This window comes from Candidatus Neomarinimicrobiota bacterium, assembly GCA_021734025.1.
In the GTDB taxonomy this organism is placed as follows: Bacteria; Fidelibacterota; JAANXI01; order JAANXI01; family JAANXI01; genus JAANXI01.
The window spans coordinates 1-115,343 of sequence record JAIPJS010000013.1 but is presented as its reverse complement, the minus strand read 5'-3'; the positions used below and the strand labels follow the sequence as shown (position 1 = coordinate 115,343).

57 protein-coding genes and 5 pseudogenes (1 of these 62 running past the window's edge) are annotated in these 115,343 nt (G+C 46.2%); 22 read left to right on the top strand and 40 right to left on the bottom strand.

Translation table 11 applies throughout. From position 1 onward, the window contains the following. The 15 genes from K9N57_13315 to K9N57_13245 form a co-directional block, all read right to left on the bottom strand. On the bottom strand, positions 1 to 775 hold part of the coding region annotated (locus tag K9N57_13315; GenBank protein MCF7805160.1) for a TAT-variant-translocated molybdopterin oxidoreductase (this coding region is incomplete at its 3' end). 1,484 nt of the annotated region lie to the left of the window's left edge; 775 of 2,259 annotated nt are visible. A gap of 803 nt (positions 776 to 1,578) precedes the next feature. After that, on the bottom strand, positions 1,579 to 2,247 hold the full coding sequence (locus K9N57_13310) for a cytochrome c family protein (GenBank protein MCF7805159.1): 669 nt from the start codon (positions 2,245 to 2,247) through the stop codon (positions 1,579 to 1,581). Then, positions 2,240 to 3,589 carry an MFS transporter gene (locus tag K9N57_13305; GenBank protein ID MCF7805158.1) on the bottom strand — a complete coding sequence of 450 codons (1,350 nt, stop codon included), beginning with the start codon at positions 3,587 to 3,589 and terminating at the stop codon, positions 2,240 to 2,242. Before K9N57_13305 ends, K9N57_13310 begins: the two co-directional genes overlap by 8 nt. A gap of 6 nt (positions 3,590 to 3,595) precedes the next feature. After that, the gene (gene narI / locus K9N57_13300; protein ID MCF7805157.1) at positions 3,596 to 4,321 is read right to left on the bottom strand and encodes a respiratory nitrate reductase subunit gamma; all 726 of its coding nucleotides are present in this window, start codon (positions 4,319 to 4,321) and stop codon (positions 3,596 to 3,598) included. Then, a complete protein-coding gene (narJ, locus tag K9N57_13295; protein ID MCF7805156.1) occupies positions 4,318 to 4,878 on the bottom strand; it encodes a nitrate reductase molybdenum cofactor assembly chaperone in 561 nt (186 codons plus the stop codon). The genes narI and narJ overlap by 4 nt, the downstream gene beginning before the upstream one ends. Before the next feature lie 359 nt (positions 4,879 to 5,237). Further along, on the bottom strand, positions 5,238 to 6,728 hold the full coding sequence (gene narH, locus K9N57_13290; protein MCF7805155.1) for a nitrate reductase subunit beta: 1,491 nt from the start codon (positions 6,726 to 6,728) through the stop codon (positions 5,238 to 5,240). A gap of 267 nt (positions 6,729 to 6,995) precedes the next feature. After that, positions 6,996 to 10,637 carry a nitrate reductase subunit alpha gene (locus tag K9N57_13285; GenBank protein MCF7805154.1) on the bottom strand — a complete coding sequence of 1,214 codons (3,642 nt, stop codon included), beginning with the start codon at positions 10,635 to 10,637 and terminating at the stop codon, positions 6,996 to 6,998. Positions 10,638 to 10,973: 336 nt separating this feature from the next. After that, on the bottom strand, positions 10,974 to 11,831 hold the full coding sequence (locus K9N57_13280) for a c-type cytochrome (protein ID MCF7805153.1): 858 nt from the start codon (positions 11,829 to 11,831) through the stop codon (positions 10,974 to 10,976). Between the two features lie 1,285 nt (positions 11,832 to 13,116). Then, positions 13,117 to 14,514, bottom strand: coding sequence for a sigma-54 dependent transcriptional regulator (locus K9N57_13275; GenBank protein ID MCF7805152.1), 1,398 nt, complete (start codon positions 14,512 to 14,514; stop codon positions 13,117 to 13,119). Further along, positions 14,492 to 16,771, bottom strand: a complete 2,280-nt coding sequence (locus K9N57_13270) for a HAMP domain-containing protein (GenBank protein ID MCF7805151.1) — start codon at positions 16,769 to 16,771, stop codon at positions 14,492 to 14,494. The genes K9N57_13275 and K9N57_13270 overlap by 23 nt, the downstream gene beginning before the upstream one ends. Before the next feature lie 21 nt (positions 16,772 to 16,792). Further along, on the bottom strand, positions 16,793 to 17,224 hold the full coding sequence (locus tag K9N57_13265) for an Rrf2 family transcriptional regulator (GenBank protein MCF7805150.1): 432 nt from the start codon (positions 17,222 to 17,224) through the stop codon (positions 16,793 to 16,795). A 534-nt stretch (positions 17,225 to 17,758) separates the two neighbouring features. Further along, positions 17,759 to 18,487 (bottom strand): 6-phosphogluconolactonase, encoded by a 729-nt coding sequence (gene pgl / locus K9N57_13260; GenBank protein MCF7805149.1) that lies wholly within the window; start codon positions 18,485 to 18,487, stop codon positions 17,759 to 17,761. An 8-nt stretch (positions 18,488 to 18,495) separates the two neighbouring features. Next, positions 18,496 to 19,956 carry a glucose-6-phosphate dehydrogenase gene (gene zwf / locus K9N57_13255; GenBank protein MCF7805148.1) on the bottom strand — a complete coding sequence of 487 codons (1,461 nt, stop codon included), beginning with the start codon at positions 19,954 to 19,956 and terminating at the stop codon, positions 18,496 to 18,498. 283 nt (positions 19,957 to 20,239) lie between these two features. Then, a complete protein-coding gene (locus K9N57_13250; GenBank protein MCF7805147.1) occupies positions 20,240 to 24,346 on the bottom strand; it encodes a PAS domain S-box protein in 4,107 nt (1,368 codons plus the stop codon). Between the two features lie 369 nt (positions 24,347 to 24,715). Next, positions 24,716 to 27,016: a nitric-oxide reductase large subunit gene (locus tag K9N57_13245; GenBank protein MCF7805146.1), complete on the bottom strand. Its 2,301-nt coding sequence runs from the start codon at positions 27,014 to 27,016 to the stop codon at positions 24,716 to 24,718. A 299-nt stretch (positions 27,017 to 27,315) separates the two neighbouring features. Here K9N57_13245 and K9N57_13240 point away from each other — a divergent pair, with 299 nt between their 5' ends. From K9N57_13240 to K9N57_13205, 8 genes are all read left to right on the top strand, one after another. Then, positions 27,316 to 28,296: a DUF523 and DUF1722 domain-containing protein gene (locus K9N57_13240; protein MCF7805145.1), complete on the top strand. Its 981-nt coding sequence runs from the start codon at positions 27,316 to 27,318 to the stop codon at positions 28,294 to 28,296. Between the two features lie 9 nt (positions 28,297 to 28,305). Continuing rightward, positions 28,306 to 29,235: a TerC family protein gene (locus tag K9N57_13235; GenBank protein ID MCF7805144.1), complete on the top strand. Its 930-nt coding sequence runs from the start codon at positions 28,306 to 28,308 to the stop codon at positions 29,233 to 29,235. A 217-nt stretch (positions 29,236 to 29,452) separates the two neighbouring features. Next, a complete protein-coding gene (locus tag K9N57_13230) occupies positions 29,453 to 31,267 on the top strand; it encodes a long-chain fatty acid--CoA ligase (protein ID MCF7805143.1) in 1,815 nt (604 codons plus the stop codon). Between the two features lie 200 nt (positions 31,268 to 31,467). After that, positions 31,468 to 32,745 (top strand): hypothetical protein, encoded by a 1,278-nt coding sequence (locus tag K9N57_13225; GenBank protein ID MCF7805142.1) that lies wholly within the window; start codon positions 31,468 to 31,470, stop codon positions 32,743 to 32,745. A gap of 374 nt (positions 32,746 to 33,119) precedes the next feature. Further along, positions 33,120 to 33,509 carry a hypothetical protein gene (locus tag K9N57_13220; GenBank protein MCF7805141.1) on the top strand — a complete coding sequence of 130 codons (390 nt, stop codon included), beginning with the start codon at positions 33,120 to 33,122 and terminating at the stop codon, positions 33,507 to 33,509. Positions 33,510 to 34,024: 515 nt separating this feature from the next. Then, positions 34,025 to 34,375 (top strand): hypothetical protein, encoded by a 351-nt coding sequence (locus tag K9N57_13215; protein MCF7805140.1) that lies wholly within the window; start codon positions 34,025 to 34,027, stop codon positions 34,373 to 34,375. Between the two features lie 42 nt (positions 34,376 to 34,417). Next, positions 34,418 to 35,710 carry a hypothetical protein gene (locus K9N57_13210; GenBank protein ID MCF7805139.1) on the top strand — a complete coding sequence of 431 codons (1,293 nt, stop codon included), beginning with the start codon at positions 34,418 to 34,420 and terminating at the stop codon, positions 35,708 to 35,710. 102 nt (positions 35,711 to 35,812) lie between these two features. Further along, positions 35,813 to 36,952: an MFS transporter gene (locus K9N57_13205; protein MCF7805138.1), complete on the top strand. Its 1,140-nt coding sequence runs from the start codon at positions 35,813 to 35,815 to the stop codon at positions 36,950 to 36,952. Here the strand turns inward: K9N57_13205 and K9N57_13200 are convergent. Continuing rightward, on the bottom strand, positions 36,949 to 37,770 hold the full coding sequence (locus K9N57_13200) for a 2-oxo acid dehydrogenase subunit E2 (protein ID MCF7805137.1): 822 nt from the start codon (positions 37,768 to 37,770) through the stop codon (positions 36,949 to 36,951). The two genes, K9N57_13205 and K9N57_13200, sit on opposite strands and share 4 nt — an antisense overlap. Before the next feature lie 92 nt (positions 37,771 to 37,862). Next, positions 37,863 to 39,239, bottom strand: a complete 1,377-nt coding sequence (locus K9N57_13195; protein MCF7805136.1) for a DUF4332 domain-containing protein — start codon at positions 39,237 to 39,239, stop codon at positions 37,863 to 37,865. 215 nt (positions 39,240 to 39,454) lie between these two features. On the opposite strand from K9N57_13195, the gene K9N57_13190 reads away from it, so the two are divergent. Further along, the gene (locus K9N57_13190) at positions 39,455 to 39,706 is read left to right on the top strand and encodes a hypothetical protein (GenBank protein ID MCF7805135.1); all 252 of its coding nucleotides are present in this window, start codon (positions 39,455 to 39,457) and stop codon (positions 39,704 to 39,706) included. A gap of 29 nt (positions 39,707 to 39,735) precedes the next feature. On the opposite strand, the gene K9N57_13185 is transcribed toward K9N57_13190, so the two are convergent. Then, complete coding sequence (locus K9N57_13185; GenBank protein MCF7805134.1) at positions 39,736 to 41,121, bottom strand: sigma-54 dependent transcriptional regulator; 1,386 nt, start codon at positions 41,119 to 41,121, stop codon at positions 39,736 to 39,738. Further along, positions 41,118 to 44,651, bottom strand: a complete 3,534-nt coding sequence (locus tag K9N57_13180) for an FG-GAP-like repeat-containing protein (GenBank protein ID MCF7805133.1) — start codon at positions 44,649 to 44,651, stop codon at positions 41,118 to 41,120. The genes K9N57_13185 and K9N57_13180 overlap by 4 nt, the downstream gene beginning before the upstream one ends. 1,125 nt (positions 44,652 to 45,776) lie before the next feature. Between K9N57_13180 and K9N57_13175 the strand changes: the two are divergent. The 6 genes and pseudogenes from K9N57_13175 (at position 45,777) to K9N57_13150 (ending at position 51,812) form a co-directional block, all read left to right on the top strand. Beyond that, positions 45,777 to 46,199, top strand: a pseudogene (locus K9N57_13175) (PKD domain-containing protein). Between the two features lie 1,803 nt (positions 46,200 to 48,002). Then, positions 48,003 to 48,287 (top strand): annotated as a pseudogene (locus K9N57_13170) (PKD domain-containing protein). An 18-nt stretch (positions 48,288 to 48,305) separates the two neighbouring features. Further along, positions 48,306 to 49,670, top strand: a pseudogene (locus K9N57_13165) (PKD domain-containing protein). Positions 49,671 to 49,955: 285 nt separating this feature from the next. Then, a pseudogene (locus K9N57_13160) lies at positions 49,956 to 50,501 on the top strand (hypothetical protein). Between the two features lie 39 nt (positions 50,502 to 50,540). Next, positions 50,541 to 51,500 (top strand): annotated as a pseudogene (locus K9N57_13155) (hypothetical protein). Beyond that, on the top strand, positions 51,474 to 51,812 hold the full coding sequence (locus K9N57_13150) for a T9SS type A sorting domain-containing protein (protein ID MCF7805132.1): 339 nt from the start codon (positions 51,474 to 51,476) through the stop codon (positions 51,810 to 51,812). The pseudogene K9N57_13155 and the gene K9N57_13150 overlap by 27 nt, the downstream one beginning before the upstream one ends. 78 nt (positions 51,813 to 51,890) lie before the next feature. Here K9N57_13150 and K9N57_13145 read toward each other — a convergent pair whose 3' ends face one another. After that, positions 51,891 to 52,886 carry an acyl-ACP desaturase gene (locus tag K9N57_13145; protein ID MCF7805131.1) on the bottom strand — a complete coding sequence of 332 codons (996 nt, stop codon included), beginning with the start codon at positions 52,884 to 52,886 and terminating at the stop codon, positions 51,891 to 51,893. Positions 52,887 to 53,337: 451 nt separating this feature from the next. Here K9N57_13145 and K9N57_13140 point away from each other — a divergent pair, with 451 nt between their 5' ends. The 4 genes from K9N57_13140 (at position 53,338) to K9N57_13125 (ending at position 65,522) form a co-directional block, all read left to right on the top strand. Continuing rightward, positions 53,338 to 58,881 (top strand): PQQ-binding-like beta-propeller repeat protein, encoded by a 5,544-nt coding sequence (locus K9N57_13140; protein ID MCF7805130.1) that lies wholly within the window; start codon positions 53,338 to 53,340, stop codon positions 58,879 to 58,881. Positions 58,882 to 59,313: 432 nt separating this feature from the next. Next, a complete protein-coding gene (locus K9N57_13135; GenBank protein ID MCF7805129.1) occupies positions 59,314 to 60,666 on the top strand; it encodes a TolC family protein in 1,353 nt (450 codons plus the stop codon). 449 nt (positions 60,667 to 61,115) lie between these two features. Next, a complete protein-coding gene (locus tag K9N57_13130; GenBank protein ID MCF7805128.1) occupies positions 61,116 to 62,345 on the top strand; it encodes an efflux RND transporter periplasmic adaptor subunit in 1,230 nt (409 codons plus the stop codon). A 48-nt stretch (positions 62,346 to 62,393) separates the two neighbouring features. Beyond that, complete coding sequence (locus K9N57_13125; protein MCF7805127.1) at positions 62,394 to 65,522, top strand: efflux RND transporter permease subunit; 3,129 nt, start codon at positions 62,394 to 62,396, stop codon at positions 65,520 to 65,522. A 15-nt stretch (positions 65,523 to 65,537) separates the two neighbouring features. Here K9N57_13125 and K9N57_13120 read toward each other — a convergent pair whose 3' ends face one another. Both K9N57_13120 and K9N57_13115 read right to left on the bottom strand, forming a co-directional pair. Then, the gene (locus K9N57_13120) at positions 65,538 to 65,912 is read right to left on the bottom strand and encodes a hypothetical protein (GenBank protein MCF7805126.1); all 375 of its coding nucleotides are present in this window, start codon (positions 65,910 to 65,912) and stop codon (positions 65,538 to 65,540) included. 144 nt (positions 65,913 to 66,056) lie between these two features. Next, positions 66,057 to 67,403, bottom strand: coding sequence for a family 43 glycosylhydrolase (locus K9N57_13115; protein MCF7805125.1), 1,347 nt, complete (start codon positions 67,401 to 67,403; stop codon positions 66,057 to 66,059). 477 nt (positions 67,404 to 67,880) lie between these two features. On the opposite strand from K9N57_13115, the gene K9N57_13110 reads away from it, so the two are divergent. Both K9N57_13110 and K9N57_13105 read left to right on the top strand, forming a co-directional pair. Beyond that, on the top strand, positions 67,881 to 70,532 hold the full coding sequence (locus K9N57_13110) for an HYR domain-containing protein (protein MCF7805124.1): 2,652 nt from the start codon (positions 67,881 to 67,883) through the stop codon (positions 70,530 to 70,532). Positions 70,533 to 70,810: 278 nt separating this feature from the next. Further along, positions 70,811 to 74,953: a response regulator gene (locus K9N57_13105; protein ID MCF7805123.1), complete on the top strand. Its 4,143-nt coding sequence runs from the start codon at positions 70,811 to 70,813 to the stop codon at positions 74,951 to 74,953. A 537-nt stretch (positions 74,954 to 75,490) separates the two neighbouring features. Here the strand turns inward: K9N57_13105 and K9N57_13100 are convergent. Then, positions 75,491 to 78,082 (bottom strand): T9SS type A sorting domain-containing protein, encoded by a 2,592-nt coding sequence (locus tag K9N57_13100; GenBank protein ID MCF7805122.1) that lies wholly within the window; start codon positions 78,080 to 78,082, stop codon positions 75,491 to 75,493. A gap of 918 nt (positions 78,083 to 79,000) precedes the next feature. Next, on the bottom strand, positions 79,001 to 81,703 hold the full coding sequence (locus tag K9N57_13095; protein ID MCF7805121.1) for a T9SS type A sorting domain-containing protein: 2,703 nt from the start codon (positions 81,701 to 81,703) through the stop codon (positions 79,001 to 79,003). A gap of 326 nt (positions 81,704 to 82,029) precedes the next feature. Between K9N57_13095 and K9N57_13090 the strand changes: the two genes are divergently transcribed. Then, positions 82,030 to 82,209 carry a hypothetical protein gene (locus K9N57_13090; GenBank protein ID MCF7805120.1) on the top strand — a complete coding sequence of 60 codons (180 nt, stop codon included), beginning with the start codon at positions 82,030 to 82,032 and terminating at the stop codon, positions 82,207 to 82,209. 773 nt (positions 82,210 to 82,982) lie between these two features. Here the strand turns inward: K9N57_13090 and K9N57_13085 are convergent. The 16 genes from K9N57_13085 to K9N57_13010 all read right to left on the bottom strand — a co-directional run. Beyond that, complete coding sequence (locus tag K9N57_13085; GenBank protein MCF7805119.1) at positions 82,983 to 83,753, bottom strand: hypothetical protein; 771 nt, start codon at positions 83,751 to 83,753, stop codon at positions 82,983 to 82,985. A gap of 14 nt (positions 83,754 to 83,767) precedes the next feature. Next, positions 83,768 to 86,536 (bottom strand): UvrD-helicase domain-containing protein, encoded by a 2,769-nt coding sequence (locus tag K9N57_13080; protein ID MCF7805118.1) that lies wholly within the window; start codon positions 86,534 to 86,536, stop codon positions 83,768 to 83,770. A gap of 588 nt (positions 86,537 to 87,124) precedes the next feature. Further along, positions 87,125 to 87,667 carry a hypothetical protein gene (locus K9N57_13075; protein ID MCF7805117.1) on the bottom strand — a complete coding sequence of 181 codons (543 nt, stop codon included), beginning with the start codon at positions 87,665 to 87,667 and terminating at the stop codon, positions 87,125 to 87,127. Between the two features lie 31 nt (positions 87,668 to 87,698). Next, positions 87,699 to 88,295, bottom strand: a complete 597-nt coding sequence (locus K9N57_13070) for a hypothetical protein (GenBank protein ID MCF7805116.1) — start codon at positions 88,293 to 88,295, stop codon at positions 87,699 to 87,701. A 133-nt stretch (positions 88,296 to 88,428) separates the two neighbouring features. Then, positions 88,429 to 89,118: a TIGR02391 family protein gene (locus K9N57_13065; GenBank protein ID MCF7805115.1), complete on the bottom strand. Its 690-nt coding sequence runs from the start codon at positions 89,116 to 89,118 to the stop codon at positions 88,429 to 88,431. A 115-nt stretch (positions 89,119 to 89,233) separates the two neighbouring features. Continuing rightward, a complete protein-coding gene (locus tag K9N57_13060) occupies positions 89,234 to 93,070 on the bottom strand; it encodes an N-6 DNA methylase (protein MCF7805114.1) in 3,837 nt (1,278 codons plus the stop codon). 48 nt (positions 93,071 to 93,118) lie between these two features. After that, positions 93,119 to 95,950 carry a DEAD/DEAH box helicase gene (locus tag K9N57_13055; GenBank protein ID MCF7805113.1) on the bottom strand — a complete coding sequence of 944 codons (2,832 nt, stop codon included), beginning with the start codon at positions 95,948 to 95,950 and terminating at the stop codon, positions 93,119 to 93,121. Between the two features lie 28 nt (positions 95,951 to 95,978). Continuing rightward, on the bottom strand, positions 95,979 to 101,132 hold the full coding sequence (locus K9N57_13050; protein ID MCF7805112.1) for a DEAD/DEAH box helicase: 5,154 nt from the start codon (positions 101,130 to 101,132) through the stop codon (positions 95,979 to 95,981). A 286-nt stretch (positions 101,133 to 101,418) separates the two neighbouring features. Further along, positions 101,419 to 102,993 (bottom strand): hypothetical protein, encoded by a 1,575-nt coding sequence (locus K9N57_13045; GenBank protein ID MCF7805111.1) that lies wholly within the window; start codon positions 102,991 to 102,993, stop codon positions 101,419 to 101,421. Positions 102,994 to 102,999: 6 nt separating this feature from the next. Beyond that, complete coding sequence (locus tag K9N57_13040) at positions 103,000 to 106,218, bottom strand: toll/interleukin-1 receptor domain-containing protein (protein MCF7805110.1); 3,219 nt, start codon at positions 106,216 to 106,218, stop codon at positions 103,000 to 103,002. A 469-nt stretch (positions 106,219 to 106,687) separates the two neighbouring features. Next, positions 106,688 to 107,833 carry a hypothetical protein gene (locus K9N57_13035; GenBank protein MCF7805109.1) on the bottom strand — a complete coding sequence of 382 codons (1,146 nt, stop codon included), beginning with the start codon at positions 107,831 to 107,833 and terminating at the stop codon, positions 106,688 to 106,690. Positions 107,834 to 107,842: 9 nt separating this feature from the next. After that, positions 107,843 to 108,388 carry a hypothetical protein gene (locus K9N57_13030; GenBank protein MCF7805108.1) on the bottom strand — a complete coding sequence of 182 codons (546 nt, stop codon included), beginning with the start codon at positions 108,386 to 108,388 and terminating at the stop codon, positions 107,843 to 107,845. 397 nt (positions 108,389 to 108,785) lie between these two features. Then, a complete protein-coding gene (locus K9N57_13025; protein ID MCF7805107.1) occupies positions 108,786 to 109,262 on the bottom strand; it encodes a hypothetical protein in 477 nt (158 codons plus the stop codon). Positions 109,263 to 109,513: 251 nt separating this feature from the next. Continuing rightward, positions 109,514 to 111,175 (bottom strand): hypothetical protein, encoded by a 1,662-nt coding sequence (locus K9N57_13020; GenBank protein ID MCF7805106.1) that lies wholly within the window; start codon positions 111,173 to 111,175, stop codon positions 109,514 to 109,516. Between the two features lie 125 nt (positions 111,176 to 111,300). Beyond that, on the bottom strand, positions 111,301 to 112,875 hold the full coding sequence (locus K9N57_13015; protein MCF7805105.1) for a hypothetical protein: 1,575 nt from the start codon (positions 112,873 to 112,875) through the stop codon (positions 111,301 to 111,303). A gap of 345 nt (positions 112,876 to 113,220) precedes the next feature. Further along, a partial coding sequence (locus tag K9N57_13010) for a T9SS type A sorting domain-containing protein (protein MCF7805104.1) occupies positions 113,221 to 115,343 on the bottom strand: 2,123 nt, incomplete at its 5' end.

Below are 115,343 nucleotides of genomic sequence, written 5' to 3'. Positions count from 1 at the left end.
TCGAGTATCCTTTGGAGTACTCCACCGGCGAAATCCAGGTGCCGAGGAAGTCGGCGTCCAGACTCAAAATCATTTGGGCTTTTTCGAATTGATAGCGTGGCAGGACGCGTCTTCCGTACAGTTCTTGATGTGCCTCCAGGATCCCCTCGTACGATACCGGGTCGTATTCGATGTGCGAAAAATTCGGATATTCTTCAGTGAATTCATTTATGACAGCACGTGTAGTCGGACTGGTAACCGTCCCGGTGAGCAGCACTGTCTTGCCGGTTCTTTCTGATAACGCCACCCGGACTCTGCTGTCGACATCATTCCAGGTCGTCGGTTTTCCATCGATCTCCGGCTGGCTGATTCGCTGGGAGTCATACAGATCCAGCACCGATGCCTGTCCAACAGCACAGAGCCCTCCCTGCGAAAGCGGGTGTTGCGGATTGCCTTCGAGTTTGATTGGACGACCGTCCCGGTTTTTCACCAATACCCCGCACCTGGCGCTGCATCCGTGGCAGGTGGAGGCGTACCAGAACGCCTTTCCGGGTGTCACTTCCTCCGGCTTGTTCAGATATGGGATCGCCTTTTTCACCGGGCCGCGGGAGCAGGCTGTCAGCACAGAACCGGCGATTGTAAAACCCGCCGCCTTCAGAAAGGATCGCCGGGTAACGCCGGATTTGCCGGTGAATTTTTTCGGAGGCTCCGGGAATTCAGTCTGCGCCTTCTCCAGATATTCCTCGGTCTCGTCCCGCTCCTCGAATCCCCGCCAGTATTGTTTTTCAGACTTCATTTAAAACTCATCTTTTTGACAGGATTTACGGGATTGACTGGATTTAAACACCAGGAAACTTCCAAAAATCTTGCCGTAATTATTGTATTTTAACTGTTGATACTTAGTTATAATCTCGTTTGAATTCATTGGTATTTATTTGCAGTGTTAATCAAAGCGTTTAATGTGATCTATTATTTTTAGTCAATTTTAATACTAGCCGTTTTTTTATCCTGACAATCCTGTTAATCCTGTCCTATCATTCCTAAAAAAACCTCTCTTTGCCAAGATTTACGGGATTGACTGGATTGTTCCCTACCCGTTCGAAAACGAAAATGTGAATAAAGAGCCATGATTCATTTTTGAATTTCTTCTGTCATAAGGATTTTCTTTTATTCGCGTTTCTTCGCTGTCGCCATTCTTTTTGATTTTATCCTGTATATCCTATGAATCCTGTCAAAAAACCCGGACAGGATTCACTGGATTAATCCCCCCATTCCCCACAAAAAACTGGTAGTAAAAACTGTCGTTCTATCATAAATGATGTCTGCTCTTTTATTCGTGTTCATTTGCGTCTATTCGCGGTTTGTCATTCTTGTTGGTTTTATCCTGTATATGCTGTTTATCCATTCAAAAACCTCAGACAGGATTTACAGGATTCACTGGATTTCCCCACCACCCCAAGAAAGGTTGATACGAAATGATAATTCATTATGAGTTTCTTCTGTCCTAAGAGTTTCCTTTTATTTATATCTATTCGTTTTTATTTAAGGTTTTTATTCGTGTTTTTTAATCCTGTCCATCCTGTTAATCCTGCCAAATTATTAGTAGTGGCAGGCACCACAATCCGTTGAGGCGTATCGTTTTTCCAGTCCGGAAACGAGGTCATTATTCACGTCCCGGTGACAGTTCACGCACCATCCCATGGAGAGCGATTTCGCCTGTTCCACCCGCTCCATGGCCGCCACGTCGCCATGGCACTGCTGGCAATCCACACCGGCGGTCACGTGCCGCCGATGCTCGAATGCCACAAAATCCGGCAGATTGTGCACCTTCGTCCATCGTATCGACTGGGCATCATCCGTATTGGAATACTCCATAGATTGCGGATCAAATCCTGCAGACTCATAAATTTTTCGGATCTCCGCAGAGACGATGAGGTTTGGATCGCGTTCCTCTTCTTCGGCGCGCTGTTCTTCCAGTTTGACCGAATCCCACGGCGCGCTTACGAACTTGTGACAGTTCATACAGGTGCTGGTCGCCGGAATTTCCGCTGTCTGGCTTTTTTCCACACTGGTATGGCAATAGTTACAGGAAATCTCCAGTTCGCCGGCGTGCATCTGATGGGAAAAATCAATGGGCTGCTTCGGCGAATATCCCTGGTGATTTCCCGGACGGTTGATGTTTGTTTGCTGCAGATAGAGTACACCGCCGGCAATCAGGAGCAACAGGACGCCGATACCGATACTGCGGAGAAGAAAACCGTTACGCATCTGCGCCGGCCTCCGTTCGCTTCAGGAGAAAGACAAGTCCGAGTGAAATAATCGAAAGTACGACGAACACCAAAAATCCATTGGCGTATCCGGCATCACCCTGAACTTCAACGAACCAGCCCATCACCGGGGGAATGACAAATCCGCCCAGCGCGCCGAGTCCGCCGACCCAGCCGGAACCACCGCCAACCGCTTCCTCGATATATTGCGGTACCAGTTTAAACACGCCAGCGTTGCTCACGCCCATTCCGATGGCCATTAACAAGAGTCCAATGATAGCCATAACCATGCTGCCACCCCAGATGAGGAGAATAGCGCCGATCAGATTGATAGTCATCGAGACAATAATCGTCGGAACGCCGCCGACTTTGTCGGAGATAATGCCACCGGGAACCCGGATGACTGAAGCGAGAACGGAATAGAGCATGGTAAATCCGCCGGCCACTGCCAGAGGCTTGTTGAAAAATTCCTGCCAGTAGGTCGGGAACCACGCAGTCAGCGCCAGAAAACCGCCAAACGTGGTGAAATAGAGAAAAACCAGGGGCCAGGTGCGCCAGATTTTCGCCGCCTTGATGAGCCCCGTCCACACGCCTTCCTGGGGAAAAAGCTCCTGTCCAAGTTCGGCCGAGGCTGTTTTGGCATCCTGAAAGGAATATCCGTAGTTACGGAGCTGGAAAAAGTAGGCGTTCGGGGCGAAGAAATAGTAGACAGCGATGCCCAGCAGCAGAAATCCCAGCCAGATGCCGTACGTGGCGGTAATCGCGATAGCGCCGATAAGCAGCGGCACTAAATACGAGAATAGTCCCGGAGCAATATTGCCGAAACCGGCGTAGGCGCCAAGGGCCCAGCCCTGCTTCTTCTTTGGAAACCAGTACGAGACCTGCCCGATTCCCACGGAAAACGTGGCGATTCCGCAACCGCTTAACAGCGCAAAGGCTAAGAGCAGCGGATAATAATCGATAGTCAGGCTTTCCGGGCCGACCAGCCAGAGCAGTCCGTACAGGCCGGCCATTCCGGCGGCCGATAAGAGTAGTAATATCAGAAACGGCTTGCGTCCACCGGTGGTATCGACCCACGCGCCAAAGGGAATACGTAACAGTGAGCCGGAGAGGCTGGGCATGGCGACCAACAGCCCCAGCTGGACGGAGGTCATCATCATATTTTCGTCCAGGAGTTTGGCGGTCGGCCCGAACAGCGAGACCGCCGCAAAGCCAACGAAAAATCCCAGAGTTGCGCCGAACAGGCCATGGTTTGGCGAACCGGTAATCCGATCTGCGAGTTTCCGCCCCTTTTTCTCCTGCGGGGACTCGGTCTGCGTGAGGGTGTCAGTCTGTGCATTCATTGGAAATTATTTCTGCCTGGGTTTAAATGTGGTTGTTCTGATACGTTTGCGATCCCAGTTCCAGCGCACCAGCTGCGGCTTTCGCCAGAGATACGGATTCGGCACCACCAAAATGTGTACCAGCCGGGTGAACGGGAACAGCAGCACCATCACGTACGCCGCGATGATGTGCAACTTTACCAGGATCGGCATCGGCGTAATAAAGTTGATCTGCGGATTCAATTTGATGATTGACCAGAGATAGGGCGCCATGGATGCCGCAAACCACGAGCTGCCCCAGCGATGAAAGATCGCGGTGAACAGCCCGGTGCCTACTGAGAACAGCAGGATGCCGATCACAATCCAGTCGGCGGTGGTAGTTGTCATCCGCGCCTTGGTGTCGGTGAACCTGCGAATCATAATATTCACCAGCCCGATGAGCGTAAACACACCGCCGATAAATGCGGTGATCTCCAGCACGTACAGCCGGGCTGGAACGCTGTTCCACCAGAGTACCTGCTTCGGGATGAGGAAACCAATCAGGTGTCCTGCGAGGATGGTGATGATTCCGTAATGAAACGGAACCAATCCCCAGAAATGCTGCTTGTTTTCGAGAAATTGCGAGGACAGGCTAGAGTAGGAATATCCAAGCCGGAGATACCGATAAATAGAGACAAGCAGCAACGTGAAGATCGCCAGATACGGCAGGACGGCATACAGCAGCAGATTCAAATAAGTAAAGCCCTGATTCATTCTTCTTCGCTCCTTCCGTAGGCTCCTTCCAATAGCATGGAGAGAGATTCCACCACGCTCAGATATGGATTTTCCTCCTCACCGAAGCCTTCTATAATGCTGTCAATTGCCGGGTGCATATATTTTCGTACAAAGGTTTCTGTATCAGCCGAATCAAGTTTCGGGAGCACCGTCAGGCAATAGGTCAGATGATCCGGCAGTTCGCCGTTTTCCTGAATTCCATGCTCACGCAGCAGATCCCGCATCTTTACCAGGAACTGGCCGCGCTTGTACTCCTCGCCGTACAGGTGCCAGCCAATCTCCAGTGGACGTTTTTTATTCATCTCGAACGTCTTGACGAATAGTTCCTCGAGTTTGCCCAAGGATGCGTTTTCCGCGTGCTGCACGAACGGCTGAACATGACTCCTGATTTCCGGATATCCTTCCAGAGATTCCACCCACTCCTGAACCTGTTCACTATATTGATCATCCGGATATTTCAGGATTTTCCCGTACGCGGTCAGAATCTCGCCAGTAATTTCTATGTCTTTCTGTTGCGTTTGCATGAGGTTTGTCATGGTATTTCCGGTATTGTGTTATCTATTTTTAGTTCTCTTTTGTAGTAAAGACGTAGCATGAAGGCTGTGTGAGAATGCAATGTCAAGAAAAACCTGTCATTCTGAGCGAAGCGAAGAATCTCCTAGTCCTTTGCTTCCAACTTTTTAAAATCCCTTCGTAATCAAAGCTTTGAGGTGAAACAACGAGATCCCTCGGCTGCGTCCCAACAAGGCAGGACTCCGCTCGGGATGACAAATGTTGTGCTTGATTTATTGTTTTCACCCAGCCTCCATGCTACGTTTCTACATTTATATTCATTGATACTTTTTTCTAATAATTCTTCGTGTTTTCTTCGCGTTTCTTCGTGGCTAACAGTCATTTACGCACCGCGTTTCGGCTCATTCCGAAAGCCGAATCCCGTCGATGTTTTATGCTCCAGCGGATCGTCCATCATCTCCACTGCTTCTTCGCGGTGGGCCGGCGGAATCACAAACCGATCTTCCAGCCGCGCCATGGAGGTGAGCTGGTAGATGCCTTCCGCTTCCTCTGGAGAGCTGTCCGCTTCGGTAAGTATTTTTTCCGCTTCTTCCATGGTTAGATCGCCCACAGTCTTCGCCCGCCGATATGCCCGGACAGCCATCTGCTTTTTGAGCGCGTAGCGAATTTTGCTGTTATTGCCGGCAGCGAACATCTTGCCGAGATACTCTATGGGTGCTCTGGCTTTCTCGAAGTCCGAGAAAAATCCGTCGGACATGCTTTTGACCGTATCCCCGTCAAAACTGGATATTACGGGAAGCAACGGCGGCACGTAGAATAACATGGGCAGCGTCCGGTACTCGATATGCGGCGGAAGTCCTATTCCCCACTCCTTAACGAATTTCCAGACCGGGGAATCCTGTGCTGCCTTGATGGTATCCTCATGGATACCGTTTGCCTTGGCTTCCTTGATAATTTCAGGATCAAAGGGATCAAGGATAATATCCCTGTGGGCGTCAACCAGTTCGTGGTCTTCCTTCTTAGCGGTTTCCTCCAGGCGATCCGCATCGTACAGCAGAACACCGAGATAACGGATTCGCCCCACACAAGAATGAAAGCACGCCGGGGCCTGTCCCGTTTCAAGTCGCGGAAAGCAGAGGATACATTTTTCGGACTTACCGGTCTTCCAGTTGTAATAGGTCTTTTTGTACGGACAGGCTGCGATACAGGCTCGCCATCCCCGGCACCGCTCTTGATCCAGGAGCACGATGCCGTCCTCGCCACGCTTGTAGAGCGCGCCGGACGGGCACGCCGCCACACAGGCGGGATTCAGGCAGTGATTGCAAATCCTCGGGAAGTAAAAGAACACCATCCGCTCGATCTCGAACATCTGCTGACGCTGGGCGTCGGTGAGGGCTTCCAGGTTCGGATCGTTCTCCGCATAGACCGGCGATCCGCCAAGGTCGTCATCCCAGTTGGGGCCTGCTTCCACGTCAATATATTCGCCGGTCACCTTGGAAATTGGCTTGGCCGTGGGCTGGTCGGTACCCTCCGGAGCGTTGAACAGATTGTCGTAATCGTACGTCCACGGCTCGTAATATTCGTCCATGCTCGGCTGGTGCGGATTGTGAAAGATATTCGCCACAATCCGGGCCTTGCCGGTGGACTTAAGCCGGAGCTTCCCGTGCTGAACCTCCCAGCCGCCCTGGTACGTTTCCTGATCCTCCCACTTGGTGGGGTAGCCGGTACCGGGTTTTGTCTCCACGTTATTCCACCACATGTATTCGGCGCCCTCGCGATCCGTCCATATATTTTTACACGCAATACTACATGTGTGACAGCCAATACATTTATCCAGGTGAAAAACCATCGAAATCTGTGATCTGATATCCATATAAAACCTGTGTTAGTGTGTTATAGTGTTCAGGTGTTCAGGTAACGACGTGTTAATGTGTTACCGTGTTACTGTGCTATAGTTAAAACCAGTCCTGTGTCTCACTTGTTGGTAGTCCCCGCTTTAGCGAGTTACAGTTCGTTATTAATATTCTCGTTTGTTCATTTTATTTCTTCGCGTTTTATTTGCGTTCTTCGCGTCTCAGCGGTTCATTTGTTTTTATCTGTGGTCATCGGCTAAATCAGCGTCATCTGCGTGCTATTTCCGTCACCATTTCAATTCCGGGAGTTTCCGCACCAGGATATGCGTGTCGCGGTTGTTGCCGGTCGGGCCCCAGTAGTTGAAGTGATAGGTAAACTGGCCGTAGCCGCCGACCATGAGATTCGGTTTCAATCGGGTGCGCGTCAGACTGTTGTGCCCGCCGCCGCGCCGGTTACCGCGTATCGGGGATTTCGGTACTGAATACGTCCGCTCCGGCGAGTGATACTGGATACAGATTCCTCTGGGAATCCGCGCGCTCACTGCTGCACGAGTAACCACGACACCGTTATCGTTGTAAACTTCCACCCAGTCATTGTCATCGATGCCCAGTTCGGCGGCGTCCTTGTCGTTAATCCAGAACGGTTCCACGCCACGGGATAGCGTCGTCATTCGCTCGTTATCCCCGTAAGTGGAATGGATATGCCATTTTCCGTGCGGCGTGAGGTAGTTCAGCATCATAGAGTTCGTTTCCTTATCGCTGAACTCCAGCTCCGCATATTGAGCGGGCATCGGCTTCGGCTTGTAAGTTGGAAGATGCTCCCCGAACTGTATGTACCCCGGATGATCAAGGTACAGGTGCTGGCGACCGGTGAGCGTCCTCCACGGGACGAGCCGTTCTACGTTATACGTAAACGGGGAATAGGCGCGACCGTCATCCATGAGGCCAGACCACATGGGACTGTTCACGAACCGCCGCGGCTGAGCCACGATATCGTCGAAACTGGTGACGATGTCCCGGCTGCCCTCCGCCAGATCCGCCAGCGGCAGACCGACCTTCTCTTCCATATTTTTGTAGCTGCGATACGCCAGTTCGCCGTTCGTAACAGTGGCAAGATGCAGGATGGCGTTGCAGGCATCCCGGTCTTCGTCCAGAGACGGATATTGGTTTCCGTCCCAGGATTCGGTGGGATGCGTCTCCAGCATCTCGTCGTAGACGTCCTCGATTTCGTAGTGCGTTCCGTGGGCGCCGAGTCCGTTCTCCCGGGCTTCGGGTCCCAGCGATATGAATTGTTTATAGAGGTTTTTATAATCTCTGGAGACGACGTGAAAGGACGGCATGGTCTTCCCAGGGATGGCATCGGCCTCACCGCTAATCCAGTCTTTGATCTCCGGCTGGGCAATTTCAGCGGACGAGTCGTGCGCCAGCGGCTTCGCCACGATGTCCTGCACCGGTTCCGGGAAGTGCTTCTCCGCCAATTCGGAGAACTTTTTCGAGATCTCTTTGAAGATCTGCCAGTCGCTCTTGGACTCCCAGCACGGCGGGACGGCCTTCCCCAGGGGATGGATAAAGCTGTGCATGTCCGTGGAGTTCAGGTCATCCTTCTCGTACCAGGTGGCCGCCGGGAGAACGATATCGGAATAGAGCGCAGAAGAATCCATGCGGAAGTTCAGATCCACCACCAGATCCATCTTGCCCACCGGGAGTTCCTCGTGCCATTTGACTTCCTCCACAGAATCCCGGGCAAACTCTTCATTGGAAATGGAATTGTGGTGCGTACCCAGATAATGTTTCAGAAAATATTCATGCCCCTTGGCACTCGCCAGAATGGCGTTGCCCCGCCAGATGTACCAGACTCGAGGCCAGTTTGCTTCGGCGTCCGGATCTTCCACGGAAAACTGTAATTCCCGTGACTTGAGCTGGTTAACCACGTAGTTCGCAATCGCTTCCTGGTTTGTCGATCCGGTGGCATCTCTGGCTTCGTTCATCAAATCGAGCGGATTCCGGTCGAACTGCGGATAAAACGGCAGCCAACCGTTGCGCACCGCCTGGATCTGGCGATCCATGGTATGTCCCTGGGCAATGGAATCCTCCGTCTGGTTCTTGGGGACGCTGTGATAGTCCGTAAAATTCTTTTCGTAGCGCCACTGGTCGGAATTCACATAGTGCCAGCTGGGAGCGTTTTGCAGGCGAACCGCACCGCCATTCCAATCTTTGGCAAAGGCGATGGAGCTCCATGATTCGCCCGGCGCCAGCTTTTCCTGTCCGACATAATGCGCCAGCCCGCCGCCGTTCACGCCGATGCAGCCGCAGAAAATGAGCGCGTGAATTGGCGCGCGATACATGAGATTGGCGTGATACCAGTGGTTGATGCCCGCGCCGATGATGACCGTGCACTTGCCGTTGGTGTGCTCGGCCGTGGAGGCCCACTCCCGCGCAAACTTGATGATGTTGTCCTTGCTCAGTCCGGTGTATTTCTCCGCCCAGGCCGGCGTGTACGGCTTGTCGTCGTCATAATCTTCCGGATAGTCGCCCGGCAAACCGCGGTTCACCCCGTACTGCGCCATCAGGAGATCGAATACCGTGGTGACGGTCACTTCGCCGTCTTCGGTCTGGATTTTCCGCACCGGTACCGACCTCTGAAAGCTATCACCCTCGCCGAAATTGTCGAACCGGACAGACGCGGTATTTTCCGAGTCATCCAGAAATGTCAACTGCGGATGGATCTTGCTGCCATCTTTGCCGTCCTCCAGCTTCAGGTTCCACTTACCGCCGGCCTCTTCCCAGCGATGTCCTGAGCTGCCCATGGGCATCTTGGGACGATTTTCCTCCTCGTCCCACATCAGGAATTTCCATTCTTCGTTTTCTTCATCGGTATATTGTGATAATCGTCCCGCCCGGAGGAGCTGCCCCGCTTCAAAGTGATCACCATCTTTGGACATCTCCACCAGGAACGGCGAATCGGAATACCGCTTGATATAATCCTGGAAATAGGAGGTCTGCTTTTTATGGTGAAATTCGCTCAGGATCACATGATTCGCCGCCATCCACCAGGCGCCGTCTTGTCCCGCATTAATCGGCATCCACTCATCGGCGTATTTCGAAACCTGACTGTAATCCGGGGAAAAGACATACATTTTCGTGCCGTTGTGGCGGGCTTCTGCTGCAAAATGACAGTCTGGGGTTCTGGTCATATTCAGGTTGGATCCCATGACCGCCAGCATCTTGGCGTTGTACCAGTCTGCGGATTCCTGGACATCGGTCTGCTCGCCCCAGGTTTCCGGGGAAGCGTTTGGCAAATCACAGTACCAGTCGTAGAAAGAGAGCGAGAGCCCACCCATGAGCTGGAGCATCCGGGCGCCGGAGGCATAACTCAGCATGGACATGGCAGGGATGGGCGAAAATCCTGCGATCCGATCCGGGCCGTGACTCTTAATCGTGTGGATATTGGACGCCGCCATAATTTCCAGCACCGTGTCCCAGTCCGTGCGCCGGAATCCGCCCTTGCCGCGGGCGTTCTGCCAGCGATTGCGCTTCTCTTCGTCCGTCACCATGGACGCCCAGGCGTCCACAGGATCATCGTATTCGGCCCTGGCTTCCCGCCAGAGATCCAGCATGGCACCGCGGATATACGGGTATTTCACTCGCAGCGGACTGTAGAGATACCACGAGAAGGAAATCCCGCGCTGGCATCCCCTGGGTTCGTATGCTGGTAGTTTGGACTCCAACTTCGGATAATCCAGCCCCTGCATTTCCCAGGTGACGATGCCGTCTTTGACGTGGATATCCCATGTGCAGCTTCCGGTGCAATTGACGCCGTGGGTGCTGCGTACAATCTTGTCGTACTGCCAGCGATTCCGGTAAAATTCCTCCCACTGGCGCTGCTGCGGGACTACGTCGTCACGGATCCAATTGTTGTTTTTACTCATAATATTGTTACCCTTTCAACTGCATATCTGACAGGATTTACAGGATTGACTGGATTTTTAACCCAACCCGACCCTAAAGTTTTTATTACAATTTGATCTAATTTTTCACCGCATTTGACATTTCAATTCAATTTTGTCATCATTTTATTTATTTGTAATTATCCTGTTCATCTTGTTAATCCTGTCTTTTTCATTTCTATCTAAAACACCATTATTGACAGGATTATTTATCCACCGCTCACCAAACCTCTTTTGAAACCATCTCATTTATTCGCTTTTGTCATTTGACCGTTGTTAATTTTTTGATTTTTTTCTGTTGTTATCCTGTAAATCCTGTTAATCCTGTCGGGATTTTTTCGCTTTTCTCAGTAACGATTTCCGGACACCCCGAAAGCGGAATCCCCAGATCTGATCAAAGATGACCAGCAGCAACGCCGCACCACCGACGCCGAATAATAACAGATTGATGAAGGGGGACATCCGGGCCTGAGCCTTCTGTTGCTGCTGGTTTTGGAGAAAGGCGACTAACGGCAGAACTTCATCAGAAGCGATGGGCTGATTTTTGTACACCGGCTGCATGGTGACGCTCGGAGGTGCGGTGAGCCAGGACGACAACCCTTTTCTGCCCTGCAGCCGTCCGAAGGCGCCTGTAAGGTTCGGGCCCAGCGTTCCGCCGCCCAGTAAGTAATCCTGATCGTTAACGGTGTGGCAGGAGATACAGGACGGGCCGCCGTTTTGCAGATTTTGCGTGCCAAAGAAAATTTTACGTCCCTGCGCCACATCCGCCGGAGTAAGCGGTCGATCGCTGATCTGGGATCCGGCGAATTCGGATTCCTCTTTCTGGGATTCCTCGGCGATAAAATCCAGGAGTGCGTTTGCCAGCTGCCGGTCGATGCCAGGCACGTCGGTCATCACGGCGCCGCGGGCTTCCTTTTGGAGTTTCACGGCATACGGATCGCCGCTGTTCAGCACCTGCTTCGGATTCAGGATAAATTCGACCAGCCACTCCCGATCCTGGCGCTCGCTCACGTTTTTCAGATCCGGACCGGTGAGACGTCCCCCACCGATGGTATGGCAGCTGTAGCAGTTCTGGCGAAAGAATTCTTTTACGGACTGCTGGGCGCTTGCGTCAAAGGGTAAACACAGAATAATTGCGAATATCAGACTGTTCAGAAGATAAAAGCCTCGGTTCACCGAATCGCTCCGTTGTGTTGATTAGTAATTCACTAAATACAGTTACAAGCGCTGTGCCATAATCGGACTATAAATTCTGATTAATAATATATAGGCAGGTTAAATCATTGTTTATACTCATCCTACACATACACCAATTTTTGAAATACGGGCCGAAATTTTGAAATAGGAAATCGTCAATATCTCAGAAAATCGGATACTACGCTATGCAGGGGAAATCACTGGTTTCGGGTAACCGATTGATATTACAGGTAGTTGGAGGTGTATAGTGGAGTATGCACCGGGAAAATTGGGGGATTAATTGATTTATCCTAAACTCAATATCAGTGAAAATACCTTCTCTGTTTTATTGTCCCTTTTGTCTTGAAACAAAAGGGACGAAAAATTCAAGGAAACTCAGAACTCGCACTTCTTCAAATATTCATGGTCTTTCATAATATGCCTCTTGCAGAACATTACTCGGTAGATTCTATCCGGGTGCTCAGACACTGAGTTTCCCAAAATAACTACACTTATCAAAATCATCATTAGAAATGTACCCTGGATTTCACCCAGGGCTATTCATTTTGAGCCCTGTTGGGCTCCCCAAAAAAAGATTGGTTGGATAACAATTGAGTCAGGAGGACTTTCACAGGATTTTCCTGATAGAAGCGTCAGAATCCCAAAGGGATTCAACATGAATAGCCCCGGACTTTAGTCCGGGGTTTGTGGAGCCAGGGGAACGCCCAACCCCGGCAGGGATTGAATGTAATTAGTCGGATCCGGATGAGCAGTCACCGGAGATTCCGTTACACTCCATCTCCGGCTAATCGAACTTAATTTCGTCCCGGACAACGGGACTTAATTTGAATCCCGCTGCAGCGGGCTGGTGCAACCATACGTGTAGCCCGATATGGATTGAAACGTCCCGGAAAGGACTCCTACAGAAGATGAATCTTGAAAAACCAATGTATGGAGCCGAAAAGAGCGAGATCCTTCGACTTCGTCCGGCAGCCGCCGGACTCCGCTCAGGATGACTGGGGGTATTTTTGCTTCGTACAAGTGAGTTATTTCGGGAGAATATAAAAAGGTAATGCCGACCCTTTCAGGGGTCAGCGCCCCTGGAAGGGTCAATGCTCTCCCCATCGTCAATCTCCGTATTGGCTGAATCGATGAGGGTTTCTTCTACGCAATCAACTACTGTCGGCGACGCAAGAAGCGATCACCGACAGGTAGAACGAAAAAAGATGCCATCTTTTCGAAAGATGGCATCTTTAGGTGTTCTAAGGAATCTACTACAGGAAAATTACGAGACCGCAACCTCCCGCTCGATATCAAGCTTCTTCATAATCCGCTGGAAGGCGGCCCGGGTGAGTCCGCACATTTCTGAGGCCTGCGAGACATTCCCGTCGGTCTGTATCAATGCCTTGTTGATATACTGTCGCTGAAAATCCTCAATGACCTGCTGCTTGCAATCTTCATACGGTTCGAGGTCGTCGGACGTCTCGATTGACAGCCCCAGATGCGACGGCAGGATTTTTTTACCATCGCAGACCACCAACGCTCGTTTGATGGTATTCTCCAGTTCCCGTACATTACCGCTCCATTGCTGTTCCCGCAGGTATCGCAGCGACGCGGGTGTCAACTCCGGAACCAATGTTTTCTTTCCGAGAATTTCGACGGAAAAACGTTCGATAAAGTGCTCAGTAAGTGCCGGGATGCATTCCTTCCGCTCATTTAGCGTTGGCAATTCAATTCTGAATACATCGATGCGGTATAGGAGATCTTCCCGGAATTCACCGGCTTCCACCATCTCCTCCAGGTTCCGGTTGGTGGCGGTAATCAGCCGGAAATCCACGGAGACATCCTCGCCGCCGCCGAGTGGACGGATGACCTTATTCTCCAGCACCCGGAGCAGTTTGCCCTGGAATGCCATCGACATGGAAGCGATCTCATCCAGGAAAATAGTGCCACCCTGCGCCTGCTCGAACAGGCCTCTGGTATCTTCATGCGCGCCGGTAAATGCACCCTGTTTGTACCCAAAAAGTTCCGACTCCAAAAGGGAATCCGGGAGCGCCGCGCAGTTGATAGCGAGGAACGGCTTCTCGCTCACGCTGCTCTTTTCGTGGATCGCATGGGCGATGAGTTCCTTTCCCGTGCCGCTCTCGCCTTCCACCAGAACCGGCACCGTTTTGGGCGCCACCTGCTCTGTCATTTCCAGTACTTTGTGCATCTCAGGTGACCGGGCGATAATTTTTTCCGATTGGTAGTGTTCCTGTGAGCGCTTTCTTCGCTTTCTTGCCAATTGCCGGTATCCTGCGCGTTCCACAAAATCCAGGATCTCCTGGTTGTCGAACGGCTTGGTTATAAAATGTGAGGCCCCGTTCCGCAAGCATTGTACTGCGAGTTCGATGGTGCCATATCCGGTGATGAGCACCACTTCTGTGTCCCCCCAATTCTCAGTAATTCGCTCCATCAGGTCGACACCGGACATGCCGCCCATCTTGATGTCGGTGAATACGATATCGAACGCCGTCTCGCGCAGCATGGACAATGCCGTCTCACCGGATTCTGCAATCCGGACGTTGCATCCCAGCGATCCGATAAGGCGCTGGAGTCCCCTACGCACGTCTTCCTGATCGTCGACGACCAGAATATCAAGATCATTGAAATCCATGGATTCAGTTGACTGCGGTTTGGACATGGTTTTCTTCCCCACTCATCGTATCAAAAATTGCTTTTTCTCCAAAAGACTTCCCATCCCTGGGAGGTTCGGGATTGGATGCGGCCTGGCTCGGAAGTTGAACCCTGAATGTGGTGCCGGACTCGCCGGTCTCCATCAGCGTAAGTGTACCGCCGTGCGCCTTGACGATGCGCCGGGCAGTCGGAAGCCCCAATCCCGTGCCGCCGCTGCTTTTGGTAGTGAAAAACGGTTCGAATATCTCATCTATGCACTCATCCGGAATGCCACTTCCATTATCGGAGACGTATAGGATGTATCCTTCGTCATGATCTTCAATGGTAATCCTGATATGTCCGTCTTCCTCCGGCAGTGCCTGAATGGCGTTCATCACCAGGTTCACCACTACCTGCTGGAGCTGCACTTTGTCTCCATCGAGCGTCACCTGAGGAATCTCGGCCTCGATGTCAAACCGCACCTCTTTTCGCTCGTATACCGGCTTGAGAAAACGAAGAACATCCTGCACCACCTGCTTCAGATCCACCTCTTCGATCTCCGGCTGGGGTGTCCGGGCGTAATCCAATAACTCCTTGATGATCTTCTGGCAGGACTGGGTATTCCGCTGAATCACCTCGGTGTGTTCACGGTATGGCGAATCATCAGACAGTTCCCCCTGCATCATCTGATTGTACATGGAAATAGCGGCCAGCGGACTATTGAGTTCATGCGCCACTACAGCCGAAATTTTGCCCAGGACGGTAAGCCGTTCCTGGTGGGACTGCCGTTCGCGCATACGCTCTCGCTCCGTGATATCTCTGGCAACCAGCACCTTGCCAACCTCGTCATTCAAACCCGGAAGTTGGGTTGATAATACCTCAAAAACGCCTTTCTCTGTTCGTAAAATGCAGGTATGAGAACCGAATTTCCTCCGCAGGCACTGAATGCAATCCTGGGCTGAACCGTTTTCCCGGCACTGTGAAGTACGGAACTCGGAGATATCCTGTTCGATAATTCCAATGATTGGTTTCGCCGCCCGGTTTGAGAGGACAATTTCCCCTGACTTGTTGAGGAGTACCAACCCATCCTGCATGGAGTGCACCAGCGTATCCAGTCTCTGGTGTTCCAGACGTAGTTCCTCCTCCCTCTGGCGTAGATCTTTCGCGGTTTGCTCCAAATTGGTGGTTCGTTCTTCAACCGCCTGAGCCATATGGTTGAAGGTGCGCGCCAAGTGTCCTATTTCATCTTCGGAGTCGTTTTCCAGCCGGACGGAGAAATCGCCGTCCTTGATCCGGAGCGCCATATTTTTGAGCGCATCCAGCGGCTGGATGACAAATCTCACCGGAAAATAGAGCAAGACGAGTGTGGTCAACGCAATGAGGATCCCCGCCCCAAGGAATTTACCCTCCAGCGAGTTGATGGAGGTAAAAGCCGGAGTGGCGTTCAATTCAATGAGAACATTCCAGTCAGTATTTTGCAGTGGATAGCTTTGGCCGAACATTGTTTGACCATGTTGGCACGCGTGATGCCCCAGGTGCTGTGAATATCTCGCAGCGCCAGCAGCCGAACTCAATGGTTGCAAATCATCCAGGTTCAGCGTTACCCATGGTATTTGCAACGCCCCATCCCGCCTGTCGAAAAGTGTTAGGTATCTTTCGCCCTGAGATTTCCGGACGGCGCTATTAAACTCGGCAGCGGTAGTCTGCAGGATTGCATCGGTCTTCACTACGCTAAGAAGTGAGCCGAGGGTTTCGGTGTGATTGATATTCCATAGTGGGGTTATAATCGCAAATTTACTTCCGTTTCCCAGCGAAACAATTCTGGTCTCTTCCGAGACATTTTTTGCAGGAAAGTTAGCAGGTAATTCGTGATTCGTTGAACCGGCACGAACGAGTGGATTCCCGTTTCTTCCGAGAATTGCCAATCCGATAAAGGCATCTTCCAGTGGCAATTTATTATTCCGGAGATGAGTGTAAAGCGCCTCCTTTTCGGCAGCAGTGGATTTTGCGAGCAGCCCTTCGATATGGGTGCGGATGTAGCCATCCGACGCAAAATCTTCGGCCCGGCGGCTTAGGGTTTCGAACTTTTTGTCCAGTACTGTGGCCTGGGCGTATGCTTCGCTCCGGAGACGATTTTGGATCTCCGCCTCCATGGAATGATACACGGAGTTGGCCACCAAATAGCCTCCGATACCGAACGCCACCAGACACAGCAGAACAAAGGTAAGCGGCAGCTTGTATTTGATCGGTACTTTTGAGAGTGGATCTTGCTTGAACCACTTCATGATAATTACCTCTCAGGAATATTACGGTATATCCAGATCAGCCCGGAACTGCCGAACCATCTGGAGGTCGGCCAACGAATGGTTTTGCAGGAATTCGGTGATGTGATTCTTCACCGCATTCCATTCGCAGACCATGGAGCAGGCCCGGTCGACGGTGCACTCGAATTCGTCGAAGATGCACATTTCATAGCGTTGGAGATCTTCCAGCACAGCGACCACATCATAGAGGCCGATCTCTCCCGGAGCCCGGGCCAAACGGAACCCACCTGAGCGCCCCCGGATGGATTCCACAATCTCCTCCTTCCGGAGATCCTGCAGAATTTTGCCAAGGAAATGCCCAGGGATATCCAGCGCATCTGCGATCTGGTGTACACCACTTCGGGCATCCGGCGCCTGTTCCGCCAGGTAGACTAACGCATTCAACGCATATTCTGTCGCCTTGGAATAGATCATAATATCAGACCTTTTACTCTTTTTATAAAATACGTACGAAGTTGGCCATGTCAAGGATTATTTAAGACTTTTATGTCTGAATTGCAGGAATAGCACACAGTCCGCCGCGGCGGAACGCTGATTGAGCAGATGACCACAGATAAAAACAAATAAACCCTAGGCCGCGAAGAACGCAAAGAAAACGCGAATAACAGATTGAGAAAACAACTAAAAACAAAACAAGTGATGAGCTTGATCGGAGTAGATGGAGCTACAAACACGAAAACCACTACGGGTACAGAATTCATGACGTAATTTTTTCAAACACAACTCACCCTCTTATTCTCCCTCTCTTCCGAAGAGAGGGAGAAACACGATGTCGAAGGATTGGGAAAACGTGTTCCCCTTCCTCTTCAGAAGAGGAAGGGGACAGGGGATGGAGTTGTGTTGTTGGACACAGGACTGAAGACTCAAGACACTTGACAGGTTTTTACTATAACACAATAACACTTTAACACAATAACACGGTGTTACCTGAACACTTGAACACTTCCGTTACTCTAAAAGCTTCGCCGCCGCTTCATCCAGCCACCAAGCGGTCTCCCCCTTTTCCGGATTGACCAGGCTGGCGGGGAATTCTTTTGACTGGGACGTTCCTTCCAGCACTTCGTTGACAGCGTGTGCTTTATTTTCGCCGGCAACCAGGAAATAGATATTTTTCGCGGCATTAATGACCGGCAACGTTAGTGTCAAACGCGTTGGCGGTGGTTTGGGTGAGTCGGTAACGACTCCAACCAGAGTTTCCTCTTCTTCCAGCAGATCGTGATTGGGGAACAGGGAGGCGATGTGTCCGTCGCTGCCCATTCCCAGCAATACCAGATCAAATCGAGGAATGGCATTCGAAAACTCCGGGAATATCCGCCGGAGTTCATCAGAATGGGTTTCTGCCGCAATCTCGGGGCGATCGTATCCCGTCGGCATAGGATGCACATTCGCATCAGGGATTTCTATATGATTCAGCAACGCCACCTTCGCCATCCGATAATTACTATCGGAATGATCATGTGGGACATAGCGTTCATCCCCCCAATAAAGGTGAATATGCCTCCAATTGATTTTATCGGAATATTCGCTCCCCAGCAGCCGGTAGAGCGGCTTCGGCGTTGAACCGCCGGTCAAGACGAGGTGGAAATCAGCGCCGAACTTTGTTTTTTTCTGCATCTGTCCGGCGATATCCCGTGCCAGGGCCTGATTCATTGCCTCCCGATTTCGAAATACTTTCACATCTTTGCTCATAGTGAAAACCACCGTTCATCATATGTTCTTGGTAATTTGATAGCTTCTTTTGGCCCCCAGGTGCCGGCCGGATAATCGTATATCGGCAGATCCGCCTCGAGAATGGGGGTATACAAATTCCAGGAAGCTTCGACTTCATCGGAATGGACGAACAGCGTTTGATCGCCCTGGATGATATCCAGCAGCAATGTTCGATACGCATCCGGCAACGGTTCGAAGACATCGCCGTAGCGGAATCCAAGGTCATGCGTTTGGATGTTCAGCGGCTCACCCGGTGATTTCACCTCGAACTGGAGATCCACGCCTTCGTTGGGCTGGAGCGTGAGAATCAATGAATTGGAACTTACGGTACACCGGTCATACGGATTAAATACCGATACCGGCGGCCGGTGAAAGCGTACGACAATCTGCGTGGAGCGTTCCGGCAGCCGCTTGCCGCTGCGGATGTAAAACGGCACACCCTGCCAGCGCCAGTTTGAGATTTCCAGGCGCATGGCAACGAATGTTTCTGTTGTGGAATTCTCCGGTACATTTGGCTCATCGAGATAGCCTGGTACGGATTCACCGTCGATTTCCCCGGCGGTATATTGCCCCAGAATAATGTCGTCCTCATCAATTTTTCGAATGGATTGCAAGACTTTTACCTTTTCAGCACGAATGGCATCAGCGGTGAATGAGACGGGGATCTCCATGCCAACCAGTGTCAGTAACTGGGTCAGATGATTCTGTACCATATCCCGGAGTGCGCCGGACTCATCGTAATAGCCACCACGACGCCCTACGCCAAGTTCTTCGGCCACGGTGATCTGCACACTATCGATATGTTCCCGGTTCCAGAGCGATTCGAAGATGGCATTGGCAAACCGGAAGACCAGCAGGTTTTGTACGGTCTCTTTCCCGAGGTAGTGGTCGATGCGATAGATTTGGGACTCTTCAAAATGTTTATGCACAATCTCATTGAGTTCGTGTGCCGATTTCAAATCGTGCCCGAACGGTTTTTCGATGACGATTCGCGTCCACCCGTCGCTATGGTTCAGTCCGACGCGACCCAATCCTTTAATTGTTGGCTCGAACGCCACCGGTGGCAGCGCCAGGTAGAAAACCCGGTTCCCCGGCATATCGTAGTCAGCCTCCAGCGAATTGATGCGATCGGCCAGGGCCTGGTAATCTTCATCTTTGCCATTGCCAATGGACTGAAAATGCAGACAGTCACTGCACCAAATCCTGGCGGCATTTTCGGAAAAATTGTCCGTCTCCTTTAGGGCGTCCACCGCCCACTGCCGGTACTCGCCGTCTGCCATTTCACTTCTGGAGACGCCAAGGATCATACACTGATCCCTTGAGACCAACTGATTTTCCACGAGATGGTAAATCGCCGGCAGCAGTTTCCGCTTCATCAGGTCGCCGGTGCCTCCGAAGACGATAAAAAGATGTTTCTCTTCAGGAATTTCAGTCATTGACACACTCACTCTCTATTCTACAATCGCTGCTGAATTTGATTTGAGTCTTTCTCAGGCAATAGCCTCTAACTTCTCCCGCGAGTCTCAATATCTCACCGGCGTCTTTTTATCTTGATGCTGTTGAGAATTTAGTATTTGACGGTGAAAGTTACAAAGGAGAGACTTGGGAACAGCCAGCGTTCAGGCAGGTGCTTAGGAAATCACCTTTACTTCTCCTGGACGCTTGTTTTTTGCATCGCAATAACCGGTTTCGACATAAGGTTGCCTGGGAATTAACGGGTTAGACTTGCTCTCTATCATCCATGATATTCCGGATACGCCGGGCAATTTCATCTATGGTAAACGGTTTTTGCAAGAATTGGATTGTTTCGATATCGATACCGTGCCGTGTGAGAATATCGTCGGTGTATCCGGACATGAAAATTATCCTTGCCGCAGGATTGATTTCCCGTATCCGCTGTGCGACCTCCGGCCCCACGATGTCTGGCAGCACCACATCCGTTATTATGACATCGATTTCCTCGGCCTGCTCCGAGTATAATTCGACAGCTTCCGTCCCGTTTGAAGCCGTCAACACTGTATATCCCATGTGCTGTAGCCCTTTTTCGGTGAGGTACAGGATCTCTTTTTCGTCTTCTATGGCAAGGACTGTTTCGTTCCCTGTGAGCGCCATCCCGGAAGCGTGCACTTCCGCGGATTCCGGGGCAGTGGTGCTATAGGTCTGGAGATAAATACGAAAAGTGGTCCCTTTTCCGGGTGTACTTTCTGCGGAAATATATCCATCGCTTTGCTTAACAATGCCGTACACGGTTGACAGCCCCAATCCGGTGCCCCGACTCCTGGACTTTGTCGTGAAAAAGGGTTCATAGATTTTTTCTAATGTCTCCTGGTCCATACCAATGCCGGTATCTCCGACGGCCAATTCAACATAGCTCCCGGGAGCAATTTTTACATCCTCCCGGATCTCCGTGTCCGCGAAAAATACATTTTGGGTGGCAATGGAAATTGTGCCGCCGCTGGGCATAGCATCTCTGGAATTCACGGCCAGGTTCAGGAGTACTTGTTCTAGCTGCCCGGGATCCACGCGGACATCGTTTAATCCGTCGGCGCACTGAATATCCAGGTGGATATCTTCGCCCAGGAGACGCTGCAGCATCCCCTCCAGATTCTGTACTAGTGAGTTAATATTGATAATTTTGGGCTGGAGCTGCTGCTTTCGGCTGAATGCCAGCAGCTGGGAAGTAAGTGCCTGGGCCTTTTCACTGGCTTCATGCACCCGCTGTAAATTCGCATGCTGTGAGTTGGATTCGTCGATTTCATTTAATGCGAGGCTACTGTATCCCTGGATTACAGTCAATATATTGTTGAAATCGTGAGCGACTCCTCCCGCCAAACGGCCGATGGCCTGCATTTTCTGCGATTGCAAGAGCTGTTCTTCCAGCTCCTTCCGTTCGGTGATCTCTTCCTTCAGGGCAACAAAGTGGGTAATAGAGCCCCGGTTATCCAAGATCGGACCGATAGTCAGAAACTCCCAGAATTCCGTTCCGTCCCGCCGGGTATTCTTAAATTCTTTCCGCCAGGTTTTACCAGCGGTCACGGCCGCCCACATTTCCTGAGCCAGCTCCGGCGCCTGCTCCTTCCGGATGACTATTTCTTCCCCGAGTTCCCGGACCTCTTCCTCGGTATATCCGCTGACTTCCAGAAATTGCGGATTGGTATACTCAACCCGGCCTGCCTTATCCATAATAATTACGGACATTGGCGCCTGTTCTATGGCATGCCGGAACTTCCGAATCTTTGATTCCGCCTTTTTTCGTTCGCTTATCTGGGTGTTTAATCGACGGTTAATTGCCTCCAACCGTTGGTTTTGGCGCACCATATTCCGGGTGCGTAATCGATATCCAAGATAAATGATTCCACCTAACAACAAAATTACGGCGCCCCTGAATCCCAGAGTTTCCCAAAAAGGCGGAGTCACGGAGATGGCTAATGATATTCCCTCATCATTCCAGACGCCATGATTATTTGACCCACGGACCCGGAAGGTATAGTCACCCGCCGGCAAGTTTGTATACGTCGCTGTCTGTCTGGTGCCCACATAATTCCAGTTCTGTTCAAAATCCTCCAGTTTGTAGGCGTACTGATTTTTCTGGCTGGCGGCATAACTCAAAGCAGCAAACTCAAACGTGATAACAGACTGATCGTGTGTAATTGTAATATGGGCAGTCTCGCTGATATGCTTTTCCAGGGGTGAGTTCTCTCCGCGAATTGGTACCGATTGATTAAAAATTTTAAAGTCGGTGATCACGATTGGCGGGCTATAAGTTTCGTCACGTACCTCCTCTGGTCTAAACAGCGTAAACCCGTTCATACCGCCAAAAATCAGTTCACCGGCAGACGTTTTATAATACGCGTTATAGTTAAACTGGTTGCCCTGGAGCCCATCGGTGGCATCGTAATTTTTCGTGTCACCGGTCTCCGGATTAAACCGGCAAATTCCGTTATTGGTACTCAGCCAGAGATTCCCGGCGTCATCTTCCAGGATCCCATAGATGGAGTTATTCGGCAGGCCGTCACGCTCTGTAAAAGCCTTAGCCTGCCCCGTTTCTCTGTTAAACAAATTCAGGCCGCCACCCTGAGTCCCAATCCAGAACCGGCCTTTGCTGTCCTCCTGAATTGTCTGGACAAAACTGCTGCTGAGTGTAGTTTTGTCATTCGGATCAGATGTATACCGTGTAAAGGTATGATCACTCGTATTAAACCGGTTCAGCCCCCAAAATGTGCCTACCCAGAGCACACCATCGTTATCCTTATATACGAGATTACAATCATTATGACTCAGACTCGTTGGGTCGCCGGGCACATTCACGTACCGGTCAAAATCCCCTGTATCCCGCCGGTAAACACTTACCCCAACATGGGTAGTCATCCAAAGATCCCCATTATCATCTTCGACGATTGAATAGACATCGTTATTGCTCAGACTTCTGGGATTTTCAGGATCGTGAAGGAAGTGTGTAAACGTATCACTATCTGGATCATACCGGTTAAGACCGTGAGCGAATGTCCCTATCCAAAAGTCTCCGCGGCTCCCCTGGAGGATTGTCTTAACATTATCCCCGGAGATGGAGTTTGGTTTATCCGGATCGCTGGTTAAGTAGGTGAAATCCCCAGTCGCCCGATCCAGATAGTTTATCCCCCCGGATTCTGTCCCGATCCAGAGGTTTCCGTTATCGTCTTCCTCGATGCCAAAGACGACCCGACTATTCAGGGTGTGATTGCTCCCCTCAACTGCCGGAAAATGGTTGAATGCAATAGTATTCTTGTTGAGATAGTCGACGCCGCCCCGGGTTCCGATCCAAACATCGCCGGCGGCATCCCGGAAAATATGTTGCACCGATTTATGTGTGAGGCTCGAACGTTCTGATTCAGTGTGGGTATACTTTATCATCCTGCCATCATCCGGATTGTAGATATATAACCCTTCTCTGCTTCCTATCCAGAACCGTCCATCGTCGTCCTCATGAAATGCCCGGATCGTCAGAATGGTTTCCCCGTTAACCCCACCGATTTCTTCTGCTTCACCGGATTCCGGGCGGAATCTGAAGGCTCCGGCGGTATCAGCGCCAACCCAAATATTCCCATTGCCGTCCTCAAATATAGAATGGATAGCCGACGAAAGTTTCTCCAGCCCACCCGATTTATTCTCACTGTGCTGAAATGTCTGCGTTTCTCGTCTGAACCGATTCAGACCGCCCCCATCGGTTCCAACCCAGATCCGGTTTTGAGAATCGACGTAGACACATCGCACAAAATTATGACTGAGACTGGTTCTGTCTTCCGGATCATGGCTGTAATTTTTAATAGTATACTCGACAGGATCAAACCGCGTTAATCCATCTCTGGTGCCAATCCAGAGAATACCGGCCTGGTCCTCGGCAATCGCATTCACATTTTTACTAATCGGTCCGCCGGAACAATTCAAATCCTCCGGCACTTCTAAAAACCGATCAAAATCCCGATCGTAGAGATTCAGGCCACCTGCATCAGTAGCGACCCATAAATTTCCATGCGAATCTTCATGAATATCGCGGATCAAATTGTGAGTGATACTACCGGAATCACTGAGGTTATACTGATACTCCGTGATTTTATATCCATTATAGCGATCCAATCCGTCATTGGTCCCGAACCACATAAAACCCCGACTATCCTGCAGGATACAGTTTACTTTACTATGAGATAAGCCGTCATCGATGGTCAGGTGTTCGAATTGAAAGAGGTTGGTCTGGGCTGTCAGAGCGAACGGGATAACAATTAGCCCGATTAAAAATAGATATTCGGAACACTGAATTATTACATTTACGCAGTTATTTTGCTTCTTCATTAGATAATTCGGCGCCCAGATTCATATATCGTGAGAAATCGAGTGATGCGATCCCCGCCGTAAGTTTTAATGGTAAATCCCCGTGGAAAGATATTTTATTATCGGACGGGATCGGAATTTTTCCAGCGGGTAATTCCGATTGTCCCTTTGAGACAAGGACAGGCGATGTCCCCTTGCGCTTAGCTCTATTTGGTAAATTCTATCCAATAATCAAAATACACACGAATAGAATGATAAGAATATGATATACGGTTCGCAAGAAATCCCGTTCAGGTAAAATAGTTCCCACCGAGATAAAAAAACTGGCTGTGTAGGTGAATGCTTCCACAGCCAGCTTCCAAAGATGTACCTGCCGCACTTTCCCGCGCGTTATTTAGATTGTGTTATCTCGGACTCGGGTGGTGTTCCTGTCGGATATACCTCCAGTTCGTCTTTTACGGACCATCCGGTCTTCAGGCCAACCACAAACCATCCGAGTGCCAGTACCCCTGCAGCGAAGATAGTATCTCCGATGACCCGGAGCCACCGGATGAAATCCAGTGTAGGATTCTGCAGAAATTCGGCCGACCGGGCAAACCAGAGACCGTGTTTTACACTAGCCCAGGTCTGTGCAAGTCCTACAGGCAATACACTCAGGAGCACCATCAGGGCCAGGCCGATATTGATGGACCAGAATGCAAATTTAATCACAGGCTGCTTCCAGACCTTATGCGTCGCCAGTCCCTTCAGGACGAACAGCATTAATCCGATACCCAGCATTCCGTATACGCCGAACAGTGCGGTATGTCCGTGCACCGGCGTGGTATTCAGTCCCTGCATATAGTACAACGCAATTGGGGGATTAATCAGGAATCCAAAAATTCCTGCTCCAACGAAGTTCCAAAATGCCACAGCGATAAAGCTATAAATTGGCCATTTGTACGCCCGGAGCCATTCTTTGGCCCGGCTGATTTCCAAGTGTTGATACGCCTCAAACCCTATTAATACAAGTGGCACCACTTCCAGGGCGCTAAAACTGGCGCCCAGCGCCATTACCGCCGTTGGTGTCCCGGTGAAGTAGAGGTGATGAAACGTCCCAATAATGCCGCCGAACAGAAAAATCACCGTAGAAAACAGTACGGTCGCCGTGGCAATTTTCGTTCGAAGTAAACCCATCCGAACAAACAGGAAAGCAATGACTACTGTAGCAAAGACTTCAAAAAAACCTTCCACCCAGAGATGGACAACCCACCAGCGCCAGTATTCGGCGACGGCCAGATTTGTCTGGCGCCCCCACATAAGGCCGGCGCCGTAAAACAGTGCGATAGCCACCGATGAGATAAAAAACATGCCCAGCAGGTGCCGGTTGGAAGTCTCCTGTTGGAATGCTGGCCAAATGGCCCGGCCCATCAGAAACAGCCAGATAAAGAGGCCGGCGAACAGAAAGATCTGCCAGAAGCGGCCGAGATCCACATATTCATATCCCTGATGCCCGAACCAGAAGTTCGTCTCCAGGCCAAGTTTCTGCATGATTCCCATCCATTGGCCGGCCAGTGAGCCGACGACAATGACCAGCAATGCACCGAACAATATATTGACGCCGAGTTTCTGGTACTTCGGTTCATAGCCTGAGACAGCCGGTGCAATGAACAACCCGGTTGCAAGCCAGGACGTCGCAATCCAAAAAATTGCCAGCTGGATGTGCCAGGTTCGACTCACCGCATACGGGAGCCAATCCCCCAGCGGAAAACCGTAAAACCCGGAGCCCTCCACGCCGTAATGGGCGGTAATTGCCCCCAATACCACCTGTACTACAATCAAGGCGGTCACCACCCAGAAGTACTTGAGCGTCGCTTGCATTGATGGTGTGGGCTGTAACCCCAGCAACGGATCCTGATCCGGCATCTCCTCCGGGTCGAACTCCTCTTCGTGACTTGAGACATAGTAATAGGTTAATAATCCGATACCGGCCAGGAGGATAATCACGCTAAAACCGGTCCAAAGAATGAGAGAGCTGGTGGGCTTATTCCCGACCAGTTCATCCGGTGGCCAGTTATTGGTATAGGTAATATCTTTCCCTGGTCGGTTGGTCACGGTTGCCCACGACGCCCAGAAAAAGAAGGAATTCAGCGGTTTTAGTCTCTCCTGATGCTTGATGGAATTTGCCGGAATTGCGTAGGCATCCCGCAAATCACTTTTCGATGGATCGTCAGTAAATAATCCACTGTAATGTTTACTTATCTCCTGGAAAGCCTCCGCCCGAATTGGCGCAATAACGATTTCGTCGGTTTCCGGATCGTAGGAATTGGTACGGACTTCCTTCTGTAATCGCGCTTTGAGCGCCGCCTGATTTTCAACATCCAGTTGTTCGAAGGGTTTGCCAAAGTCCTGTTGCGCCCATTGATTCAGGATATATTCTGCTTCACGATGCAGCCAGTCAGCAGACCAATCCGGTGCCACGTAGGAGCCGTGCCCCCACACTGTGCCCACTTCCTGACCTCCCATGGATTGCCATACATTCTGGCCATCCTTGATCTCCTGTCCCGTCATCACAACCTGTCCATCGGTCGTCACCACACGTTCCGGAACCGGGGGTGCCTTCCGGTAAATTTCACCGCCGTAATAGCCGAGGATGGCAAACGAACCAACCATCACTGCGATGAAAGCTATCCATAATTTCCGGTTATTCATCTGGAGAGCTCCTATCTATTTATCATGTTATTTTTTTTATACTAACGCTTTGTATTCTATGACAATTTTGTCTCAATTTCAAATATCCCCATGCTATAAATTCATCCGGTATTTTATATTTCAGATTCATTTGTCTGAATATAGTTTCCCGTCGGCGCCTTAACAAGATGAATTTGTCTTATTTTTATCTTCTGCGGATTGGAGTTCTGTGCGATATTCCACTGATAAATTCTGTTTCTTCCGGAGCGGAATTCTTTTAAAATAATAGTTTTGAAAACAAAGAGGATATGCAATGCACTATGACTGACTGGAAAAAGTTGCCTTTTGAAGCTTCGGCCGAGATCCGGGTTGGAATAAGCAGCTGTCTGTTGGGAGAAGAAGTCCGGGTCAACGGCGGTCACGCCCACGATTCCTTTATCACATCGGTACTAGGCCAGTATTTTTCCTGGGTTCCTATTTATCCTGAGGTGGATATCGGCATGGGAACGCAGCGGGAAACCATCCGCCTGGAAAATGAAAATGACTCGATTCATCTTCGGGCACCCAAATCAGGGACAGACTATACCGAAAAAATAAAGTCCTATGCGGATGAACGCATAGTTCATCTTTCGGAGCAACCGCTGCATGGCTATATCCTGAAAAAATATTCGCCCTCCTGTGGCATGGAGCGGGTGCGGGTGTACGACGAAAATGACGTACCGACCAGAACCGGCCGCGGTGTGTTTGCCCGGGCGCTCATGGAAAAATTTCCGCTGCTCCCGGTGGAAGAAGAAGGCAGGCTGCGGTATGCTCATTTCCGGGAAAATTTTGTAGAGCGGGTCTTTGCGTACTATCGACTACAGCAGTTTTTATCCGCTACCCCGCAGCCGGGCGAACTGGTGGAATTTCATACCCGACATAAGCTGACCCTGATGGCTCATCACCAGGACCGCTACCGGGAATTGGGGCGAATTGCCGCAAAGGCAGGTACAGGCGATTTCACCGTACTTCTGGACGAATATTCCTCCTTTTTTATGGAGACGATGGCTATCCCGGCGACGGCGAAAAATCATACGAATGTGCTTCAGCACGCGCTGGGATATTTTCGTCAGTATCTGGATTCTCCAGACCGTCAGGAAATGGCGGATTATATCAGCGATTATCGCTCAGGTTCTGTGCCCCTTATTGTACCCATTACAATGATGAAACATCATTTGCGAAAGTACCCTATTAAATGGTTGGAAAAACAGGTATATTTCCATCCGTATCCCCCGGAACTGAAACTCTGGAATCCCATTTAGGACAAAACTATGCCTAACGATACGCTCCTCTGGATCGGCTTCAACATCTTTGTGCTCATTATGCTCGCCATCGATCTGGGTGTTTTTAACCGGGAAGCCCATAAAATAACGGTGCGGGAATCCCTGATCTGGACGGCAGTCTGGATCGGATTGGCGCTGTTGTTTAATGCCGGAATCTGGTATTACAGCGGCACGGATAAGGCTCTTGAGTTCCTCTCCGGCTATCTGATTGAAAAATCCCTGAGCATGGATAACCTGTTTGTCTTCCTGGTGATTTTCACCTATTTCAAAGTGTCTAAAGAGTTCCAACATAAAGTATTGTTCTGGGGTATTATCGGGGCCCTCGTATTTCGCGCGTTATTTATCTTCGCCGGCGTTGCACTCATCAATAAATTTCACTGGCTCATCTATGTGTTAGGAATTTTTCTGCTCTATACCGGATTTAAGATGGCATTCCAGTCCGACCATGATGTGGACGTGGAAAAAAATCCAATGCTGAACCTGGTACGCAAAATTTTTCCCGTCACCGGACAGTATCGCGGAGACCGGTTTTTTATCAAAGAACAGGGGAAGCTATTTGCCACTCCACTGTTTATTGTGCTGGTTATGATCGAAACTACTGATGTCATGTTCGCGGTAGATTCCATTCCGGCGATTCTGGCCATCAGCCGGGACCCGTTCATTGTGTACAGCTCAAATGTGTTTGCGATCCTCGGATTACGGGCGCTCTTTTTTGCCCTGGCAGGCATCATGGAACTGTTCGAATATCTCCATTACGGCCTTGCAGCAATCCTGGGATTTGTCGGGATGAAAATGCTGTTGTCGGAATGGGTGCACTTGCCGGTCTGGCTGGCGTTAACCGTGATCGCAATCATTCTAACAGTGACGATTACCACCTCAGTGTATCATGGCAAAAAGCAAAGCCCCGAATCGGCGTAGGTTTCTCTGGAAAACTCTCTCATGGGTCATCAAACCGCCTATAGAGATTTCAGGACTGTAGCCACCATAAATTCTTGGGATATTGAAACGCTTGCGACTAAATTATAGTCACTTTTTTCGGACATTCAGATTGTCTGACAATCTTACAAATAAGACAAAGTCAGGATATTGACGGTTGTTTTTTCTTTAAATTTGCTCTAACCCAGAGGAGAATCCCATGGATTACGAACTCGATTACCTGGAAACCATGCCAACGCTATTTCATGACGCTGTCAGCCGCCACGGATCGATGGATTTGTATGTGCGCAAGACAGACGACGGGTACGATTCCATCACCTATAATGAAATGCGCGATCAGGTGGAAATCATCGGAATGGGCCTGCATTCCCTGGGATACTCTGCAGGAAACAAGGTGGCGATCCTTTCCGAGAATAAGCCCGAATGGATTATGACGGACTATGCCTGCGCCCACTTTGGTATTGTCAGCGTCCCGGTGTATCCCACACTGCTCCCGGAGCAGGTGTCCTACATCCTGAATGACTCGGAGGCTTCTCTGGTATTTGTTTCCAATGAAGTCCAGGCAAAAAAGATCATCCAAATCAAAGAAAAACTGCCCTATCTCCAGAAGATGGTTATTTATGCCAACGGGCATGCGCTGGATGAAGAATGGATTATTGATTACGCCGATTTTTGTGAGCAGGGAATCAGCCTCCGGAACAAGGTCGATTTTTCACTGGAAGATGAAGGAGCCAAGCGCACCAAAGATGAACTATGGACCATAATTTACACCTCAGGCACCACCGGCACACCAAAAGGGGTCATGCTGAGTCAGTTTAATGCCGCCTCCAACGCCCAGGCCTCCCAGGCAACACTCCAGTTTGAATCCGGTCGCAAATGGCTTTCCTTTCTTCCGTACAGCCACAGCCTGGAGCGGATTGCCGCCCATTTTTCGTTTTTTATCGGCTCTACCATTTTGGTTATTGAAGGAATTGAGACCGTTCTGGAGGATTTAAAAAAGTTTAAGCCAAATTACTTCGTCTCTGTCCCCCGGCTCTATGAGAAGGTTCACAACGGCGTTCTGCAAAAAATCCACGCCGGCTCGTTCATTAAGCAGAAAATCTTCAACTGGGCGACCAATGTGGGGAGTGAAGTATCAACGGATTACCTGCAACGCGGCAAAGAACCGAGCGGATGGCTGGCAACGAAATACGGCATCGCGCAGAAACTGGTGTTTTCCAAGATTACTGAACTCTTTGGCGGTGAAGCGATTATGACTATTTCCGGCGGGGCACCTTTATCAAAGGAGATCGGGGAATTTTTTGCGGCCGCCGGATTACTCATCATCGAAGGATTCGGACTAACTGAGATGTCTCCGGTTACGAACGCCAACCGGACTGATTTTGTGAAATTCGGTACGGTCGGTCCAACGATTCCAGATGTTCAAATGCGTATTGCAGAGGACGGTGAGGTCCTGTTTAAGGGACCAAATCAAATGCTGGGATACTTCAAAAATCCGGAGGCGACCAAAGAAGTTATCGATGATGAGGGATGGCTGCATACCGGTGACATCGGCGAAATCGATGACGACGGGTATCTTGCGATTACCGATCGAAAGAAAAACCTGATCGTGACTTCCGGCGGAAAAAATGTGGCGCCGGCCCCTCTGGAGTCCAAAATCTCCGGATCCAGATATATTGATCAGGTCGTCATCGTGGGGGACAAGCGCAAATTCCTTTCGGCGCTGGTCGTCCCGAACCTGGATGCTTTAGAGTTCTGGGCAAAATCCAACGGGCTGGAGTTTGAGGATGAATCGGCACTGTTAGAGTCGGATGAGGTTTACAATCTGCTGCACAAGGAGATTAAGGATGCCCAGGGAGAATTTGCCCACTTTGAGCAGGTGAAAAAGTTCGCGCTCATCGAAAAGTCGTTCACTATCGAAGATGGCGAATTGACCCCGACACTCAAGATTAAGCGCCGAGTGGTTGAAGAAAAATATCGGGATAAAATTGACGCGATGTATCCGGGGACGTAGCGCCAAAATTGATTGTCTGGAATAATGAATCAATTAAGCATAGCTCTCAATTTCATTGGTATATGTTCATGAATTGTCTCTAAGTGAAACTTTTTGTCCCGAAATATCGATTTTAGTTTGAATATTTGCCTCGGTCTTGACAACTCTACTGACAATTTGAAAGTGTTCGAAGTTGAAAATAGTAATATTGGATAGTGTTTATGGAGGAGTGGGTGCATACTAGCAAAGTGCCATCCAGGTTTTATGTTGGTTTAATAACCGCAATATTATCAATGTTTGCCTTTACTGTTGATTGCAGCGGTTCACCTAAAACTGATTCAACGACGATTTCACTTCAGCTAAACATTGATCTTAGCCAACACAGTTCAATCGATGTACAAAATATATATTGTAAATTTTCCAGAGAAAATGGGAACACACGTGAAATTACCCAGTCGATCAGTGCGAATAAAGCAGTTTTTCGTTTTGATAAGATTCCAAATGGATATTGGCGCCTGCTAATCTCTCTTTTAAATTCGCATAATGAACCACTCTACTTTTTTTCCAGGGAGTATTTTCTGTCAAATGAATTGAATGAGAAAATAAACCTCACTTTAATACCAGAGACCGGGGAATTACATCATGAATTCCCGGAAAAATCAAATTCCGACACACGTGAGTATATTTATATTTATTCCGATCAAAGGAATCTTCAGCCAAAAATCTTCCGATATTCACTAGAAGATTCAACTTTTCAACAGGTGACATTCTGGTATAGAACGGTCAGACCAGTTTATTACGCAAATAAAAACAAAATTCTATTCACCAGTTACATTACAGTTGAATGGATGGAACCGGATGGTACAAACAGAGAATTACTATACCAACAGCCCCGAATTATGTCTTATCCGACAATTAATCAAACACGTCAAAAAATATTCTTTTACACTCCGGGGGAGTGTTCACCCCGCCAGATCGCATCAGTCAATATTGATGGTACAGGATTCCAATATCTCTTTCCGCAAAATCGGTTTGACGAATCACAGCCTGAAGTAATCCTGAATGGTGACTCACTGCTGTTTAAATCAAACAGATCTGGTCCACATAATATTTATATACTGAACCTCAACACTTCAGAAATAGTACAGGTAAATAATTCACGTGCCAGTAGCTCTCAACCACATTGGGCACCACAATCTGATGGGATATATTTTCGGGATCGGAATGCTGATGATACCCGATCGATTATGTATCACAATCTGGAAAGCGGAGAAACATCAGAAATCCTTAAAGCCGATGAATCACTTATTAGGTCATTCTCAATTTCACCGGATGAATCATCTTTGGCTTTAGTGGGGAGAAGCTACAATCGTCAAGGTTCGACGGCCAGACTCTCATTGTATAATATTAATACAGGAAAAACGCACACAGTGTTTGAGGCTCCCTTTCCCCTTGGTAAACCTAATTGGGTCCTCATTAGGAGAGACAATTATAAGTAATGGATTCTATTACCACGAAGTTTATGAGGACAACTCCAAGTCGATACTTTATTTTAATTTGTTATCGGGTGATATTGATACTGTGACTATAACGACCAAAATACAATGCAAACCTTCGCGATTTCACCGGATGAGGAGGAGTTCGTTTTTGTTGGTTTGGATACAATACGCGGGGATCCCGCGTCGAGTTTATCATTCTTTGACCTACAAACGGGTGAATACGAACGAGTCCTGCGGACCATCTTTCGGCTGGGAAAACCAAACTGGATACAGGTAGGATCTGCAGAGAGTTTTTAGATATCCATCATTAAGATATGGCAGCAGTCTATACCAGTTGCAAAATGGGAAAAAATAATTCTACTTCCGGGTAACCCATGAGTTATCTTGTCCGAGCACTGATTTTACAGTTCATTGTATTGACGGTTACACACTATGCCAGTGCCAAGCCACCTGTGAAAAATTCTCATAGACTACACAATATGCCATTCCAGATTACTCTCACAATGGAGCAGGAGGATAAAATTCTGGACTCTATCGAACGCCTTAAGTGCGTCCTCATCAATGAAAATACTGTCCGCCGGGAGATTACCCAACCGGTTCAATCGACGGAAACGGTGATACAGTTCGGGCAAATTCCCGTTGGATATTGGAAAATGCGCCTCACTATTTATTCTTCGCTGGGTGAGCCACTATACTTTGCAGCCAAGGAACTTTTCATACAGGAAGGATTAAACGAAGATCTATTTTTTAACACTCCGAACTGAGAAGGGTGAGTTTGAGGTTCAACAAACCAGCTCCGGGAATAGTATCCAATATCCCCAAGAATTTATTTATACTCCGCAAGCGGCGATATGAAGGCGAAACTTTTCCGGTACTCAATTTCAGACTCTTTATTTCAACAGGTTACATACTGGTACAGAACCGTTTACCCCTTTTTCATCTCTGACCTGAATAAAATTGGTTTTAGCAGTTATACTACCATCTCCTGGATGAATCCGAACGGAACCAACAGAGAACTTTTGTTCAAACAACCCGCTCCCATGCTTGCTCCGGTCTATAATTTTAAAACAAAAAAGATCTATTTTTATGTGAAAGAGGATCCATTACGCCGAAGGCTTGGCTCTATTGATTTAAATAGCGAAAACTTCCGTTTTCTTCTGCCAAATACCAGATATCAAGACGCTGGCCCCGCAATTAACACTTCAGGCGATTCACTTTTGTTTTATTCGAACCGTTCAGGTTCGGATAATATCCACCTTTAAACCTTAAGACCGCTGAAATGACACAACTTACTTTTACCGAAACGTATAGTACACTACCAATTTGGGCGCCCAACGCCCACGGTTTTTATTATAAAGAGGCCAATGCAAATAATACGTATTCTATCGTGTATTATGATTTTGAAACCGCTGAAAAAAAACAGATACTAAATGCAAATAAGGATGTTATTCGAGCTTTTAATATTTCGCCAGATGGTAGCCGACTAGTAATCACTGGATTGGAACAAACCACAAATGATGAGTATGGAAATTTATATTTCTTTAACTTAAAGAAAAATAAATTAATTCAAGTGTTTCACATGCCTATACCACTGGGTATCCCCCATTGGGTCCGACTCCAGGCGCCGTAATTTCTATTATCAATCCGCAACAATGATTTATTATCTTCTTTTATGCAGAATTTACTCACCTACGTTCGATTTATCCTTTCTCTATTTCTCGGGTTAGTGCTCGCAGGCTGTCATATCTCAAACCCTACAGGTGACAATCTCTCTGCCTCCTCAAGCGTTCAATTCCAGGTTACTTTTCTCACGGAAGATAAGACCGAATTCTTTGCCAATATCGACCGGATTCAATGTATTCTTAACAGTAAAAATGATCTCCACCGGGAAATTACTCAAATGTTTCAATCACCGAAAAAAGTAATGAATTTCGGACAACTTCCCATAGGCTATTGGGAGATATCCATCACACTCTTTTCTCCCGAAGGTGTACCACTGTATTATACCTCCAAGGAAGTCTTTATCGAAGAAAAAGTCAATAACAACCTCACCTTATCGTTGCAGCCAGAAAACGGAGAGATTTCGGTGGTCTATGCTGGAACTCAAGCAAAGCAGCGGGAATATATCTATTTCTATTCAGCAGGCGACAACATGACACCCAAAATATTTCGATATTCCGTTTCTGATTCGATACTACGGCAGATAACTTTTAATAATCGAACTACATACCCATTTTACATTCCGCAGCTGAATAAAATTGGTTTTTCGGGCTATACAACAATTGAAATTATGAACCCAAATGGAACTGACCGAGAGGCTTTATATACACAGCCGATTGCAATAACCCACCCTAGTTTTGCCCCTACAACAAATAAGATCTATTTTTATACCGTTGCCGATTTCCCAACCCGTCAAATTGCATCAATTAACTTAAATGGAACCGATCCTCAACTTCTCTTCCCACGAAACGAATACCAGGAATTGGGCCCCGATATCAACACTACTGGAGACTCCTTATTATTTATGTCAGATCGTTCTGGTACCCCCAATATATTCCTGCTTGAATTACAGGATCTGAGTCTGACACAGCTAACCTCGACTCAAGCCTTCAGTTCAGCTCCAAATTTTTCAAAACAGAAAAATGGATTTTATTACCTTGAAAAAGATGTATCAACCGGAACTCGCTCCATCGTCTACTATAGCTTTATTGCGAAGGACAATAGTACGATAACCAGCTGGGACAACTTTATTGTAACTCCTTTTGCCCTTTCACCTGATGAATCCAAACTTGCTTTCGTGGACGAAGTGAATGCTGAACATGGTGTGGCGAAATACCGGAGACTGCATTTTATTAACATAGAAACCGGCCAAGTCACAAAGATTTTGCAAACCAGACTCCGACTAGGAGCGCCAGACTGGGTTCGCTTAAATTCGCCTAGAAAGAACTCAATCTCCCAACAATAAGGTATCCCTATCTGTAAAAATATAGTCCATAGGATCACAGAGCTATTTCACGCCTACGATCTCCAGCTCTGGATCCTGTTTGCAGGATGGATAGTCAGTGCAATGGGCTTTGCCATGGTGGTCCCCTTTATCAGCATTTACTTTCACCTGGAACTTGGCGTTTCTATGACGGTTGTCGGTAGTTTCTTTTTCATCACGGCAATTATCCGCGCTGGCTCCCAAATAATCGCCGGGAATCTGAGTGACAGTATCGGCCGCCGGGGCATAATGATATTCGCGCAGATTGTCCGTGGCATCGTTTTCTTTGGAGTGGCAGTCTCCATTTATTTCCGGATGAGTTTTCTCGCAACAGCGTTCATTCTGATAACCGGGTATCTGCTCGCCTCTTTTTTTCAGCCGGTAGCCAATGCTATGATTGCGGATATTGTCCCAAAAGAAAAACGGCCGGAAGCGTATGGCTTACTCAGAGTGGCGGCAAATATCGGCTGGGGTATCGGACCGGCCGCCGGCGGTTTTCTGGCAAAATATTCCTATGCATCACTCTTTTTTGTAGCTGGTATTTTGGCAATTCTCTCCGGCATAACAATTCTTCTGTTTATCAAAGAATCAAATCTGAACCGGCGAAAAATACAACGGTCCTCATTTCACCCCAAAACCGTATTTCGGGTATTCACCGATCGCAAATTTTTCCTGTACTGCGGCATCTCGCTCATGATGTTTCTCACAATGGCCCAACTCATTGCCACTGTCTCGGTTTACGCCAGAGAATCCATCGGAATCTCAAATATTCAACTCGGATTTATCTACAGCGCAAACGCCATAACCGTCGTCCTCTTTCAGATGCTTATTTCACGGGTAATTCGCCACCGTGATCTGTTTCTCGTCCTGAGTTTTGGCAGCATTCTATACAGTATCGGCTACAGTCTGATGGCGATCCCCGGCACCATGATCGGGATTCTCGTACTTGTCTTGATAGTGACGACCGCGGAGATGCTTGTGGGACCCGCAGCATCCACCATGGTAGCCAGGATGGCGCCGGATGATCGATACGGACACTACATGGGCGCCTTCGGTTTGTTTCAGACGTTGGGGTGGTCTATCGGTCCGTTTATTGGCGGACTGTTTTTGGATTTTGCGCCCAATCCGGTGATACTCTGGCTGGGTGTGTCAACTTTCGGCCTTATTGGCGGGATCGGATATTTGTGGATGCACCGCAAATATCCGGAAAACCGATACAACTAATACTCTTCGAAGGATGCCGGCTGATCAAGGGTTTCCGGATGCCGAAGACGGCGTTTGATGCCCCGGGCCAGCGCTCCGGCCTGGGCGCCATCCATAACTCGATGATCCATAGTTGCCGTCAGCGGCATCATCGAACGGATAACCACTTTATCCCTGATAACCACCGGCTTTTTCGTCACCTTTCCCATTACCAACACTGCCGGTACCTTTCCTATCGGAAACAGCGCCGCCATCCCTGTGGACAAGCCGTGGGTTCCGATGTTGGACAGCAGTACGCTCCCAAAGGGGTCTCGTGGTGCATCCAGGAACGGCAATTTAAACCCCAGATCATACATCCACCATTTTACGAACAGAAACACCGGGCGACGAAACGGCCACGGGATCTTTGCCAGCGTCGATTTGAAAGATTCTGCGCCGGTGTCTTCACCGCTCCGTTTCTTCTGGACTTCTTCATACAGATATTCCGCAATCTCCGAAACGGACAGTACCTGGGTTTTCGGTACCAGCACACCGGTCATATCCTTCCCGCGCTCCAGGGCCACCGACACGAACACCTCGGCATCGTCACGCATCACAACCTTGCCCCGGCGAATAAAGCAGTTGATACCCGGAATATCTTCATAGATAGTCCGGGCAATAGCGGCAGCCACAAAGTGGGTCATGGTCAGTTTATTCCCCTGCTTCCGCTGCGCGGTGATATATTCTGTCACCTCTGTCACATCCGCCTCCACAGTACCATAAATCCGGGCATCAGATGGAGGAGTATAGACGGCAGTAGACACTTTGCGCCACGGGGTCATGTGATCATTCGAAGCCATAGGTGTGCTTTCTGTTAAAGTTTGTCAGGAATGCGTGCGGTAGTTTATCGAAAGTGGAACTTCTCTGCAATAATAAACCGGCGAGGTGGGAGTCAGCGTTTGTAGCCGCCAGCCATTTCCGCCGCCCTGATCCAAACCTGAAGTTCTGACAGCCTGGGCGGTTCAATATCGCTGGCAACAGCTGCTGTTTCCAAAGATGGATAAAGCTGTTCAGCTTCCTCGTTAATCAAATCAGTCACCTCATTTATGCCGATGCTCCGGAGCAAATACGCGTGTTTTACTCCCATTCCTTTATGCAAAGCAAGAGTCGTTATTTTATACAACGAATCAAGTTGTGCAGCATTGAGCTGCATCTGGGCGGCCAATTCCGTGACCCCTTTATTGCTGATTCTGTGCCATAACTGTTCCGGTGTTTGAATGTGTTGAGATTCTAAGGAGTGAATATCTGCCGTACTCAGCGTCTGATATTCCGGGAAGACCGGCCGCCTGGATTGCAGCGTAATATCCAAAAGATTGACGTAAACCAGAACACTCAACGCCATTGCGATTACTCCGGCAGGCCAGTACCAGGGAGACAAGGATTTTTGTTTCTGGTTTTCATCAGACGCTTCCCAGGTGCGAGTTCCCCGGAAATAATAGCTGAACATGGTATAGAGCGCAAATGCCTCCAGCGCCAGCACCGGAAATCCCAAAAACCCCATCACCGGCATTTCAAACAGTTTGAGTTCTTCCAGCCCCGGGACAGTATAAATCCACTTGCACCGTGCCCAATAATTCAATCCCTCCCAGACGATACCGGCGAGTATTCCCCCAGATAGAAGCCGATACAGACGGCCGGGCCGGCCATTTTTCAGATCGCCGAGAATCGACGGGGCTCCGTTTTTGTAATTAATGTAATCCGGAATCCCCAGCGTCGCCCCCCAAACCATCCAGAAGGTATATGTCGGAAAAATCAGCGGTAACATCACGCAGGCCGCTCCAAACCAGAGAAAAAACTGTTGCAGCCCCTTTTCAACTGGAACCGATTTTGTCCTCATTCCAGTGAAAAATCCAAACGACTTAATCAATTCCGCATGAAAAAAGCAGGCGGGTAATACGGTCGCAAACGAAAACCACGCGAAGACCCCTTGATTCCAGTCGGAGTGGAGGGCATAAGCATAATACCAGTTTTTGATCACAAAATTATACGCTTCGAACAGAAACCAGAATGGTACTGACCAAAACAACATCTCCAGCAGTTCTCGCCTTCGGTGGGAGAGGAATGAATGCCGCTGCCTCCAGAAAATAACAGCGTCCACCACCAGCAGATACCCGTACCAGGCAAAGGCATACCAGACCACATTCCATTGGGGGATATCGGCAATGAGAAAGTACAGCCCGGCGGCTAACAGCGCTACCCCAATCAGCCACCACCAGGGATGTCGGGTACTTTGTAAAGTCACGTCGCTATGGTTTCCACTAATTTCCATCGAGTCGGGATCCGAGTGATGAGAAAGATAGGAAATCGCAGCCTGATAATAAACTGAGAGATGAATTTTTTTAAAGATTATGGAACCGCTTTTTCGCTACAGAGCATATCCACCCTCCGCTTCACTGGGATTGTTATCATATTATTCGATTTTACATTCCTGATATCGTAAATTAACAGCACTATTTATCCACAGCATCGACAGAAGGAGAAGGTATGTTCGAATTTGATATCATTGCTGGCGGACTACTCCAGCTGACGCTGGTCTTTCTTTACCTTGTTTACGGCGTTGTCTGCGCCGTTATTACAAACAAAGTGTTGCAGTATAAGGGATATGAGGATACGCCGGGCTGGACGATTGCCGCCCTCTTCTTTGGGATACTTGTACTTATCGGCGTGGCCGGGCTGCCATTAGCCGAGGATGCCATTCTGCCGGACCGGGATGACCTCAAGTTAACTCCCCGGTAAATCGGCTCTATTCTTGTGGAATTTCCACGCTAAGAGACTCCGCAGCGCTTCATTATCTTATGGAAATTCGTGCGGTTTATCCCCGCGTGTTCTGCTGCTTTAGTGACATTTCCGTCAAACTTTTCTAACAGATATGAAATAAATCGCCGCTCTACTGACCGGCTCGCCTCTTCGGCCACCGCTTTCCGGAGTTCGTCCATCTCCGCCCAGGTTTTCGGGATTTTACGGCTTATGGTCTCGGAGTTAAGTTGTTGATGACTGAGCATCGGTAAATCGTCGGGGCCTATCAGGTCTCCTTCAGTTAAAATAACCGCCCGGGTAATGTAATTCCGGAGCTCCCGGATATTCCCGGGCCAGGGGTACTGCTGGAGTATTTCGTACGCAGCGGATGAGAACGCCTTCAATGGCTTTTTCATTTCACGGCATGCTCGTTTCACAAAATGGTCAGCCAGCAATGGAATATCTGCCGGTCGGTCCCTCAACGGTGGGACCTGGATCGGTAATACATCCAGGCGGTAATACAGATCCTCGCGAAACTTTCCTTTGGCTACCCGTTCACTCAGATCCCGGTTTGTGGCGCAGATTATTTTTGCGTCGGTTTCGATGATGGTGTTGCCGCCAAGTCGCTCGAATTCTTTTTCCTGGAGCACACGTAACAACTTCGCCTGGGATTCCATGGAGAGTTCACTGATTTCGTCAAAAAATACGATTCCATCTGACGCAATTTCGAATTTGCCTGTTTTGCGTGATTCGGCCCCGGTAAAGGCGCCTTTTTCGTGCCCGAAAAGTTCACTCTCCAGCAATTGGTCCGGAATCGCCGCACAGTTGAGCGCAATAAAAGGCTTTTTCTTTCGCTGGCTGTGCTGATGTATTTGCCTCGCCACCAATTCCTTGCCGACGCCACTCTCCCCGCTGATGAGCACCGTGTTGAGCGAAGCAGAAAACAGATGGATTTTCTCCCGAACTTTTTCAATTGCTTCCGATATCCCAATCATCTCATGATATGCCGACTGGATCTCTTCCTGCAGAGTCTGTGCTTGTTCTTTCAGCCGCCGTTGCTCCAGAGATTTTTGAATCAATAGCGACAATTCTTCCATGTCCGGCGTCTTCGAAATGTAATCGAATGCCCCCTTCTGCATTGCCTGTACTGCTGTTTTGATTGAGCTGTGGTCAGTAATCATAATCACCGGAATATCTTCATTAATCCGCTTGATTTGCTCCAGCACATCGATACCGTTTTGATTGTCTCCCAGCATAAGATCCAGGAGAATGACGTCCGGTTCCTGTGACCGAATTTCCCGGAGCCCATCAGCCGGCGTATGGGTTTTGCGACACTGATAGTGCATTTCCAGCAACAATGACAAATCCTGAACAAATTGCTCATCATCATCGATAATCAATAATTGTGATTTCATGGCTGCACACCTTCATTCAATTCAAGGAGCATGGTTGTGCCTCTGTTACAGTTCGTCTCGTGTATCTCAATTCGCCCGCCATATTTTCCAAGGGTTTTCCTGGCCTGGAACAGACCGAACCCGGTGCCCTCAAAGGTAGAAAATCCGCTTTCAAACACCTGCTCCCGGATTTCATCGGCAATACCCTGACCATAATCCTTTATCAATATGCGAATCTTTGGCGTAACATGTTTGACCTGTATCTCAATACGGCGAATTTCTGCCATTTCAGAGGCTTTCACCGCATTCGTCACGCAGTTGTCTATAATTCCGGCTAGTTCGTACGAGGGGATGAGCGCCCAGAGATTCTCATCCGTGTCCGTCCTCCTGGATAAGGTAATATCGGCCATTTCCAGTACCGGTGCCAATCCTTCCGTTACATCGTGAATTACGGCGATCACATCGCAGGAAAAGTCCCTGAACACGGTCTCCCGGAGTTCCCGGAGGTACTCTTTCAGGTCCAGGATTGATTCCGCAATTTCCGCGTAAAGCCTATGCCGCTCCTGTGTACTTAATTCTGGATTTCCCACTTCACTCAGGCATGTTTCTATCCGTTGAATTCCGGTGCCATAGTCTTCAATGAGCTCCGGTTCAAAATCCAGCCGTGTAACGAATTTAAATATTTCCCTGAGATGTGGGCTAATATTCTCCCGAAATGCTTCACTTCGGTCATTGATCTGCTCTATTATTTTTGTGTTTAATCGATCCTTCTGAGTGACATTTCGTGTTAAAAGCAGCAGGCTATTCAGCGTACTCAGGGCCCATTCACCATGCTGGAACTGTCGAAGGAGCTCCAGGAGTTTCTCCTGTGCGGCATCACCAGCCATTTGCCTGTCCCGCCGCTGAACCTGATAAGACAACCCGAGCGGAAGCAGGTGCCCCACCAGTACCGTAGCAAGTGGCACCCCGAATTTCAGTGCCGGGGGCTCTTCAGCCAGAATGAGTACTAACACCCAAAACAGGGTATAATTGACGATAATTAGGAGCACAGCAAGGCGGTTGTTCCAGTGATATTCACGAATTCCAAAGGTCGTGCCGAGGTATGTACCGCTCATTGCCAATAGAAAAAGCAATCCGTAGTAGTAAAGATTCGGGTTCCGAAGCATCGAGAGTAATGCTCCGGGGAGCAGATAAACAGCCGAAAATATACGATTATACTCTTGGACAGTGATACGGGATCCCGCTGAGATGCTGCCAATCGTTTTCTTCGTTCCACCGGGGAATTCAACCCGTACGGCATATTGCCCCGTATCCGGCAGACCGAAATGGAGGACAGAACTATTTTGCATGGTATTTTCGAAGGGGCTTGTTCCGGCTTCCTGGTATCCCACCAAAAATTCGGACTCTCCGACAAAACCTGCTCTGTACAGCCATACTTTTGCTCCCCTGCCCGATGTTGGAGAACGGCTCCCCTGCAGGCTGATCCCGAGAAAAGTTTGTGTATTCAGTTGGTTCATCCACAAATGGTTTGCCCCATCACCCATACCAAAGATGTCCAGGTCACCATCGTTATCGACATCCCCCACGATGGTTCCGCGTATGCCGGATTCGATGAATCCGAGGTCATAATCCAGGCGTGCAAACCGCTCCCCTCTCTCGTTGAATAAAATGACCGGTATGGCAGCCATTCCATCTCTGGCGAGAAGTAACAAATCAGGGAAGCCATCGTTGTTAAAATCGCCCGAGTTGAGATGAGTGATATTTTTCCCTGGAATATCCGGCAGGAGATCCGACTGGTATTCAAGTCGAAATGTATCGGACACCGATATATTCCTAAGGAGCCTGACACCGAATTCTTCGGACTGTTCAATGATGTCCAGATCCCCGTCGATATCGAAGTCTATTGAAATTGCGCTCTGGGTATTGGTTCGCTCGGTGGAATCTAACCTGGGAATCCCATACTCCTCCCATTCGATGTCCTGCCTTGACAGGAACATCCGATTCTCACGCCAATAGTTGGAAATAAAAAAGTCCGGCGCTCCATCCAGGTCGTAATCCGCCATAGACAAATTCCGGTTCCAGCCGGTAAATTGCGGCTTTTCTGTCGTATCGGCGACAAGAAAGGAACCAAACCGCGTTTGCCTGATTCGGCGTGTGGTCCCTGGTTCTTTTTTATCCGAATAGTAAAACACCGTCAACAGATGGGGCCGGGCTTTCCAATCGGGGTAATACCACTCCATGTCCCTCAGGTATTCTACATCCGCCAGAGATAGAGTGACTGCAGAATACTGACTGAACCGAGCCCCGGACAATCCACGGTAAAACCGGAAAACATTGTCAGTCGGCGTTGTCGTTGCGAAGACTGCGTCGATAAGGCCATCTTTGGTAAAATCTTCAAAGGTGAAATGCGTAGCGCCGGAGAGGGTATCCAACCCCGTAAATTTTGAAATTTCCGAGAATACCAGATCCCCTGAATTCAGATATACCCGGTTCAACTGACTTTGCCCGGTATTTTGCACAAACAGATCAAGTAATGCATCGTTGTTGAAATCGATAAAGGCAGCTCCATGTGATCTGTCCAGAAGGTTTCCTTCGACATAGGCCTCGGTGCCGCGGTCCAAAAAATAAAGCGTTGGCGAAGACTCACGGATATAGATTGAGCCATCCCGCGTAGTCACCAGCAGATTGTCCTCGCCAAAAACCCGTACACTAAGTATTCGCTGTCTTGTAGGCACTGTCTCCCCCACCCACTTGGCTTCCGTATATCGATAGAGCCTCCCGTTGCTTTGAAAGAAAAATCCCGGCTGGATATTTGTATTGAGGATTCTACCGGGCTCCATACCGCGGTATTCGCTATTTATAAGAGATATTGAATCCCCCAAAACCCCGTAAATTTGTGCATCCGCCCCCAAAAGCAAAAGCTGGTTTCCATTCCATTTAAACTGAAGAATATCGTATCGCAAATCTTCAGGTGTCGAATAATAACGATACTGACCATTATAGTACCGATAAACCCCTTCACCACGGACACCAAACCACAGTCCACCGGAAGAATCCCTCGTCATTGCGGTGATATGGTTCTCAAACGGGGTACTGAAATTTTCCCAGGATCCGTCAGCAAATTTCAGGAGCCGTCCCCAATCACCAAATGAGTAGACTATCCCCTCCGGAGTTCGATAAAATTTGCGCATGGGCACATCGGCTACCGATTGCATCTTGTGCCAGGAATCACCCGAAAATTCGTAATAATGGGTGGAATACGCCGAGTCCACCAGCGCACAGATAAACTGGTTCTCACCGGATCGGATAAAGCGATGGGCGGTTCCGGATTGCGGTAGCTTTTCCGCAACACTCCAAGTACGGTTGTGATAATGCAGGAGCCGCTCCCCTCGCTCAAATACCCAGAAATCCTCGACAGACTCAGCAGAAACAATCAGGTAATCCATCCCCGGCCGGGGTGGCGACATACTTTGCCACGATCCCGCTCCGTACAGGATTGATGTCGAGATGCACCAAAGGGAGGCAAGCGCTACAGCGAAAAGTTTTCTCACAATAAAATTTACGAGTCCTCACAGGCGAAGCAATCCCTAATTGTTGCGGTCCGGAGCAACAGTGTTACCCTGTTACGCAACACGGTCGGCGAGTAGTCAGAAGTCTATTACTATTGCAAATTATTATAAATAATGCGTTTACGCTCTACCCGTACTTATTTGGTATACCATTTGAAGGTGATGGAATCAAGAGCATTGAACTCCGTGTCCTAAATCACAGGGACCACGGTCCGACTCCATAAACCGAATTAACGAACACATGGGAAGACGACGTGGAGAACAAACATTACCGCATCTGCCCCGAGTGCAACTTCTTTTGCAATGTCCAAGAAACCGATCAGTACTGTTCCCTGTGTGGCGCAGAACTTATTGAGACATGTCCGGAATGCGACAAGGCAATCGATAATCCGTATGCCAAGTTTTGCAAACATTGTGGTGTTCCTTATCCCGGTAGAAAGCCGTCTCAGGACAAGGGAATCCCGTTTTAACATATACAACAGGCTTAAAAATGAAATTAAAAATCAAAGATGACAAATATTTTCATAGGCACAACAGGCATAGATCAAATTCCACCACAGTGGGTGCTGGAATATATCGGCAAGGGCCACTTCTCGAAATAAATGTGAAACAGAAATTCGAAACCGATAGGGCAAAACAATGAAAAACAAACTCGGATACTTACTGGTAATGTTATTAGTCTTCACAGGAATGTTGTTTGCACAGATTGGCAAACAAACGATAACACCTGTAAAATCAATCCCACAAATTCAAACCCAAAAATTTGAATCCGCAATTACCTATGCCGGTAATGATACGCTATTGAATGAAAGTTTTGAAGGGGACCTGACCGGATGGAGTTATGCCGATAACGATGGGGATGCCTGGAGCATCTACAACGAAGACGCCACCTATGACGTTGCCCATTCCGGTACAAGTGGCGTCGGTGTGCTTTTCAACCCTTCGGGCAACGACGACTGGCTCATCACACCGCAGATGGCGCTGCCATCCACTGCCACAAATATCACTTTCTCCCTCTGGGCACGCTCTCATTCTGACTCGTGGTTGGAGGATTTTAACGTCAAGCTGAGCACCACTGGCAATGCCCTGTCAGGCTTTTCCGTGACTCTGGGATCGGTGACAAACGCCTCAGCCACTTGGACTCAATATACATACGATTTGACAGGCTATACCGGTGAATCCGTCTACCTTGCACTGCAGTGTGTTTCTGTGGATGACTATTATTTATTCGCCGATGATTTTCTGTTAATCGCCGAAGAAGGTGCACCTACAGTCCTCGCCGACTTCTCCGCCGACGCCACCTCCGGTACTGCTCCACTGACGGTCAACTTTACCGACCAGTCCACCGGCGCCACTACCTGGGAGTGGGACTTTGACAATGACGGGACACTGGATGCGACTGCTGATGCCAATCCGTCTTATACCTACAGCGATGCCGGGACTTACTCAGTCTCCCTGACCGTAACCGATGGATCAGGGACAGGTGACACGGAAACCAAGACCGACTATATCGTCGTGACGGAACCAGCCGGCGAGGCAATCACCTCAACGACCACTGGCGGCAGCTGGAGCGAAACCACCACATGGGTCGGCGGCGTGGTACCGACGGCAAGCGATAATGTCGTTATCGATGGCACCGTCAGCGTGGATGGCGACGTCCCGTGTAACGACCTGACTATCAAAACCGGAAAGGTCTTGCAGAATCTGGGGTATAGCGATGATCTGGAAGTCAACGGTTCGCTTTCGAATAACGGTACAATCCGCAACAATCCTGAAGGCTATGATTTTACAATTAATCTCCACGGTGACCTGGTAAACGCAGGAAGTATTGTAAACAGACAGATTTCATTTGTGGGCGCTACGAATCAGACTATCTCCATGACTACCTCAGCAGAATTTAATGGGGTTTACCTGGTCGATGAAGACTATACCAGCACCCTGACCGCGGCGTCCGATTTATTTCTCACCGACACAGAATTGCGCGGCAACGACTCGAGTAATCCGACGTCGTTCATTTTACCATCCGGTTCAGGATTTGACCTGAGCTTTTCCGGTGCGAATTCCAATACCAGTAATATCGAGATCACCGGAAATGGTAATGGTCTCAATATGAGCGACGGGGCGTACCTGTCATCAGATACTTATCTTGCGGATATCGTCCTAACGGGGACCATCCAGGTCGAGAGCGATTACGTCTATTTTACCGGCCCGTCTGTCGTGATAGAAGATACGCTGCAGAATTACGGCAATAGCGATGATCTGCAGGTACAAGAGGTGCTCAACAATAACGGCGTTATCCGAAATAGTCCGAACGGATACGATTTTAATATTGATCTGAACGGCGATTTGATCAACAACGGAAGCATCCGCAATTATAAAATCACCATGAACGGCACCGAGGATCAGACTATTTCCATGTCCTCTACTGCCGATTTTACCGGTGTTATCCTGGCGGATCCGGATAATTCTAGTAAAATTATTGCCGCGTCGGATTTAATCCTGCACAATACCGAAATCTCGTTCAATGCTTCGGATAATACCGGTGAGTTAGTCCTCCCGGCTGGCAGTGGATTCGGCCTGGTTCTCATTGGCGAGGATAGCCAAACGAACTATCTCAATCTGACCGGAAACGGCAACAGCCTGAAGCTATTGGATGGGGCGTATCTCTCCACCTACACTTTTCTGGCGGATATTACCCTGGAAGGTATCGTCCAGATCGATGAGGATTACGTTTACTTCACCGGGCCGTCCGTTATTCTGCAGGATACATTGCAGAATCTGGGATATAGCGATGATCTCCAGATTGAGGGTACTTTCACCAACAACGGACTCATCCGAAACAATCCGAACAGATATGATTTCAGCATAGATTTACCGGGAAATTTGATCAATAACGGAAATATCGCCAATTACCGGATAAACGTAAACGGTTCTGCCAATCAGACGATCACGTTAACCGGCGGAAATGCAATTGCTGCCGAGGTTGATTTTCAGTCGATGGTGGGCACTGGCGACTACCAGTGGTATCTGAACTCCAGCGCTATCACCGGAGAAATCAATGATCATCTGCTCCTGGAGGGGCTGACCACTGCGGACTATGGCGCATATTACTGCACCACCGATGCCGGGGATTCCAGAACGATCACCATCACAGGCGATGCGCCTTCAGTAACAGCAGCATTTACCGCAGACGTCACCTCCGGCGAAGCGCCGCTGGAAGTGAACTTCACCGACCAGTCCACCGGAGCAACCAGCTGGGAATGGGATTTTAACAATGACGGGACGATTGATTCCGATGACCAGAATCCTGCCTATACCTATAATTCGGAGGGAATGTACACCGTTTCGTTAACCGTCTCTGACGGTACCACTAGCGATACGGAGACCAAAACGGATTTTATTATGGTCACCGATGGAACCACGAACCTCGTTGCGGATTTTACAGCCGATCCCACTGCCGGCGCCGCACCGCTGACGGTGAATTTCACCGACGCATCTTCCGGCTCCCCCACCTCATGGGACTGGGATTTCGGCGATGGTAACTCCAGCACCGATCAGAATCCGACGCACGAATATACCTCAGCCGGAACCCACACGGTCTCGCTCACGGTGTCCGACGGCGACAATTCGGATCTGATGACCAAAACGGATTTTATCACGGTCACCGCCGGAGATGCCATTGTATCGACGGCCACCGGAGGCCTCTGGAACGAAACATCCACATGGATTGGCGGTGTTGTACCGTCGAAGGATGATGATGTGGTGATCGATGGCAACGTGGAGGTCTTTCTCAAAGACAGCTGTAACAATTTGACCGTCAATGCCGGGGATACCCTGCTCAACAACGGTCACTATTCAGATGATCTCGCCGTTATGGGATCGCTGACGAATAACGGAGTTATCCGGGATAATCCCGAGGAGATAAACGGTTACGATATCGACCTGAACGGTGATTTGGTGAATAACGGAACCATTGCGAACAACCGGATATTCTTCACCGGCTCTGGCGATCAGACGATCTCAATGTCTCAGGATGCCGGGTTTATCGGCGTGGATCTCTGGGATGAGGACAGCACTAGCAGCGTAATTGCCGGCTCGGACCTGGTACTCACCGATGTGATGTTATATTTCTATGATGAAGAAAACAGCGGGAAGCTGATCCTGCCGGCCGGTTCGGGGTTTGACCTCACCCTCACAGGCGCGGATGCAAAAACGAACTACATCAAGATCGTCGCGAACGGGAACAGCGTTGCGATGACGGACGGTGCGTATATGACCTACGGCACATACGTCTCCGATGCCGTGTTACAGGAGACTATCCAGATTGAATCGACGTCCGTGTTCTTCGACGGCGATTCGGTGGTTCTCCAGGATACACTCCAGAACCTGGACAGCAGTGACTGGCCGGAGATTTGGGGAACCTTTGTTAATTACGGCGTTATCCGGGAAAATCCCGAATTGGATTACGCTTTCGGTGTGACCTTCCGTGACAGTGTTATAAATGAAGGCACCATCACCGCCGACCTGGATCTGATGAGTACCGTTGATCAGGTATTGATTAATGCGGAGGATGCGGTACTCACGTCGTCGGAAGTTTCCATGTGGGCTATGACAGGCACCAGCGACTTCCAATGGTATAAAGACGAAAATCCTGTTCCGGATGAGGACCTGGATATACTGACGATCTACGATATTTCCGAGTCGGATTACGGCACATATTACTGTTCCACTGACGAGGGCGATTCCCGGGAAATCACCATTTCCAGTCCGACCACTGCTCCGGAGTTGATCGCCGATTTTACTACCGAACCCGTCTCCGGGATCCCGCCGCTGACTGTCAGGTTTACGGATGAGTCTATGGGTGATCCCGAAAGCTGGAACTGGGATTTCGGTGACGGCTCCACCAGTACCGAGCAGTCTCCGACACACGAATACACATCCGTCGGCCAATTTACCGTTCAGTTGGTGGTGTCGGCCGGTTCGGACACGGATACGCTCACCAGGGAAAATCTCATTGTCACATACGAAGAGAGCAAAGATCCGGGCGGCTGGTTTATGCAGAATCCGTATCCCACGGCAAATGACATCAATGCAATTGAATATATCGATAATTCAACAGCGATTGCAGTGGGTGCTGGCGGACTCATTCTCAGAACCACCGATGCCGGTAAATCCTGGGAAACTATTCCAAGTGGCACAAATGAATACCTGCAAGATGTGGATTTCCCGTCTGCTTCAACGGGTTATATCGGTGGCAATAATCCTGGTTATGGTGAACCAGGCGTGATGTTAAAAACCACTGATGGTGGTGCGACCTGGACCGAGTTAACGATTAATTTTAACTATAATATTAATTCAGTTTCATTCACAGATGAGGCCACCGGCTGGATTGTCGGGGATGGCAGTTATAGTAGCAACGGTAGTGTTAGTAAAACGACAGACGGTGGCGCAACCTGGATTGCTCAGGATGCCGGATTCGCCGATAACTACCATTCTGTGTATTTCATCGATGCCAATAACGGATGGGTTGGCGGCTGGGATTATGTTGCGTGGACTTCAAACGGGGGCGACACCTGGAACCCTATGGAAATTGTAAATACCGAGGATATCCTGGTGACTGACCTCCAGTTTTCCAACGCCTCTACCGGATATTTCGCCGGCGTGAATTACCTCTATAAGTCCACCGATGGCGGCCAGTCCTGGAACGAAGTGACCAACTATCCTGTCGACAATGCCCAGCAGCTCTGTTTCCAGGATGGGAATACCGGTTGGGTGAGTTCAGAGGACATTGTTCGGCATACGTCCGATGGCGGAAATTCTTGGACGAACGTCCTGGATGTTCCGGAAATATACGATTATGAAATCCAGGATATGGATTTTGGCGGCGATACCGGATGGATCGTCACGGTTGGCGGCAGAATTTTTAAATTTGCCGAAGACAAGTGGACGGAATCGTCCTCTGACATTCTGCCACGGAAAAATATTGCCAATATGATATTCATCGACGAAAACTCCGGTTGGCTTGTTGGATCGATGGATAATATCTGGGCGACCACCAACGGCGGGATAACCTGGATAGAGCAGGAAACGCCAGCCCATTACATGCTGGAAGGGATCGACTTTGTCAATATCAGCATGGGCTGGGCGGTAGGTCATGCGCCGTATGGCGGCGAAGCCAAGATCTACCACACCTCCGATGGCGGAGCAAACTGGAATGAGCAGACGAGCGGTACGGGAAATCTGCTGTGGGATGTAGACTTCGTTGACGAAGATAACGGCTGGGCGGTCGGCTATCAGGGCACCATTGTTCACACCACAGATGGAGGCGCAAGTTGGTCCACACAGTCATCCGGAACCTCGGTTACCCTTGAGGATGTCTACTTCCTTGATACTGAGACCGGCTGGGTGTGCGGACAGGACGGCACAATCCTGTATACGACGGACGGTGGAGACAGTTGGAATGCGCAATCCACGCCGGAAGACAGGAATCTGTATGGCATCTATTTTGGTGATGCCGCCACCGGGTTCGCTGTTGGTGCAGAGGCCATGATCATCAGAACGACTGATGGTGGTCAAACCTGGTCGTTTCTTAATGAAGGTGGCAGCTTTGATGACCCACTATACAGTGCGGTGAATTTCAGCGATGCCAACTACGGATGGGTAACCGGCAATGACGGAGTAATATTAGTCACTACTGACGGAGGCACTACATGGGAAAGCCAGGACAGTCCTACGAGCGTTGATCTAAACGCGGTCTACTTCGTCGATAACCAAACAGGTTGGACTGTTGGGGAGAACGGTGCAGTGCTCAAGACAACCACCGGTGGTAAAATACCGGTTGGCATCGAAGGTGAAAATCCCGACGATTTGCTCGTGTCGGAATTTACGCTCCATCCGTGCTATCCCAATCCGTTTAACCCGGTGACGTCTGTACGGTATGATGTACCGGAAGCCACAGAAATGCGGGTGTCAGTATATAATATCCTGGGACACGAAGTGGATGTGTTATTCGATGGATATGCGGAACCTGGACGCTATACTATTCGCTGGGATGCAGCCTCTCAACTACCGTCCGGTATTTATTTTGTCAGGATGATGACCCGGGAGTACTCCAGGGTACAGAAGGTGACGCTGATGAAGTGACGGAGTATCTTGATCTCCGGGTACAGTACAAGCCTCCGCACTGGGTGCGGAGGCTTTGCTGTATGCAGTGGTATCGGCCTATTCAAACACCAGCTGCCGGTTGCCGATAAAGTCGAAGGAGAAGGTCTTGGAGCCGCTCTTGCGGTCGATATACTTTGCCACCTTTTCCAGGCGCGACGGCAGTTCCATGATTTTATCCCGGACCTTCCGCCCCTGGGCATTCAGGCCGGTTAAATTTTCGATGTCCCAAAATCCAATGACTTCCTCAACAATGTTTTTGTAATTCCACGGACCGTAAATCCCGGTTCTCCGAACAGTATCTGCCATCTTTTTAAACCCGGGAATCGAAAGCCCCGGCATATCGATGCTGGGAAGAATTTGTACAGCCGATTGCAGCGCCCGATTCGGATCAATTTCGAGAATCGACTTGAAGACATTGCGGTAAAATGCATAATGCCGGGCTTCATCCGAGGCAACTTGCCGGAGAATACCGCCGAGCAGCGGTTCTTCGTCACCGACCTTTTTGCCGGTGTTGCCATGGGATATCTGTGTCGCCCGTTCCTGAAGTGTGGTGTACACAAATACCCGGTACGGATCCTTATCCCAGTCCGGCGTAAAACCATTCTGCTGGTAGTCGAATTGCATCTCTTCGACTTCCCGGAATTTGAAGAGCCTCGAATCCCGGACGTAATCCCGCAATACATTGCCGTGGCGATCTTCCTCCGCCGTCCAGAGAAAGTTCCATTTGCTCCAAATACTCTCGTTCCCAAGGTAGGTGGAGATAATCCGATGAAAATGCGGCAGGCCTTCTTCGGTCAACAGGTTCAGAGCCACCGACACCCGTGACGGATCGGAGATACTCCTGACTCGATCCCTGAGACTTTCCCTCTTTTGCTCTTCGTCATCGCTCATTTGTTCATCTGCGGGTAAAAAATCGCTGGGATACCACATCTGCCGTTTTTGGATGTGAGATTCCATTAAGGATTCCACTTGCGGTTCCAATTCCCGGAGCACCTCCGTTTTCTCCCGGAGAAGTCCGGAATCGGATTCGGATTGGTCTGTCATTGTATTCATAGGTCTTTATATTCCTTTAAATGTATTGCTTTCGGTGTTTTACACTTTACCGGACTGTAACGATTTATTAGCGGTTTTCCAAAGAATCTATCGATGTGTTTACTGCCCCAGGAACGCCATTTTCGACAACAGTGAGGTGTAGTTTTTTGAATTTATCTTCCTGTTACTGGGGTGATTTAAATCACACCAGGTGAATAAAGTTAAATATTCCACAAAATTACCGTGAGTCACCTTGAATTTTTGAAATGCGAGTATTAGTCTTCCCCTCCTGTAAATATGATGCAAATTGTCATCTTTACAGAACCTGATGGACACCTAACCATACGAGACTGAAACAAAGAGCAATTGTCGTCGGTGCGCGGCATAAAACGGAGGGATGTTATACATGCTACAAACTGTTATCACTATTTTAACAGGCACACTATCAAACGATGGAATATTTTCCAGCACTATGAACGCAATACATTACGGGCTTGTTGCCTTTGCACTCTTTTTTGGAATGACCTTTGGATTCACAGATTCAGTTTCGGGGCAGGTTCCCCGGGTTACCGTACCTGAGGTAGCCCAAACCGCTGATGTCATATTCATGGGAACGGTTCTCGAACAGGAAAGCCGGGTTAATGACGCAGGAAATCTTATTGTCACGGATGTGCAGTTTCGAAATGACAAAATTGTATACCAGAGCGAATCGGCCCAGGGAAGTTTCGGCGACTTTATCGAAATCACTTACACCGGTGGACAGATTGAAGAACTCGCCCTCATTGTCAGCGAATCCCCCCGGTTACAGACGAAACAGCAATACATTGTATTCCTCCACGCCGACGGAAAAAGCTATTTTAATCCGGTTGTAGCAGGTTCCCACGGAATTTTCAATGTTCTGACCGATTCAGTTGCTGAGCAGCAGTACGTGCTAAACACCGCCAGTCAGGGAATTACCGGCGTTGAAAATGGATATTTAACTACAACAAGCCGAACCATTGCGGACATTTCCGGCGGAGAAGTGATCTGGGCGGAATCTCAGGACTCAATTAATTTCCATACAGAACAACCGCCTGAGGCCACAGATGAAAACCATTTTGCGACGGTTCATCCAACCGGATCAAACAATTTCCAGCACATCCTGACAGTTGAGGAATTTACGGACTATATACTGAATGACGCTCTCACGACGGAAGTGACGGATCCCACCCTCCGTTTCGGTGGCAAAGGCGTCATGATTGTGGAGCAGGACGGAGAACTCATAGAGCAGGAAATCCCTGAGGGAAAGGGCTACGAACCATCCGGGAATCTGATGCAGCGCCTGCAGGGATTAAAGAACCTGCAGCAACAGGGCAAAATCCTGAATCCGCCGGAAACTACGCAATCGGGCGACGGCTCCGACATTGCATTCGGCCAGCGGCTGCGACGCTGTGGTTATCAGGATCTTCCCATTGTTATGGAACAGTTTAACGGGATGGCAACGTCGAACCAGCAGGCGCTGGATCTCTGGAATATGTTCATGGATAACGCATATCAAATGGCCTCCGATGACGGAACCTTCGGTGGCAATAACGATGAGAACGAATTCACCGGTTTTGTCTCCGGGAGCAGCCTGGACAACGTGTACGGCCGCAGCTGGGGAAGCGCCCTCGCAAAGACGATGATTTGGACTGAGACCACCTTTTGGGCTGGCGGGACCTGTAACGAAATCCTGGAGACCGACGTCATTCATAATCCGGCTTATAGCTGGAGTGATAACCTGGATCCGATAATCAACGATACGCTGGTTTTCAGTTACCGGACGATTAATATGCACGAGTTAGGCCATACCTGGGGATGGCAGGACGGCGTGGACGAACAGTATAACTATGACCATCCCTCGGTAATGCATGCCGGATTTCGCAGTAACCTGGTCGAGGACGGGTGGGGTATCCATGCGGTGGATGCCCAGGCGTTCCGGGCGAATTATACGAGTCAAACATCGGAAGCGGAAATCATCGATATCGGCATCGAATCCTACTATGCTGACAATGGACTCCGGTTGGCTCTGGCCGGAAAATCCGCCGGTGATACAACATGGGTCTACGACGCCGGCGATCAGATTGTTCTGCAGGGCATCACGGTCGAAAATATGTCCAAAGTCGATCTGGAAGTGGACATCGAGTTTTATCTCAGCAAGGATCGGTTTATCGACAACAGCGATATCCTCATGGGGACTTTCCACTGGGGTGGACTGACCGGCAGCAGGTATGAGCTGTTAAGCGAAACCTATTTCTCCGGTGATTTTACTATGAATATCCCGCTGGATACGCCTCAGGATAATTATTTTGTGGCGATGCGGGCTACTCCGACGTACCGCTCGGATGATTTTACCCGGAACAATGAAACCAGCATGTCATTTCGAATCGGGGTCCGGCAGGCGCCGAGGATTGCCGGCCACGTGTACGACGCTGGGTTCTCTGATATTCAGGGAGTCAGAATTCTTGGCCTGCCGGAAGATGCCTATACGGATGCCAACGGGAACTATGAAGCGCCGGTACCGAAGGGATGGAGCGGCACAATCCAGCCGGACCATAGCGCCTATACCTTTTCGCCACAGGATGCCTCCTTCTCCAATGTGACCTCCGATCAGTCCCAGGATTTCCAGGGGACCATTAAAACGTACAATGTTGGTGGTTATGCATATAGCAACACTGGTACGCCACTGGAAGATGTCGAAATCACCGGGTTTCCTTCAGCGGTGACCACAAACTCCAGCGGGTCATTTTCCACGACAGTTGAACACGGATTTTCCGGCACGATTGTCCCGATAAAGGCCGGATATAACTTTAATCCCAATTCCGAATCGCTGACCAGTGTCACGAGCAACCGAAGCCTCTATTTTACCGGGACAAGCGGCGACCTGGCGGACTCGGACTGGCCCATGTTCCGGCAGGGGCAGGATCATACGGGCTATCTCAACGCTGAACCGATTGAAGATGATGAACAATGGACTGCCCTGCTCCAGGGTGATGTCCCCACTTCGCCTGCCGTGGATGCTCAGGGTAACGTATACATCGCCGCACTGAACGGCGTGTATTCGTATGATCCTCAGGGGAGTAAACGCTGGGAATTTTTCCCCGAGCAGGTAAAATACTTTGAATCCTCACCTGCGGTGGGCGCCGGACCGGTCGTCTATATTGGCTCAACAGACGGACATCTCTACGCCCTGGATCACGAGGGGAACCAGAAGTGGCGGTTTGCAACCGGTGACAGTATAGTCTCCTCCCCGGTGGTTGGCGAGAACGGAGTAATTTATATCGGTTCCAACAGCGATTCCCTTTATGCGGTCAATCCGGACGGCAGTCACAAATGGACCTTCGGGGCCGGAGACGAAATCAAGTCTTCACCGGCGTACGGTAGTGATGGCACTATCTATTTCGGTTCCGACAACGGCAACGTCTATGCTGTGGATTCCTCCGGCACAGAGGTCTGGAGTGTCTCCACCGACGGCCCGGTGCGTTCTTCTCCCGCGATAAGCGGCGATGGAACGATCTATGTCGGTTCCAACGATTCCAAACTCTACTCCATCAGTTCGTCCGGGAGCGTGAATTGGTCGTATGATACCGGTTCGCCTGTCAAGTCCTCGCCCGCAATCGGACAATCGGGTACTATCTTTTTTGGGTCGGACAACGGGAAAGTCTATGCGCTGAACAGCGACAAATCCGTGGCGTGGAGCTACCAGACTGATGATGCAGTCCAGTCCTCACCCGCCGTGAGTTACTACGCCTATCAGGGATCGGGCGGAGAACGGGAAATAGTATACGTCGGTTCCGATGACGGGCGGATTTATGCCATTACATCACTCAACACCGGAAGCTCTCAGGTCTCTCCCGGCGATAAACTCTGGAGCATCGACACGGGTGAGCCGGTGCAGTCATCACCTGCGCTAAATGGGAATATGCTGTATGTCGGCTCCAATGATATGTATCTCCATGCCATCGGCGGCGGCAGTTCGGCCAGTGGTATGTTTGCAGCGCTGGGGCTCGGCGGCAAAGAAGGGATGGAAGAGATAGCGATCATCATTGCGGAATCCCAGGAAGGCGGCTTGTTTGGCGATCCGGCGATTCTCGGTGACATTACCGGTGGCGATGGCTGCACAGGCGGCCCGCTGATTATTCCTGCCTGCGGTCCCGGTATGGCCCAGCCCGGCGGAATTTCAGGATTTTTGGAGATTAAAGCCGGAGTCCCACTTCGGATCGGAATCCTACCGGCCAGCCAAATCGATCAATATGAAGCGGTGATGGCAAACGAAACCACCGAACCGCTAATCGGCGAATTCACTACAACCTTCGAAGCCGGACAATCATTTGTCGCCACGGTTTCCGGGCTTGAAAATCCGGAGGAGTTTGTTACCAACCCGGATAATATGTCCACTGCCCTGGACCTCAAGATGCAGTCAGGTGTGAGTCCGATGTCAGGCAATCTGGAAACGGTGCAGGTAATGGCGGGTAACTTCATCACAGACTCGGATAACCTCTCCATTACGCTGGTGGAAGCAGAAACGCAGTTTTCCGGCATGGAGTACGGTTCCTTCTCGGATATCCGGAATGTGGAACCAGGAAAATATACCGTCAGAATGGATACGGATCCCGAAGGGCTGGCCAAAGGCGGGACAGTACTCAGGGAATTTGAGGTCGACCTGCGGTACCAGTTTGGCCAAACCGTTACGTTGTTCGCCAACGGATTCCTTGATCCGAAGGCGAATAACAACGGCCCGATTGCCAATCTGATGATGGGATCGGCTGGCGGCTATTCGATGGATCTTGGGCGACAGAAATCCCAGGAGGCGATCTCGCTGCTGCAGAGAGTTCCTGTCCTCCAGGATGATTATTTGCTCGAACCGGGTGCAACACATCCGGTGCGATATTCAACCTTGTCCTATCTCGATTTCGAAGACTGGTGGAGCGGCTCTCTTCTCCCGTACCATACGCCTTCGCTGGGAGAAATCAGACAGGCGTATCATCTCGAAACCGAAAGCGCCTGGAATATTCCGGTGGAGTCGACGGTATTCTCGTCAGAGGACCTGGGTGACGATGGCCAGTTAACACTCGTCGGCCAGCCCGCCGACAGTATCCCGGAGGCGCTGAAAAAACAGTTACAGGAATTCGACCGGACGGATTATACCCATCTCAGCAAAATTGTTTGGGATGACTATGAAGAGATGTCGGGAATCCAGACCTGGTATGTGATGAAAAACCAGAACGGCTTTGCCCTTCCCGTGGCAAAATATCAGGAGATGGCGTTCGGGGACATAAGCCAGCCGATGACGGTGACGTTCTATGAGCCGGTGACACTGAATTTACCGGAAGAACTCGGTGCGGAAGCCGCTGTGGAATTGGATTACGACCTGCGTCTTTACGAGTTCACAGAAGAAGGTGCGGCTGAACTGACGGATACCACTTCGTACCGGCTTAGCGGATGGGTGGAATCGCAAGGATCTATGACCCTTCCTCAGCCGTTTGGCAAGGTCATCGAACTGGATAATTCATCCAGGATAAAGCTAAAAGAAGTGCGATTCGGCAACTCAGGGGTGACTGCCCTTTCAGGATTAGAATCGTATCTGATACTCCACTCCGGTGACACTGGATACGAGACGGTCTCTGCAATTGCGGGCACTGAATTTGCCGGAGTAACGTATATCCAGAGTGGCGACATCTTTTCCGTAACCGGTGGAACACCTACCGGTAACGACCAATCGGAAACTGTCCCGGAGCAGATCGCTCTGCTGCCGAATTACCCGAATCCGTTTAATCCGACCACGGAAATTCAGTACCATATGCCGGAGGCTGGCGATGTCCGGATTACGGTTTACGATATCCGCGGGAAACGAGTCAGGACCCTTGTCCAGGACCATAAACCTGCCGGAAAGCATCAGGTTACCTTTGATGCAGCGGATCTGCCGAGCGGAATGTACTTTTACACTTTTCGCACACGAGGATTTTCCGATTCCGGGAAGATGATCCTCCTGAAATAAACCACAATCCTTGCCGGGGTATCCAGCCCCGGCAAGGATTTTTTCTCTCCCACAAGTACCCCAATTCTCTTTCCCTCCTCCTCTTCTCTCCGGGGCAATCATTATGCATAGCTGCTTAATAATAATCTATACATGACTATTTGAGTCTTGAATAAGATAAAACTGAATTATAGGTTGAAATTTGTGATAAATTCAAAGGGATAAAACCTATGAAAATAAAGTTCTTAGGCTCTAAAAATCATGGGGATTCAGGTGACCCGGTGACCGGAATGCAATTGAAATTCGGGTTGACAGTATATACCACTACTTCTGCCCCTAACAATATGTATTTTTCTCTGTCTGACAGTATAAAACCGCACGCTGCCTCCTAAATTAATGACAAAAACTGTCACATCCGTTCCTCTCACCTCCGTGAGATGGAATCTTGTAATTATGCTTTTGGCCGCGATGCTCCTGACCGGTTGTACTTCACGCTCAGCGACAGACAGTCTGCCAGTTGAGGTATCGGACTCGTTTTCCGAATCCGGCGCGACAGAGATTCCTTCACGATGGTGGCACTCATTTGATGATTCCCGGTTAGATAGCCTGGTATCGCGGGCGCTCCAATCTAATTTTTCCCTGGAAGCGGCATGGCACCGTCTTCGTGCTGCCAGGGCCGTTGCAGATCGGGCGTCTTCCGATCTCTGGCCGGACCTGGAAGGAAGCGGAGAAGGCACATACACACAAACCGGGAATTCCGACAGCCAGCAACTTCGCCTGGGATTATCATCTGTATATGAAGTTGACCTGTGGGGCAGGATCCGTTCCAGCGTTCAGGCAGAAGAGTATCGTGCCCGGGCCTCGATGGCAGATTACCGAACCGCGGCACTCTCCCTCTCGGCAGAGGTCGTCCGGACCTGGTACCAGCTGCTGGAAGCACAAAATCAGCACGATTTGTTGCAACAACAGATCGAGACGAATAACAAAGTGCTGGACCTCCTCGAAGCCCAATTTAGTAGCGGGCAAATCCGCATTGCAGATATTCTGCGACAGCGCCAGTTAATCGAGTCTACCCGGGAACAGCGCATCGTGGCCGAATCCAGAATTCGGGTGCTGGAGCATCAGCTGGCAGTCCTGTTAGGAGAGTCGCCACAGGGCTCAGTAGAATATGAGTCTCACACGTTGCCGTCTCTGCCCCCATTACCGGAAACCGGAGTCCCAACTGAGCTAGTTCAACGACGTCCCGACGTGCAGAGTGCATTCAATGAATTACGCGCGGCAAATGAAGAGCTGGCTGCGGCAATCAGCAACCAGTTTCCGAGGTTGACGTTGTCGGTTTCGGCTTCCACTTCCAGCGATAACGCCACTGATCTCTTCCAGGACTGGGTTACCTCTCTTTCCGGAAGTCTGGTGGCACCGCTGTTCAATGCCGGTGCGCTCCGGGCCGAGGTGGACCGGGCGGAGGCCGTCAGAGATCAGCGGCTTAGTGAATTCGGTCAGACCATTCTTAGGGCATTCCAGGAAGTCGAAAATGCGTTGGTGCAGGAAGCCAAACAGGCGGAACGCGTTGCCAGCATCGAAGAGCAAGTCAGCCTCGCGGAGCAGACCTATGAACAGTTGCAACAGGAATACTTTAATGGAGTCGGGAATTACATAGACGTGCTGACGACCCTGACTGATTTGCAGCAACTCCGTCGAAGTCTTCTGTCCTCCCGGCTGACTTTGATTGAATACCGGGTTGCGTTGTATCGGGCGTTAGCTGGCGGCTTTGAAACCGAACGGGAAATAAGTAGTAATGAATCATAGGAGTAATTGGAAGCAAGTTTAGTGAAAAGTATAGGACCATGATTGGAGTAATAAAAATAGATAGTTTGGCCTCATATTCCATTTCGACACCATGCTCGGCGACCGTAGGAGAAGCCAGAATCAGCTGTCTGACCGGTCGGTTTGTAAATATCCGTTATTTAAGTTGCATCCCTTTCATCATGTTAGCAGGAAAATTCCAAAGATTGACGAAGCAAGGGAGTTCTGATTCTGGCACAGAGGGAGCAGATAGCATGTCCGAAATGGAATACGCAGCCTTGACCTTTTCTGCACTTTTAGCGTCCAGGTATAAACGTCCAAGTGTTCCATACAAGCCTGCACAAGCGGGTCAGGCCAAAAGTGCAATTATTAAAACTACACAGGTTATCACGCGATAAAAATTGAAACGATTTTTATCATGGTTATAAAATACAATACAAGGTGACAAATAAATGTCTGACAACAAAAATTCGAAGACATCGGAAAACGGCCGCTTTGGTTGGAAAAAGACACTCCTGATTGCCGGGAGTATTTTGTTAGTCGGCGCGGCGATCACTATTTACATATTTTCATCCGAGCCCACCGCTGAGCGCGTTGGCGCTACCAAACAGACTGCCATGCTCGTCAACGTCACCGAGGTGGATTCCGGCTCCTTTCGCCCGACCATCACTGCCATGGGCACGGTGACTCCCGCCAAAGATATTATCCTGCGTCCGCGGGTCAGCGGTGAAATCATGGCATTATCCGAAAATTTCACGCCGGGCGGATTCGTGGAAAAAGGAGATACGCTGCTCCGTATTGATCCGGCGGACTACCGAAATGCACTCCAGCAGCGGGAGAGCGAACTCCACCAGGCCGTCGCCGACCTCAAACTCGAGATGGGACGACAAGACGTGGCGGAAAAGGAATTCAACCTCCTGGAAGAAGAACTTTCTCCGGAGAACAGGGCCCTTGTGCTGCGGGAACCGCAGCTGAACGCCGCGCGATCTTCCGTGGAGTCAGCAAGGGCTGCGGTGGAACAGGCCAATCTCGAATTGCAGCGAACGTATATCATCGCTCCATTTGATGCGCATATCCTGACCCGAAACGTGAACATCGGTTCGCAGGTCTCCGCCGGAGAAAATCTGGCCCGACTGGTCGGACTCAACACTTACTGGGTAGAGGCAACGGTTCCGCTGTCACATATTCGGTGGCTCAGGTTTCCGGAATCGGACGACACGACAGGTTCCACGGTCAGAGTCAGAAATCGTACCGCCTGGCCGGACAGCGTTTATCGAACCGGCCACCTATATAAGATGGTCGGCCAGTTGGAAGACCAGACCCGTATGGCCCGGGTGCTCGTCGCAGTGGATGATCCCCTGGCATACCGGACTGGCCCAGATGACGTTCCCACCCTCATGATCGGCGCATTCGTCGAAACACGCATTCAGGCCAGAGAGCTCACCGGTATCATCCGGCTGAACCGGGATTACGTCCGCAAGGACGATACCGTATGGATCATGGAAGGCGACACACTGAATATTAAAAATGCTGATATTGCCTTTAAAGATAACCAATACGCGTATATCGCTGACGGATTGAACGCTTATGACAAAGTCGTAACGACCAACCTGTCCACAGTGGTGGAAGGTGCCGGGTTACGGGTGGCAGGCTCCGATTCTGGCAATGCGCAGGACTCGTGATATGATGAATATCTCAGGGCAATTAGTTTCTATAGAGCGGATCGATACATGAACGAGAACACCATACATTCCGACGGCAACGAGAGTAGTGGTGGCGGTCCGATTGCGTGGATGGCCAACAACTCCATTGCGGCTAATTTACTGATGATCGTCTTCCTGCTGGGCGGCGTCTGGATGGCGTTCAACATCCAGAAGGAAGTGTTTCCCCAGTTCCAGCTGGATATCGTGGAAGTCAACGTGCAATATCCTGGCGCTGCGCCGGCGGAGGTGGAGCAGGGCATTCTGCTGCCGGTGGAAGAAGCCATACGCGGCGTCACCGGTATCAAAGAGATTACCTCAACAGCGTACGAAGGCGGCGGATCGGTCAACATCGAGCTGGTGGCCGGTACCAACCGAATGAAGGCGTTTCAGGACATCGACCAGGCTATCAATCGCATCCGGACGTTTCCGGAGAACATCGAAGAGCCGGAAGTAGAACTCCAGGCACAGCAGCAGGAGGTCATGGAGATCGGGCTGTACGGCGACGTGGATATCTGGACGCTCCGGAAGCTGTCCGAGCGGTTGCGGGACCAGATGCTGAGCCATCCGGCGATCACCCAGGTAGATATCGGCGGCGTGCCGGAATACGTCACCCATGTGGAAATTCCACAGGATAAGCTCCGTGAATATGACATCACCCTGGGGGATGTGGCACAGATTATTGAGCAGTCCAGCAGAGATGTGGCCGCCGGAGCCATCGAGACCCACGACGGGGAAATTCTGCTTCGGATGAACGAGCGGAAGCAGTGGGCGGCAGAGTACGGCAACATTTCAATAATTTCTACTGAGTCCGGCGCAAATGTGCAGCTGGCCGACATCGCCGAAATCCGGGACGGCTTCGAGGAGGCCGGATTCCATTCGGAATACAATCAGCAGCCGTCGGTGGAGGTTGGGGTGTACCGGGTCGGCTCTCAGTCCCCGCTGGAAATCGAGTCGGCGGTGCGCGAGATAATGCAAAACTTCGAAACGACCCTGCCACCAGGAGTGCAATGGCGGATCGACAGCAGCAGCGCCCGGGATTACCAGGAGCGCCTTTCCCTTCTTATGGAAAACGGCGTGATTGCCGTGGTTATCGTTCTCCTAATCCTGACCTTGTTTCTGGAATACAAGCTCGCTTTCTGGGTGATGATGGGGATGACCATCTCGTTTGTCGGCAGTATCCTGATTTTGCCGGTGATTGGCGTCAGCATCAACATGATATCTATGTTCGCCTTCCTGGTGGTGCTTGGAATTGTGGTGGACGATGCCATCGTCGTTGGCGAAAACGTGTACGAATATCGTGAGCAAGGCATGGATTTTCTGCCGGCGGCGATTAAGGGTACCAAAGATATCGCCGGGCCGGTGACCTTCAGTATTCTCACCAATATCGTGGCCTTTATTCCCCTGCTGTTCATTCCCGGCACCACCGGAAAATTTTGGTGGCCGCTGCCGGCTGTGGTCATCACCGTCCTCGCCGTCTCATTGCTGGAGGCGCTGTTCATTCTGCCCGCCCATCTCGGACATTTGACCAAAGGGTCTCTTACAAAGATTGGAGATCGTGTACATCAGTGGCAACAGGCGTTTCTCCGAAAGTTTAAGCAGTTCGTGGATACCTATTACCGCCCGTTTCTCGAAATCTGTCTACGGTACCGGTACATTACACTGAGTATCGCAGTGGCGCTGCTGGTCGTGGTGGGCGGATACGGCTACAGTGACCACATGGGCATGATTATGATGCCGGAGGTCTCGGCTGATGAGATTGAAGCCGGTGTTTCTCTCCCGGTGGGCACCACCAGAGATCAGGCGGCCCGGGTGGCCAGAGAAGTGACAAACTCCACCCACCGGATGTTCCGGGAGCACAACCTGAGCCGGGCGGCAGAAGGCATTAAGACCAACGTCCGGGGGCAGAGCTTCATCGACGTGGAGATCGTGATGAAGCCGCCGGGGCAACGGGATATGACCGCCGCCGATGTCATCGAGCTCTGGCGCAACGAAATCGGCGATCTGGAAGGCGTTGATCAGATCACCTTTGAGGCGGAAAGTGGCCCGGGCGGCTGGCAGCAGGACATCAGCGTGGATTTGAGTCACTCGAACATCGAAGTCCTGGAAAAGGCCAGCCAGGCGTTCTTTACCCGAATGGAACAGTTCGAAAATACCAGAGATGTCAACGACAACTACAACCGGGGCAAATCCCAGTTCGATTTTAAACTCCTGCCGGAGGGACGGAGCCTCGGTTTGACCGCTTCAGAAGTCGGACGGCAGGTGCGGAACGCATTCTATGGCGCAATTGCCCGGCGGCAACTTCGGGGGACAAATGAGATTGAAGTCAGAGTGAAGTTCCCGGAAGAGGATCGGAAAGATCTGCACAATCTGGATAACTTTATAATCCAGACGCCCAGCGGAATGGATGTGCCGCTAACGGAAGTTGCGGAAATGGAAAGCGGCGAAGCGTTCACCTCGATCAATCGCCGGGACGGTCGACGGGTCGTTACAGTCAGTATGGACGTGGAGCCGGCGCGGCGCACGACGCAGGTGTTATCCGCAATCCAGACAGACGTGCTGCCGCAGTTGCGCGCCGATTACCCGGGAATTTCGTGGACGTTTCAGGGCAGCCAGGCCGAGATGCGGGAATCCACCCAGACGCTGTGGGGCGGCTTTACCCTGGCGATGGTTATCGTATTTGGATTACTGGCGGTCGCATTTCGGAGCTACCTCCAGCCGCTGATTGTGATGTTCGCTATCCCGTTTGGCATCGTCGGCGCCGTCATCGGACACATCCTGCTCGGATTTGATCTTTCCCTGGTCAGCCTGATGGGAATTATTGCGCTTTCCGGCGTCGTCGTGAACGATTCACTGATTATGATCGACTATGCCAATAAAAAGCGCGCCGACTTCTCGGCATTCGAAGCCATCCACCAGGCGGGTATCCGGCGTTTCCGGCCGATTATTCTCACGACGCTGACCACATTCGGCGGGCTCACACCAATCATACTGGAGACCTCCCGACAGGCTGCCTACCTGATTCCCATGGCAATTTCGCTGGGCTTCGGGATCGTCTTCGCCACCTCGATTATCCTGGTGATTGTTCCGTGCCTCTACATGGTACTGGAAGACATCAAATCGAAATTATCGAACCTGATTCCTGCCAGAGTAAATTAAAGGTTTCTCCGAGTGTTATTCCGTTGAGATAGCGCCTTCTCTCCTCTCGTTTTTATCTGGGCCTTGGATCGATTTTGAGATATGCCTTCCGAAATACTGGATGAACAGAAAATAGAACGCCGCGCAGGCAAAGTTAAACCACGCCTCCCAGGCGAAGAATCGCCGTATCATCATATGGTCATACGGATCTGTGGTAACCATCCGGATCCCGGAATAGAGCGCCCCAACCAGAAAGTGCAGGAAAACGGCGAGGTGAATCCAGTTTTTCCATGATGGCGATTGAGCGTAATACTTCCGATAGAGTCCGTAAAACACCAGGAACGCTAACACCATATAAAACAGGATTTTGCTCCACTCGGCAAAGCTAGTATAAAACATCGGTGCGTCCATACTGAACCTCTCGGTTAATAGGTGAGTAATAAGCAAAAGATAGAATACGAAAACACGGTCATTCTATAGTCGAATTCCAAATGCATCGGTGGAATTACGGCAGGGAAAGTGACAATCTCATCTGATTTTTGTCACCGGCTTTTCCTATTCAAAACGTACCCAGTCGATCTCAGCCCGGTTATTCCCTTTGGACGTCACAACAAGGTTTTGAACGCCGGTGAACGAACCGGATACCGGTGTAGTGATTATTTTCCACTGAGCGTCTGCAGGAATTTCCACGTCAGCAAGAACAGGGCCTCCGGCATCATTCAATTTAAGCCGGATAATATCCCCTTTGGCTGATACTGCACGTACACTCACCGACTGAAATTCCTTGTTCCCGAAATCAATACTGTTGTATTGAATCCAGGCATTCATTTCGTCGAGTATCGCCTTCCAGCCCGCAGATGTATCGTTGGTATCGTTAAATTCAATCGTGGCACCTGCATCGCTTTTGTGACTATACCTGTCAATCTGGATTTTTTGAGATGCGTTCGTAATTCCCACCCCGCGCAGGGTCGGAGTGACCTTCTGTATTGTACCGTCTTCGTTGAAAAACAGGCTGTCGATTCTCACGGATCGGTTCTTGTCGAACTCCGGTGACAAATCGTTGTGATGATAAAAGAGATACCATTGATCGTGGTACTCAATAATTGATTGATGATTGGTCCAGCAATTCGGCGATTCATCCATTATGACACCGGTCACATGAAAAGGGCCAATCGGACTATCGCCGATGGCATATTCGATCCGCTCGGTTTGGTGTTCCACATGGGGATAGGTTAAATAATACACCCCGTTTCGCTCGAACATATACGGCCCTTCCTTCAGGCCTTCCTCAGGGAGATTGTCAATAATCTTTGGCTCCGATGCAAGTTCAAGCATATTTGCTTTGAGTTTTGCCACATAGATATCTCCCGCTGACCAGTACAGATACGCCTGTCCGTCCTTATCGATAAACGGATTGGGATCAATGCCGCGAACGCCTTCAATAGGATGTGGCTCCGGAGTAAACGGCCCATACGGCTTGTCTGAGACTGCCACGCCGATTGAAAAACCTCGCCGGGTTTTTTGATCTTTCGGTGGGGCGGGAAAGTAGAAATAATACTTCCTGTTTCGTTCGATGCAATCCGGCGCCCACAGGCTGTACGCCGTCGAGTCGACCCAGGGGACGTCGTACTGGCTCACGATCACACCGTGATCAGTCCAGTCGGTCAGATTGGAGGCGGAAAAGACATGATAATCCTCCATACAAAACCAACCGACCCGTCCCAGTTCCTCGGTAGCAAGGATGTCGTGCGAGGGATACAGGTATACTTTTCCCTCAAAAACCCTGGCCGAGGGATCGGCAGTGAACTGATCCGTAATAATCGGATTTTGGGCGTAAAGATTGAAAGCAGCACTCACCAGTAGGATACTTAATATGACCAAATGATCACGGAAGTCCCTCATACAATTCCTCCGAATAATGCAAAATGTGGTTACCCATAAGTAGTGTGTGTAATAAAATCGTAGTTCCCGACTCATAAAACAAGCCTGCATCGTGGACAGGCTGCCACGGGATGGAGTACTTTTTGAATTTCGTATTAAAATCTATGGCTCGTCCACCTCTGTGAGGAAGTGTTCGGTAATCTAGGGAAGAGGCATCCTGTGGATTGCACCAATTATTCCCCAACGTAGCCCATATCTCACACTGTTAGAATCGTGTTAATTCAGATTCCATATAATCAAATTCAGATCCTTAGATGTTTCCTCTTGGAGAAACGCGCCAAATACCCTGACAAATGCGACATTCCACCCCCGAGCCCTTGCCAAACATGACCTTTCCGGTCATATTAGTCCCGCCGCATAAACACCGGCAGAATTCGACGGAGGTAACCCCTCCTCGAATCACACCCAACACAATAACACAAAGTAAGGGGCGCAATAATGAACAGACGATATTTACAACTATTAGTAGTCTTCCTTGTAACGCTGATCTTCTCTGGAGTCAGCTTTGCTCAGAATGTCAGCCGGACCGATTGGGATATGCACTATGGATTGGAAGAAGCAAATGGTTACTATCTTGGTGTAATACCTTATAATAATGATACAGGTAATCATGGAGATCCATCAGTTTATTCCGAGGCTACGATTCCAGGCGCAACGGATGGGGGTTGGATATCTCCCCCGAATCCGGAAACAATAGGTTTTGGCAGTGGCAGTGCCTCAATAATTGGTGACGCGGGTTATGGCTGCTGGGATGCATTGGATTTCACCTACTTTCAAACGTTCGTCAACATCCCTGTGGGCACGACCGTAAATACTTTTACGATTTCCTTCGACGGGATGGACGACGGATCGCGGATTACAATCTTCAATTCTGCGAATCCTGACGGTCTCGTGATCCCCGGCAGTTATGTTTATCTGGGAGCTACCGAAACCACAGACTTGAGTGGTTACGTTGTCAAAGGGGAAAACCGCGTAGTTATCACGCAGGTTGACGATTGTCCCACTGGAAATAACCTACAAACAGCTGAGGTCGTCCTGAATGGACAAACAGTCGCGGCGTGTGAACCCACTGAACAGACATTCACCATCCTGGGTGCCAATGGGGACGTGGGCGACATCGATCCATACAGCCAGTCTTTACCGGCTGGAGAGACCGAATGGCAGCCGGTTTACCTCACTGGATCACATACCTGGGGATATATCGCGGGAACGAATTCCTGGGTGAATTTCGACCCGGACAATACGGTCGGCCTCGATACCAGGACACCTTATCGTATCCGTTTTGAAGTACCTGCAGACTATACGAATCCCTCTATGGTTTTCCAGCTCAAAGCCGATAACCGAGCTCTCATCTGGATTAATGATACGTTCATCGATAGTGTCGACGGTGCAGGGAATATAACCCCACCTGATGCGGTTGTCGAACAGGCGTTGCACACAGGATTGAATGAAATACGTCTGACGATGGTTGACTGGGGTGCTATTGTCGGATTCAACTATCGTATTGACGTTACCATGACTTCTTGTGAAGATATTACCGACGCAGTGCTAACCCCGGATGAAGCTGCCGAATTGAACAATGCCCCCACGGCGGATGCCGGACCTGACCAGACCAGCGAAACTACCTCTGTTACTCTTGATGGATCCGGTTCAAGCGATCCGGACGGTAATTTGCTGACCTACTCCTGGAGTGACGAAAACGGAAACGAAATTGCAACCGGTGAGAATCCGACCATCAACCTAGCGGACGGCTCTTATACTATTACCCTGACTGTCTCGGATGGAGAACTTACCGATACAGATGAGGTGAACATTGAAGTATCGACCAACGAGCCTCCCGTCGCAAATGCCGGTGAAGATCAGGCCTTTGACTGTGTAATCGAGAATGTCGACGTAACTCTGGACGGTTCCGGCTCAAGCGATGAGGATGGTGATGATCTGACCTACAGCTGGAGTTATAATGGAGAAGTAAAATCTGCCGATGCGGTTTACACAACTTCTTTGGGTGGTGGTAGTCACACGTTCACTCTAACTGTCTCCGACGGTGAAGCGTCTTCCAGTGATGACGTGACTGTAACCGTGGAACTGGATGAGACGGCTCCTGAGTTGACGGTTCCGGAGGACTTTACCGTATCCAATGACCCGGGTGAATGCAGTGCTGTGGTTGAATTCGATGTATGCGCTACAGACGAATGCGACGACAACGTGACCTTTGTTGCCGATCCTGCTTCCGGCGCTTCCTTTGATTTAGGCGAGACTGAAGTCACTGTGACAGCGACAGATGCGGCCGGCAATGAAGCATCGGATACGTTTACCGTGACAGTTGAGGATACGGAAGCACCCACCTTCGTTGCGAAAAGTGATCCAATCACTCTCTGGCCGCCGAATCATAAGTATCACACCTTTGATGCTACCGATTTTGTAGCCTCTCTGGATGATAACTGTACAGATCTCAGTGCAGCTGACGTCGTGATCACCTCGGTTTCAAGTGATGAACCGGAAGACGTTCAGGGCAGAAAGAATGGCAAGGGTAAAAGCAGTCGAGGTGGCGGTGACGGTGCCACAAAGAATGATATCGTCATCAATGGCTCCTCAGTTGACCTTCGCGCCGAGCGGCAGGGCGGTGGCAATGGTCGTGTGTATACTGTTTCTCTCTCGGTCGCGGATGGAAACGGCAACTCATCGAGCGCAACCTGCCAGGTCGTGGTTCCCCACAGCAAGAAGAGTGGCGCTGTTGATGATGGTGCCGTATATGAGGTCAGCAGTGGTTCTTCGGCCATTGCTACAAACAGCAGTAACCCACGCGCGCTTGAGGTAGTCGTTCCAGCAGTGTATCAGCTCGAGCAAAACTATCCCAACCCGTTCAACCCCACGACCTCTATTCGGTATGGGATCCCTGAAGCGGGCAACGTAAACCTTGCAGTGTATGACTTGCGGGGTACGATGGTTCAGGAGATGGTGAGCGGTTATCAGAACGCCGGATACCATTCGGTTACATTTGAAGCCTCGAACCTGGCCACCGGTGTTTACCTGTACGTACTGGAGGTGAATGGTCAGCGGTTCCTGAGCAAGATGACGCTGATGAAATGATGAAATAAAGAACTATCTAACCGAACCCTGGCAAATCAGCTTGGGTGCGAGTAGAATCTCCAATCCCCGGTGGTGGAGCCACGCGTTCCCCACCGGGGATTTCTACTCGGTACGCGTTCCTCCAATTTTATACCTTCGTATCCTCTTTGAAATCTTCATTTCCAGTGGTCTGAAATATCTGGATACAGTATCTCCTCCCCATAATTAGTTCTTGGATTCTCTTCTCTCTTACAATAACATTGCCTGACATTCTTAGCATCCCGACTTGAAACCATAATATGAACAGGATTGGATTCGTGCATCGCGTAATCGCTCTGTCCCCTCTTCCTGCGATGGTCGCCTGCGGCCTTCTGATATTGCTTTTAGTGTGCCCGCACATCGTTACAGCTCAGCCTTACGCGGTCCAGTACCAACATCTCGGGAGTCACAACGGACTCTCCCAGAATCGGGTGCAAGCGATAGCAGAAGATCACCGTGGATATATATGGTTCGGGACCCAGGACGGCCTTAATCGATTTGATGGCTACCAAATCAAAGTCTTCAGACATATCCCCATGGATTCCACCTCCCTTAGAAATAACTATATCACCAGCCTGGTAGTTGACAGCGCCGGAGTCCTCTGGATTGGAACTCATACAGGTGGCCTCCACCGGTATAACCACCGGTACGAAAGTTTCCAAAGTATCCCTCTCCGGATGCATACCGGAAACAGAAGTGAGCCCCTCATTAATGATCTGCACGTCGATTCCCTGGGGAGGTTGTGGATTGCGACCGAATCCGCCGGATTACTTCAATACGATCCAATCACCAAGTCCAGTTATTCTAAATGGATACCAGAATCACCTGATGGAGCAATCCAGGGGTTGGTTAGCGTGCTGTATGACGCTCATGGTAATTTATGGGCAGGAACAAATACCGGGCAAGTGTACGTCCGCCGAAAAGGGGCCGAAACATTTCGTCCTCTCAGGCTCGAAAATCCCAAACCGTACTCGAATAATCCCGCCAGGATAAATAATCTCTTTCAGGATTCCCGGGGGCAGATCTGGGTTGGGACTAACGTGGGCGGTGGACGTGTCTCCCCGTCACTCGAGACCTATCGTACCATCACCCTTGGCCGTATTGATACCACTCGTGAAGTAACTTCATTTTGCGAAGATAAGGCTGGGGTGATATGGATTGGCACGGCTGCCAGCGGATACTATCAATTTGATCCGGAGACGGAAGAGGTCCGCCGATTTGCCCCTGCCCAGGTGACATCCAGGACGCTGGATGACGGTGGAATCCTGGCAATCCATATCAGCAGGGAACAGTTGATCTGGCTTGGGATGAACGGCACAGGAGTCTATTATTTCGATCCGACGCCGCCGTTTAAGCAGTTTCAACACCTGAAGTATTCCCGGGATAATCCTCTGGGGACAAGCGTCGGCGGCCGCAGCGTACGAAGTATGTATGAAGTCGGGGATAGTCTGCTGTATACGGGATCGTACGGTGGGTTCACCGCCATCAATCTGTTCAGCGGCGAGGTAACTGACGTTCCCCTCTATCTGGCGACGGTCTATGCCATCACGCAGGACCCGTACGGGAATCTCTGGATTGGGACCGAGGGCACCGGACTTTTTCGGTACAACCCAAAAACAGGAGAGTCTATCCAGTACAGAGATGAGCCGGGAAGTTCTGATGGACTTACGGACGATTTCGTATTTGAACTCTTCCTGGATACTGGGAACTATCTCTGGATTGGCACCGAAAACGGCCTCACCAGGATATATCTCGGGAATGGGTCGCCGGAGTTTGCTCCCGTTCCGACCAAGCTGCAAACCTTTCTTTCCGACAAGGCTATTTATGCAATTCAGGAAACCTATGGGGGCCTCGTCTGGATTGGAACGGAAAAATCCGGTCTGCTGGTGTACGACCCGGAAGCGAACGACTATCACCGGTTTGTGCACACCCCCGGCGATAACGCTTCTCTAAGCAATGACCAGGTGAAGTGTATCCACCAGGATGCCGGTGGTACGATTTGGATAGGCACCATGAGCGGACTGAATCGGTTCGATCCCAATCGCCTGAGATTCACTCATTTCGATATCAGGCACGGTCTGCCGAACGATGTGATCTATGGGATACTGGAAGATGCCGGCGGTTCTCTCTGGCTTAGTACGAACAGTGGTCTCGCCCGGTTCTTTCCAGACTCTAAGACTGTACAAACGTATGATGTGACTGACGGTCTCCCGGGAAACGAATTCAACACTGCCGCTTATCACCACGGCACTTCCGGAAGGATGTACTTTGGAGGCGTCGGCGGCCTCACCGTCTTTCGGCCTTCGGACATCCGACCGCAAGAACACATCCCTCCAGTGATTATCAACGAACTGCGTATCGGTAATGAGTATGTTGAGGCGGGGACACAGATCGATGGGCGGACGATTCTTACCAAATCTATCACGGATACCGATACGCTCAAACTGACCGCTGAAGACCAGATCATAGCCCTGGGATTTGCCGGTATCTCCTTTACTCACCCTGAGGCCATAGAGTACCGGTATCAATTGGAGGGGTTTGATCCCGATTGGATTACCACAAACGCCTCGAACCGTACAGCGGTCTACTCAAACTTGCCACCGGATGATTATATCTTCCGGGTCTCTGCCCGTATGAAACATGGAAAATGGACTCCGGAGTCCAGAGAGTTGATGATCGTGAAGGCTCCCCCGTTTTGGCGCACCTGGTGGGCATACTCCTTTTATATTGGAATTCTGGCAATAGTCCTGTTTTATATCCGGCGCTACGAACGAAGGCAGGATGAGTACAAGCACCAGTTGGCACTACAGAAGCAGGAACGCGAAAAACAGGCGGAGATAGAAAAAGCCAAAAACGAGTTCCTGGCCAACGTTTCACACGAATTCCGGACTCCGCTCACTCTGATCAAGGGTAACGTGGAGGATATCTCATCTGCTATGAGAAAATCTCATGGAAAATCTATGGATGTCCTCCAACGTAATCTGGAACGACTAGAATACCTTATCAATCGTCTTCTGGAAATCCCGAAACTGGAATCGTACTCAGAGGTTCTCGACGTGGAGGACCTGGACTTCAGTGCTTTTCTCCGGCGGCAGGCGGGGGACTTTCAGTCCCTCTGCGAAGCGGCAGGGATCGATCTCCGGCTGAATATCCCGGATCAGAACGTGGTATGTCGCTTTGATCCTGAAAAAATGCACATCGTAATCGCCAATCTGTTGAGTAATGCATATAAATTCACCGGCAAAGGGGGCAAAATAACGGTAACATTGGAAGTCAAAGGTAACAATGAGACCGAGACCGGTGGGCTGCCATCTGTGTTTGTCACTGTTCAGGACACCGGGGTCGGAATTGCACCGGGGGAGCTGGATCGGATTTTTGAGAAATATTATCAGGTGAAGGGTGATGAAGAGACTGCACACAAGGGGTTGGGCATCGGACTTTCACTAGTGAAGGAACTCGTAGAGCTCCACAATGGAATTATCACGGCAGAGAGCAAACCCGGCATTGGAACAACGATGCAAATCCGCCTGCCACTGCTACACCCCGTTAAGCCGGCACTGATAACCTCACCGGAATCCGAGTGGACCCAAAGCGGAGAGGAATCTGTTTCGGAGCGTCCCGCCTTCCCTCTGGAGTCACCGGTTGAGGCACCCATTCTGTTGCTTGTGGAAGACAACTTGGATTTGCAGGACTACCTGTATAGGCATCTGGCTGAGGATTTCCGAGTCCACCAGGCTTACAACGGGAACGATGGGCTTGCAAAAGCAGAGGAGCTGGTTCCGGACATCATCGTCAGTGATGTAATGATGCCGGGCAAGGACGGATTTAGTGTACTGAAATCCCTCCGGGTGAATCCGGCGCTCTGTCACATCCCGGTAATTCTGCTCACAGCCCGTTCCTCTGAGCAGGATGTAATCAAGGGGCTGGAGTCTCTGGCAGATATTTATCTGGTGAAGCCGTTCAAAATCGAACAGTTACGGGCGCACTTATTCACATTGCTTGAGAACCGGGCGTTAGTGGCACAACGGTATGCCGAAACCTGGTATAAATCTCCCGATACCGGGAAAGTTTCCTCTGAAGATCAGGAATTTATGACCAGGGTCCGCGATCTGGTCAGAAACAACCTGGATAACCCGGATTTCGCCGTGGATGATATGGTTCGCAGCCTTTATCTGAGCCGTCGTCAGGTGGAGCGTAAAATCAAGTCCCTCACTAATCTGACCCCGTCCGAATTGATCAGGAGCGTACGGTTACAGAAGGCAAAAGAGATGCTCACCACCGGTCAATTGACCTCCGTCCAGGAGGTGGCACGGGCTGTCGGCATCCAGGACCCCGCCTACTTTTCACGCCTGTTCAAAAAGGAATTCGAGGCCCCGCCCAGCGAGTTTATCCGGACCGGGTAAGAGGAACTTTTATTGATGGGATGTGGAAGTTGCCCCAATGAATTGAGATAAATTCCGGTATGCCAAGGACTAGTCAACTTTATTGTGGATCAACGCTTCAAAATATTTCCGGCTTCTCTTCCGCTTGATCGCTCTTTCCTGTCAGATGGCTTCCCGTTTTATTGCACAGGGACTCCATGTAATTTTGCTTCCAAAGTATTTCACTTCGGTATAACATCCTCAACCATCTTTGTGGCGTTGAAGTCGCCACGATACATACCAGTATTGCTTGTGGAGCATTTGGCAATGTTGGCGGCATAGAGGGCGTGACACTGTACGTTTCACTTTCCCTATACTTTTCTCAATACGGACTTGAATATAAAAAGGAGGAGATAATTTTTTCCCTTAATACTGCGGGATAGACCCCAATTGGAGTCTTCAAGGTTGCGGGCTTCCCAAATAATCAGGGTATACGCTCTGTTGTGATAGTCAAAGAAGAAAGGGGTACACGGCTTCTCACCATGCACCCCCTTTGTATTTCTCATTTATGGACCCTGTTTATTTCATCAACAACAACTTCCTGGTCTGCTGGTGTTCGGGGGTGCTGATTCGCAGAAAATAGGCACCGCTGGCGTAATCCGGCAGGGAGAGACTCATCTGGTGATTTCCGGCTGTTTGTGTCTGATGATAGACCACATTGACCAACTGCCCCGTGATATTGTATACGGCAATCCGTACCGGTGCTTCTGCAGGTAAGGAGTACACGATAGTAGTCGTCGGATTAAACGGATTCGGGTACGGTGTCTGGACTCGAAAGACGGATGGTGCAGTCGGCGTCGCTATCACCTGTAAAACCAAGTCATCATGAACCTTCACTTCGCCTGCATATGAGACGTCTGTCAGCCGGTACGAATACTCCTGTCCTGTCTTAACAGAATGATCGGTGAATGTATACACAGAACGCTTGCTCGTCGATCCCTGGCCCCGCAGCGCAGCATCCGTCTTGAAGGACGCAATCTCCTGCCAAGCTTCGTTCTGGACGTTCCACCGTTCGAGGATAAAGCCCTGATTACGAATCTCAGATTCCGTCACCCAGGTCAACTGCATGCTGCCCTTCGCGTATTCGCCGGTAAACGACGCCAGCTCCACCGGGAGGGAGACATCCTCCCCATTTTCCCAACTGAGGAAGGGATAACCGTTATTAATGGATTGGGAATTATCAATATCCCAGTAATCGTTATTTCCCATGTCATCATTGGGGTTGGTCTCAAAGTCCCAAGCGGTATCTAATCCGGCTGTACTTACGTCGGTAAACGTTGCCAGAGTTTTCATCTCGCTGGTGGTCTTGCCGTAAACGTTAGATTCCGTCCGTATCTGATTACCAACGCCGTCATCATCCCCCGGTTGTCCAGAGGTTTCTGTATCCCAAAAAGAATTAATTACTGATGATACATTATCACCCACGAGACCGCCGACATCTGTATTGCCGGTAACATTGCCTGTGCTGTAGGATTTTGAAATTTCATTATTATTTTGCCCCACCAATCCGCCAACATTATTATCACCATCTACATTTCCGGTACTATAACAATTACTAATTGGAGTTGTACTATAGCCAACCAAGCCGCCAATATACAAGCTGGAACCTGTGACTGCGCAACTGCTATAACATTTGGAAATCGAATATGCGGTTGAGATGCCAATTAGTCCGCCAACATCGCTATATCCCGATATTTGTCCCATACTATAGCAATTTGATACACTTGAGGTTGCATCGCCAATTAATGCTCCTACATCATCATCACCGGTAATGTCAACATTAATTAGCCCCAGATTATTAATTGTGTTCATTTCTGCATAGCCAAATAATCCAATATTGTTCGTTGATGGGCGGTTAATAAATAAATTGTTAATGGTATAATTTTGACCGTCATAATTACCAGTGAAATATGTGTCACTGTTCCCAATCGGCGAAAAACCGCTGGTTCCACTACCGTCAGCGCTACCATCGCCATCCCAATCTACCTGGGTTTCATCGGTATTGAAAGAAATATCGGCTGTTTGTTTGAAGTGTTTACCCCAATGGTCACTATAATGCGACAAACCAATTAAATCGGATACGGACGAAATAAGGTATGGATCGCCCGATGTACCACTGCCGTCGGAGTAGGAAGGTTGATTGGGAGCCATCAAAAAGGGATACCCATTATTTGTTGTGCCATCAATATCCCAATAGTCATTTGTGCCATTTGCGGTTTCGCCTTCAAAATCCCAGCCGGCAGAAGTAAAGGTAGACTCCGTTTTCATATCCGAAGTGGTCTTCCCGGTGCCGCCACCTGAACTGGACGACTCGCCGGTGGTTTGAGTATCCCAGAATGAATAGTTGACTTCACTAGCTGTACTACTCCCAACCAATCCGCCTGTGTCCGCAGTTCCACCGACCGAACCTGCAGCATAGCATTTTGAGATAGTACCATAAGAATTATTTCCCAGAAGTCCACCGATACTTCCGTATCCGCTAACAGATGCAGTTGAGTACGAATTCGAGATCGTACCACCATTACTATCTCCTATGATACCACCTACATATAATCCATAAAAATCATAGCCATGGTCTTCGCCGTGTACAGAACCTGAAGTGTAGGAAGAAGAGACTGTGCCTCCATCTTGCCGACCTACAAGTCCACCTACGTAGTTTTGCCCGGTAATATCTACATTGGTCACGCCAACGTTGGTAATCGTGGCGCCGTTTGCATCGCTGAATAATGCAATCTCATCTTCGGATGAACGGTTGATGTACAGACTGTCTATCGTATATCCGCTGCCGTCATATTTACCAGTGAAATCTGTAGAAGTACTCCCGATAGGCAAAAAGCCATACGTATCATCACCATCAGTTCCATGTTCTAAATTACCATCGCCATCCCAGTCCACCTGGGTTTCATCGGCATTGAAAGAAATATCGACTGTTTGAATGAAATGTTTATCCCAATCATCAGAATTAGAGGTTTTAGATAACTCAATTAAATCATCGGTTGTAGCAATCTGGTATGGATCACCGGATATTCCGCTACCGCCGCTGTAGGTTCCTGCAAACAGCCCCCCTGCGAATAAGAGTACTATGCTCACCGTACAAAAGATCGTTTTCATTGGATCCTCCTCCGTTTGGATAAGTAATGCCCGCTCCATACAATTTTTTCCAGGAACGCAGGCGCTCCTGACTTACTTCACAGGGTATTTACCCCAGTCCACTCGAGTGAGAGACTGGTGCAGAAGCTCATCCAATTTGGGTATGTTTTATTATGGATCATACTTATGTACGGTTCATGTAAGGCGGGAGGCAGGAGGAGGAAACTGGCGGTAGGAGAACACAACGTTCTATTCTGTACTAGTATCATTTCACTATTTTACGTTACTCAATTCCCGACTGGTTCACAAGGGAGAATCCGGGCCACAGTTAGTCAGAGGCTTCCCAAGAAATTGGAATTCTTGCTGACACTCTCCGGCTAATCAGGTATCCTGATTATAAGTGAACTCACATGGCGCAATGCAAACAGTTCAAATCATAAACCTTACGTTTTGCTTTCGGATGCTATATTATTGAGGCGTTCAATGCAGAAGGCTGTAGAAATAAATGGTATTACCCTCATTATTTCGTGAGGAAAAGGGAATTTATTTTTTGCTGTGAACGATTTTGTATACTGCAACTTCCAAGGAATATTTCGTCTAGTAAATCAGCCTCGGCCGGCATTATGGCTTTGGAGTCGCCGCGATATATCATCAGTATCGCTTGTGTAGAATTTGGCAATTTGGGCGGCATAGAGAATATATACGTGCCACATTGTACGCTCCAACTTCCCGATACTCATCTCAATACAGACTCGAATATAAAAAAAGAGGAGATGATTATTTCACCTTAATACTGCGGGATCGACCCCAATTGGAGTCTTCAAGGTTGCGGGATTCCCAACAACCAGGGTACACGCTCTGGTGTGATAGTCAAAGAAGAAAGGGGTACACGGTTTCTCACCATGTACCCCTCGCTGGATATGATTGTGTGGCTCCGCCTTATTTCATCAACAATAACTTCCTGGTCTGTTTATGATCAGGAGTGCTGATTCGCATAAAATAGGCACCGCTGGCGTAATCCGGCAGGGAGAGACTCATCTGGTGGTTTCCGGCCGGCTGCGTCTGGTGAAAGACCACACTCACCAGTTGACCCGTGATATTGTACACGGCAATCCGGACTGGCGCTTCTGCCGGTAACGAGTACGCGATAGTAGTCGTCGGATTAAACGGGTTCGGATACGGTGTCTGCACACGAAAGACTGAGGGCGTCGTAGGTACGGCCACCACCGGTAATACAAAATCGTTATGAACCTTCACCTTGCCTTCGAACGAGACGTCCGTCAACCGGTAGGAATACTCCTCGCCTGCCTTGACAGTTTGATCGGTAAACGTATACACAGAACGCTTGCTGGTCGATCCCTGGCCTCGCAGAGCAGCATTGGTTTTGAAAGAGACGATCTCCTCCCAAGCGGCTTTTGGGGATGTCCGGCATTCGAGGAGAAAGCCCTGATTCCGAATCTCCGATTCCGTCACCCAGGTTAACTGAATGCTGCTCTCGGAGTATTCGCCGGTAAAGGACGCCAGTTCCACCGGGAGCGAGGTGTCTGTGCCGTTTTGCCAGGCGAGGAAGGGGTATCCACTGTTGGTTGATTCAGTATTATCAATATCCCAGTAATCGTTATTTCCCATGTCATCATTGGGGTTGGTCTCAAAATCCCAGGCGGCATCTAATCCAGTTGTACTTACGTCGGTAAAAGTTGCCAGAGATTTCATCTGAGCAGTGGTCTTGCCCGTGCCGCCGGCGCTGGAATCCTGTTCTGAGGTTACAGTATCCCAGAAGGAATTGCTGACCGTACTTTCATCTTCATTATCCCCCACCAGCCCGCCTACATTACCAGTACCTGTAACACTACCCGTACTGTAACTGTTGCTGACAGGACTTCCTACATTATACCCCACCAGCCCACCTACATTACCAGTAGTACTTGTAACACTGCCCGTACTATAACTGTTGCTGACTATAGAATTAGGAGAATCGCCATAGTTCATTCCCACCAGCCCACCAACATCAGTACTACCACTAACGCTGCACGTACTGTAACTATTGTTTACATTAGAACTTATGTAACCATATCCCACCAACCCACCGACTTGCTCACCACCGCTAACATTACCCGTACTGTAACTGTTGCTGACTATAGAATTGCTATAATTCAACCCCACCAGCCCGCCAACGTAATTGTCTCCAGTGATATTCACATTGGTAACGCCAATGTCAGTTATCGTGGCTTCACTTACAACTCCAAACAATCCTATACCACTTGTACCGGAGCGGTTGATGTACAGGTTGTCGATCGTATATCCGCCGCCGTCATATTCACCTTTGAACGATGTAGAGTTATTCCCGATGGGGGAGAAGCCAGCGCCGCCATCCCATGTGCTGGTACCGGATGCATCAATGTCGGCTATCTGTTTATAGTATTTTCCCCATTCCCCTGAAGACTGACTTAACCAGTTAAGGTTACCTAAGTTGGCAATTAGGTAGGGATCCTCGCTGGTTCCACTGCCGGAGGGTGCAACCGGAAGGGACGTGTCCGTCCCATTCTGCCAGGAGAGGAAGGGATAGCCGTCATTGAAAGTGCCTGACTGGTCCATATCCCAGGTGCTGGTAAAATCCCAATTAGTAAAATTTGATTGGACTTGCATTTCTGCTTCTGACAATCCGGTTGCTCCCGTAGCTGATGATTGATTAGAACTGGTATCAAAAAAGTTATCGGAGTAGTTGCCGTCATATTCATATCCGACAAAACCTTTGTCATCTGTGGACCAAGCAGTTCCCGGAGATTCGAATACATCACCGGTGGAATAGCAATATTCTAATGTGGAAAAAGCGTGGCCTCCGCAGAATCCGCCGAAACTGGTGTTAGTACTACCTGAATTACGGGTAACATTTCCTGTGCTATAGCTGTTGCTGACAGTAGCTGATTGATAATTATTTCCCACAAATCCTCCAACATTTGTATCGCCACTAACATTGCCTGTACTGTAGGATCGTGTGATATCTCCCAACATATTAATACCTACTAATCCTCCAATGTCGTCTTGGGTACCTGTAACTGTACAACTGCTATAAGAATCAGATAATGAAATATAGGCTGCGTAACCAATTAGTCCGCCCACATAACTAGATCCTGATATTGATCCTGTACTATAGCAATTGGAAACACTTCCTGTATTTATATCACCAATTAAAGCTCCCACATTTTCATTACCAGTAATGTCAACATTCATTAGCCCCAGGTTATCTATTGTATTATTATATACATAGCCAAATAACCCTACTTTGGTAGTTGATGGGCGGTTGATAAATAGATTTGAAATTGTTTTCGCATTACCGTCGTAACTCCCGGTGAAGCCGGTTGTTGAATTCCCAATCGGCGCAAAGCCACTGGTTCCACTACCGTCAGCACCGCCAACCCCATCCCAGTCCACCAATGTTTCATCGGCATTGAAAGAAATATCGGCTGTTTGGATGAAATAATCATCCCAATCGGCGGAAGTGTTTGAGAGTTCAATCAAATCATCCGTAGTTGCGATTTGGTATGGATCGCCGAATATTCCGTCACCACCACTATAGGTTCCGGCGAAGAGTCCGCCTGCTAATAAGAGTACCACGCTCACCGTACAAAAGATATGTTTCATTGGAGCCCCCTCCGTTTGGATAAGCGTTACCCGCTCTATGCAATCTCTCCCAGGAACGCTGGCGTTCCTGACTCACTTCAAAGGGTATTCAGCCCAGTCCATTCGAGTGAGAGACTGGTGCGCAGACTCATCCAATTTGGGTATGATTTATTATGGATCAAGCTTGTGTACGGTACATGGAAGGCAGAAGCAGGAAGCGGCAGGCAGGGGAATTCGACCGAACTCTATTCTGTACTGGTTTTGCTTCGTGTTATTATTTTACTCAATTCCCGAACGGTTCGCAAGGGAAACCGGACCACAGGTACGATGAGACAAATTTAAAAAGCGTGATACATTATGCCCTTAGGAAAACATATGGTAGCCTTTTTGGGCAAAATGGCGTAGATATCTTTACCGTATCCAAGTTACTGGTACATAGTTCGGTGAAGGTAACGGAAGGTCATTACGCTGAATTACTTGAGAAGGATTTGTCCGAGGGTATTAAGGTGCTGGATAACCTGATTTAGGGTTCCTCCACTCGTTGCCGCTGTTTTTGAGCCCGGGAATTTTCCCGGATTTTTTTACGCCAAAAATTTTGAAAATTTCTGCTCATACGCCCAAAACAGTGCCTTCATTTTTAGCCCTTGCCAGTGACTTAGTTCAGCGACATAGTAAAATTTTAGTGACCATTTAGTGATCATCGAATGTCAATTGTTGCCCTGAAATGCCGATATTGGATACATTTTTAAAAATCTGAAAAATAGAAAAGTCCCCTGTAAGTCCTTGTTTTTACAGAGGCTTCGAGAGCGGGGCCGACGAGACTCGAACTCGCAACTTCCGGCGTGACAGGGCGAGAACAACCCCTGTCGTTAAGGGATCGGGACGCTAATGGGAGCAGATATGGAGGCAGTTTGGTAAAAAAGGGAGTTACCTGGCCTAGTGTAAATCCTTTATCACAATTTACATCAAAGCCTAATGGGATGAAGCCATCGATCTTTCCAATTTTCAGATTCGGCAATTATTAAAAAATATCCGAATAGGTCACCAAGAGCACGACCCCCTTCTCCGATACCACTTTCCCATTTCCCGGAATACTCTTCTTCGATTATTCACTGACTATTTGGTTGAATATTCGGAGGACTGGCGCATCGGCCGGAGCTTTATAAGTGTAGTCAAAATCGAGCAATAAGGGAGACTTTACCCCAAGCAACGCAGAAGGACAAAGATGACATGTTCACACCAAATTGCGAACTTTACTTGACACTACCCCTCTTTCTTTATATTACCGTTACAATTAATCTTATTTTTTAAAAATCTTTTTTGCTTTATTAAAAGTATTTTGGAACACACTTCGTTCTTCTTCCAATTGTGCCATTTTTTGACCTATATTATCATTAATAAAATTTTGTGCTGACTGGATTTCCTCCTCAAACTTTTCCATTTGGGATTCAAGTTCATTAATCTGGCTACTGACTTCTTTTGTGTTCGACTCTAATAATTCAGACAATTCCGACATCATCTTCTTTGTAGAGTTTACTTTCTCTTCATGGGACTTAATGGATTGAATAAATGGATTAATCGTATTCTTTCCCATTTCCTCTATTTGCTTTTGAGCTAAAGAGGTCTCCTCTTTAATCTCCTTTTTCATGAGAGAAATTTTATTGTCCAAGAGATTTTTATATTCGCTAGTGGCTTCCTTAATCAGATTCTCAGTCTCACCGCCAAACAATTTATCGGCCTCTTCTATAGTAGATTTAAGGTCATTGGCATTGGTAGAAATTACTGCTTTCATTTCATTGATCTGAGTATCCAATTTATTTAATAAGTCAGGAATTTTTTCATCAGATAATAGTGCAGTCTCATTCACATTTTCTGTAACTGATTTTTGTGCTCTGAGCAAACGGCTTTGTATCTTCGTCACTTCCTGCAGAACATTAGTAAATTGTTTCTGATTATCTACTATCTCATCAAGTTGATTATTCACATCCTGAACACTTTCCAATACATTTCTCAGTGCTTGATCATGCCCCTGAATCGCTTCTGCAGCGTCATTCAGGTCCTTAACTTTCATACTAATCTGATTCATTATTCCCCATACCGTTTTTGGTTAACAGTTAACTGTGTCATTGCCCGTTCAATACTATCGCTGGCTTGCCTGAGATCCCTTAACTGTACCCTCCGCATATTTTCAACTGATCGTCCGAAATGATATCGGTTTAAGCCTAACCGTCTTCGACTATATTCAAAAAGAGTGGCAATAGTAGCACCGGGACTTTCATTTAGGATTGCATTTGCAACAGAAATAGCAATCTCTCCATCTAACTTTGCTAATTTTCGTTCATCATCCAGGTATTCCTGCACTGAGGACAGACCTGCCTTCTGTCCTGATTTAAGCATTAACTTGAACGCTTTTTGATACTCGCCGCACTTGTCATAACACCGAATAGCATCTTCGAAAAGTTCTGCGTACTCGTAATTAATCCCAGCCCATTTATAATCTCTTCGTCTTTCATACATAATTGCTTTAGAACGATAAGCGTCTGTGTCAAAGCCGGCTTCGAAATAATTTGCAGAGGCTTGCTCTAGTAGATCTCTGGCTTCAAAATCTTTTGCTATTTCATAGTAATCTTCTTTACGACTTCTTAAATCAAGCACTCCTGAGATGTACTCATCCGCTTGTTCACCGTCCAAAAAGGTGTGATTTTCTAGAGGCTCCCAATCGAATGGAATATTTGTATCAAGGAAAAACAATTGTTCGCGTGCTCTCGTTACAGCTACATTAAAAATACTTGCTTGTTGCTTTAACTGTTGTTTGATTTCAAACCGCTCTTGATGCCTCTCTCTATGGACATTTTTCCAGACTTCCCCGGCTGTAAAAAATTTCCATAAGATCACAAAATCCCTTTCAAGTCCTTTTGCTTCGAATATTGTAAATACCCGACCTGCACCGAATTCGTCTTGGGCCTCTTTCTTTAATTCTTCATTGGGCACAATAATCATAAGGCGGGTTGAAAAATGTTCGTTTTCTGTCCAGTTTGAAGCGGGACAAGGCTGGAGCTTGCAAATAGGCTTCCCCGCGCGGATTGATGTTAATATGGAATTATACTCATTAAGTATCTCGTTACGCCAGGAAGCGATACTATTTGATAAAGCAACGATCTTGTCCGTCGAACGAAAATTCGTGGTAAGCTCCTGAACCCTTTTCACGTGATCATCAAAATAGATTTTACGCTTTTTCAAATTCTTTATGTGATAGTACATTTGTTCTTTAATTCTGGCCCATTCGAAACGGCTGGGATGAATTACCTGTTGAGCATCACCAGTGAGAAACAGGCCATTTGGATTCCGGGACATCATTAAAATGAGTTCAATATGAAAGGTAGTTAAATCCTGTACCTCGTCGACAACGATATTTGAAAACTTTTTTATCTTCCGACTGTTCTGGACTTGTCGATAAGCAGTTCGTGCTAAATCGAGTTCATCCCAATAGTTACGTTCTGTGATCCATTTTTGGTATCGGGTAAATACCTCATAAACAATTTCCCGCTCTTTTGGCAAGACCAACGATTGATTTGAAGAGATATCGTTTAAATAAGATTCTAAGGGTAGGGTGCTTTTATTATTGTTTACAATTTGAAATGCCCCTTTTATTACGCCTCGGATTTCCTCCCAAAGCAAGTTAACCGATATGGGTAATACAGTCTGCCTGACTGCTGGAATAGTTAAAAAAGTATCAAAGGTCAGTTTTCTTTCAGGAGGAAATTGTTCGTCGGCATCCGGGATTATTTGCCGACAGAGATCTTCTATTGTAAAAAAATTCGGATGTGAAACAACATCTGTTGGTACCAGTTGTTGATAGGAGCGTTTTGCATAATCACGAAGATAATTTGTGTAGGTTATATAAAGAGCATCATTTGAATCGTTACTTCCCCGGTAACTCAATAAACGGTACAGGGCAATAGTGGTTTTCCCGCTTCCAGCACTTCCTTTGAGGAGAATGGGGCCTTGTCGCTGGACATATTTTTCTTGCTCCTCATGTAGATTCCAGCGTAGGTCAGCGTCCTTATTGGATTTTAATCTCTCTTGATCCTCTGGATACCACACTCTTGTTAATGGATATTTGGGGATATCCACCATATCCTCATTTTTTTCAATTGCTAGATTTTTAATCCCCCACTCATCGGGTAGAGGGTGCGTTTTTGAAAGATCAGGAGGTTGATACCCTGTTCCATGAATTGCAACTCCCTCCTCATGAGTTAAAATCTCCCAAAAAACTAGGATAACACCCTTCCCATTATTATTTTCAATAAATGAAAAAGGTATACGTAACCCATCAACCAGACGAATCTTGTAATGAGTGGTGTCTACTTTCCGGATAGTAGGATTGATAATTATTTGATTGTTTGAATAAAAATATTCGATCCACTTGATTAATACATCAAGACGCGCTTTCAATCTATGATGGTTTTTAATGCGCTCCCAGCTTTCATCCAATATCCTAACCTCATCAAACAAACTTCCTTTTCCATCGGTAAACTGCGCATCATCAATTTCTTGTCGGGATATTACATCTTTTCCATCTAGAATTATTATATCATCTGGGTCTTCACTATCAATTGAGGGAGCATATTTTGCATCGATCGGCGTTATTTTTTGTTCGTCGAATAGGTTATCATTATAAGTACCAGGTACAGCCTGGATATTTAGCGATGATTTATTAGGTAATTCAGTTGAGTGTTTTTTATGAATAGTTGTACGCTTATCTCTATTAAAATAGGAATGTAACAACCAACTAAGCCCAACTAAGGAAGGAATAATTATAACGACATAAACAAGAATTAGTGGCTCACCCATTTTCTACCTGCCGCATGTAATTCACAAATAACGCCGCTCACCGTTCACTAATCTAACACACAACTACCAGGACAATTCTAAAGTACGTTTAAAAACCGTGGATTAATATATCGGCAACTCAAATACTTTCCAATTGTTAAATGCGACTAATAGCTGCTTTTAAGAATTTTTCCCACTCTCCAATACAAACTCCGGATCCTCCGACATCATCAGGCGACTTTTAGGCTATCATAGATTTCCATCACAAATCTTTGGGGAACTTCAACCCATTTAATATAGAGAACTCAATTTGGATTTCCATGTTTAGTTCCTATAATTTTGTAAATCTCATTCGCAAGATTTCTATGTGCATTATTCGTATTATGAAAATGAATTTCATTTTGGGAAATTGGCCACTGACCTGAGATTTTTCGACAAAGAAACACAACTTCTGTTTAATACATTCTAAATTCAGAACCTGCTTTTCCTGATCAAAATCACGAAGTGTCCAGATATATAAATCAAGTAAACCCGGGATCTATGCTCACCTGACGGCCCATAGACCTAAATTTTTCATGCGACTTTACTTACTGAATTTGAAGTTCTGAATTAAAACTGCATTGGTACTCTCACAACATCGAATTTCAACCCATCTTCAATTGATTGTCCATCATGGGTTATGGTTGCCTCTGCCTCCCGGTGTTCCTTCTTCAGGCGTTTAAAGATATCTTCAGTGGTTTCCCCGCAAATTACTAAGAGTCCACCTTTCAAATGCTTTTTAATAGCCTGAACTTGTCCTCCAAGCCGTTTTATCTCATTTTCGCTTTTAAGGTTTGCCTTAAGTTCAATTCCATATTTCTCGTCAATAACAATATCAATTCTTGATTTTCCTATACCGTACTCAGTTTCAATTAGGGTATTTTCGTCAGTAAAACGTCCAAGAAGATAGTTGTGTGAAGCAATGTGGTAATCGCTCTCACTCTTGCAATCTACCGGCCTCCACTCTCGTATGAGTTTTATGAGGTATTCTACTCCCTTTTTCCTCAGTTCCTTCTTAGGGGTTGGATCTTCTTTGGTTATTCGTCCTGCAATAAACCCCACGACACCAGCAATGAATGCACCGAATCCTCCGTTACTTTCATCTTTACCCATAATATTCCATCCTCATACTTTAAATTTTAATCTAGTTGAATTCATAAAATGCATTATTAAGGACAATTTTTTTGCCATTCCATTCAATTATTTGAGTAGCCACTTGAGGGATAACAGAGTAATCCCAATAGTCGATTTCATTTTGCTGTATATCCTCATATTGTTCCTTATTTGCTGCTGAGTGTGTTATACCAAATAGTGAACCAAAGTCAACAAGCCCAAACTCTTGGCCACCTATTTTTTCATAGATTCGATAGATATTTTTTCCATCGTAATACATATACGGTTTTGAGTTGTTATGTAAATAATTTTCCCCATACTCATATCTACCAGGTGTATTCAGCAACCACATGCCATCAACTCTATTGCCTTTACTCGTAATGTAAATTGAAAACATATGCTGCATTGGTACGTACCAAATGAGAAACTTCGATTTATACCCTTTTTGACTGATACCGTACGCTATATGTGAAATTAAAAATGAATCTAAATTTAATCCCATTTCGATAGATTCTTCTCTCACTGTTTGAAATGAGAACGTAAAAGTATGACCTGTTAATGTTTTACTCTTTAATTCTTGCTGGGATGCAACTATATCCTTAGAATTTATTGAGATAGTTGGTAACATTTTGCTCCAAATTTTTGAATAACATCTACAATTGACGGAATAACCAGTTTATAAATAGTAACATTTCATACGCCTCTTCCGGCGACCTTTGCTCTTCATCTCCATGACTAAAGATATTTCGAATTCCCCGCATCTATCCCATTGATAGGAATTTATATCCATCCTGGATATTTCTTTCATTCGTCGTATTTAAATCATTTAATTGGAGAATTGGAGAATCTGGGCTAAAGACTTTACCCATTAAACTCGCTCCTTGATTTGTTTCCCCAGAGAGGTCTTGAATTTTTGCTTCAAAACGCTCCGCAGCCTTCCGAACAGATTCATTAAAATGGCCATTTTGAAATTGTACAAACGGTTCTGAACGTATTTCTTCAACTAATGGATGATTATCTAATCGCTCAATTAACTCTTCTGTTGGAACCTGAATTTCTGGTACAGTTTCATCTATCTCAATTTCCCGTAATTCTTTTTCCATATCAATGCCAAGCGAATTTAAACACTCAATTAGTTCATCTATCTCTGACTGTTTAAGTGGGTTCCTTTTATGGCGTCTGTACTCAATTGCAGCAGGAACTATTTTCCGGATGAAATAAATGGGTAATCGCTCATGATATCGAAGTAGATTCTCAAATCCTCTAATAAGCCTCTGCTTCTTTGAGAGTTTTGAATTCCCTAAATAGTCCTGAACATTACTTTCCTTAAATATACGTTCAAAAGTGACAGTATTTGACGACCGTGCCGTCATCGGCAAAAAGTCATAGAGTATATCTGCCAGTCGGTTTACTTGGCTTTTCATCCGCGCAGTCATTCGCCGAACAGCCATAGGTTCACCCTCAGTTTAAGGCATTAATTGTCCGAGATAATATTTTGATTTTTTCATCAGGCATGTGTGGTGGCCAGAAAAACTTCGATTTTCTACATGAATAATAAAACGATAATCAATCTGATGCCTTACCCCCCTCCAACACATACTCCGGATCCTCCGACATCATCGGGCGGCCATCCTCCAGGCGATCCCACGCCTCCAGGACAAGCCGTTTGGTGCGATATTCGCCGTATTTTTTCATCTCTTTGTTTTTGAGTACACGAAACGTTTCACCCGGAAAATCTTCTCCATAAACATCTTGAGGATCCAAGATGTATCGAAGGTCATCTCGGGTTAATCTGTATAATTTGGCGTAAAATGTGTCAATTTCAGATTTTAATAAGCTCCGTTTTTCTACGTCCCAAGAGAAAGGTTCGCCAGATAAGGAAAATGCTGCAGCAAATTCATCAAGCGCATTATTAGTATATGTTAGTTGAAGAGCCCTGCCGACTATTTTTTCTTTATATCCATTGTACATTTCAAAGGGTATCAGTGGAATTTGCTCATATACTCCTTTGTTGAGATTAGGACCATTCTGACGCAACATTACTACATAGTTAAATACCAGACTATTTAAATTCGCTAAAAACAGTATCCCATTTTCTCCATTAAGAATTTTACCATAAAATGCTGTTAAATTACCCTCAGATACTGATTTAGGTAAAATGGATGCTATTGATGAAAATTTATCTGTAGTTCTTGCCTGTCTTCTTAAACCTATATACCAATTAACAATTTCATATTTTGACTCCCAAATTTCTTCTAAGTGATCTCTTGAAATATAATATTCAGTTCTTATATCGTATTCAGGTGATACTTTTTTATTATCAATTGAATTTGAAGTTATAAATGTCGAATACCTATTGTCGTATTGGTGGATATATCTTCCCTCATATACTTTATGGTAATTTTCCATATTATGGAGATCCGAAAAAAGAACTTTTTTCGATTTAGATTTTTTCCCGAAATTCAATAAAAGTGAGGATAAAATCGTATCCTTAGATTTTTTGTTTATGCCAATAATAGTAATGCCATTTTTATAACATTTTTTAGATAACTCGGCGTCCTGTTTATTTTTATATAATGGTACTGAAAATCTTGAGGGGCACATTTGGTCTAATTCAGCATAATTTATTTGAAAAATTTTTTCATCTTTATCCACTTCCTTTATTGATTCTAAATAGAATCCTAGATCAGTTCTGTCTTGCCCCCACTGTACTATAGTTAAAAGACAGAAATGATAACTATTATGCACGATATCAAAAAACCTTCCACCTTCTGCTCTTTGTCCATTTTCGAAATCGTATAATGACCTAATAGATTTCGATTTAAAGAGATTTCGAGCTATTTTTTGATTTGGATTATCAGTCACTATACCAGTAGGGACAATTATTCCTATTCTACCTAATTTTTCATTAATCTTGAGAAATGTTTCTGTAAATGATGAATAGATATTTCTTCTGCCAGCTCCAGTTTTGGGATAATTCGATTTCTCTCCAATAAATAGTTGAAACTTCTTTAACGCTTTTTCATCTGAGGCACTTGTTTTATCATCAACTTCCGGCATTTCCCAAGGTGGATTCCCCAAGACGATATCAAACCCACCATCCATCTTCACTTCAGGGAACTCAAGTGGCCAATGGAAAAACCTGTTTCCCGTTGATAAGGCATTCATTTTACCCGTAAATTTGGCATTGGCAGCCCGGGGATTGGTAATAAATGAATGCAAAGTTTGAGTAGTTGGAACGAGATTACTTTTCACATTTTCAGGCGTTTTCTCTATAAAAAATGCCCCCGTCCAAATATTCGCTGCTGATAAAACATCCTGATAATTCTGTCCCCGCTTAAAGCGATTATATGCTTCTGCCTTCTTCTGTATGTCCTCTACAGAATGCTCCGGCATCGAGTCAATCTCTCTCAAATTCTCAGCGAATTGTTCAAGCGCCTTCTCTCCGGTGCCAAAAGAGGGCTGCAACTCAAGCTGGCCGGATTCCCGTTCTTTCTTATTCCGCTTTCTTAGTTTCCGTGCTGTCTCTTTGTCATCGCCTATAACTTCCTTAAAGGCACCGTCGGGTATGCCTTCATCCAGCCGACTTAACTCATCAAGTCCGACAAGGCTGTTTCCGCATTTAATATGATGATCCAGGTAGGTTAACGGGTGTCCAACGGAATGACTTTCCAGCCAGAGCGCCACTTTACAAAGTTCCACCGCCATAGGATTCATATCCACGCCATAAATGCAGTGTTGGATTACTTCCAGGAGTGCCTCATTGTAAGCCTCCGGAGCCGGTTGTTCAGCCTCGGTTCGCTCTTTGGCAAGATACTCTGCTATCTTCCGTGCAGCAGCCAGCAGGAAATGCCCGGAACCGGCAGCAGGGTCGCATACTTTTAGATCCAGCAGCGCCTGAATTTTTTCCTCTTTGCTTCCCGCCGCTTCGAGGCGTTCTTCGATAACCGGTATGAGCGCCGATTTAATGAGTTCCTGCACTAATTCAGTCCTGGTGTAATACGAACCGGTGGTTTTACGCTCGGTCCCTTCCGCAAACTGAAATACCCATTCCCTGGACTGCTCCGGAGTGGCTCCTGTTTTGACTTTTGGCTCGTAATCGAGCAAAGCCTCATAGACTGACCCGAATTCTTCCACATCGAGTCCGCCATAGTTGACCCGTGTTAATTGGCCGTGTTCGTTTTCGAACCGGGCGATGGCATCCAGGCTTTCCAGCAGTACTCCATTTGTTAACCGGCAGTGATTCAAAGGCTCAAGCGCAGAGGGGCTAAACAGTTCGCCGTTGAGTGCCTGAATCCCCAATTTTTCGCCGTACGCCTCTTTTTCAAACAAGAGAAATGATCGCTTGAGGTTTTCCCAGAGATCGTCATTCTCAAGATTTAGCAGATGTTTTTTCTCGGCAAGATTTCGCAACCGGTTGACGCTATAATATTTCTTGTAGATTTCGGGATATTTTTTCAGGAGATCAGCGTTCCACTCAGAGCCCTCCACCCTCGGAAATATCATATTCCGCTCTTCTGAGACCATTAGAAACAGCAGACGGTAAATAATCTTCAGGAGTTTACCGTAGTACCTTGTGGCATCTATGTTCTCATCCAGAAACTGTTGTCTGAGACTATTATTTGCAGGATGAGTCAAAAACCCATTCCCTAACTTTTGTAAGCTTACTTCTACCTTTTCCCGGAGTTTCTCGCGTATACGCGCACCGGATTCAATCGCATCCTGGTGGTAAGCCTCAATAATGGATTCAGGGCTTTCCTCCGGCTTGATGGGCATCCGGCTGGCGTGGATGAGTCTGAACATCGTAGCAAAGTCTGTGTAGAGCTCGTCCTCCATCATGGCTTCCAGGTCAAACTCTACATAGGAGAGACGTGATAGTCTGGTAGAATCCCGTAATATCCGTAATTTCAGACCATTGCTCACCAGGCCGTACAGGTGTTCAGTCACGTTAAGATATTCCTGGAGTAACCCGTGTGGCGATAAACGCGGCCCGCCGTAATCCCGCTTTCTGTCCATCTTGTCCCGGACACTCATTATGTGAATCGGGAATCCACCACGATCGAAATCCCGGTGGCTTATCGCATAACTTCTGTTATTGACATATTCTGCCTTCGCATTGTCCAGGTTGAACCCCAGGGAATCGAATAATGGCAACATCCAATAATTTCGAGTGTCAGAAGTTCCGGTATCATCCTCTTCCCACCGGGACCGCCTCTGCTTAAAAATTTCCCATTGTTGTCGGGCGAGGCTGTAAGCAAACTGAATTTCATCCCGAACGCTTTCCTTGGGTTTTAAACCATACTTTTCCGGCTTCTGATATTTTGTTTCTTTGCGTCCAAGATTCTCAAGAACCTCGGTGGAAAGTATTTGCCCCTGGATAGTAATACTCGTATACTGATTCATGTAATTTCAGTACTCCCTACAACTTATCTGATCAGATTATTTACCTAATTATGCAATTGTTGGCACCAGGATATACATCCCAATGACATCTGGCGGTAAGACCGGTTCAATACCCACATAACGTCCTCCTCCAACGGCTTCATGGTACCGGTCGTGGGCGTCGATAAGGACCTCCGTCCTGGCAGCCGTTAACTCCTGCAAGATGGTTTCCATCTTCTCCGTATCGAAATCTTCAAGTTCCTCTTTTGCAAAGTATTGCTGTTCAGGTATATCTACATTTTCTGTTGCCCGAATCTCCTCGAGTAATGATTTCGCTCCCTGAGCAGTCAACTCGTCCCGCTCAAACGGATCGCCACGATACCCCCACAACAGCATTTCCTCGGCAACCAGTTCATCCTTTTCTTTTCGTCTACTGATCACGTTTCTTACTCGCAATAAAACTAGTGTGGTTTTCACTGTCACCTGGTCAGTCCGGATAACCGCCATTCGGGTAAAGGCATCATCATTTACATCAAACGCCTCATTCATAATTTCCTGACATACCTGCTCAATAAACGGATGATTGCGTCCAAGATAGAGTACGTTTTCCGGCAGTGGTGCTTTAAAACCAACCTTAAATTTTCCCTTTTCGGGTAATAATTGTTTCAATCGTCCGGGTAAGTTCTGTTGAGTGAGATAATAGGTGTGCGGTGCATTTTTCACCGGTCGCATTTCGGCCCCGAATCGCTCCAGGGCATCAAGTAAAAATGCCTCTACGTCTTCGGGTTTTCCCAGAGCTTTATCTGTCTCAGTGAGATCCTGTTCAATCTCTTCCGGTTTCATGGCATGTTGGGCAAAGATACTCCGGGTCGCTTTCTCCCTGGCCTCCGCCTGCTTAAATGCTACTTCAGCCTTTTCCGCCGACTTTTTCACAACGCTATCCTCAAAACCTAACTGAAGCTGCATATCCTGATACACATCTCTATGCGGATCAAGCAGTACAGCATTTAATACCGCTTCTATGATAGATTCACTATCCTCCGGAAACGGGATTGAAATGCCCGTGTCTTTTTTAATTTGGATTGCTTTTCGAAGTAATACTCTCAAAACGGTGGCGTCAATGGGATTTTTATCTCCATAAAGCAGTGCTGTTTTGACTTCATCTGCTGTTTGCCCAAACCGGTCTATCCGGCCTTCCCGCTGTTCGATTTTATTCGGATTCCAGGGTAAATCATAATGGAGAACCGCAGTAAAATGATCCTGTAAATTTATGCCCTCACTCAGGCAATCAGTAGCAACAAGCACCCTATTTTTCTGTTTACCCAGAAATTCGACTCTCTCTCGACGCTGCTCTTCGCTCAGTTCACTTGTCACTGATTCGACCTGCGTCTCTCGCTTATACCCGGACGGTAAATTGTTATCAATCAATTTCGCAAGATAATTGGCCGTGGCAATATATTTACAGAATACTATGGGATGGTACCCATCCTCTAACCACCCATTGACCGTTTTAATTGCTGCGTTCGCTTTATGATCTTTTGATTTGGTACCTAATTTATCTAATCGGTTAGCTAATTCTCTCAGTTTACGCACTTCAGACGTATTGACGCTTGCTGAACTAACCACCGAAATCGGTTCAATATCCGAATCCTGTGAACGGCCATCCATCACCATAAACCTGGCAGTATCGTCATCCAACTCCTCCGTCTCATTTCCTTGCTTTGATGCCCTTTTTCTCAGCATCGAAGAGCCTGCTTCCGGACTGGAAATCACTCCCCGCAACAGCCCTAATGCTGTCCAATAGTGAATATGCCTCTGACCTTCTTCCCTGGAAACCATTTCCTTTGTATAGTCCAAAAGATCAGTAAAGAGATTTAGATAGTCGCCTTTCAGGGAATACTCTAATTCAATCGGATCTCTCTTTGGAAACTTGGTCTCCTCGTCCAACCACTTTTTAACGTCCCCCCGACGCCGCTGAACCAAATGCTTTGCGACTTCCCTGCGTGTACTCTGATCTGCTTCCGTCAACACTACTGATTGAAATTCCGGTTTTAGCATTCCAAGTAGGGATTGAAATGATGATTCGATACCACTATGTGGTGTGGCCGTCAATAATAACAGGTGCTGGTCTTCTTTCTCCGATATTTCTTGTATTAACGAGTGACGCATCATCGTATCCCCGTCCTCTCTGGGAGGCCGTGCAACAGTATGTGCTTCATCAACCAAAAGCATTCTCGGGCATTCATCGATAAAGAGTCTTCTCCGTGGGTCCATCTTGATATAATCGATAGAGATGACCTGGTACGGAAAATATCGAAAAGGACTGGTATCCGGAGGCAATTGTCTATCTAAGGCTGCAGCAGATTCTGATCGGATTACCACAGGCTCAATATTGAATTTCTCTTTTATTTCTGATGCCCACTGATCGCATAAATGCGGGGGACAGACAACCGCAAAACGTTTAATATCACTCCGCTCTAACATCTCCTTCACTATCAGAAGGCCTTCGATGGTTTTTCCGATACCTACATCATCTGCAATAAGGATCCGGACAGGATCCTGCTTTAACGCCATGATCAACGGAACAATTTGATAGGCTCTCGGACGGAAAGAGAGTTTGCCAAAAGATCTAAATGGTCCTGCCCCGGTTCGAAAGGAAAGCCGGACAGCATTGAACAAAATTTTTGCAGACGTAATGTCCCCGATATTTTCTATTTCTGGTAAAGGAAAACTAATCGAGGTTGGTCTGTCTTCCGGTACATGAAGCGGTAAATAAATACCGGTGATTTCCTCTTCGATACCGCCGAGTGGTTTCAGCCGCAATAAATCTTCATTATCTGAGGGCTGTACGACCCAATCACGATTTCTGACATGGACAAGCGTACCTGGTTTAAATTCCATAAATGCTTAACTATCTACCTTGGCTGGATTATTTATTCACTTTGACTTTTTTAAAAATATCCGGTCGGTCTTTCACAAACGAATCAAATGCCCCCGTATAATGATATGACAAAACCTGATATCCACCTTTTCGGAGAACCCGACGCTTAATCTCATCATCTTCTTTTACACCGGGCTTATCGTGTACACTGCCATCGATGAAAATACAGATATTCGGTTCATAGAAGAAATCAGGAAGCACGTAATAATCACCCTGTGTAAACTGTGCTTCATCCGGCAACCGGATACCATTTTCATATAAGTAATTCAGGAATTTTTCTTCTAATTCTGAATTAGGATCAATGCGTTCCAGCAGATACTGATATTGTTCTTCATAACTACGATTTGAACCTTTTTGTAGCGGAACTGCTTCCGCTTCCATTAATATCTGAAGGGCCGATTTAATCAATCTTCTGTCGATATTCTGATGATACCATTGGTTATAATAGCTCAGAAGATCATCATAAGTCGCGGGGTCTATTTTCTTTTCCTCTTCCTCCGGTAAGTCAAAATAGCATATTGCATTCGCTAAATTAATTACCTCTGCAAATTTTTCGGGCTCTTCTGCCAACTGTTTTAATACTCCTAAACTACCTTCAGCGGCTTCGTAGAGTAAAATGTTCGGGGATTCGGTATCACTCCCCATTAACTCAACGCGAATTTCGTTCGGTTCAACCTGAAATTGTTTTACAATCGCATTCTTTAATGCATACTGGAGGGTAATAACTCCATCTCTATTGATTCCCAGTGCTCTCGTCGGATGCAAGTATAATGCATCGGCAGTATCGGTCACGTAGAGCTGCACAAGTTTATGCTCTGAAACGTCATCTTCTTTTTCTGCTGCCCTGTCAAGATCCTGACTCCGGCTCCATTCTCCGGTGGTTAAATCGATTAAGAACCCTTTATTCGAAGATATCCGCCATTTACGATTAACGAAGTACAATTTGGCGGCGGGAATATATCGCATCTTCATCAATTCGTCTGCTGAACCTCGCAGACTTATGTTCGTCACCCGATCAAGACTTCCATCCACTTTGAAGTACGTATCAATTTCATATCCTCTGGATGCTCTTTCCTCTTCATCACAGGAAATCCGCTGTCGACTGATGGTTCGAACCTCTCCCATTTCTACAAGGTCCATTATTATTTCACGATTGTCATCATTGTCCAACCGAGTCCCGGTAAAGGGGCACACTTCTTTATTAAAGGAAGATTCATCTAAGATATATCCACTCTTCTTCGAAATTTTGGCTTTGGTGAGTTTGTTTGACAGATCGCTCACGTTCATCCGGGTAACCGTATACTTTGAACCGTTGTGATACACCACATTCCTTGGGCCAAACTCTCGTAATGCTATCCGACGTGGCCTGGAGAGATAATCTCCCTCTCTGCTTACATGATCTGATGGCATAAACGCTCTAATAGGCAAGCGAGTAAAATTATAGCCTGGCAAGAATCCCTCAGATGCCAGATACCGAAACGGATAAAATTCTGAGAGCGTAAATTTCGTATTTTCATTTTTTAATAAGTGAATTTGCCACCGGGCTTGCCGCTCTTCAATACTAGCCTGTTTCTTTTCTCTACTGTTTGATTTATAGGTGGGGTCATCTAATACTCTTTGTGCACGGATCCGTTGCTGACGTGCATCATGGTATAAAGTGCGCCACCTGTCCAAAGAATCATCGAATGCCTGAGGCACATGGTTGACTGTTTCCTCAAGCCAATCCTCAGAATACCAATCCATGTCAGGGACTATATCATCTATCACACCGCGAAATGCTCTCTTAATTTCGTCCCGTTGTTCTGCATTCAGTTTAAACTTTTCTCTCACTTCTGGCTTCAACAACAATTCCTGTTCATTTGTAAAATCCAGAACATTTGCTACAGAGTCTTCCAGGTCATTAATCCCAACTTTTGATAAGTACATTGCATTCAAATGAGCAGTCAATAACTCTTCATTGGATAAATCCAAACGGGGTGGCAATACCTCACCTGCTACCATATTTTTTGATTTCTTGAAGTAGTGCCGGTCGTGTGGTGAATAGTTTGCACAATACGTGAACACCAATGCCGCTTGTCCGCTTCGTCCAGCCCGCCCACTCCTCTGTGCATAATTTGCCGGATTTGGGGGCACATTACGCATGTGGACAACATTCAAGTCAGCAATATCGATCCCTAACTCCATTGTCGGGGAACAAAATAGTGCATTTAACTCACCGCTACGGAATTTTTCTTCCCGGTCAATTCTGTCCTCATTTGATATTTGCCCGGTGTGTTCTGCGCTTTTTAAATGGGAATCGTTATTTGTAGTATCAGAATAGAGATCTCGAAAATATGTATTGAGGTTATTTTCAAAAGATTTATACGAGCGATAATTTACCGGGTCAGCCGAAGCGGATGAGCCATCTCCTGCTTTCCATACCATTGAATCTATCTTGAGCCGGTAGATCGGGACTTTCTCTCCCGTACCTCTATCGGGGATTTCCTGACAAACGAAATAAATTCCCCGGAAGGCATCTAATAAGGATGAAATTGTCTGTTCATAGTTATCTTTACTGTCGACATAGGGTTGAAGATCTTGGTCTGCCTTTAAGTATTGTCCCAATTTACTTCTCAAACCTATACTAGTGAGTGACAGACCACCTGGTTTTCGAGTTAACGGAGAAAACCGCATCCAATTAGGGCGATGGATTCGTTCATCCTGATCGAACCCCCAGTTACTTTTTAATCGTTCACGGATTTCTTTCTCATTCCGTTCAATGGAGTTATTACTTAGAGACTCATGGTCGATAGCATATTGTTTCCTGAAGTACTCAAGTATCCGAAATACAAGTTCATATCTTTTCTCAGGATCAAGTTCTTTAAAACCAGGTATCGATTGCCATCCGGATTCATCCTCACAATAATCCATGAGGTGGGGGTATTCGATATCAAGTAAACCGCATTGTTCAAGGTTGGGCATAGTAACCCGCCAACCTAGCTTGAGATCATAGAGTATATCGTAAAATAATTTTTTCTTCAGTGCTTCTTCGTTTTTATTGACTACCGGAGAAAATCCCTCTTCTGAAATGGGGTCTTTGGCAAACTCGGATTCGTGCAATTTGAGCACATCAAACACTTTTTGCGCAATAGTTGTATGGTCTAAAAACCCTTCGTCTGCGTCCTTCAGTGATTGAAAAATCGACGAACGCAATTTTATTGTTTTGGTAAAATCATTGAAATGCCCAGATTGTAAGGAAGCGTCCTGCCTGACATCTGTAAAGCTCAGGACTTTACTCGCGGAAAGTTCAGTTCCCGTTTCCCTAAGCTTATTAATCGTGGCTTGTGAAATGACAGAGGTTGCCGTACTTCTGGCTTCACTACCTAATTTAGTGAGTTTGGTATATTCATTTGTGTTACCACTAAAAAATATCCCGGAAGTAGGATCAAATGGTAAGGGTGATTGTATAAACCACGCCCTTTGATATCCATCCGTGTTATCGAAAGAAAAATTCCCTTGCTCATCAACCCATATGGGCTTGGGGACCTTGTTCTCATGCGACTTTTTCAACTCTCCGCTCTTTTTGAACCAAGAGGCTGGTAATTCTGAGAGGTATTCATTTCCCCAAACACTGTTTTCATGGTCAAATAATATGTAACCACTCAATCGATCCTGTTCTTCATCTTCCTCCGTAGTATGCTCATCAAACATTCTTGGCAATAACCGAGTTTTACTATCAGCCATCTGAACACATAGGAATTCATGTCCAGAGATTCGACTAAATACGATGGGGAATAAAGGAATTGTTTCCCCCTCGTCCTTCTGAAGATAATATCCTGCATCAAGTTGAATATCTTCCTCTGAATCACGTTCTTTCGGGGGCTTCATCGTCACATGAACGGAGCCGGTTTGTAGAAGAAATTGGTGCAGTTTGTATGGGAGCCACGTTTGTCGCTCACCCTTCTCTTTATTTTCAACATTAATTCGTTCGGCCCACTCTAATAAGACCTTAAGTTGGTTTTGCACTCTCTTTTCACTAGTTGAGGTCAGTGCAGCGAGTTCCCCAACAATTTCGGGTAAGGTTCTGGGTTCACGACGTACTAACTTGTTTTCGCGTTCGACTAAACCGATATCACTTTCCAGCCAGGAGCCAAGTGGGTGCATCTTTAATTTTGATTCTCCAGCAGAGGCATCTATGTCTTTCTCCAGCGCTTCTTTTAATCTGGAAACTTTCTCTGGGTTGTTTTGCGGTAACGGATTAAAGGATAGTTCAAATTCTTCATCGATTATATCTTCCTTGGTATAATCCGCACCAAAAATTTTGCTGCCTACTTCAGCAATTGAAATCCTTCGCTCCTCCAGCGATGTCTCACCGGACGCCATAGTCGCTGAGGTTCCAATACAGATCAGTTTGTTTTTTGCATGATTCTGTATTCTTCGGATTTGCATAGCCACATCAGAACCTTGGCGCCCCCGGTACGTATGCAATTCATCAAACACCAAATACTTGATTGTGTCTTGAAATCGCTTCCGGAGAACTCTCTCGCTATTACGAGTCAGAATTAGTTCCATCATCATATAATTAGTGAGTAGGATGTGAGGCTGGTCTTCTTTAATACGGGTTCGCTCTTCCTGCCCTTCCTGCCCTGTATAACGTCCAAATGTTATCGGGAATGACTTATTTGTCCTCTCCTCATAATTTTTTTTATACTTTTTTATTTCCTCAAATTGCGAATTAATTAGCGCATTCATGGGATAGACGATTATCGCCTTTATCCCTGTTTGAGATGGATTAGATAGGATATAATTAAATATTGTCCCCAGATAGGTTAGAGACTTTCCTGAGCCAGTACCTGAAGTTACAATGAATCCCTTATCTGCAGTACCAAGTTTTAAAGCCTGAACCTGATGTTTATAGAGTTCATAGCCGGTAAAAATATTGTTTAACTCAGGATGAAGCATTCCCTCATCACAGAGAGATTTTACTGTTGCACCTGTTTTGTAGGAGGGATTGAATTGAATGAGAGGATCTGGCCATAATTTGCCGCCTTCAAGCTCTTCGTCAACCTTCGCCTGTATCTTCTCATCCTTAATATTTATAAAACCTTTTACAAAGTCCTTGTACTCACCAATAATCTGGCTATGAATATCAAATATATTCATGAAAGACGTATCCAATTTTGGATTTACTAACGGGCCAACAAAACCTAAAAAGATAGAGATTTATTTAAGGCAATTTATTCCAATTGTAAAGGAATAAGTTTGATTATTATGATAATGCATATTATTAAAAAAAGCCCGCCAACATTAAATTTGGGGGCTTGATATAAAAGATAATAAAATCTTTTTATGAGAAGACAAGAAATGATTTTATACTAAAAAATGTGGTTCATAACAAGAATACATTTTACTCTAAATAATCTTCTCATATCTATTACTTTAAATTTTTCTATGCAGCTGTTTCTAACTCATGATATTTATAGATAAACCTCCAATTTCTCTGTTCGGACAGTAAAATTTCTTGTAAATTAAACAAGTAATTATCCAATTCGGATAAGGTATTTACATCTTTTAATTGTTCGCTGCTTTGTGCTAACTTTTCGATCATCTTCTCGGAACGCTGTAAATCTCTTTTATATTCTCTTTGGTTTTTAATTGCTGTTAAAGCAGCTCCAATTGTAGGGAATCCAATAGTAAACGCAGCAAACAATTTATTAATAAATTCTCCATGTAGGTGAATAAGGTGCATTAATGCTGAAAACAAGGTAAGAATAAAAAGTGTTACACCTATACGAGAAAATAATTTTTCCTTCAACCTTGCACTACTCATTTTTTTTCTATGATAATTTATTTGTTCGCTAATTATTAAATTTGATAGAATATTTTTTGTTTTATTAAGCGGCAAAGACACCTTCGACTTATTTATAATAGAATCTAAATATTTTATAAAATTATGGTTAACTCTATCATTAACTAAGATAAAATCAGATCTAGTTATAATGGTTGGTACGTTTTTACCAATCAGTTTTAAAAAAAGAAATATTCGCAAATTTTCCGTTAATGATCTATAAGATAGCCATTTATGATGCCAATTAAATTTCCTGCTTAGCCAGTAAACTACGATTAATAATATTATTGATATTACCTCGATACTGATTATCTCAACAAATGCAGGGAAAAATATAATCTGTAGAGATGCAATTAAGATCGCAAAAGTTGACAATAAATATATAGAAGTACCAGCAGCATAGTATAAATTATGGTACTTTGTTGAGAGCATATTAGATTTGACTAATATCGGCGATATATCTCTTAAATATTCATTCCATCCATCCTGAGTAGGACCAAGTTCATTTAATTTTTTTGTTACAAACTTCTTATAATTTTCAACTTCTTTTTTCAATTTTTTTTTGTGTATGCGTTCAGAATTGAATTCATTTACTTTTTTTAATACCTCAAAGAATTGCCGGCTAGAATTAAGGTACTTAGCAGAATAATCTTGGGTGTTTACCCAGAATATTGGCTTATCAACCTCATTCGCATAACTTACAATTTCTGCAGTTCCTCCCTTACCATTAGCAGGTTTTCCATCCCACAAAGCAATTAGTATATCACAATTATTTACAATAAATTTTCCCGATTTTAAAAATGCTTCTTCCCTTTCGGTACTATCTCCTTCCACAATAATTCGACTTGAAATTTTGATTAATTTTTCAAAATTCAGTTGAGCCTTTTTTGATTGGAATTCCTTTTTGTATTCAGTTTTATCCATTGGTAGGATAGCGTTTAAATTTGCGTCCAGGTTTTTTATCAGATTTTCGGCGACAATTTGGTCTGCACCATCTGCAAGTGCGGAATACACTGTTAAAATATCCTTAAAACTATCTTCTCCCTGAAGTTGTTGTATTAGGTCTTTACAAAAATATTCCAAATGTGAATTTATCCAACCTATATCATCAAGGTTTCTATGCCCGGTGATACCAATATTTATTTGAATCGGTATCTTTTTGTATTCAGTTGTCATAAATAATTAGCTTGTACTTATCTTTGTTTGCAGATTTCTCGGCAAATATTCTTTTATCCAACCATGAGAAAGTTTTTCCCGTACACTTAATTTCGTTTCCTTTTCAAAGTTATTCCAATATGTTGATAAAAGTTTAAAATACTCTTCAGTACAGGCTTTTATGTGAGAAAAATATTTTGATGTTGGTTTTTCCAAATATGCTGCAACATCCTTTATAAAAAAGTCCGAAGGTCGTTCATTAGAATATTTGTAGACCATCGATTGACAATTAATAAAATTATAACAGTATTTCTGGCTATGAACCTTCATGCTTCTTGTAAAACATTTCGCAAGTGAATAGAAATAGGCAGATTTTCTTAGCATTATTGGACTTCCTTCATCTCTATGATTAAAAACTGTTGTAGCCATTATATTCCATATTTCTGGATTTATTAATTCCTCATTTAAAACCTTAGCAAAAATACTATATTTTTTCCAATTTTTAATTTCCGTGTGAACTTTTTCAGGAAAAGTGGGGGCATACTCCTTATCCCTAATCAACACTAAGGCATAAGTTTGCCTCGCGATCAAATTTTCATAATACCACAATTTATCGAGAAATTTATATTCCGTATTAGTCGAGGCATTTTGATACAAAATCCCTGCATAGTAGGCCCAATGAAGTTTTGGTTTTTTATCTTCAATAATTGATTTTTCCTTATATTTACTTATTAATTCATTTAAATAGTTCTTATCGATATCAGAATAATAGAACAATCCGTAAATTGCATTTCCAATAGATTTAGCATTTCTAATTATGTCGTAATCATTACCTTCGATTGCTTTATTAATATATCTATGGATAGTATTCCAATAATCGTTTTTATTTATATACTTAAAGACTCTGGTTGACTTCGCGAAGTAGCTATTAGACAAATCAGCTTCGAGCTCTTTATGTTTTTTAAAAGAAACACCTATGTAGTTTGGTAATTGTGTTCTTACACTAGGAGTATTTGTTGAAATGCTATACTTTAAAACGTTTAAATGATTTGATTTAATATTTGATGATGCTTGTTTACCAAATACTTTACTAATATACAATAATAACCAAACAAAAACCTTACTGCTATCCAAGGAGTCGATATCAACTAATTCTTTTTTGTCGATCAACTTATTTGACAATAACTTTTGCTTTGATGGATCTTCACCCAACTCTATGAGTTGACTGAATCGTAAATCTCTTAACTGACTACTTTTCATAAAATTAAAGCAATCATACAAACTTGCGGCATATTCTAATTGTAAATAATGCTTTTGCTCAGGTAATAAGTTCTCATTATATAAGAGGAATTTTTTTTCGTATTTTTTTAGATATGACAATTTTTTTATTCTATAATATGATCTAAGTAGACTGGTTAAGAAGACTTCCTGTGCGTATTTTGATTTCACGAATAAATCATGATTTACATTTTCCAATAAGGATTCTACTATATCGGCATATTCTACTTCCTCTTCGTCTCTTTCGTATAATGGTAGAATTCTTAATAGACATGAAATACACCAACGCAAGTCAATAACATCTTCACATCTTTTTATAGTTTTTTGTAGATAGTCAACAAATTCATCTTGTTTTATAGATTCACTACATTTGATAGGATTAAATATATAGTTTTTTAAATTACTGAGAACCGAACCAGCAAAACGTTCATTGTATAATACGTCAACTTCCTTTAAAAGGTTGATAAAGTTATCCGGAATATCTATGAATCCAACGCTATATCTAAGGAAGAGGTCTTCAAAAAGTTTTATAAAATATTGAACATTAAGAATTACTATTTGATTAAGTTTTTCTGTTATTTTAACCGAATTCAGTACTGGATCGCGTGTATAAATTAACTGCTTTAAAACGCGGCTTAATCCAAACTTATGTTTTAACTTTCCTGATATCTTTTCATCTCTTATTAATTCAAAATAATTGATTAAATCTTCAGTGTTCAGAGGATTACGGATTGACATTTTACATATTGGGAGCAACAATCTTTTAATAGTAACCGAATTAATTTCTTCATCATTTATTTCTAAAAGTAATTTAAGAGCAAAACTATGATCATCGTAAACAGAGCTCCAAATATTTTCCAATATCTCCTTTAATAGCGGGTAACGTGTTTCTTGGGGAAGTAACTCATGATAATCATGGAGCTTCCTATAGAACTCTTCCTCTGTTAGAGTCACATAATCATTCTCACTGTCAAAATATTCTATTTCATTAAAACCATTTATTTTGACAATCTCTTCATTCATTTTGCTATCTAAAAAATATTTGGTCGATGATAATTTTTCTGCACTAATCTCCTTTATAATTTCTTCGTGGGAAAAGGTATGGATTATTGGAGTAGAACTTTCATAATCTTGATTGATTTCTATTATCTTTGGCATTAATTGCTCTTTCACATAAGCATTTTTTTCTTCTTTATTTTTAAATATTGGTTTGGGCGAATAAAATAGTATTTCATTGAAAAGTCTCTTTTTGGTAGTATCACCTAACGCTTGCTGTGCTCTTATTCTATTAATTAAACTGTTTTTAAATTCAACCTTTAATCCTCTTTTTTTTACTGTAAATTCTGCGAAATATTTTTCATCATTAGGTCCCTTACCAGCAATTCCACTTTCACGGAAGTTGGGAGCAAGTCCATATTGGTTTTCGAAAAGGTGATTTATACACAACCATTCAAAATCATCCTTACTCATTTTCTCAATTATTGTTTTGTACAGTTGAGGATTTATCTCTGGAGGAGATTTACGTTCATCCGACTGTTGATTATGGATAGAATTAGCAATGATTGCCTCAGCAATACTTTTAAAATTATTATTGTATTCTGAAAAATTGAGGCATTTTATCCTGTCAGTTATACCCTCAATTATAGTATCATCAATCAATAGAGGAATAATATATCCTTGATTGTCATCCATAAATTCACGGAGAACCGATAAATCAATTTCCAATCCTGTCCAGAAACTTTGTGAGTAATCCTTGCTTATAATCATCAAACAATAGCTAGCTTCCCGAAAAAATATGTTTGATAGATACTCTTCTAAATCATATCCAATATCTTGCGATAGTTCTCGGGTAGTATTATACCGAAAACAGTTAATGCCTAAATTCTCCAATTCAGAATGTATCTTTTCTGCAACATCTTTATCTGCAGAAGCAAACGATATGGCTATATCAACTGGTTTACCTTCCATAACAATAACCCCTTATTGGATTACCTCCACTTTGTATTTATTACTTTACTTAATCAAATACTAATCATCTGCACATATGACCTATTCATTATTTAAATGAATAACGATTATATTAATTAGTTATGTTTGTTAACGCTATTGCGATGATTATTTCAGTATCAAACTATATATCTAAAACTAAACTAAAAAATTCTGCAATCACAGGTAACAGGAAGATGTATTAACAACCCAAAAGAGACAAGTGTTATCGGGCGCTTGGTAAGATTAGTTTACTTTCATGATTCCCAATAGGCAAGAACAAATTATTTCTCAAAATCTAACAACTGGATAAAATAAATAAGGTAAATTGGAAACATGAGTATTACCCATTCTATAATTCATTATTGAATACCTTTTCATTTCGTGACTATTTTGCCACATAACTGTATCCATAGATTGTAAGCGAATGCTATTTTCCCCGCTATTTACTTTAGTGCGCCTTATCGGCTATTCTTAATTCCGTTCGACGTTGTGTCGTTTCTCGTCCAGCATCATAAAGTTTGTGGAATAAACTAATTATTGGTTGCTCCTCTTTGTCTTCGCTATTTACTATTCCTGTTAAAGTTGCAGAGAGGGCTAAAGCTGCTCCAAAAATTTGCAGTGGAGCAGCAACAACCGTCATAGCACATGCTAACGCAATTGTTCCACTGCCTATACCAGTAATTACTGTTGCAGCTTTAGCAATTGACGGAATTTTGATTTTATTTTTCTCTTCAATTTCCTTCAGCAAACTGTTTCGTAAATTTTCAATGTTGTTTTGAGCATTTAGCGAGCCGCCAGAAGTGATATGAGATAAATACTTTGAATAGAAATCTTCGTTGGCTGATACAATTTCAAAATACTTACTCAAAGGAATATCTAACGAAACTTTTAGTTCTGTCTCATTCAGTAATTTTTCTGAAAGTAAAGCTCCTAAAACCCCAGCATAAGCGTAAGCACCACCATCATTGCCAATAGCATCAACATTTTCAATTTGGGAGTTTATTATTGATGAATAAGCTGTTTGAGATTCGGCAATAGTGTATGGATGTAGTTGGCATTTTTTTGTTATTGATAACATGTTTAGCAAACTCATCAAGTCAATAGATATATCTGTCTTACTAGCCACTTCACTTATAATTTTTTTTGATTCAGGATTCCAATCAAAAGGATTTGGAATTATTACAATTCTGCCCATTTTGGCTAATGGAAGTGCGTTAACCAATGAACTTGCAATTACTCCCAAATGCTCAAGATTTATTTTGCTTGGCTCTTTCTTGAGAAGAAGCCGTTCAAATAAATAATCTGTTAGAACTACTCTGTCTCCCAATAAGAAGCCAACTTTTAAAGCAGTGTCTAATTCGTTTATAAGTCCAAATAGACCTGATTGTATTTTTGCATCATGCTTAGTTTCAAGTAAAGTAATCGCACTTGTCGAATTATGCCAAATCTTCCGGAGGTCATTTTTAAGATTTAAAATTTCATATGATGTAATGTCACCAGGGAAATATTGAGCATTACCGTTATTGTCAAACTCAATTCTCAGATTGGATTTGACTGATTTAATGTAGTCTATTGTAAATTGATTGTAGTGCATTTTAAGTCTTTAGTCAAATTTGTAATTGCATTCACATTCTATCATCTCTTTTATTCGAGTTTCTGCTAAAACTTGCTTGTCTTTTTCAAGAAGCAAAATATTTTTTTTGATTTCGTCCAGTCTACCAAAGTCTTTTGCCTGTGCCTTAATTACACATCCAATAGTTTCTAAATTCTGTTTTTGATTTCCAGGACATTCAACCGCATATTTTATAACAGCAATTAACACATCATTTGGTATTCTTTCAGAACAGAGCATTTTAAAATGAAACATATTGTCACTCCACAATAAATGTTGGTCCACATCTAAAGTTGTTTTTACATGCTTCCAGAAACTACTTTCACTTATGTCCCATAGAAACTCAATATAGTCTGCAATGTAGTCTTCTTGAAATCTACGGTTATTTACTTTGCTATATATTTCGTCATCGGTCATTGATTCAACAATTTTCTTTGCGTCTTCTAGTTGAAGTTCCTTTAAAGCATGATGTAAATTTTCTGTCCAGTAAGGGTTCATTAGTTCATTTTTCTTCTCGATAAGATCTTTTTTATTCATATTCTTTTATTCCTGTCTATTGATGTTAATACTGTTGTTAAAGAACAGCCGTAAACGTTGGCATAGTTCCAATGCAACCTTGCTTCATTGATGTGTTCTTCTTGTTAGAATAAATATAACACAGAGAACGTGAATAATCCTTGGCAAATCGCCAATTAAGCCCCCTAACGGCTCCATTTTACAAACAGCCTGTGACGTGGATTCGGCATTTGGCTTCGATCTGGAATAGTGACCGGACTATCCAACATGCACTAAAAATTGAGTTTGCTTGATCCGTCCTTGAAAATACACCTAACATAAATGTGAGGGAAAGCTAACACAAAAGCACATGGCTCATGCTGTCCGGTGCAACGGAGGAGGTTAGGCCCAAATAGTTAAGAATAGAGCCTAGCGTTTCTTATTCCACGATCGATGGAAATTGATCCGCTAACAACTGATACATTCCCCGTGTATTGTTTTCAATCGAGACAAAACAATTAACTAATTGTCCAGTAATAATAAATCCGAGCCCACTCAAAGCAAGAATGACACTGCCAACTATTATGATTATATCGGACCGTTGCTCCTGCCCGAGTCCAACTAATATTCCAACAATCCCTACAACAACAATAAACCAACCAATTCCAGAATATACACTTCCAAAACTTTGTAATGTTTTGAATTTCGGTTCATTGAAATTGGGAGTGTTTGTTGGCGTTGAATTAGAGGCGGTTACATTCTCTGGTGAGTGTTTTTCCTCAGGAGGTTTATTGGCCTTCTTTTGCTTCAATTCTTCCTGTGCTTTTGATAAACAATTCTTACATACCGTTCTCTCACCAACTCTATACGGAGTCGCCCAAATAGCAATTGAATTTCCACAAATATCACATTCCATGATATCCTCCTTTAGTTAAACCTTTAAGTTAACTTCTTTAAACCACCTTGGATTCAATGCTGAAGTGCAACACTCCGAACTGTAGAAAAAGTGAGTCATGTGACGTAGGTTGGGACTCAATTTTTTCACCTAAAAAAAGGAGTGCTTATGTCCACCTGTCGTCACGTGACTTGGAAGGAAAGATACATGATCGCGAACCTGGATGGCAACGGGTATTCGCAACGCGAGATTACGCAGACTTACATTAGAGTTTATAGATCAAACAAATATTGGATTGATGCAAAAGGCCCAGTATAATTGAAAACAGAATTAGTCGTCGGATCGAAATCTATTTCTTCGCTTTCATCGTCAAAAATCCCTTCACCGTATTCAACTACCCACCGTTTTGAGGATACGGACGCATGATAACCTACATTCAATACAAAATGAGTTTTCGGGGTTGTAATAATCTCAAAACCGGTATTAACGGTAGCTCCCCAATTACTGTTGGAAATCATGAGCAAATTATCATCCTCCCCCATATTAAAACGGTTATGAAAAAATGTATATCGAACATCACCATTTAAAACAAAGCCAATTCGGCGCCAAAAGTACTTTTTTACGATCCCTCCGTAACTCGAAAATAAAAAGGCTCTGCCTTCATAAAATTGCGTAGAATTTACCATCAGTCGTGGGAATTGCGGAATTCGACTGACTGAAAATCCAAAATTTGAAAAAAATTGAGAAATATTTTTGGATCGACCAATGTTCTTACCGAAATCGATATTCCATGCTCCATCTGAAAGATGAGTTTCAGGAAGAATAATTTCCCCAAATTCTGTCGAAAATCGAAATTCTTTGAGACTCAATATGTTTTCAGTATATCCCACTGAGACAAAGTAATGGTGTTGAGGCCTTTCGCGAAGAAGCATGCCTTTGGCAAAAGGCCCGCCAAATACCGTAACTGCTTCTGATGTACTATACTGCTTCGATGTATTGTCTGAAACAGAAATTGTTCTGATATATCCAACATTTTTTTTCACTCGTCCACTATCTGTCATTTGATATTCATGAACAAAAAAACCATCATCAACGGCAATCTTTTCTTGGGTTCCTAGGCCAAACCAAATATGATTTCCTTGAACATTTCGAACTTGAGTGCGGTGTTGTAACTGCGGAGCAAATTGTACAATGGATTCTAAATTATCGGTAAACTCTTCAGCTGCTTCCGCAAATGCACATTCCCATAGTCTTTGGTTGAACATTTCACATTCACTTGCTGAATAAAGACCATATCCCTGAACTAACTTCGCCGTTTCATCAATTTGTCGGATTGTAAAGTTTCCATCGACTTCAATAATTTCGAAAAATACAAATACGCCTCTAATAGTGGACGATACAACAGAATTTGATCCCGGTGAATGTCCAATGTAGTTTATATATGGGATGCAAAGATAAGACACTTCCATAACTTGTTCGAGTTGTGAAGCGGTTATAGCGTAATTGTGTGCTTTGGTGGCAATGAACTGTTGTTTTTGAGTCTCAGTAACCAACTCCCGTGCAAGTATCTCTTTCTTTATCTCTAAAATTGAACGTATCGTCGGAATAATTGTCTGCTCGACAACCTGTTTTATTTTTTCCGCGCTAAGGTGCTTTTCCTCCCTCGTGTATTCCTCGAATTGATGAGTAATTTCCTTTGGAAGTTGAGTATAAGTGAATCGGGGAATTTTGCTTATTTTTTGATCGACCGACCGATCAATGTAGTTCAGTTTTTCTTGTCCAATTCTTTTAATTATATTCTTCGCTGATAAAATGAGATGCTCATTATAATATTCTACGTCTGGTACATATACGGAAGGCGTACAAGCCACCAATTTTGATTGTAACCTTGACTCAGATGATTGTACTTCTGCAAATCCATTTTTATAAAACACGGTGATAAGTAAATACGATAAGAGTAGTATATACTTTAGCATCCTCATTTAATTAACCCTTATTAACAAGTAGTAAAACAACATGTGTCCCTTGTATAGTGAACAAAGGTGTGTTTTCTTACCACCTAACGAAACGTAAAAGAAACTCCCAATGTCTGCCCCTGAACATTTAAAACCGGAGGGGAATTGGAAGTATATTCAACTGTGTCGTCCTCATCATCGAAGAACCGTCTTTTCCCGATATGCACATACCAATCTCTTGACTCAAAAGAGAGCGCTCTATTATAAAAAATGCCAAATTGAGACTCAGGACCCTTGGTAATTTCAAACCCAGCTCGAAATTCTAACCCTGAGTTTCCGAGCGAAAACATAAGGTTTTTATTATCTTCTATATCTTTGATTTTGGTATAATAATTGGTATAGAGGTAATTACTACCGATAAAAAGCCCGAATTGTCTGAAATAAAATTTCTTTAGTATCCCCTGCCTCAGCTGAAATGTGTGTATTTTATTCGCAATTGAATTATTACGGAAAGTTAACCGTTGGTCTTGAAATCCTAACGATAGGGTACCATAGGAAAATAAAAGTGGAATATTGAATTTGTGCCCCATTCTTATTCCCGCTCCAAACCCATAAATAGAGGTAATTTGATTTTGTGTATGAAAATAGACTTGTCCATATTCATTGTCGAGGTAGCCTTCTTTAACTAAAACAGGACTTTGCATTATTTGGAGCGCAACAAAACCTTCACCACTTCCCTGATCTTCTTCGAGCACCATACCTTTTGAAAAAGGGCCACCGAAAACGGGGACGGCTTCATACTGGTTTCCTGTTTGAAAATATCTTCGTTTCTGATCCGTAACTCGGATATAACCAATAGTTCGTGCTTTCATCCCGCTGTCGGGTCTCGTGAAGTACTCTTTTACAAAATACCGATCGTCAACCTTTAATTTTGAGTTTTTGTTAATTTCCAAAAATACCTTGTTCCATTTAACATAATTTAGAGTATCGTAATGCCGAAATATTGAAAGATGTTCGAAGATAGCACTAAGTAAATCTTGCATACCACTAACTGCATCCAAGTAAGCACATTCCCAAAGTTTCCAATTTAACATTTTACAATCAGTCTTATATTCTCCGAGCCCGGAGAAGCGAGTGTATATTCCTTCCTGAAATTCAACTTTGGATACATCTTGGTTAAACGAAATATTATACCATAGAAAAAATCCTCGTATTTCTACGTTAAGATTATTTGTTTTAGCAATTATATCGTTCGGCGTTTTTCCAATAAAATACACAACTGGAATGCAGATATAGGAGGAAGATAAAACATGTTCAAGCTGAGTAGCTGTGATCCCCAAACTCCTGGCTTTCGTAGCAATAAATGAGTGCTGTTGCTCCTGTGTCACTAGATCAGCCGCGAGTATTTCCTTTTGAATATTCAATACTCTTTTTACATAAGGCAAAACTGAACGTTTTACACGCCGTTTTGCGTCCTCGACGGTCTCTATTTTTGCATGTTTTTGGGTTATTTCATCAGAGAAATGGCGTGGAAGTGGTAAATAATGAAATCTATCAGACTTCTTCATTTGAGCCTTAATGAATTCATCAAGATATACCAGTTTCTCTTTTTCCATTTCAGGAACTAAATCCATTTTCAATAGATGGAATTCATCCAATTTTTCATTTAGTGCTGGCAAATAGACCGCCGGTGCACAAGCAACGGTTGTCACGTCTTGGTCTGTGTATTTATTATAATCCCAGGAGACTTGACTCAGTGCTGGTGAAAATGAAAAAAGTAAAGATGTCAATATGATTAGAATACGCTGGGACATTATTTTTATTGTGGTAAAACTTCTGAAACAGAACGCATCTGATTCCCAAATGACTTGTGTATTACTCCCAATATTTACTAGTGTATAAAGTACAAGATTCAATACGCTCTGCATTGTGTTGTCACATTGAGCACTTTTTACGGTATATCCCAGTGACCAATCTTATGGTCTATATATTCAATTTTGTCTGTTTTTTTGTACATGAGGAAACTATTTCATATAAACCATTTTACCTATATCAACGTAGTTCTCTGTATATAAATAATAAAAATACACCCCACTACTTACGTGGTTACCAGCTCCATCAACTCCACTCCAATGCACCTCATGCCATCCGGCATACTTTTCCCGATTTACTAGTAAAGTAACCAGCTCGCCTTGGGAATTGTAGACTACCAGTTTTACATAGGTGGAATGAGGAATTCCATAACGAATATTTGTGGTTGGATTAAATGGATTTGGGTAGTTCTGGGCTAATGTGAATTCAGTTGGTATTCCGTGCCCTTCTTCAATTTCTGTTGTTGTATTAACTGTAAAGGTGTTTGCAACCGAATACTCACTATACTCAAATCCATCATAGGCTCTCGTACGCCACCAATATTGTGTGTTATCCTGAAGTTGTTCGGATAAATCCCAACTCGTCGAATCGGATGTTTCAGAAATGAAACTAGAGCTATCTAAACCAAAAGTAAATTGTGCATTTGTACTTATGTAAAACTTATACTCCAATTCATCATTTTGTGCGTCCTCGCTGTTCGAGAGAGTAAGGATAGGTGTTCTCGACGATATTGTTTGCCCATCCTGCGGAGTGAGTAAAGCCGGGTTTGTTGGCTCTGAATTCATACGGAATGAGATTGTGCTGTATTCACTCTCTATTCCATCAGAATTGGAAACCTGTAATCGTGCATAATAGTTTCGACCATCCTCTAACTCTTGACCTGTATATTGTTCAGAGGTACTTAAACTATTTATTATCCCCGAATCCCAAATATCCACTGGATTGAAATTGGATTGTGTTGAAATTTGGAGTTGATAACTATCCTGATTTCTTCCCTCAGGATCATTGTACTGCCAGGTAAAAGTAGGATTATGATTGAGTACATGCTGTAAATTACCCACTCCTTGGATTGTAAAATTCGATATAGTCGGTGGGAAGGTTTGATAAATAATCACTTCAACAACACCCGTTGCAATCCCTCCATTAGTTGAAATAATGATGGTATCAGTGTAAGATCCGGTAGTTAATTCTTCTGTGATTGCCTTAACAGCAATTACCTGAGATTCCTCTGATGTTAGTGAAATTGTAGACGGAGAAATAGTGACCCAATCACCTGTATGTGTAATAGAACCTTTTAATTCGTCCCCACCGTTATTTTCAATAGAAAAATTATAATTATCATCTGTTGGATTTGAACCTACCTGTGTAGAATCAAACTTATTTGAAATTTTACCAGTAACAGTTAGTACCGGTGAAGGAACTTGGAGCCATGAGATTTGTTTTTCGAGGATTTGGTTTCCAATGTCTGAAAATTGCTCATAGTCATATGTAAATACTACACCTTTCCCACTGCCTGAAGAAATACTATAAAATGCAGTTTTGTTAATAATTTCATCTGTATTTCGTCCAATATTAGTCCAATTATTTGGATAAGCACTAGATATATAGTAGGCATATCCGGAATTTTGAATCTCAAATTCAGATCCATCGGAATAATCTGCCAAAAATGCATCATTTTGTTCAATGTATAAATCACCTGAACCACCATAGCGATTAGATTCCCACTGTCCGCCAAGAACACTCGCTGAATTATATAAAAGGATCAGGTGTTTCCCATCACTCATAAAAGAATCGATTTGGGTCTGATTAATAGTCGGGAATTCTGTTGTAATTATGAATTGCGCTGAACTAAGATCAGTTTTGGATAATTTACCAAATGGGATATAGGTTGTTTCATGCCCTAAAGATTGTAATTTATCTTTAAGTGCAGATTCACGATCACTGTATATGTTATTATCATTTTGTGCTATAAATGCAATATTTCCTTCTTCAACTGTAATCTCATTAATTGGTAAACTGGAAAAATGATCTAATAAAATTGTAAAAAGATTTTGCGCTGCACCGGAGTAATTCACGGGATCATATGTCCAGATCACTCCCCGGCCACCACTCGAATGTTCCCGGATTAGGGCAGTTTTATAATTATCATCCGCGTTATTCCGGGCTGCGATTGTCCACCCAAAAGGATACCCACTCTCAATATAATAGGATTCTTCGCCATAAGCTGTCGTCTGTATGAACATTGGCAGTGTCGATTTATATCCATCTAAAAATC

Coding starts and splice junctions, on each gene's coding strand:
- K9N57_13130 (MCF7805128.1), top strand. CDS start 61,116: ATGTCTGACAACAAAAATTCGAAGACATCGGAAAACGGCCGCTTTGGT.
- K9N57_13195 (MCF7805136.1), bottom strand. CDS start 39,239: ATGGAAATTAGTGGAAACCATAGCGACGTGACTTTACAAAGTACCCGA.
- K9N57_13305 (MCF7805158.1), bottom strand. CDS start 3,589: ATGAATGCACAGACTGACACCCTCACGCAGACCGAGTCCCCGCAGGAG.
- K9N57_13110 (MCF7805124.1), top strand. CDS start 67,881: ATGAACAGACGATATTTACAACTATTAGTAGTCTTCCTTGTAACGCTG.
- K9N57_13050 (MCF7805112.1), bottom strand. CDS start 101,132: ATGAATATATTTGATATTCATAGCCAGATTATTGGTGAGTACAAGGAC.
- K9N57_13310 (MCF7805159.1), bottom strand. CDS start 2,247: ATGCGTAACGGTTTTCTTCTCCGCAGTATCGGTATCGGCGTCCTGTTG.
- K9N57_13250 (MCF7805147.1), bottom strand. CDS start 24,346: ATGAAGAAGCAAAATAACTGCGTAAATGTAATAATTCAGTGTTCCGAA.
- K9N57_13045 (MCF7805111.1), bottom strand. CDS start 102,993: ATGACAACTGAATACAAAAAGATACCGATTCAAATAAATATTGGTATC.
- K9N57_13200 (MCF7805137.1), bottom strand. CDS start 37,770: ATGGCTTCGAATGATCACATGACCCCGTGGCGCAAAGTGTCTACTGCC.
- K9N57_13125 (MCF7805127.1), top strand. CDS start 62,394: ATGAACGAGAACACCATACATTCCGACGGCAACGAGAGTAGTGGTGGC.
- narH (MCF7805155.1), bottom strand. CDS start 6,728: ATGGATATCAGATCACAGATTTCGATGGTTTTTCACCTGGATAAATGT.
- K9N57_13185 (MCF7805134.1), bottom strand. CDS start 41,121: ATGAAATCACAATTATTGATTATCGATGATGATGAGCAATTTGTTCAG.
- K9N57_13275 (MCF7805152.1), bottom strand. CDS start 14,514: ATGTCCAAACCGCAGTCAACTGAATCCATGGATTTCAATGATCTTGAT.
- K9N57_13235 (MCF7805144.1), top strand. CDS start 28,306: ATGCCTAACGATACGCTCCTCTGGATCGGCTTCAACATCTTTGTGCTC.
- K9N57_13135 (MCF7805129.1), top strand. CDS start 59,314: ATGCTTTTGGCCGCGATGCTCCTGACCGGTTGTACTTCACGCTCAGCG.
- narI (MCF7805157.1), bottom strand. CDS start 4,321: ATGAATCAGGGCTTTACTTATTTGAATCTGCTGCTGTATGCCGTCCTG.
- K9N57_13225 (MCF7805142.1), top strand. CDS start 31,468: ATGGAGGAGTGGGTGCATACTAGCAAAGTGCCATCCAGGTTTTATGTT.
- K9N57_13285 (MCF7805154.1), bottom strand. CDS start 10,637: ATGAGTAAAAACAACAATTGGATCCGTGACGACGTAGTCCCGCAGCAG.
- zwf (MCF7805148.1), bottom strand. CDS start 19,956: ATGACTGAAATTCCTGAAGAGAAACATCTTTTTATCGTCTTCGGAGGC.
- K9N57_13240 (MCF7805145.1), top strand. CDS start 27,316: ATGACTGACTGGAAAAAGTTGCCTTTTGAAGCTTCGGCCGAGATCCGG.
- K9N57_13270 (MCF7805151.1), bottom strand. CDS start 16,771: ATGAAGTGGTTCAAGCAAGATCCACTCTCAAAAGTACCGATCAAATAC.
- K9N57_13220 (MCF7805141.1), top strand. CDS start 33,120: ATGAGTTATCTTGTCCGAGCACTGATTTTACAGTTCATTGTATTGACG.
- K9N57_13065 (MCF7805115.1), bottom strand. CDS start 89,118: ATGGCTGTTCGGCGAATGACTGCGCGGATGAAAAGCCAAGTAAACCGA.
- K9N57_13105 (MCF7805123.1), top strand. CDS start 70,811: ATGAACAGGATTGGATTCGTGCATCGCGTAATCGCTCTGTCCCCTCTT.
- K9N57_13095 (MCF7805121.1), bottom strand. CDS start 81,703: ATGAAACATATCTTTTGTACGGTGAGCGTGGTACTCTTATTAGCAGGC.
- K9N57_13245 (MCF7805146.1), bottom strand. CDS start 27,016: ATGAATAACCGGAAATTATGGATAGCTTTCATCGCAGTGATGGTTGGT.
- K9N57_13190 (MCF7805135.1), top strand. CDS start 39,455: ATGTTCGAATTTGATATCATTGCTGGCGGACTACTCCAGCTGACGCTG.
- K9N57_13100 (MCF7805122.1), bottom strand. CDS start 78,082: ATGAAAACGATCTTTTGTACGGTGAGCATAGTACTCTTATTCGCAGGG.
- K9N57_13055 (MCF7805113.1), bottom strand. CDS start 95,950: ATGGAATTTAAACCAGGTACGCTTGTCCATGTCAGAAATCGTGATTGG.
- K9N57_13075 (MCF7805117.1), bottom strand. CDS start 87,667: ATGGGTAAAGATGAAAGTAACGGAGGATTCGGTGCATTCATTGCTGGT.
- K9N57_13120 (MCF7805126.1), bottom strand. CDS start 65,912: ATGGACGCACCGATGTTTTATACTAGCTTTGCCGAGTGGAGCAAAATC.
- K9N57_13210 (MCF7805139.1), top strand. CDS start 34,418: ATGCAGAATTTACTCACCTACGTTCGATTTATCCTTTCTCTATTTCTC.
- K9N57_13030 (MCF7805108.1), bottom strand. CDS start 108,388: ATGAATAAAAAAGATCTTATCGAGAAGAAAAATGAACTAATGAACCCT.
- K9N57_13060 (MCF7805114.1), bottom strand. CDS start 93,070: ATGAATCAGTATACGAGTATTACTATCCAGGGGCAAATACTTTCCACC.
- K9N57_13265 (MCF7805150.1), bottom strand. CDS start 17,224: ATGATCTATTCCAAGGCGACAGAATATGCGTTGAATGCGTTAGTCTAC.
- K9N57_13080 (MCF7805118.1), bottom strand. CDS start 86,536: ATGGGTGAGCCACTAATTCTTGTTTATGTCGTTATAATTATTCCTTCC.
- K9N57_13115 (MCF7805125.1), bottom strand. CDS start 67,403: ATGAGGGACTTCCGTGATCATTTGGTCATATTAAGTATCCTACTGGTG.
- narJ (MCF7805156.1), bottom strand. CDS start 4,878: ATGACAAACCTCATGCAAACGCAACAGAAAGACATAGAAATTACTGGC.
- K9N57_13145 (MCF7805131.1), bottom strand. CDS start 52,886: ATGAATACAATGACAGACCAATCCGAATCCGATTCCGGACTTCTCCGG.
- K9N57_13215 (MCF7805140.1), top strand. CDS start 34,025: ATGACACAACTTACTTTTACCGAAACGTATAGTACACTACCAATTTGG.
- K9N57_13085 (MCF7805119.1), bottom strand. CDS start 83,753: ATGAAAGTTAAGGACCTGAATGACGCTGCAGAAGCGATTCAGGGGCAT.
- K9N57_13205 (MCF7805138.1), top strand. CDS start 35,813: ATGGGCTTTGCCATGGTGGTCCCCTTTATCAGCATTTACTTTCACCTG.
- K9N57_13040 (MCF7805110.1), bottom strand. CDS start 106,218: ATGGAAGGTAAACCAGTTGATATAGCCATATCGTTTGCTTCTGCAGAT.
- K9N57_13230 (MCF7805143.1), top strand. CDS start 29,453: ATGGATTACGAACTCGATTACCTGGAAACCATGCCAACGCTATTTCAT.
- K9N57_13140 (MCF7805130.1), top strand. CDS start 53,338: ATGAACGCAATACATTACGGGCTTGTTGCCTTTGCACTCTTTTTTGGA.
- K9N57_13025 (MCF7805107.1), bottom strand. CDS start 109,262: ATGGAATGTGATATTTGTGGAAATTCAATTGCTATTTGGGCGACTCCG.
- K9N57_13070 (MCF7805116.1), bottom strand. CDS start 88,295: ATGTTACCAACTATCTCAATAAATTCTAAGGATATAGTTGCATCCCAG.
- K9N57_13035 (MCF7805109.1), bottom strand. CDS start 107,833: ATGCACTACAATCAATTTACAATAGACTACATTAAATCAGTCAAATCC.